Source organism: Streptomyces sp. JH34 (genome assembly GCF_029428875.1).
In the GTDB taxonomy this organism is placed as follows: Bacteria; Actinomycetota; Actinomycetes; order Streptomycetales; family Streptomycetaceae; genus Streptomyces.
This window is the reverse complement of sequence record NZ_JAJSOO010000001.1, coordinates 278,311-393,653: the sequence shown is the minus strand read 5'-3', so window position 1 is coordinate 393,653 and position 115,343 is coordinate 278,311. Positions and strand designations below refer to the sequence as shown.

Here is a 115,343-nt window from a genome sequence, read left to right as displayed (position 1 = left end):
GCACGGTGCCGTTCATGTAGAAGTCGGCGGGCACCACTTCCACGCCGTGCCGGGAGGCCCGGTCGACGCCACCCCACTCTCCCGCCACGTCGTCGGAGAACCACCCTGCGTAGGGGGTGGTGGGTTCGACGCGGTCGAAGACCTCGTCGAGGAGGGCGCCCGTGTCACCGGACGGAGGCAGCCAGAGCACCATGGCCCGGCTCGCGACGGCGTAGTCCCGGAAGTACGGGAAGGGCTCGACCCTGGTGGGCGCGGTGGTGGTGGCGGAGACGAGGAACTGGTTCCACACGTCGACCTCGACCGACAGCTGCCGGGTGCCGGCCTCCGGCGCGAAGCGGTAGACGAAGGAACCGCCGCCGTCGCAGAAGCGGTTGGCGTTGTCGCCGACGGACGAGCCGGAACCGTCGAAGAGGTACGGCACCTCGGCCGGGGTGCCGGGGGTGAAGGAGGCGATCACCCGGCCGCCGTCGGCCGTCACCTCGACCGAACCGACCGAAGCGCCCCAGCCGTCGTCCGGCAGCGAGTCCTGGAACCGCAGGTAGACGGCATCCCCTCCGGAGAGTTCGGCGCTCAGGTCGAAGGTGCGGACCTGCCGGTTCGAGGCGTCGCGGACGCGCCGGGTCTCCCGCGCGATCTCACGCCACCGCACCCCTTCCGCCCGCACGGTCCTGGTGGGCGGGAGCCCCGCCAGCAGGGCGTGGGTGCAGCGGGGGAACAGGTGGTCCAGCTGCCAGCGGTACGTGGCGAGCACGTCGTCCGCGTCGAACCGGCCCCGCAGATCGGCGACGGTCCTCAGCCGGTGCTCACGGGCCTGTCCGGCGGTGGCGACCACGGCGTTCTCCAGGCCGGCCAGCGTCGTCGCCACGTTCACCGAGTCCGGGACGGCGGGATCGTGCAGAATCGCGCCGCGTGTCTCGCCCCGGTAGCGGGCGACGAGATCCAGCGCGCTGCCGTGACGGGTCACCGAGGCGCCGGTACCGGGCAGCCACCGCAGATCGACCTCACCGGCGTCGAAGTTGAAGTAGAGGCGTGGAGCGCGCCGGTTGACCACTCCCTGAAGTGTCGTCAGCAGGAGTTGATCATCCCCGTGGAGTGAGCTGACGTCGGCGACGTCGAGGTGGGCGGGACGGCCGAACGACGGCAGGAGACGTGCCGCGGCGCCGATCTCGGACGCGTCGGCCTGGTTCGGCAGGGAGATTCCCAGCCCGCCGGCCGCGAGGGCCGCTCCGCCTGCCTGCAAGAGGGTTCTCCGGGACACCATCGGCGATCACTGCTCCTTGGGAGAGGCATCGTGACATCGTTGTCAAACCATCGGAGAACGTAACGGCAGGACGTCGCGTTGTCCATGGTGCGTACGCGAATCGCACGAGGACCTCTTCGGTGTCCCCGCGTGGCGACCGCCCCCGCGCTGACGGAGAATCGTGCACCGGCCCATGGCGCCGGCCGCCGTATCCACGGACCCGGAGTGAGATCCTGTGCGACTGCTGCTGACATCGGACACCCACCTGCCCAGGCGGGCGAGGAGACTGCCCCCGTCCCTCCTCGCGGAGCTGGGCGAGGCCGATGTCGTCCTCCACGCCGGTGACTGGGTGGACGTGGCGACCCTGGACCTGTTCGAGGCCCGGGCGCGGCGCCTCGTAGGTGTGTTCGGCAACAACGACGGTCCCGAACTGCGGTCCAGGCTCGCCGAGGTCGCCCGAGTGGAGTGCGCAGGACTGCGTTTCGGCGTCGTTCACGAGACGGGCGCCGCGCAGGGGCGCGAGAAGCGGTGTGCGGACCGCTTTCCCGATCTCGACGTCCTGGTGTTCGGCCACAGCCACATCCCGTGGGACACCACGGCTCCCGGCGGGCTGAGACTGCTCAATCCGGGCTCGCCCACCGACAGGCGGCGACAGCCGTACTGCACGTACATGACCGCCGAGGTGTCGGACGCCCGGCTCACCGACGTGCGGCTCCACCGTCTGCCGCCTCGTACGTGACGGAGCCACCCCGGGCCCCGGCCGTGCGGTCGCGCCCGTCGGAAGGTGCCCGCCGGCGGGTGCGGAACACCGCGCTCGGCGGGCACCCTCCTGCCGCAGGGCAGGTCACCAGTCGTGGACCGACCCGTCGTGCAGCCGGTTGACCGGGAGGTACGCCGCTTCGTAGGGGTGGGCGGCCGCCAGTTCCTCGTCGAGGTCCACCCCGATTCCCGGCGCCTCGCCCGGGTGCAGGTATCCGTCCTCGAACGTGTAGGCGTGGCGGAACACCTCCTCGGTGAGCGGGGTGTGTCCCGAGTACTCCTGGATACCGAAGTTGTGGACGGCCAGGTCGAGGTGGACAGCGGCCGCCATGCCGACCGGAGAGATGTCCTCCGGCCCGTGGATCGCGCTCTTGATCTGGTACTGCGCGGCGAAGTCGAAGAGCTTGCGCAGGGGGGTGACCCCTCCGAAGTGGGTCACGGCTGAACGGACGTAGTCGATCAACTGCTCGGTGATCAGGCCCTGGTAGTCGTGCACCGTGTTGAAGACCTCGCCGATGGCCAGTGGCGTGGTGGTGTGCCGGCGGACCGTGCGCAGGGCCTCCTGGTTCTCCGCGGGGGTGCAGTCCTCGAGCCAGAAGAGGTGGTACGGCTCCAGTTCCTTGCCGAGGCGGGCCGCCTGGACCGGGGTGAGCCGGTGGTGGGCGTCGTGCAGGAGCGGGAGTTCGGGGCCGAACTCGGAGCGCACCGCCTCCAGCACGTCCGGCATGTGACGGAGATAGGCGTCGGTGTCCCAGTCCTCCACGAGCGGCCGGGCCTGCTGGTGCAGCACGGGCGAGCCGTCGGCGTCCGTGCTCGACACGCCGTACACCGCCTTCAGCCCGGGGATGCCGGACTGCACGCGGACGGCGGGGTAGCCCTCGGCGAGACGGGCCCGTACCGAGTCGAGGAGCTCGGGGACGTCACGTCCGTCGGCGTGGCCGTAGGTGCCCACGCGGTCCCGGCTGGCGCCGCCGAGGAGCTGGTAGAGCGGGAGGCCGGCGGCCTTGGCCTTGATGTCCCACAGCGCCACGTCCACCGCGGCGATCGCGGCCATCGTGACCGGTCCCCGCCGCCAGTAGGCACCGCGGTACAGGGACTGCCAGGTGTCCTCTATCCGGTGCGGGTCGAGACCCAGGAGGAGTGGCACCACATGGTCCTCGAGATAGCTGACCACGGCCAGCTCCCGCCCGTTGAGGGTGGCGTCGCCGAGACCGGTGAGACCCTCGTCGGTCGTCAGCTTGAGGGTCACGAAGTTGCGGCCGGGGCTGGTGACGAGGACCTTCGCGTCGACAATTTTCATGGAGTTCTTTCTTCCGGATGCGGTGGTGAGGGCCGGTCAGCCCTTGGTGGCGCCGGAGGTCAGGCCGGCCACCAGGTACTTCTGTCCGAGGACGGCGGCCAGGACGACGGGGACGGTGATGAGCGTCGCGGCGGCCATCAGACCGCCCCAGTCGGTGCCGGCGTACGAGATGAAGTTGAAGACGGTCACCGGCACGGTCTGGGTACGGTCGTCGGCGAAGATCAGCGCGAACATGATGGACACCCGCCGGCCCATGCGCTCCTCGAACTCCTTCGTCCGGCGCCGGATCGCCTGCGACCACACGTGGTTGATCGCCATGATCCGCAGCGGGGTGTCCGCGGAGGGGCGACCACCCCCGGTCGTACACGCGCTGAGCGCCCCAGTCCCGGCGGCTCCCGCGACTCCTGCCGCCAGCCTGCCGAAGGAGCGCCGGCTGAGGAACTGGCTGCTCGTGGACATCGTCGTCCTCGTCTCTCTGCGCTGTCGTGCGTCGTGCTGCCCCCGGAGGCGGTGACGGCCTCCGGGGCAGCTCCGGCTTGATTGGTCCAACTGGTAGGACCAGTTGGACCAGACGGACGTTAGCAGCCCAGGGACGGGTCGAACAGCCCCTTCACGAGACCGATCCGGTGTGAGGCCCTCGGAGCCACCTCCCCCAGGACAGGGGGAGGGGACAGGGCTGCCCCGGGAGTCCGGGTTACTCGCCCGCCCCGCCGGCGCCGTACCGGTTACCGGTCTCGTCCAGCAGTGCTTCGATGTGGTTGCGCGCCATGATGTCGACCTGGACGTCGAGGTCCTTGCCGTAGGTGCGCAGGCCGAGCATCAGGTGCTCCCGCATCCGTTCACAGGCCAGGTCCGCGTCGCGCGCCTCGATCGCCTCGAAGATCTCGGGGTGGTGCGGAACGCCTGGTTCGCCGATCGAGGGATCGGAGTTGGAGCGCAGCATCATCTCGAACATCATCCCGCTGATCGAGGAGAGCATGATCCGCAGGACCGGGTTCCTGCTCGCCTCCGCGATGGCGTCGTGAAAGGCCATGTCGGCCCGTGCCTTGACCACGACGTCGCTCGCCGACTCCAGGGTGTCCCGCGCGGACCTCAACGCCTCGATGTCCGCGTCGGTCGCGTGCTCGGTCGCCAGGCGCACGGTTTCGACCTCGAGCGGAAGCCGGGCTTCGATCAGCTGCCGGACGGTGGGCCGGCCCGCCCGGTACAGGGCGTCGTAGCCCCTGGCCTGACCCGGGGCCTGCTCGCGCACGAAGGAACCGCGGCCCGGCGCGACCTCGATCAGATGCTGGGCCTCCAGTCGGCGCAGAACCTCGCGCACGACGTTCCTGCTGGCGCCGAACTGCGTCGCGAGCTCGCGTTCCGAGGGGAGCTTCGTCCCGACGGCAATGTCGCCGGAGCGGATGTCGTGCTCGAGTTCCCGCGCGATCCGTTCCGTCAGGAGCCCGCGCTGCGCGGGGGCAGCGGCCTGACCGGACCGCGCGGAGGAGGAAGAGGCGGACGGCTGCATCCCCGCAGCGTACAGGCTGGTGGAAGGCGGTACCCGGGCGATCGGAACGCCGCCGGATCACACGCGGGGAGGGGCGTCGGGCCGCGTTTCCGGAAGGCCGCACGGCCTCGCTCCGGGGACGCCGCCGACCGAGGTCTACTGCCGCCCGGAGGCGGACGTGCCCGCCCGGGTGGCGTCCGTGCCCCAGCTCGCGAGCAGCCGGAGGGCCTCGGCGGACGCGGAGCCCGGCTCCGCGTGATAGGCGACCACCGACTGCTCCGCGTCGTCGGGCAGGGCGAACGTCTCGAACGAGAGCGACAGTTCACCCACCAGCGGGTGGTGCAGACGCTTGACGCCGTGGCTCTTCTCCTTGACGTCGTGCCTGGCCCACAGACGCCGGAACTCCTCGCTCTTCACGGACAACTCGCCGATCAGGGCGGAGAGGCGGGGGTCGTCCGGATGGCAGCCCGCGTCCATCCGCAGATAACTGACGATGTCGGACGCCTTCTGGTCCCAGTCGACGAACAGGTCCCGGTACTCCGGGTCGAGGAACACCAGTCGCGCCCAGTTGCGCTCCTGCGCCGGCAGTTGCTCCCAGTCGCCGAAGACCGCGGCGGCCATGCGGTTCCACGCCAGGATCTCCGAACGCCGCCCGACGACGTACGCCGGAACGCCCTCCATGGTGTCGAGCAGCCGGCAGAGGGCCCCGCGCACCCGCTGCTGCCGTGCCGACGGCTTCTTCCTGTGCCGCTTAGGCTTCGCGAGATGGGTGAGATGGGCCTGTTCCGCGTCCGTGAGCCTCAGCGCGGACGCGATCGCGCCCAGCACCTCCCCGGAGACGTTCTGGCCGTTTCCCTGTTCGAGACGCGTGTAGTACGCCACGGACACCCCGGCCAGCTGGGCCAGCTCCTCGCGGCGCAGCCCCGGGACCCGGCGGTGCCGCCCGAAGTCCGGCAGACCCACGTCCTCCGGCTTCAGCCTGGCACGCCTGCTGCGCAGGAACTCGCTGAGCTCGGCACGCCGGTCCAGGGCGGGCCCCGCGCTCCCGCCGGGAACGGGATCACCGGCGGGACGCCGCTCGGTCACAGGCTGCTCGTCCATGTGTCCAGTATCCACGGTCGTACGCAGGCCATCCTGACCCCGCCGGTAGTAGGACCACTGGTCGTAGGCACAACCGTGGCCTGGGTGGACGCCCGGACATGGGGCAGGCTGGAGGACGTGCCCGGACCGAAGGCCTGCCGGGCGCAGGACCACTCCTTAGGAGAATTCCGCATGACCACTGTCGCCGCGTACGCCGCCCCCTCGGCGAAGGCTCCGCTGGAGCGCACCACCGTCGAGCGTCGGGCGGTCGGCGAGTTCGACGTCCTGATCGACATCAAGTTCGCCGGGATCTGCCACTCCGACATCCACCAGGCCCGGGACGGCTGGGGCGAGGGCATATTCCCGATGGTCCCCGGCCATGAGATCGCCGGCGTCGTCACCGAGACCGGCTCCGGCGTCACCAAGTTCGCCGTGGGCGATCGCGTGGGCGTCGGCTGCATGGTCGACTCCTGTCGTGAGTGCGACAACTGCAAGGCCGGTCTCGAGCAGTACTGCGCCAAGGGCAACACCGGCACCTACAACGCCCTGGACAAGAACGGCGACCCCACCTACGGCGGCTACTCCACGCACATCGTCGTGGACGAGAAGTACACCCTCCGCATCCCCGACGGCCTGGCCCTGGACGAGGCCGCGCCGCTGCTCTGCGCGGGCATCACCACGTACTCCCCGCTCAGGCACTGGAACGCCGGTCCCGGCAAGAAGGTCGCCGTCGTCGGCATGGGCGGCCTCGGGCACATGGGTGTCAAGATCGCGCACGCCCTCGGTGCGGAGGTGACCGTCCTCTCGCAGTCCCTGCGCAAGCAGGAGGACGGCCTGAAGCTCGGCGCCGACCACTACTACGCCACCAGCGACCCGGAGACCTTCGAGGCCCTGCGCGGCACGTTCGACATCATCCTGTCCACGGTGTCCGCGCCGCTGGACTTCGGTGCCTACCTGTCCCTCCTCAAGACGGACGGTGCGCTGGTGAACGTCGGCGCCCCGGAGGAGCCCATCTCCGTCAACCTCTTCTCCCTGATCGGCGGACGCAAGTCGCTCTCGGGCTCCGGCATCGGCGGTATCCAGGAGACCCAGGACATGCTGGACTTCTGTGCCGAGCACGGATTCGGTGCGGAGATCGAACTGATCGCCGCGTCGGAGATCAACGAGGCGTACGAGCGCGTACTGAACAGTGACGTCCGGTACCGGTTCGTGATCGACGCCGCGACCATCTGAGGTTCCCCGCCCGCCCGCCCGCCCGCCGGACGGGCGGGCGGGCGGACACGAAAATCCTGACAGGCCGACTCGGTGTGACCGAGTCGGCCTGTCGCTGTGTTCCGGCATTGCCCGCCTCGCCGGACACCGTGCGGGAGCGGACGCCCGGCCCTCCTCTGTCAAGCTCCCGGCTCCGGGGGAGGAACACCCGCCGTGCACGACCGTTGACACCCCGCATCACGCGTCACTACCGTCTCGGCAGGATTTCGGACGCATGTCGAAATCTCGAACGTGACGAAGAGGCAACTTCCCCACGAGGAGCCGTATCGACATGAGAACCAGGAGCGCCTGGCAGAGCGGCGGCGAACACGGCCGGGCCGGCGATCGCGGCCACCGGAGCAGGTCCGGGCCCTGAGTTCCGCCCGGCACACCGACGGCACCGCACGGAACACGTCACGCCTACGCGCTGTGCGCGCCGTAACGACGCACGCAGCACGGCCATCCCGAGGGGTCCTCAGCCATGCAGCACTCGTCCTCCCCCCACCAGCCGGCCGACCCGCCCCGGAGCGTCAGCCGCCGCCGGATTCTGGAGGGCGGTGCCGCCGGCTTCGGCGCGCTCGCCCTCTCCGCCCTTCCGGCCGTCGCGTCCGCCGGTGCGGTGGCACACGCCGACTCAGCCGCCGCCGGCTGGGGCCCTCCGGCCAACGGTCAGCCGGAGTGGAACAACAACATCGCGATCTTCGACATAGGTGCGGAGCCGCCCCACACCACACTCATGCCGTACGCGGACGTGGACGAGGCCCTGACCGGTGACCGGACTCGTTCCCCGTGGCGGCTCGACCTCGACGGGACGTGGAAGTTCGCCTACGCGGACCGTCCGGACGACCGGGACCCCGACTTCCACCGCACCGACCTCGACGACCGTTCCTGGGACACCGTCCCGGTGCCGTCGTGCTGGCAGCTGCACGGCTACGACTTCCCGATCTACTCCAACATCACATATCCCTGGGCCGGCGCCAACGGCCTGGGCGAGGAGGCGCAGCCGCCCCACGCGCCCACCCGCTACAACCCCGTCGGCCAGTACCGCCGCGCCTTCACCGTTCCGCGGGGCTGGGACGGGCGGCGGGTGTTCCTGCACTTCGAGGGGGTGAAGTCCGCGCACTACGTGTGGATCAACGGGGTGCCCGTGGGCTACCGCGAGGACTCCTACACCTCCGCCGAGTACGACATCACCCCGCACCTGCGGCGAGGCCGCAACCAGATCGCCGTGGAGGTCTTCCGCTTCTCCGACGGTGACTGGATGGAGGACCAGGACATGATCAGGCTGAGCGGAATCTTCCGCTCGGTCCATCTCTTCTCCACCCCCACCGTCCACCTGCGGGACTTCAAGCTCGACACCCCGCTCGGCGACGGCTGGACGACGGCTGAACTGTCCGTCACCGCCTCCGTGCGCGCGTACGGAGGCAGCGCGTCCGGGAAGGGGGAGTACACCGTCGAGACGCAGCTCTACGACGCCGGTGGACACCCCGTCTGGTCCCGGCCGCTGCGGCAGTCCGCCGACCTCGGCACCGTCCCGGCCGGTGACGACGTGACCGTGCGGGCCTCCAGGGCCGTCCCGAGACCCGCACTGTGGTCCGCCGAGCACCCGAACCTGTACACCGCCGTCCTGCGGTTGCGTGACCCGGCGGGCAAGGTGACCGAGACCCTCTCGCACCGGGTGGGCTTCCGCGAGTTCGCGATCGTCGACGGTCTGATGCGCGTCAACGGCAAGCCCGTCTCCTTGCGTGGCACGAACCGGCACGAGATGCACCCGGACCGGGGCATGTCGCTCACCCGGGCGGACATGGTCGAGGACATCGGAGTGATCAAGCGGCTGAACATGAACTCCGTCCGCACCTCCCACTACCCCAACAACCCGCTCTGGCTGGAGCTGGCGGACGAGTACGGCCTGTATCTGGTGGACGAGACCAACCTCGAGACCCACGGCATCCGCGACACCTACCCCGGAAACCACGCGGACTGGACCGAGGCGTGCGTGGCCCGCGCGAAGAACATGGTCCACCGCGACAAGAACCACGCCTCCGCCGTCATCTGGTCACTCGGCAACGAGGCGGGGACCGGCTCGGCCTTCGTCGCCATGCACGACTGGATCCGCTCCTACGACCCCACGCGCGTCATCCAGTACGAGGGCGACGACCGGCCCGGCATCAGCGACATCCGCTCGGAGATGTACACCAAGCCGGCCCAGGTCGAGCAGCGCGCCAAGGACACGGGCGACACCCGGCCCTTCGTCCTGATCGAGTACTCCCACGCCATGGGGAACTCCAGCGGCAACTTCAAGAAGTACTGGGACGTCATCCGCGGCTACGACGTCCTGCAGGGCGGCTGGATCTGGGACTTCGCCGACCAGGCACTCACCTGGCCCACGCCCACGCGCAAGCTGTTCACGGAGGCCGGGCCCGGTGCGGTGGCCGGGGAGCTCCTCGCGCCCAGCGGCACCTTCGACCGGACCGAAGGGGTGTCCGGGGGCACGGTCTTCGGACGTGACGCCGGCCTCGACATCACCGGCTCACTGACCCTGGAGGCGTGGATCACGCAGAAGGTGACCGGCCGCCACCAGCCCGTCATCGCCAAGGGCGACACCCAGTACGCGCTGAAGCAGACGGACGGCAGCCTGGAGTTCTTCGTCCACTCGGCCGGCCGGTGGACCACCGCGAGCTGGGCGCTGCCCAAGGACTGGACCGGCACCGAACACCACGTCGCCGGGGTCTTCGACGCGGCGGCGGCCACCCTGACCCTCTACGTCGACGGCGAGGCCAGAGCCACCAGGGCCGCCGCCCAGCGGCCCGACAGCAACACCGCTCCGGTCGCCCTCGCCACGGACGCGGACACCCCGACCCGTGAGTTCAGCGGCACCATCCGGCGGGCGCGTGTCTACGCCCGGGCCCTGACCGGGGCCGAACTCGCCTCCACCTCCCGCGGACCCGGTGACGAGGGAGTACGCCTGTGGTTCGACGCCGCCACCGTCGGCTTCAAGGAGATCCGGCCGTCGGAGCCGACGTTCCGTGCCTACGGCGGTGACTTCGGCGACAACCCCAACGACGGAAGTTTCAGCGCCGACGGCATCGTCATGGCGGACCGCGGGCACACCGGCAAGGCCGCGGAGATCAAACGCGTCCTCCAGGCGATCGACGTGGCGGCGGCGGGCGGGGGCGCCACGCGCCGCTTCACCGTCACCAACGAGTACCTGTTCACCAACCTCCGTGAACTCGACGGCAGCTGGACCGTCATGGCGGACGGCAAGGCGGTGCGGGGAGGGAAACTCACCCGCGCCCAGCTCGACGTCGCCCCCCTGTCCAGCAAGGACATCACGCTCCCCTTCACCCTGCCCGACCACCCTGCTCCGGGCACCGAGTACTTCCTCCAGCTGTCGTTCACCACCAGGACGGCCACGAAGTGGTCGGAGCCCGGATTCGAGGTCGCCCGCCATCAGCTCCCGCTCGGCGCCGGCGGCCCGGCCGTGGAGCCCCGGCCGCTGGACTCCGTACGAACGCTCAGCCACCGGGTCGGCGACGACTCCGTCACGGTGACCGGCCACGACTTCTCCGTGACGGTCGACAAGAGGAGCGGCGTCATCACCTCCTACGAGGCGGGCGGCGACCAGCTGATCACCTCGGGGCCGGCCCCGAACTTCTGGCGGGCCCCCACCGAGAACGACATCGGCAACGGACAGCCCGCCCGCAACGGCACCTGGCGCCACGCGGGCAGCGACCGGAAGGTGACGGGACTCGACGTCCGCGAACTGCGGGACAGGGCGGTCGAGATCACCGTCAGCGGCACCCTGCCCACCACGACGGTGTCGACGTACACCACCACGTACACGGTGTTCGGGAACGGTGAGATCAAGGTCGACCACACCCTGCACCCGGGGGCGGCCGGACTCCCGTACATCCCGGAGGTCGGTTCGCTGCTCATCCTGCCCGGCCGTCTGAACCACCTGCACTACTACGGCCGCGGCCCCGAGGAGAACCACTGGGACCGCGACAACGGCACCGATGTGGGCCTGTACTCAGCCACCGTCGCCGAGCAGTGGACGCCCTACGTCCGCCCGCAGGAGAACGGCAACAGGACGGATGTCCGCTGGGTCGCGCTGACGGACGCCAGGGGCAGGGGGCTGCTCGCCACGGGCGAACCGCTCCTCGAGGTCAACGCCTCGCACTTCACCCCGGAGGACCTGTCGGTGGGGGCCCGCCACGACTACCAGCTGACTCCGCGGAGCGAGGTCGTGCTGCGGCTGAACCACCGGCAGATGGGAGTGGGCGGTGACGACAGCTGGGGCGCGCACACCCACGACGAGTACAAGCTGTTCGCGGACAAGGACTACTCCTACACCTACCGGCTGCGTCCGCTGACCGACCTGGACGGGGCGACGTCGGCGTCGCGGAGGCCGACGGCGACGGAGTAGGTGTACCGGGGGCGGCCTCCCCGGGACGGTGGAGGCCGCCCTCGCGTCCTCGGACCCTCGGCAACCGCCGGATACGGGGCTGGAGGCCGCCGCAGGTCCCGCGACACGGCGGCGGGCCGGAGGAATCGACGCAAGCCATGCCCATGACAGGCGCCGCGCGGCACGGCGCGGGTGGCGCGGGAACCCGGCCCTGGCAGGTCACGCCGCCCCGAGCCCGTCTCAGGCGTCGTCGCCGGGGTGCGGCGGGAGGGTCGTGGCGGTGTCGAGGAAGAAGGAGTCGATGCTCTGGACCGTCCGCATGAAGTCGTCGAGGTTGACGGGCTTCGTGACGTAGGCGTTGGCGTGCTGGCGGTAGGCGTCCTCGACGTCGTCCGGTGCCGCCGAGGTGGTCAGCACGACGATGGGGATGCTGGACAGGGAGGCGTCGTTCTTGAGGACGTTCAGCAGCTCGCGGCCGTTCATGCGGGGCATGTTCAGATCGAGGACGATCAGGTCCGGCCGGTCGGTCCGCGGGTCGCGGAGGTATTCCAGCGCCGCGACACCGTCGTCCGCCCGGTGGATGCCCCGCGCCATCCCGTGCTCGGTCAGAGCCTCCTCGATCAGCATGGCGTCGGCCATGTCGTCCTCGACGAGCAGGACGGTGTACGTGCGGGGGGCGAGGCCGTTCATGAGCGAGCTCCGGGTCTGGTGGTGGGGAAGCGGTCGTGATGCGGGGCGGGCGGTGAAGACGAGGCCGGGCCAGCGCTTGCGGGCCCCCTGGCGGCTGACCCCCCAGGCCCTTCCGAGCTGCGGGTAACCCGCGCCGTCCAGGGCGGCGGCCCGGGCGGCCAGCGCCGCGCACTCCTCCACCGCACGGCTCAGGTGGGCGAGGGCGCGCAGGGACGCCAGGGCGTCGCTCCCGAGCACGTCCGGATCCGGCAGGCCGTCATTCGGCAGGGACATGCCGAGCACGAGCTTCCGGGCGGCCTCGGCCACCGCCTGTCGTGCGCGTTCGGCCAGTTCCTCCTGCTCGGAGCTCGTCCGGGTCTCTACTGCCATGGGAGCACCGTAGACGCCGAGGGACCCCGTCGACAACCAAGGTTGTCCTCGGGGGTAGTGTGACGCCGCCCCGGTGCCCCACCGGGCCGGAAAGGGTGGAGCCGACGTGGAGACCGATCCCGTTCAGCAGGTCCCGGAGACACGTCCGCCGCGCACCGCCGCGGACGGCTGGACCACCCGTGGCTGGCTGGGAGCCGGCTCCGGTGCGGTACTCGTGCTGCTCCTCGTTCTGACCGGATCGGGAGCCTGGGTCCTCGGCCATGCCACCGACGTCAACAAGCGGCTCACCGACCGGTGGTCCCCCGCCCTCATCGCCTCCGTCCGGATGGAGAGCGCGCTGATCAACCAGGAGACGGGCATCCGCGGATACGGCATGACGGGGAAGCGTGAGTTCCTCGAGCCGTACCGGAACGGTGTCGCTCAGGAGAGAGCCGCGGTAAGGGAGCTGGCGCGCCTGGTCGAGGGCGACGAGCGGGCGACCTCCGACCTGGCACGGGTGCGTCAGGACTCGGAGCGCTGGCAGACCGCCACCGCCCGCCCCGTCAGCGAGGCAGCCGAGCCCACCGGCTCCGCCCGGCAGCGCACCGAGACCGGGAAGGCCGCTTTCGACACCCTGCGCGCCTCGCTGACCGAGCAGCAGAACCACATCGAGGCCGAGCGGGACCGGGCGCGCGGCGATCTGCAGGCGGCCCGCACGCTGCGCAACACGGTGTTCACCGCCATCGCCTGCGTCGTCCTCGCCCTCATCGCCCTCGCCTTCGCCGGCCTGCGCAGGGGCGTACAGGTGCCACTGGACCGGCTGCGCACCGATGTCCGGGAGATCGCGGACGGCCATTTCGAGCACACCATCGCGTCCTCCGGTCCCGCCGACCTCCAGGCGCTGGCAAGGGACGTGGAGGGGATGCGGCGCCGGCTCGCCGGGGAGCTGGAGTTCAGCGACCGCGCCCGCGCTCAGCTCGACGAACAGGCCACGGAGCTGCGCCGTTCCAACGAGGAGCTGGAACAGTTCGCCTACGTGGCCTCCCACGACCTGCAGGAGCCGCTGCGCAAGGTCGCCAGTTTCTGCCAGCTGCTGGAACGCCGTTACGCGGACCAGCTCGACGACCGCGCCAAGCAGTACATCTCCTTCGCCGTCGACGGTGCCAACCGGATGCAGACCCTGATCGGCGATCTCCTGGCCTTCTCCCGTGTCGGCCGTCTGCACGCCGAGGACGCGGACGTCAGCCTCGAGGCCGTTCTGCGCCGGACCACCAGTTCCCTCGGGATGGTGATCGAGGAGAGCGGTGCGGTCATCACCCACGATCCCCTCCCCGCGGTCCACGGCGACCCGACCCAGCTCGGTGTGCTGCTGCAGAACCTGATCTCCAACGCCATCAAGTTCCGCACCCCGGGTGAGGTGCCCAGGATCCACCTCGGCGCGCATGAACCCGCGGACCTCGCGGACGGTGCCGAGGGCGCCGGTCCCCGCCAGGAGTTCTCCGTGAGCGACAACGGCATCGGGATCGGCCCGGAGTACGCCGAGCGGATCTTCGTGATCTTCCAGCGCCTCCACACCCGTGACACCTATCCGGGCAACGGAATCGGGCTCGCCCTCTGCAAGAAGATCGTGGAGTACCACGGCGGCACCATCAGCCTCGACACCTCCCACACTCCCGGTACCCGCTTCGTCTTCAGCCTTCCCCTCGCCCGACCGGACGTGCCCACCGCCGGGCCCGGGAACTGACCGCCCGGTCCCGACCCCTGATCACGCCACCCGCGGCGGGGGGCTGACGGCCGTCAGCCCTGCGGAGCGTCCGACGCCTCCCAGGCGGTGAGCAGACCGTCCAGCCACGCCGGGGGCAGTTCGGCGTGCTCCCACTCCGCCCTGAGCGCCGAGGGGGCGGCGGTCAGACGTTCGAGTACGGCGATGCTCGTGGGGGAGTGGAGGAGGGAGTAGCGGCCGTGCACCGCGATGCGGCCGCGCGGCCCGTAGTGCGCGTAGAGCCGGGCCAGCCGGTCCCGCCAGGAGTCGGTGAACTGCTCGAGCCGGCCGGCGTAGCCGACCCGGCCCACGACGTTCATCGTGCCGAGCACCGCGGTCAGGACCTCGTCGGACACCTCGGGGTCGAGTTCCGAGATGTCGCTGAACGCGAGGTAGAGCGGCAGCACGGCGACCTTCGCACGCTCCACGTCCACCCTCCCGACGGGGTTGCGGTCCCGTGCGACGGCTCCCGGCGACCCGGACAGCTGCGGGCCGAGAGCACGCGCGAGAGCCCGCTCGGCGACGCGCGCCAGTTCGTCGCTCACGGCCAGGGTGCCGTCGCGCCAGCCGTTGCCGTACGCCTCCCCGCTCCCGGCGGGGGCACCCCGCCGTTCTCCGATCTCGCTGTGCGCGTCCGCGATCGCGCCGGCCTCCACGAGGGCGACGAGTTCCTCGGCCTCGTCCCGGAACATGCCGGACCGGCCCAGGAGTTCGAGTACGGTCCTCTTCGCGTTCATCACACTGGTGGAGTCCAGCGGATGCCGGCCCGTTTCGGCGGTGTTGATCGTGGCCCCCTCGTCGACGTCGGTCCGGTGCTCCAGCGGGACGCCGGAGCTGCTGTCGCAGCCTCCCGCGCACCGGCTGGTGCCTTCCACCGGCGGTGGCTGCCGCCAGTCTCTCAAGTCTCCACGACGCGACCGGTCATCGCCGCACCCCGCCGCGACCTGATCCGGCCGAACCGCGCGCGGAGGCCGTCGGTCCGGGCTCCGGGAGGGCAAGCGGCTCCGGTCTATACCAAACCCTTGACACGCCCGGTCTTCATTCCTTAAATCACGTAGTGAACTAAGCCTGCCGCTCAGCCCGACCCACCCAGGTCTGACATGCCCCTGTCAGTCCATCACCCTCCCTGAAGGGAGAGGCATGAGATCCTCCCGCTTGCCTCGGCGCCTGGTCCTGTCCCTCGTCATGGCACTCGGCCTCGCGACCGTCTCCACCGGTCCGGCGCAGAGCGCGCCCACCCCCGTGACCTCGGCGGCCGAGACGTCCGCCGGCACGACGGCAGCGGCCGCCGTCACGTTCTCCGACGAGTTCGACGGTGCCGCCGGCTCCGCCGTCAACGGCGCGAAATGGCAGATCGAGACCGGCGACAACGTCAACAACCACGAGCGGCAGTACTACACCGCCGGCAACCGCAACGCCGTGCTCGACGGCCAGGGACACCTGGTCATCACCGCGCGCAAGGAGAACCCGGACAACTACCAGTGCTGGTACGGACGGTGCGAGTACACCTCCGCCCGGCTGAACACGTCCGGCAAGTTCAGCACCACGTACGGCCGTGTCGAGGCCAGGATGAAGATCCCGCGCGGACAGGGCATCTGGCCCGCCTTCTGGATGCTGGGCAGCGACATCGGCAGCGTCGGCTGGCCCAACAGCGGTGAGATCGACATCATGGAGAACGTCGGCTTCGAACCGGGCACCGTCCACGGCACGTTGCACGGCCCCGGCTACTCCGGCAGCGGCGGCATCGGCGCCGGGTACTCCCTGCCGGGCGGGCAGGCGTTCGCCGACGCGTTCCACACGTTCGCGGTCGACTGGAGCCCCAACGCCATCACGTGGTCCGTCGACGGCACGGTCTACCAGCGGCGCACCCCCGCCGACCTCGGCGGGAAGCAGTGGGTCTTCGACAAGCCCTTCTTCGTCATCCTGAACCTCGCGGTCGGCGGCTACTGGCCCGGCGACCCCGACGGAAGCACGGTCTTCCCGCAGCAGCTCCTCGTCGACTACGTCCGCGTCACCAGCGACAGCGGCCAGCCGGGCGGCGGAGGCCCCGTCACGGGTCTGGCGGGGAAGTGTGTGGATGTGGCCGGGGGCGCGGTGGCGAACGGTACCGCGGTGCAGTTGTACGACTGCAACGGTACGGCCGCGCAGCAGTGGACGGTGGGTGCTGACGGGACGATCCGGGCGTTGGGCAAGTGTCTGGACGTGGCGTCGGGTGGTACGGCGGACGGTACGAAGGTGCAGTTGTGGGACTGCAACGGTTCGGCTGCGCAGCAGTGGGCGACTCCCGCGGCGCGGGACATCGTGAATCCGCAGGCGGACAAGTGCCTGGACGTGTCGGGTGGCAGCAGCGCCAACGGCACGCGGCTGCAGATCTGGACGTGTACCGGCTCCGCCAACCAGAAGTGGACGGTGACCCGGTGACGGCGAGACCGGTGGCGCGGGGTGTGCTGAGCGCGCTGGCCGTGACCGCTGCCCTCCTCGCGGGTCTGTCCGCCACTCCCGCGAGCGCCGCCGCCACGGCCACCGGTCCCGTCACGGGTCTGGCGGGGAAGTGTGTGGATGTGGCCGGGGGCGCGGTGGCGAACGGTACCGCGGTGCAGTTGTACGACTGCAACGGTACGGCCGCGCAGCAGTGGACGGTGGGTGCTGACGGGACGATCCGGGCGTTGGGCAAGTGTCTGGACGTGGCGTCGGGTGGTACGGCGGACGGTACGAAGGTGCAGTTGTGGGACTGCAACGGTTCGGCGGCGCAGCAGTGGGCGACTCCCGCGGCGCGGGACATCGTGAATCCGCAGGCGGACAAGTGCCTGGACGTGTCGGGTGGCAGCAGCGCCAACGGCACGCGGCTGCAGATCTGGACGTGTACCGGCTCCGCCAACCAGAAGTGGACCGCGCCGAGCGCCGGCGGGGAGACTCCCGGACCGGGGGCGATGGCCGTCGCCCCGTACCTCTACAACGGCTGGGGCAGCCCGCCCAGCCCCACGACCGTGATGAACGCGACGGGCGTCAAGTGGTTCACGCTCGCCTTCGTCCTCAGCAACGGCTACTGCGACCCGCAGTGGGACGGAAGCCGGCCGCTGACCGGTGGCGTCGACCAGCAGACCGTCAACACGGTGCGAGCGGCCGGCGGAGACGTCATCCCGTCCTTCGGGGGCTGGAGCGGCAACAAGCTGGAGAGTTCCTGCTCCAGCGCGGGTGAACTGGCCGCCGCGTACCAGAAGGTGATCAACGCCTACGGACTCAAGGCCATCGACATCGACATCGAGGCGGCGGCGTACGACAGCCCGGCCGTCCAGCAGCGCACGGTCGACGCGTTGAAGACCGTCAGGGCGAACAACCCCGGGATCAAGGTGTACATCACCTTCGGCACCGGCCAGAACGGGCCCGACAGCAGTCTGATCGGCAGGGCGGCGGCTTCCGGGCTCACCGTGGACAGCTGGACCATCATGCCGTTCAACTTCGGCGGTGCAGGACAGAACATGGGCACCCTGACCGTCCGCGCCGCCGAAGGGCTGAAGACGGCCGTCAAGAACGCCTACGGGTACTCCGACGACCAGGCCTACCGGCACACCGGCATCTCCTCGATGAACGGCGTCACCGACAACGGCGAGACCGTGACCGTGGCCGACTTCCGCACGATCCTCGGCTACGCACAGCAGCGCCACCTCGCACGGCTGACCTTCTGGTCGGTCAACCGCGACCGGCCCTGCACCGGCGGCGGAGCCGACACCTGTTCGGGAGTCTCCCAGCAGCCGTGGGACTTCACCCGGGTCCTCGCCTCCTACGCGGGCTGACCCGAGACCCCACCTCCCGCGTCCTCGCCGTGCACTCCGCGGCGAGGACGCGGGTCGTCGCGGAGCGGGTCCCCCCGGGGCCGCGTCCACGGCCCGTCGGCCTCCGCCGCCGGCGTGCTCCGAACGGGTGGCGGCCGAGGTGCTCGCGGCCTGCGCGAGGCTCGGCCCGGGCAGGCCGGTCCGGCCGGACGCCTTCGACGACGCCCCGGGGCGATCACCCGCCGGAGGTCACTTGGCGCGTCTGGTGACGGCCGACTTCTTGGCCGTGCGCCTGGGGCTGGCCGTCTGCTTCGCCGGGATCGTGCGCGACGTCCCGGCCGCCTCGGCGGCCTGCTTCTCGCTGCGGGCGTCCGTCGTGGCCAGCGCCCCGGCACTGTTCTCCAGGTGGGCGCGGACGAACCACTGGAACTGCTCCAGGGAGCGGAGGTGCTCGATGAGCAGGTCCTCGGTGACCGGGTCCACGGAGGACGCCTTCGCCGCGGCCTTGCGGTGGTCCCCGATGATGCCCGTGTACACGAGGTCCAGCGCCCCGAGGTGGGCGATCGCGTCGGCCCTCCCCACGCTGTAGTCGTCCCAGGTCCGCTCGGCGACCAGCACGCCGGCGGTTCCGTGCGGCACACCGCCCAGGGCCGAGATGCGTTCGGCCGCGGCGTCCGCCATGTCCCTGACCGCCAGGGTCTGGGGGTCCAGCATCTCGTGGACGGCGATGAAGTGCGGGCCGGTCACGTTCCAGTGGATGTGCTTCAGCGTGAGGGCCAGGTCGTTGAGGGCGTGCAGGCGCATGCGCAGCACGTCGATCATCCGCCCGCCTTCCTTGGTGGTGAGGCCGGGGACGGTGTAGCGCGGGGTGGAGGTCTGAGGCGACATGATGCTCCTGCGGCAGAGGACGGTCTACGCCATACCCCTGCCCCCTCGCCCCATGAGGTCACGCGTGTCCGCGGCCGACACCACTTGACCGGCGGATTCGCTGCCACAGCCGGCGGCCCACGCCTGCGCGGTCTATCCCTCCGCGTGGCCTCTGCCGCGCCGGTCCGCCAGGCCGCCGGCTCCCAGCAGCCCGGTGGCCTCGAACGAGGTCTCCCGCTGGATTCTGGGGATCTCCCACTTCGAGAGCGCGGTGACCACCGGCGGCATGGCGGCACGCACCACCTGTGTGACACGGAGCCACGACGGCGCGTACACGGCGGCACTGCGCCGTTCCACCGCGCGCACCAGGCTGCCCGCCACGGTCGCCACCGGGTAGACCTTCCGGGCGGGCCTCGGCATGTGCGCCCGGAGTTCCCGCAGAACGGGGTGCTCGTCCGCGTCACGGATCATGTCGGTGTCGGTCCAGTTCAGATAGGCGATGCCCACCCCCACGTGTTCGTGGGCGAGCTCGGCGCGCAGTGAATGGGCGAACGACTCGACGCCGGCCTTGGAGGCGCAGTAGGCGCTCATCATGGGCGCCGACCCGATGGAGGCCAGCGAGGCGATCTGCAGGTAGTAGCCATGGGTCGTCCGCAGGTGGGGCAGGAACGCGCGTGCGCTGATCGCGCTGCCGACCAGGTTCACCTCGATGACACGCCGCCAGGTCACCGGGTCGGACTCGGCGAACGGGCCGCCCTCGGCCAGGCCCGCGTTCGCCACCACGACGGACGCGGGTCCCATCCGGTCCCGGACCTCGTCGGCCACCCTGCTCATTCCGGCGTCGTCGGTCACATCGACCTCCCAGCACCGGGCCCCTGAGAGCGTGTCCCTCACCTCGGCCAGGGTCGACTCCTCCCGGCCGAGGAGGGCCACCCTGGCGCCGCGCCGTGACAGTTCCCGCGCCATCGCCGCGCCCACACCTCTCGCGGCACCGGTCACCACGGCGACACGGCCTTCCAGGGGACGAGCTGAGCCGGACACATGGACCTCCTCGACGGGTGTGGCCGCAGCGGTCCGCGCAACACCGGGCCGACCGCCGCCCACGCTCCTGGCGCGGCCCGGACGGCCGCGACCAGGAGAAGCACATCTGCGACATGTCCCATCTTGGTGCACAGAGCCGTGAAGGGCGCGTCCGTGAGAAGGCCCGCCCGCGCGTAGACGCGGGAGGTGGCGGCGTACACCTTCACCTGGGCGGAGTGGTCCGCGCCGGCGGCTACGGCAACGGCAGCCCCGCGTAGTTCACGGCGAGTTCGGCCGCGGCGTGCGGTGAACCGGCGATGCGGTCGAGCTGGGCGATCTGGAGTCGCGTGTCGAAAGGGCTCTGGTCCGGATCGGCGTGCAGCGTCGTGGTCATGAAGTACGAGAAGTGCTCGGCGCGCCACACGCGGCGCAGGCACGTGTCGGAATAGGCGTCCAGCAGGTCGGTCGCGCCCGTCGTGTGCTGCCGGATCAGGGCCCGGCCGAGTACGACGACGTCGGCCACGGCCAGATTGAGCCCCTTCGCCCCGGTGGGAGGCACGATGTGCGCGGCGTCCCCGGCGAGGAGGACGCGGCCGTACCGCATGGGCTCGGTGACCGAACTGCGCATCGGCAGAACACTTCTGGAGGTGATCGGACCGCGTGCCAGCTTCCAGCCGTCCAGTGCGAACCGGGCGTCCAGCTCGTCCCAGATCCGTTCGTCCTGCCAGTCGGCCGGATCCGAGCCGTTGGGCACCTGGAGGTACATGCGGCTGACCTCGGGGGACCGCATGCTGTGCAGGGCGAAGCCGCGTGGGGAGTGGGCGTAGACCAACTCGTCGCAGGACGGCGCCACATCGGCCAGGATCCCGAGCCATGAGTAGGGGTACACGCGCTCGTAGGTGCGCCGGGCCGCCTCGGGTACCGCTGTCTTGGCCACCCCGTGGAAGCCGTCGCAGCCGACGACGTAGTCGCACGTCAGGGTCTTGTCCCGGCCGTCGTGCGTGTAGCGGATCGTCGGACGGGCGGTGTCCGCTCCCTCGACCGAGCAGACACGGGCACCGAAGTGGAGGGCCGCGCCGTCGGCCGACTGCAGGGCGATGAGGTCCTTGACGACCTCGGTCTGCGCGTACACCCAGACGCGCCGGCCCTCCGTCAGCGACGGGAAGTCGATCCGGTGGGATCGGCCCTCCCAGCGCAGTTCCACGCCGTCGTGCACCATTCCTTCGGCGTCCAGCCGTTGGGCGGCCCCCACCTCGCGCAGAGCGTCGACGGTGGACTGTTCGAGGACCCCCGCCCGCTGGCGCTGCTCGACGTAGGCGCGATCGCGGCTCTCCAGGACGACGCACTCCACACCTGCCCGGTGGAGCATGCGCGACAGCAGCAGTCCTGCCGGGCCACCCCCGATGATCCCCACGGTCGTGTGCACGGCTCGTGCTCCTTCGGTCGGGGAGTGTTCGCAACCCCTGGCGCCGCCCGGGCGGCGCCTCACTGGCTGTTCGCAAGGTGAAGGTTTCTTCACTGAGGCTCGGCGAGTCTGCCGTCCGTGCCGCAGCCCTGTCAATGCTTCCGCCGCCCGGGTCGGCTGTCCCTCCGGACTCTCCCCGAAGGCCCTTCCGTATGGCGAGACGCCGGAGTATCCGGAGCGGTGGCGTCCGTATATTCGTACGCATGTCTGTACCGGCCCCGACACTGTGCCTCGCGCTGTTCGCGCACTCGGCGTGGTGCGTCGACGACGGACTCTGTAGCGGCTGAACCTCGCGGCCGCACGTTCCGTGCTGCCGACAGCCCTGCCACCGTCCGCCGCCGCATCATCCCGGAGGCCTTTCGTGACCACCGCGCCACCTGCCGGGCCGGCCGCGCCCCCGCGCGCACTGCCCGCCCTCTTCGACCCTTCCCCCACCTCGGTGCCGCGCCCGGAGGCGCCGCCCCTGCCCCCGGTGCGCAGGACGCCGCTCGTCGTGTCCGGGCTGCTCGCCGTGGCCCTGACCGCGTACGTATGGTCCACGCACGGGCCCGGACCCGGCGTACTGCTCCTGCTGGGACTCGGCCTGGGCGTCGCCCTCTTCCACTCCCGGTTCGGCTTCACCTCCGCCTGGCGTCAGCTCATCGCCGTCGGCAACGGCACAGGACTGCGGGCGCACACACTGCTGCTCGGGACCACCGCCACGCTGTTCGCGCTGCTCATCGGCAGCGGCACCGGACTGTTCGGCTCCCAGCCCGCGCCCTCCGCGGGGCCGATCGGAGTCGGACTGGCCGTCGGGTCCCTGCTCTTCGCCGTCGGGATGCAGCTCGGCGGCGCCTGCGCCTCGGGCACGCTCTTCGCCGTCGGCTCGGGTCAGACCTCGGTGCTCCTGACCCTCGCCGGGTTCATCGCGGGCGCCACGCTCGCCGCCTGGCAGTTCGACCTGTGGAAGGACCTTCCCGCCTGGGAGCCGGTCGTCCTCTCCGAGCACATCGGCTGGTTCGGCTCGTGGGCGGTGACCATCGCCGCCCTGCTGCTGGTCGTCGTCGTCACGCGACGCGTCCAGGCCCGTCGCAACCCGCCTCCTCTCGGGGCCGTTCCCTCGGCGCGTACTGCCGCGGTCCGGGTCTTCCGGGGCTCCTGGCCGCTCGCCGCGGGCGCCCTGGTGCTGGCCCTCCTGGGCGCGGGTGTCCTGGCGGTGTCCGGTGGTGCCTGGGGCGTCACAAGTGCGTTCAGCCTGTGGGGTTCGGAGCTGGTGGGCGCGCTCGGCGGCCACCCCGAGAACTGGACCTGGTGGAGGCAGGCGGGCAACGCGGAGATGCTCGCCGGCCCCGTACTGGCTGACAAGACGAGTCTCACCGACATCGGCATCATGGTCGGGGCCGCCGTGGCCGCCGCCCTCGGCGGCACGTGGGCCCTGCACCGTGGAATCCCCTGGCGCACGGCCGTCGCGTCGGTGCTCGGGGGAGTGCTGATGGGCGTCGGCGCCCGGCTGGCCGGAGGCTGCAACATCGGTGCCTACCTGGCGGGCGTGGCATCGGGCAGTCTCAGCGGCTGGCTGTGGGGTGCGGTCGCCCTGGCCGGGACCTGGCTCGGGCTCAGGCTGCGGCCGCTGTTCGGCCTGGGAAACCCCAAGCCCGGCGACGGCGTCTGCTGAGCCGGTCCGGCCAGGGAGGGCCGGCGGCGTCACGGGCTCCCTGGCAGGGCTTTGTCAGGTGGTCCCGTAGAGCGGCCCGGGCTCCACGGGACCACGGAACCTCACCACGGCACAGGAGGTCGGCAACCCGCCGACGGCCCGGCCCGGCCGCGGCAGGCGACCGTCGTCCGGCATTCGCCGTCCGTCGGCCGAGGTCACCTTCGCCGTCCCGCTCACCGTGACGCGTGCGCCGTGGACGCAGTGGAGGCCGAAGCGTTGCACTGGCGGCTGCGGAGCGTGTCCGGCCCCCGGTGCTCGTGGACCTGGCGCTGTCGGGCCGCCGCTCCGTGCTGTCGGGCCTCGGGAAGCAGGCGGGCGAATTCGAGGGTGGGGAAGAGTTCCGCAGCCGTGCGCAGCACCCGCAGCGGCTGCGGCTGCATGCCGGTCACCGTCGCCCGACGCGGCGGGACGTCGGCCGGCGGCGGATCGACGAGCAGATGAAGGCCCGCGGTGTCGATGAAGGGCGTGTCCTTGAGGTCCCAGACCACTTCGGCCACGTCCCGCGGCAGTGCGGCGACCACGGCACGGAGCTTGGGCAGGGTGGTGTGGTCGATCTCGCCGTGCGGGATGATCGTGGCACTGGTGGCGTCGATCAGCGTAGTGACGTTCATGATGGGCGTGCCCCCCTTCCGGGGTGGTGAGCCCAAAGGCGAAGCCCCTTCTGAGGGGTGACGACGATGGCGGGAGCCGGGAGCCCGTGAAGGGGGCAACGCCCAGAACCCAAAGTCCGGCACCCGCGGCACCGGACGGTCTCGTGTCCATCCACCGTGGCACAACCCCGCCCCTCCTGGCCACCACCCATCCGTACATGCGGCAGGAACAGCCTTCTGACCGGCGATGATGTGTTCTCCCGTCACACCTGCCCCGTGGCCCCGCCCCGCTCAGCATGGCCAGGGGCCCTCCCCACGCCACTCCCGGGCGGGCCGGCCTGGTACCGGCCGTGTCCGGCATGACCCGCCGATCCGTCATCCGGCGGAACGGGAACGCCGCCGACGAGCGCCCGCAGTTTTCGTCCGCAGGGTGAGGACCTCCTGACCCGCGCCGCCGGCGTCCCGGGCGACGTGCTGTTCCTGCTCAACCGGGCAGCCGGCCCGGAAACGCTGGGTGCGGTGATCGGCCACGAGCGGATGCTGCTCGGCTCCCCGCGACTGGCGGCTGCGGGAGCCCGCTGAGCCGGTCAGGACGGCGAAGACCTCAGCAGGCGGACCACCGCCGGTCCCACGGTCACCGCACGGCACCCGCACGACGACGTCGGCCGAGGCGGTACTAGGCGCCTGCCTGCGGGACCGTGGCCGCCGGTGGAACCCACCGCTCGGTACGGGGTACCGAGCTGGAGACGCCGTAGTCCTTCCTGAGGTGTTCGGGGATGGCGTAGTGCATGACGCGCCCGCGGGTCAGCGAGGACAGCTCGAGAACGGTCGTGAGATGGCCGAGCCGGTCCAGGGCCCAGGCTCCCAGCGGTGAACGGTCCTCGACGGTCTCCAGTACGCCGATCAGACGCGGCACGGCCTTGACGACGGTGTCCCACGAGGTGCGGGGCACGCCGAGCCAGTCGCCGCAGGTGTCGCCGACGAGGTGCCGGATGAGGGCGGACACGACCGGGTCGAAGAAGGTGCCCGGCACGACCTCCTCGTACAGGTCGATGAGCTGGCGTGTCAGATGCGCGCCCTCCGGCGACGGACCCATGTGCCGGAGCATGTAGAGGTCGAGGAAGCCGCGGGCCTCTTCGAGGGTCCCGGGTACCGCGTCCTGGTCGACACCGAGCATGGCGCCGACCACGCGCCAGGCGTAGTAGTACGCCTGGGCGCCTTCCTCCGACATGTGGATCCCGAGGCGGTGCAGGCTGTCGAGGACGAGCATGGAGAAGAACATCTGACCGCCGATCATGTCCTCCTGGCAGATCGGCGTTCCGAGGGCCGCGGTGTCCCAGCGCTCCTCACGCTCCAGATGGTGGCGGATGGAGGCGTGGAGGAGGCGTACCTTCTGCGCGGCGGGGATGAAGCGGCCCCCGGACTCGAAGGCGTCCGGCTGCATCAGATGCACGGTGAACTGGCCCGTCTCCGCCATCCGTTTCGAGGGGTAGTCGAGCCCGTGGGTGGCCGACAGCAGTTTCGCCACGTGGGGGACGACGTAGCACGCCGGCATGGAGGCGAAGGACAGGGCGGTGGAGATGTGCACGTTGTTGTCGATGAAGAACAGGCGGGCCTTCTCCATCTCACCCCAGTCGACCCAGGCCGGTGGTGCGCCCGTCACCTCGAGGTACTCGCGGGCGACGTCGGGAAGGCCGTCCGGCAGGGGAGCGCCGGCGGTGGAGACGTAACGCATCAGGGTGTTGAACTTCCCCACCTCCCCGCGTTCGAAGAGGGTGGCGACGGTGGCGTCGGCGAGTTCGTCACCAGTCCGGCGCAGGGCGTTCAACGACGACTCGGTGTAGCGCACGGTGAGGCTCCTCGGGCTGTGTGGGTGGTGCACGACGTCTACGGGGCGCGGTGGTTCCGAGGACGGAGAGCGACAGCGGCCGGGCGACGAACGCCGGTGCCGCCCGCCGCGCGTGTGATCAGGCCCCACGGACCGCGACCGAGTGCGCCAGCGCGGTGAGAGCCGTGGTGGCGGGGGTCGGCAGAGCGAGCCCGTCCAGGGCGGCGAGGGCCTCCTCGACCCGCTCGGTGATCATCTTCTCGACCCGGTCGGGAGCGTCGAGCCGGCGCATCAGCTCACGAGCCGCGTGCAGACCGTCCGTGCCGGGATCACGCCGCCCCAGGAGGGCACGCAGCTGCCGCCGTTCGCTGTCGTCGGCGACACGCCAGGTCTCCGCGAGAAGGGCCGTGGGCCGGCGGCCCCGCAGGTCGTCGGTGTTCGCCTTGCCGGTGGCCTCGGGGCTCCCGAACAGGCCGAGCAGATCGTCCCGCAGCTGGAACGCCTCGCCCAGTGGCAGACCGTACGCGGAGTATCCGGAGCGCACCCGGTCACCGGCTCCCGCGAGGGCGCCGCCGATCAACAGGGGCTGCTCGACAGTGTACTTGGCGGTCTTGTACCGGATCACCTTCAACGATTCGACGGTGTCCGGAGGCGCCCCGGTGCGCAGGATCTCCAGACACTCCCCGGCTATCAGGTCCCGCGCCAGGGCCGACCACAGCGGGCGGGCCCGGGCGAGATAGGCCGCGGGCAGGCCACTGGTGGCGAACAACTGCCCCGCCAGCCCCATCAGCAGGTCGCCCACGAGCATCGCCAGCGACCTGCCGGCAGAGACGGAACGCGGGCGGCGGCGCACGGCACCACGCAGGGCGATGTGCGCGGTGGGGCGCCCGTGGCGCAGCGGACTGTCGTCGATGAGGTCGTCGTGGACGACCGCGGCGGCGTGCACCAACTCCATCGAGGCCGCCGCCCGGACGAGCGACTCGTCGTCCGGCTGCCCGGCGGCCCGCCAGCCCCAGTAGCAGAACGCCGCCCGCAGCCTCTTCCCGTGCGCCACGGAGGACTGCAACTGCTCGGCGACCGGACCCAGCGCCGGGTCCACGGCTGCGAACTGCTCCGCCTCCTGGGCGACGTACCGTCGCAGTACGTCGTCGACGCGCGCCTTGAACTCGGCCGGGTGCCACCGGTCATGCGTCATCGGCGGCCCGCCGGACGAGGGCTTCCCGAGCGAGAACCTCGAGGTGGGCCGGGGGAGCGGTGGACCAACGGCCCAGCACCAGACGGCCCCTGGCGATCAGATCGTGCTCGGCCTCCGCCGCCAGTTCCGCGGTGTCGGAGCGCCGGAGCAACCCACGTACCGTGCCCAGGACCGAGCCCGCCGTGGACACCGCCAGATCCGCCAGCCCGGCCACCAGCAGCACGGCCCGCCCGTCCGGCCCGGTGCGCCAACCCGCATCCCGCGTCATGCCGTCTCCCCTCACCCGCAGAAACCCGGCGACGCCGGTCGAAGCGCCGCACTCCTGAGGATCGGGTCGCGCACGGCACGGGAACGGCGGAAGTCACCAACGAGTGAGCGCTTCGCCCGGTCGTACGGTTCACACCCACCCTGGGTGCGCGACGCCCAAACCTCGCCGTCCCCGTGTCATCGAGCCGAACGGACGGGGGAGGGGGAGGTCCTGTCGGGCGCCGATCCCGCGGACCGTGACCCGGCGGCCGGCCCGAGAGGAGTGATGACACACCCATCATGACAGGTCAGAGGGCATTTTCGTAGGACGAACAGCACGTCCGACAAGCCTTGTTGGAGGCCTTGCCGTCGCTCCAGAATCACCGTCATGAATCACAGGGAGAGCGTCGATCACGATGCGGTACTGCGAGCACGGACTCTGCTGCTCGGATCCGGCACCATCAACGTCCACGAGGCCGTCGACGCCTATCGTCTGCTCGCCCGGGTGAACCCGGCGGTGTACCTGCCACGCCTGTCCCAGGCGCTCCTGGAGTACGGCACGGTCGTCCCGGGGGATGCGGAGACCCGGCTGACCGTCCTGACCGAGGCCGCCGCGGCGGCCCGGCGGATGAACGACGACGAACCGAAGCGGGCGGCACTGCTGCTGAAAGCACTGGAGGCGTGCGAGCGGGAACTGCTCCTCCTGGGGCGGACCGAGGAAGCCCGGGCGGTGCGTGAGGAGTCGGACCCGACCGGCCGGGCGGAAGGGCGAATCGGGTGACACGGCCCGGCTGACACGGTGTCCTTCGGGACGGCCGCTCCGGGTCACATCGCCGGGCTGCCGGCCGTCCCGACGGGGCGTGCCGGCCCCGGAACGACGGGCGAACGGGCCACGGCACGCGACAGGTGACCGTGGCCCCGGCCCCGGCAAGGCGGACCGGGGGCGGTCGTCGGCACACGGGACTCCCTTACGATCGTGCACGTGTGCGCAAACGTCATAGTCGCGGAAGACGACGCGAAACAGGCCGAGTTGGTCCGCCGGTACCTCGAACGCGAGGGGCACTCGGTCACGGTGGTGTCCGACGGCCTCTCCGCCCTGGAACAGGCGAGGCGGGGGACGCCCGACCTGCTCGTCCTCGATGTCATGATGCCGCGGGCCGACGGGCTCGACGTGGTCCGCATCCTGCGTGCCGAGCAGCGTGAGGTGGCGGTCCTCATGCTCACCGCCCGGGCCACGGAGGACGATCTGCTGCTGGGGCTCGACCTGGGCGCGGACGACTACATGACGAAGCCCTACAGCCCGCGGGAGCTCATGGCACGGGTCCGCACCCTCCTGCGGCGCACCCGCCGGGAGGGGGCACGAGAAGACGGCGGCCAGGTGCTGCGGGTGGGGACTCTCGCCGTCGACGCCGCGCGCCACGAGGTCTCGGTGGACGGCGTCGGGGTCGAGTGCACACCGGGGGAGTTCCGCCTCCTCTCCACGATGGCGGCCGAGCCCGAACGCGTCTTCACCCGCGAGCAACTGCTCGCCGAACTCCACGGCTTCGACCGGTACATCAGCAGTCGTACGGTCGACGTGCACATCATGAACCTCCGCAAGAAGATCGAACGCGCTCCCAGGCGTCCGGTCCGGCTGCTCACCGTCTTCGGCGTCGGCTACAAGCTCATGGACCCGCTGAAGGGCGCACCACGTGCCGCGGCGCGCTGAGAAGACCGCGCAGCGCCTGCGGCTGCCGCTGCGCAAGAGCCTCCTCGGCAGGCTCCTGGCGGTGTCGGCGCTGGTAGCCGCCTGTTCGGTGGCTGCGACCGCGTGGCTGGCCGTGCAGACCACGTCCGGTGCGATCGAGCAGGAGCAGGGCCGCAACCTCGCCGCCGACACCCGTGTCCTGGACACCCTGCTCGCCTACGCGGCACGGCACCCCACCTGGGACGGTGTGGGCGCCACGGTGGACGATCTGGCCGACGCGTCCGACCGGAGGATCACGCTGACGACGCAGAGCCGGCAGATACTCGCGGACTCCGCCGGCTCGTCCCCGCCCCCACCGGCGCTGCCTCCCCAGGCGTCGGCGGTCGTGGACCCGCTGTCCGTGGCCGACGTCTCCTCCGGTTCCGGCGCGGGATCCGGTTCGGTGACCGTCGCGGATCCCGGAACGGGCGGGGCGCAACGCTCCGGGACCGACCGGGTCGACCCGCGGGCCGTCGGACCGTTCGAACTGTCCGAGGCCGAGCGCACGTCGCTCCGGCGCACCGCCGACGAGGCGGTGCAGTGCCTCAGCCGGTCCGGTATAGCCTCCGACGTCGTCGAGGGTCCCAGCGGCCGGCCCCGCGTCCAGGTCGTGGGCAACGACCCCGACCGTCTGAGCGGCAGCCGGTGTTCGACGGACGCACTGGACCGCCCCACCGGGACCGAGGCCAAGGCGCTCGTCGCTCTCAACGAACTCGTCAACGCCTGCCTGGACAGGCAGGGACGCGAACCCGTTGAGCTCGATCTCGACCTGTCGTGGAGGACGGGCGACGAGCCCTTTCCCGCGTCCGCCGTACCCATGCCGACGCCCGTGCCGAGCGTCAGTGTCCCGAGGGAGGCGATGCCGACCGAGTTGGCCACGCCCGCACCCCTCGACGGCGAGAACGACCGCGACATCGCCTCCTGCGTCGGCATCGCCCGCCAGGAGCAGCTCAGTTCGTACGTCGCCTCACCCGCGCTGCTCTTCATCAGCGACCCGGGCGGCGGTGAGGTCCCCGGCTTCGACCTGTCCCCCGGGAACACGGCGAAGATCACCGGGGTCGCGGCGCTCGTCCTCGCTCTCACCGTGGGCGCCTCGGTGCTCGCGGGAGTCCGGCTCGTGCGGCCGCTCCACGACCTCACGGGAGCGGCCCAGCGTATGCGCGACGGCGAGGCGCCGTCGCACGTCGTGGTCGCCGCGGACAACGAGATCGGCCGGCTGGCCACCGCATTCAACGACATGTCCGCCCACCGCGCCCGGATGGAGGAGCAGCGCAAGGCCATGGTCAGCGACGTCGCGCACGAACTGCGCACCCCGCTGAGCAACATCCGGGGATGGCTGGAGGGCGCACAGGACGGCATCGCCGATGCGGACGCGACGTTCGTCTCCTCGCTGCTGGAGGAGGCCGTGCAGTTGCAGCACATCATCGACGACCTCCAGGACCTGTCGGCCGCCGACGCCGGGGCGCTGCGCCTGCATCCCGAACCGGTGCGGATCGAGGAACTGCTCGCCCATGTCGTGGCAGCCCATCAGGCGCAGGCCGACGCCGCCGGCGTCAGCCTCACCGTGACCGGTCCGGAGGGGCATGTACCCGTCCCCGGGCTCGAGGCCGACCCGGTCCGGCTGCGGCAGGCGATCGGCAATCTGGTGTCCAACGCCGTACGCCACACGCCGGCCGGAGGCCGGGTCACGCTGCGCGCCGGTGCCACGGGGGCCGGGGGAGCGGACGAAGAGGTGCTGCTGGAGGTCGCCGACACGGGCAGCGGAATCGCGCCGGAGGACCTGACGTACGTCTTCGACCGGTTCTGGCGTGCCGAGAAGTCACGCAGCCGGCGCACAGGGGGCAGCGGCCTGGGGCTGGCGATCGTCCGCAAACTCGTCGAGGCGCACGGCGGGACGGTGGACGTGGCCAGCACGGTGGGCCAGGGGTCGGTCTTCACCCTGCGGCTGCCGCGGTCCGGCCCTGATCCGATGAACACGGCGGTCTGACAGCTTCCTCACAACTTCACTCCAGTCTGTGGGCATGCCCGGCGCCCGACGCGCATCCGTGCGCGGGCACCACCAACGCCGAGCTGGAATCGGAGTTCTTCATGTCCCTTCGCCCGACCCTGAGGACCGTGGTCCTCGCCACCGCCGCCATCGGCGCGGTCCTGCTCCCGTCGACGGCTGCCGTCGCCGACGACTCGCCCACGGCGGCTCCCGCCGAGCGTGTGACGGAGCCCTCAGCCGCGGCCGAGCCCTCGCGGGTCAGCCCCAGGCCCGAACCCACCGAGCTCGCCGAGTCGCCCACCCCGGTACCGGCCGAGTCCGTGCCCGCCGGAGCCGTACCGCGCGGCGGTGTCGACGCCGGCGAGCGTCCGGCCGGCGAGGCAGGTGGCACCGCGCTGTACGGTTCCGCGGCCGGTGCGGTGCTGCTCGCGGGCGCAGGCGTCCTCGTGCTGCGCCGCCGGTCCTCGGCACAGCGCAACGGCTGATCCCACACCGTGGCGCCGCTCCCCGGACGGGGGCGGCGCCACCCGCCGTTCGTCCACCGACGCCCGACCCCGCACCGGAGCACTTCATGCGCGCATTCACACCGAACCCGTCATGGCGGACCATGGTCTCCGCCACCGCGGCCACCCTGCTGATCACCCTTGCCGGAGGCTGCGGCGCGCCCGAGGCGCCCGAGCCCCCCGCCAAGGAGAAGGTCCCGCAGACCTCCCGGGCCGCCGACGCGCCCAAGGCACCCGCGCCGACGCGGCTGACCGTCCCGTCGCTGGGCATAGACAGCGAGCTGCTGCGGCTGGGGCTGAACGAGGACGGCACGGTCGAGGTCCCGCCGGCAGAGAAGGGGATGACGGCGGGCTGGTACGCGGGCGGTGCCGTTCCCGGCGAACCGGGCGCGGCCGTGCTGATCGGCCACAACGACACACGGTTCGGCAAGGCCGTCTTCCACGACCTGCACACGATCGCCGAGGGCGCGGACATAGCCGTGGCCGGCGGGGGAGGGAAGGAGACCCACTTCACCGTCACCAGGACGGAGACCGTCCGCAAGGACGCGTTCCCCACCGACAAGGTCTACGGAGCGACGGACGACCGCGTGCTCCGGCTGATCACGTGCGACGGCGACTTCGACGCCGCCGGCCACCCCGTGGACAATCTCATCGTCTACGCGACGCTGCGCTGACGGAGACCTCTGCCCGGAGCCGTACGGGCGAGGCCGCCGCAAGGCCGTCCGCCCGCCGCCCCGGTCCGCCGGCCGGTCCCGTCAGGTCCGGCCGGCGTCACTCCTCGGACTCCTGACTCCCCGTGAGGCCGACCGGCACACGCCTTCGACCGCCCCCGACCCCGTCCGCCGCAACTCTTGACGAGTACACGCACGCGGGCCAAGAATGATCGCGCAGCAGACATGACAACGTTGTCCACGTCTCGAGAGGCGCTCATTCCATGAGATGGACCCAGTGGATCCGCGGTGCGGGGACGGCGGCTGCCGCAGCCGCCCTCCTCGGTGGCGCCGTCGCCGCACCCGCCGCGGCGGACGGAGGCGGCCACGCCGAACGCGGTCGGCTCACCGATCTCGTCAACCCCTTCATCGGAACCGAGAACGAGGGCAACACCTACCCCGGTGCCGCGGTGCCGTTCGGCATGGTGCAGTTCTCGCCCGACACCGGGCACAACACGGGATACGACTATTCGGAGACCCACATCAGGGGCTTCTCCACCGTCCACATCTCCGGCGTGGGCTGCGGCCTCGGCGGAGACCTGCCCGTGCTCCCCACGACCGGTGACATCACGTCGACGGACAACGCCGCGTACGCGGCCGAGTTCAGCCACGACGACGAGAAGGCCGGCCCCGGAACCTACCGGGTCGGCCTCAAGACGGGCATCGAGGCCGAGCTGAGCGCCACCGAACGCACCGGCGTGCAGCGTTACACCTTCCCCGCCACGGACAAGGCCAACGTCCTCATCAACGCGGGTCAGTCGCTCCACAGGACCGTGAACACCGAGGTCGAGATCCTCGACGACCGGACCGTTCGCACGGCCATCACCGGCAGCGGCTTCTGCCAGGACACGAAGCCGTACACGGTGTACACCCTCACCCGGTTCGACCGGCCGTTCACCGTCTCCGGCACCTGGAAGGGTGACACCGTCACCCAGGGGTCCACGGTCTCGTCCGCCGGCGGCGAGCGCAACGGCGCCTTCGTGCGATTCGACACCTCCGAGGACCGCACCGTCGAGGCGACCACCGCGATCTCGTACGTGGACGCCAAGGGAGCCGAGCTCAACCTCCGTGCCGAAGGCGGCCGTTCGTACGACCGTGTCGCGCGTGCCGCGCAGGCCGCCTGGGAGGACCGCCTCGACGACGTCCGGGCGAAGGGCGGCAGCGAGACCCTGCGCCGGACCTTCTACTCGTCCCTGTGCCGCTCGTTCCTCGCGCCGAACATCGGCAGCGACGTCGACGGCCGCTACACCGGCTGGGACCAGGAGATCCACAGGGCCAAGGGCTTCACCTACTACCAGAACTGGTCGCTCTGGGACACCTACCGAACCCAGGCCCAGCTCCTGTCGCTGCTCGCACCCCACGAGTCCCGTGACATGGCGATCTCGGTCATCAAGATCGACGAGGACAGCGGCTGGCTGCCCAAGTGGGGCTACGGCACCGTCGAGACCAACATCATGACCGGCGACCCGGTCACCCCCTTCCTCACCAACGCCTACCAGCAGGGACTGCTCAAGGGGTACGAGGAGAAGGCGTACCGCGCGCTGAAGAAGAACGCCGACGGTGTGCCGCCGGCCGACTCCGCCCCCGTGGGCCGTGAGGCCAACAAGGAGTACCTGGCCGACGGATTCGCCCCCTACGTCAAGGGCAGGGCCCATGTGAAGCCGGGCGACTCCGACTACGACCACGGTGCCTCGGCGACCCTGGAGTACGCCCTGTCGGACGCGATGCTCGGGCAGATGGCGAAGGAACTCGGCCACGGGCAGGACGCCGCGCGCTATGCGGAGCGGGCCCAGAACTACCGGAAGATCTTCGACAGTTCGACCGGCTTCTTCCGGGCGCGCGACGCGGACGGGAACTTCACCGGTCCTGTCGACCCGGCGCAGAGCGAGGGCTTCCACGAGGGCACGTCCTGGCAGTACCAGTGGCTCGTCCCCCAGGACCTGCCCGGCATGGTCTCCCTGATCGGGGGAACGGAGTCGGCGAACGAACGGCTCGACTCGTTCTTCGCCTACGAGCAGCTGCTGCGGGACCCGTCGAAGACCGCCCGCGAGGTGTGGGTGAACGGGCCGTACGACTACTACAACGCGGACAAGTACAACCCGCAGAACGAGCCCGATCTGATCGCCCCCTACACCTACCTCTCCACCGGGCAGCCCTGGAAGACGACGGACGTGGTGCACGCCGCGCTCACGCTCTTCACGGACACCCCGACCGGCATGACCGGCAACGACGACCTGGGGACGATGTCCGCCTGGAACGTCCTCTCCTCGATCGGCGTCTTCCCGGTGCAGCCGGGGACCGACACCTGGGGCCTGTCCACGCCGGTCTTCGAGCGGGTCGACCTGACCCTCGACCGGCGCTACTACCCCAAGGGCCGCCTGACCGTGAAGGCGCCGGGCACCTCCGACTCGGTGCGCTACATCCGGTCCGCGCGTACCGACGGCGCCGCCTACGGGAAGACCTACCTCACCACCGAGGACATCCGCGGAACGCGGGAACTGTCCTTCGAGGTCGGTACGACGCCCTCCGAGTGGGGGACGTCGGCGGACGCCGCACCGCCGGCCCTCAAGTGACCCGCTGAAGTACCCCCGTACGTGTGCGTGGCCCGCCCCTCGACGAGGGGCGGGCCACTGCTCTGTGCCGGGATGTTCAGCCGTTGAAGCGGTCCGGGTCGAAACCGGTGCGCTCGTCGCGGTTCAGGGCGTTGATCTCGCCGATGTCACCTTCGGTGAGTTCGAAGTCGAAGAGGGCGAAGTTCTCCTCGATGCGCCGCTGGGTCACCGACTTGGGGAACACGATGTCACCGCGCTGCAGGTGCCAGCGCAGGGTGACCTGCGCCGTCGACCTGCCGACCCGCTCGCCGATGCGGACCAGCGTCGGATCGTCGAGCACCTTGCCCTGCGCGATCGGGGACCAGGCCTCGGTGGCGATGCCGTGTTCGGCGCCGAAGGACCTGACGGCGTCCTGGGTGAGGTAGGGATGGACCTCGATCTGGTTGACGGCCGGCACGACGACACTGCCGTCCAGCAGACGGCGCAGGTGGTGCGGCTGGAAGTTCGAGACCCCGATGCTCTTGACCCGTCCCGAGCGGTAGATCTCCTCCAGGGCCTTCCAGGTCTCCACGAAGTCACCCTTGTCGGGAAGCGGCCAGTGGATGAGGAAGAGGTCCAGATGGTCCAGCTGGATCTTCTCCATCGTGCGGTCGAAAGCCTTGAGCGCGTCGTCGTACGCGTGTGCGTCGTTGTCCAGTTTGCTGGTGACGAAGACGTCGCTGCGGTCGAGACCGGAGTCCCGGACCGCCTCGCCGACCTCCTTCTCGTTGCCGTACATCTGGGCCGTGTCGATGTGCCGGTATCCGGCCTTCAGAGCCGCCAGAGTGGTCTCACGGGTTTCCTGCGGCGGGATCTGGAAGGTACCGAATCCGAGCTGGGGGATCTCCACGCCGTTGTTGAGCGTGATGGCGGGTACTGAGGGCACGGGAGACTCCTTGCCGTCGGTGTGAGGGTGCGTACCGGTCCGGGAGCGGGCTCGCGGACGCCCCGGGCGTCACCGGGACGCCGCGGGTGCGGGCTGGTCCGACCCGGCTTCCGGCATGACGGAATGCCTCATTCCGTCCTCACTGCGGCGTACCCGTCACCAAACAGGGCAAACATATGGATCTCGCTCGGTGGACGGCCTCCTGTGCGGGGTCCGTGCAGGGGCACGCTCCGCGCCGTGAGCCGGTACTGGCCGGGCTGACGCCGCTCCTCGCGCCTGTCCGGACCGGCCGGGCCGAAACGTGGGCGTGCCGGATGCCCGACTGCTCCGCACGGCGGCTCACGGCGTAGCGTCACACCGGACCGGCGGCCCGGGACCAGACGCGCTGCAGACTCCGGTAGTCGATCAGTGTGATGCCCTCCCGGATCACGGCCTCCCGGGCCTCCGGCGATGTCAGGAACGCGTGGTCCGTCCTGCGCACCGGCCGCCCGTCGTCGAGGGCCTCGGTCTCCCGGCCGTCCAGGGCGGGGTGGACGGCCCACTCGCTGAGCCCGGCCGGCAGTTCATGGAGCAGCCGTCCGTAATGCTCCGCCTTGCCCTCGGTCGGAAGCGAGAAACTGTCGAGGAAGTCATGGTCGACGACGGGCAGCCCGCGTCGCCGCATCGCGTGTCGTCCCTTCTCCAGCCAGACGCGTACGGCCAGGCCGTACTCCGCCGCCAGCCCCACGGTCAGGTCCAGGACGTCGTCGCGTCCACCGTCGGCCAGGCAGTGGAAGTCCAGGTGCGTGGGCGCGAGCCCGGCGTCGGCGACGGCGTCGATCTGCGCGCGGAACTCGGTCTCGACCTCGTCGGGCCGCGCCCGCCCGAGCAGAGCGGCGCGCCCGGCCGGGGTCGGTTCGAAGAGGTTGCCGCAGGGGTCCAGGAGGGAGGGCACCTTCTCCGCCGGGCTGAGGGGGCCCCAAGGGGAGCGAGGTGACTCGCACACCAATGTGAGGTGGATCCCGAAGGGAACGGCGGGGTGCCGCCTGAGCAGTCGCACGGCGTCGGGCGCGGCCGGACACACGGTCATGAGACTGCACGAGGTGGCTATCCCCTCCTCGACCGACTCGATCACCGCGGCGTTGACCGTGGGACGCATCCCGAAGTCGTCGCAGTTGACGATCAGCAGGCGGGCGTCCGGCGGGAACCCCAGGCTTTCGTTCGTCCCCGTCGGAGGAGTCGGTTCCGGGTGTTCGGCGGGGGCTCCATCCATGTCCGCAGTCTGGTCCACGCCTCGCCGGTCGCGCACCTGGATTCGGCCGGGAGCGAGGTCGTGGAAGGTCGCGCCGTCGAAGCGCTTCGATGAAGAGTGCGATGTGATGACGGGCTAGTCGTACGAGCGAGATCCCCTGTCCGCCTGTGCGGTTCACTGAGGCTCCCGGGATCAGGTCCGGTCGACTCTATTGACAGCCCCACGCTCGGCTGTCATCTTCGAAGCGCTTCAACGATCATGGCCGTGGGACACGGTCCTGGCCCGAGCCCCGAGGACAGATCATGGCGTTCTTCGACAATCCCGTGATACCCGGCTTCAGTCCGGATCCGAGCATCTGCCGCGTCGGCGAGGACTACTACGTGGCGACGTCCAGCTTCGAGTACGTGCCCGGCGTACCGCTGTGGCACAGCCGGGACCTCGTGCACTGGCGGCTGATCGGGCATGCGCTGGACCGCCCGTCACAGCTGGCGCTTCCTGACGACGCCCCGTCCTCCTGCGGGGTTTACGCCCCCACCCTGCGGCACCACGACGGCCGTTTCTGGATGATCACGACCGTGGTGGCCGGCGCCGGCAACATCCTGGTGACCGCCGAGGACCCCGCCGGTCCGTGGTCGGAACCCGTGCCCGTCGGAATTCCCGGCATCGACCCCGATCTGGCCTGGGACGACGACGGGAACTGCTGGTGCGTCTTCTCCCACGACGGGATCCGAGGGGTGCGGATCGAACCGGAGACGGGCGAACTGCTCGGCGAGCCGGTCGAGATGTGGTCGGGCAGCGGGCTCCAGTACCCCGAGGGCCCGCACCTCTACCGGATCGGTGACTGGTGGTATCTGCTGCTGTCGGAGGGCGGTACGGAACGGGGCCACGCGATGTCGGTGGCCAGGGCCCGCTCGCTGCCCGGGCCGTTCGAACCGCACCCGGACAACCCCGTGCTCTCCCACCGCAGTACGGGGCACCCGGTGCAGAACACCGGGCACGGCGATCTGGTGAAGGCGCACGACGACTCCTGGTGGATGGTGCTGCTGGGCACCCGGCCCCGCGGTGACACACCGAAGTTCCACGGCATGGGCCGGGAGACGTTCCTGGTGCCGGTCCGGTGGGAGGACGAGTGGCCGCTGCCGGGGCCGCTGGAACTCCGCGCCCCCGCACCGCTGCTGGCTCCGCACCCCTGGCCCGCCGAACCGCACCGCGACGACTTCGACTCGCCCGCCCTCGCACCCTGCTGGGTGTCGCTGAGGCGGCAGGACCCGAGCGCCGTACGCCTCGGCGAGCGTCCCGGCCACCTGACGCTCCACGCCCGTGCGGTCGGCATGGACAAGCCCGGAGCCCTGTTCGTGGGACGGCGTCAGCGCGACCCCGACTGCGGCGCGCTGACGCGGATCGACGTCGGTGAGGAAGGCCGGGGCGGGCTCGCCGTACGGCTGGACGAGGCGCACCACTACCAGGTCGAGGTGGAGGGCGGCACCGTGCGCGCGGTGGCCCGCATCGGCCCGTCCCGTACGACGGTCGCCGAACGGACCGTGCCCCCCGGGCCTCTGACGCTGCGGATCGACGTGACCACCACGGAGGTCCTGCCGCCCACCGTCACCGTACGTCCTGCCGGCCCCGAGGCCGACGCGCCCTCCGGCCTGCGCGTCGGTGGCCCGGACACCCTCCGGCTCGGTTACGAGACCGAGGACGGCCACTTCGAGGTCCTCGCCGAACTCGACGGCCGATACCTCACCACCGAGGTCGCCGGCGGCTTCACCGGCCGGGTCATCGGCATGTACGCGACCCGGGGAGCCGTCGCCTTCGACTGGTTCGAGCTGCGGCCGGCATGAGGGGCCCCACGGCCGCCGTCCGGGCGGCGGCCGTGGCGCGACCGCGGGGTTCAGCGGGCCAGGGTGGTCTCCAGCCACTGCAGGACCTCGGGTGTGACCGGGTCCGTGATGTCGGCGAACTCCTCGTGCTTCTTGAGGAACTTCGCGACGTACGGGCAGACCGGAACGATCCGCTTGCCCGCGTCCCGCACGTGGGTCAGGGCCTCCTGCACGAGGGCGGAGGCAAGACCCTGGCCCGCGAAGGCGTCATCGATCTCGGTGTGGAAGAAGACGCGCTGCCCGTCGCGGTCGCGGTAGGCGGTGAAGCCCGCCGTCACCTCGCCGGCCAGGATCTCGTACCGGTGCCGGGCGTCCACGTTCCGGACGAGGGGGGTGGCGGCCTGGGTCATCGTGTGCTGCCTTTCGGACGTGTCGGGTTGCCACGCGGTGCGATGGTGGCGTTCGGGAGGGCGGGGGCGGGGATGCGGCCGCCGGGGTAGCCGTCGACCTGGCCGAAGCGATCGGAGGACGCCTCCCAGTCCTGGCGTGCCTCGACGATGTCCTCGTGGCTGCGGCCGACGAAATTCCACCACATGACGATCCGTTCCTCGAACGGGGTTCCGCCCACGAGCACCGCCCGGGCAGGGGCGTCCGTCTCGTTGGTCAGGGTCATCGTGCGGTTCCCCGTGCCGGTGTAGCCCAGCTCCGACCGGCGCAGAGGCGTTCCGTCCAGACGGATGGTGCCCTCGTCGACGAGGAGACCGTGCTCGAAGGACGGATCGGTGTCGAGCGTCGTGGTCGCGTGCGGTTCGAGGACGATCTCGGCGCCGAGCAGCGGGGTGAAGGCCGGGACAGGTGAGGTGTCTCCGGCGAGAGACCCGAGGAACACCCGGACGACGGCTCCGTCCAGGTGCACCGGACCCGGTACGTGGTGCCGGAAGTCGCGGCCGGTGTCCCGGTGCTCCCCGGGGAGCGCCACCCACAGCTGGACGCCGTGCAGCACGGTGGTGCCGGGGGTCGAGACCTCCGTGTGGCTGATGCCGTGGCCACCGGTCATGAGGTTCAGCTCTCCGGGCCGTACGAAGGCGTGGCTGCCGAGGCTGTCGCGGTGCTCGATCTCGCCGCTGAACAGCCAGCTGACGGTCTGCAGGCCGATGTGCGGATGCGGGGCCACGTCCATCCCGCCCGTCTCCGCGATGTCGTCCGGGCCGTAGTGGTCGATGAAGCACCAGGCGCCGATGAGCGTCCTGGCCCGCTGCGGCAGCGTACGCCGCACCGTCATCGCCCTCGGGCCGCCCAGGGGGACGTCACGTGGCGTGAGGATCTCCACCGCGCTCCCGGGCGCCGGCTCCCGGCCGTCGGGACCCGTGTGCGGAGCTACCCGGTCCGCGTCCGCACCACTCATCGACGGCCCTCCGGTGCGACAAAGGTGCTTACATGTTCAACAATCATGCTTGATCATAAGCCGTCGCCCCCTCGGGCGGCCACGGCACGACGAGGGGCGGCACGTCCCGGTGAGGAGTCCAGGGTGAACGGTACGGAGGCGGATCGTGCGGACAAGCGGGTCTACGTGGACAAGCGGAGTCCGGAGGCCTTCCGCGCGCTGACCGCCACGGCCGAGACGGTGCGCACGGTCGCCCAGGAGGCGGGGCTGGACCGCACCCTGGTCGAACTGGTCAACCTGCGGGTGTCACAGATCAACGGCTGCGCCTACTGCCTGGACGTCCACACCCGGTCCGCCCTGCGCGAAGGCGAGACGACCCGGCGGCTGGGCGTGCTGGCGGCCTGGCGCGACACCGAGGTGTTCACAGCCCAGGAGCGTGCCGCACTCGCCCTCGCCGAGGCCACGACGCACCCCGCCGACGCCGCCCTCCAGGACGACGCCTACGCCACGGCACGCCGGTCCCTCTCCGAGGACCAGATCTCGGCCGTGATCTGGGTCGCCATCACCATCAACGCCTTCAACCGGGTCTCGATCATGAGCAAGCACCCCGTGCGCGGCGTTCCCCGGCAGTGACGTGACCCCGAGCTTCGGACCCGCCCGGACGTGCCGGGCCGACCCGGTTTCGCCCTTCCATCCGCTGGTCGGGTGAACTCCGCTCCGACCCCGCCGTGTGCCGGGCAGGCATAGACGCATCCGCGGTCCTCGCGGCCGGAAGCACCGGTGGACGCGGAAGCGGACCATCGGGCGAAAGGGGCTGTCCATGCTCGGTCCACGAGCGACGCGGGCAGGGACCGGCGCGAGTGCCGGCCCCTGCCCGGGCACGGGTGGCGGCCGTGCCCCTGACACGTTCGGCGGAATCGCGGCGGCCGTCGACGCCTTCCTCGCGGACCACCTGCGCACCAGGCTGGAGGAAGCGCGCCAGGTGGACGCCGTGTTCGCCGGGGAGGTGGCGTCCCGGGTCGCCACCTTCGTCCTGCACGGCGGCAAGCGGCTCCGGACGGCGTTCGTCCGGTGCGGGTGGCTGGCGGCGGGCGGGTCCGGCGACCCCGGTACTCCGCTGCGCGTCGGTGCCGCACTCGAACTGCTGCAGGCCTGCGCGCTGGTGCACGACGACGTCATGGACGGATCGCCGGTGCGCCGGGGCGCGCCGGCCGTGCACGCGCAGTTCGCGCGCCTGCACCGGGAGGGCCGTATGCACGGCTCCGCCACCTCCTACTCCGCCACAGCCGCGGTCCTGGCCGGAGACCTGGCACTGGTGTGGGCCGACGACCTGCTCACCGGGACGGCGCTCGGCTCCCCGTACGGCGGACAGCTGCACCAGGAGTGGCAGGCGATGCGCGGAGAGATGGTCGCGGGGCAGTACCTCGACATGCGGGCCCAGGCGGCCGGTTCCTCCGACGAGGCCCAGGCCCGGAAGATCGCGACGCTCAAGAGCGCGCTGTACACAGTGGAGCGGCCGCTCGCCCTCGGCGCGTCCCTGGCCGGGGCCGATGCCCTCGCCATGGACGCGCTGCGTTCCGCCGGACGGTGCGCGGGCCTCGCCTTCCAGCTCCACGACGACCTGCTGGGAGCGTTCGGGGACCCCGCCGTCACGGGGAAGCCCGCGGACGAGGACCTGAGGACACGCAAGCTCACCGGCCTCCTCGCGGCCGCTCTCCGACTCGCCGAGGAGTCGGGCGACACCGAGGCTCTGGCCGTACTCGGCCCCGAGGCGACGGACACCGGCCCCGAGGGGCCGGAAGCCGGTGAAGGGGTGGCCGGCCGGATGCGCGCGGCGTTGGAACGCACGGGCGCGCGCACAGTGGTGGAGGAGGAGATCGCCTGCCTCTCGGCGTCGAGTCTGCGCCACTTCGCGGACGCCGGGGCGGACGAGCGCGCCAGGGCGGAGTTCGCCGCACTCGTGGCACGGGCCGCCGGTACCGCCGCCTCCTTCCCCGGCGGGGAGGGCGCATGAGGACCGTCTCCGGCGCCACGGACCACGTGGTGGTGGTCGGGGCCGGCCTGTCCGGTCTCGCCGCCGCCCTGCACCTGCTCGGCGCGGGACGCCGGGTGACCGTCGTCGAACGCGACGCCGGGCCCGGAGGCCGCGCCGGACGGCACGAACTCGGCGGCTACCGGATCGACACCGGGCCGACGGTGCTGACCATGCCCCACCTGGCCGACGAGGCCTTCGCCGCCGTGGGCGACAGCCTCCACCGGCGCGTCGAGCTGATCCCCCTCCACCCCGCCTACCGGGCCCGGTTCGCCGACGGCGGCCGGATCGACGTGCACACGGACGGCGACGCCATGGAGGCCGAGGTACGGAGGTTCGCCGGGGACGCGGAGGCGGCGGGCTACCGTCGGCTGCGGAGCTGGCTGGAGCGGTTGTACAAGGCCCAGATGCGCCGCTTCATCGACACCAACTTCGACTCGCCCTTCCAGCTCCTTCATCCGGATCTCGCCAGGCTCGCGGCGCTCGGGGGCTTCGGCCGGCTCGATCCGCAGATCGGCAGATTCCTCTCCGACCCGCGGCTGCGCCGGGTCTTCTCCTTCCAGGCGCTGTACGCGGGAGTCGCCCCGGCCCGTGCCCTGGCCGCCTACGCCGTCATCGCCTACATGGACACGGTCGCGGGAGTCTGGTTCCCGAAGGGCGGCATGCACGCGCTGCCCAGGGCGATGGCGGACGCGGCCGCCGACGCCGGGGGCGAGTTCAGATGGTCCGCCGAGGTCGAGGCCCTGGAACGGTCGGCGGGACGGGTGCGGGCCGTCCGTCTGGCATCCGGCGAACGGATCGCCTGCGACGCGGTCGTCCTGACACCGGACCTGCCCGTCGTCCACCGCCTCCTGGGCCGGGCGCCACGCCGCCCCGTACGACTCCGCCACGCGCCCTCGGCCGTGATCCTGCACGCCGGAACGGACCGCACCTGGCCGGAACTGGCACACCACACCCTCTCCTTCGGCAACGCCTGGGAGCGCACCTTCGACGAACTCACCAGGACCGGACGGCTCATGAGCGACCCGTCGCTGCTCATCACCCGCCCGACGACGCACGACCCGTCGCTCGCGCCGCCCGGCAGACACCTGCACTACGTCCTGGCCCCGTGCCCCAACACCACGACCGGCCCCTCGGCGGGCACCTGGCGCGGCCTCGGACAGCGCTACCGTGACAGCCTGCTGGCCGAACTCGAGCGCCGGGGGCTCGACGGCTTCGAAGCGTCCATGGACCAGGAACTGCTGGTCACCCCGGCGGACTGGACGGCCCAGGGCCATGCGGCGGGCACCCCGTTCTCCGTGTCGCACACCTTTCCGCAGACCGGCCCCTTCCGGCCGCGCAACCTTGTACGCGGTCACGACAACGTCGTCCTCGCCGGGTGCGGAACCACTCCCGGGGTGGGTGTGCCGACCGTCCTCCTGAGCGGCAAACTCGCCGCCGCGCGCATCACCGGCCTTCCCCGCGCGACGGTCGCGCGCCGCCGTCCCGCCGTCCTCGAAGGGCAGAGCCGATGAACCGCCGTGAACTGGACGCCGCCGGGATCACCGGACCCGCGCTGCGCGACGCCTACGCCCGGTGCAGGCGGCTCAACGCCCGGCACGGCCGGACCTACTTCCTGGCCACCCGGCTGCTGCCGGTCGAACGACGCTGCGCCGTGCACGCGCTGTACGGTTTCGCCCGCTGGGCCGACGACATCGTGGACGACCTCGACCGCCGGCGGTCGCCCGATGAACGCGACCGTCTGCTGCGCCTGCTGGAGAGCGACCTCGTCCACGGACTGGCCACGGGCGGCGGCGACGAACCCGTGGTCAGAGCCGTGGCCGACACCGCCGGGCGCTACGCCATCGACCACAGCCTGTTCGCCGACTTCCTGACGTCCATGCGTAGCGACCTGACCGTCACCGACTATGCGACGTACGCCGACCTGCGCGCCTACATGCACGGTTCCGCAGCGGTGATCGGCCTCCAGATGCTGCCGGTGCTCGGGACTGTCGTGCCCCGTGAGGAGGCGGCTCCGCACGCGGCCGCCCTCGGCGTCGCCTTCCAGCTGACCAACTTCCTCCGGGACGTGGGCGAGGACCTGGACCGGGGGCGCGTCTACCTGCCCGCGGACCTGCTCGCCGCCCACGGGGTCGACCGGCCGCTCCTGGAGTGGAGCCGCCGCACCGGACGGCACGACCCGCGCATCAGGAACGCCTTCGTCGAGGCCGACGCGGTGATCCGGACCGTGTACGGGGAGGCGGAGCCGGGCATCGCCATGCTGGAGCCGCGCGTACGGCCCTGCATCCGCACCGCGTTCATCCTCTACCGGGGGATCCTGGACGCCATCGCCGCCGACGACCACCGGGTCGTGCACCGTCGTGCCGTGGTGCCCCGCCGCCGGCGGTCCGTCATCGCGGCGGCTGGAGTCGCGCGAATCCTGGGGGCGCGGATGCGGACGCGGCCGTCCGCCCCGGAGCCGGGCGCGGTCGCCGGGGCGGAGGGCTCCCTGCGATGAGCGGCCGTCGGACATCGACCACGTGGACGTCACCGCTGCGCCTGCGGCGCGCGCCCCGATGGGACCGGCAGGTTCCGACCTGGCGCGAGGCGAAGCCCGCCGTGATCGCCGAAGCGCTCGAGCGGTCCGGAGCCCGGCCGTCCGGCAACTGGTACGTGGTCGGTGCCTCCCGGGACTTCGGGGCACGGGACCGCCCGTACGGCCGCACGGTCGCCGGGGTGGAAGTCGTGTTGTGGCGGACGGAGGACGGTGCGCTGCGCGCGGGCCCGGGGGAGTGCCCCCATCTGGGTGCGCCGCTGCGCGACGGACGGGTGGTGTGCGGGACGCTGCTGTGCCGCTGGCACGGACTGGGCCTGGACGGCGGGCCGTTCGCCGGGTGGGAGCCGTATCCGCTGCACGACGACGGGGTTCTGGTCTGGGTGAGGCTGGACCGGGCCGGGGGCGAGACCCCGCTGGACCGCCCGGTCGTCCCGGCGAGACCCGTGCCGGGAACGGCCGTCGACGCGGTGTTCACCGCGGTGGGCAGATGCGAACCGGAGGACGTCGTCGCGAACCGGCTCGACCCCTGGCACGGCTCCTGGTTCCACCCGTACGCGTTCGTCGGGCTGAAGGTGGCCGGCACCCCGGAGGACGGCCAGGACGACGCGTTCGCCGTCGACGTCTCGTTCAAGGTCGCGGGCAGGCTGGTGGTGCCGGTCCGGGCGGAGTTCACAGCGCCCGGACCGCGCACCGTGGTCATGCACATCACGGACGGCGAGGGCGCCGGTTCGGTGGTGGAAACTCACGCCACACCGCTCACCGCACCCGGCGCGGCGGATCCGAGGACGGCTGTCGTCGAGGCCGTCGTCGCCGCCTCGGGCCGGCGGGGCTTCGCCCTGGCGCGCGCGGCCGCGCCGGCCCTGCGGCCGCTGATGCGCCGGACGGCGGGCCGGCTCTGGCGCGACGACCTGGCGTACGCCGAACGCCGCTGGTCGCTGCGGAGCACCGGGCGCTTCCCCGGCTGAGCGTCAGTGCCCCGCGAACCGGCCCGCGAGGGCACGCAGCACCCGGGAACGCCCGGCACGCGGCACGGTCCAGAGCACCTGTCCCCGGACTCCCCAGCCCGCGAGGAGGGCGTTGGCGGCCATGAACCCCGAGGTCGCCGCGCGCTCCATCAGGGCCACGGGCAGACCGGTGCGGACCAGGTCGCCCGCGAGGGTCACACGCGGATGGGGCGTACGCACGGCCGGCCGGCGGTGGTAGCCGCCCACGGAGAAGACGGGGCAGTCGGCACGCCATTCGTGGCAGGAGTCGACCACACGGGCTTCCGCCGTCTCCGGATAGACCTCGTGCAGCCGGTCGAGCATCCGGCGCTGCACCTTCTCGGGCTCCGCGCCCCCGTCGACGGCGTAGGCGTGCAGTTCGACGACGGAACCGCCCGTCCGGGCCGCCCAGCGTGCCGATTCGCCCTCCCAGCGGTCGAGGACGCTGATGTTGTCGAGCCCGTCGAACCCACTGGTGCCGAGGAACCCCGCGCGGGAGTCGTGCACCGGGCGGTCGAGCCACAGCCGGGACACGAGGAACGGCGGCGCCGTGCGCAGGGAGTCGACACCGGCCCGCCAGGACGCGTCCCCCAACTGCTCCGAGGCGCCCACCACCTGACGCAGACCACCCGTGTCCAGAGCCAGGACCACCGCCCGGTGACGGTCCGCCGCACCTTCGGTCTCCACGGTCAGGTCCCCTCCGGCGGCCGGGGCGACGCGGTGTACCGGGGTGCCGGTGCGCACATCCGCGCCGAGGTTCCGCAGATAGCCGCCGAGAGGCTCCCAGAGCGCCTGCGGGAAGGGCTCACGCGGCACGTCGAAGAGGAGCCCCTCGGACGACCCGAGGAAGTAGATGTGGAACATCAGCAGCAGTTCGGCGGCGGACAGGTCCCGGGGGTCGGCGAAGAAACTGCGCGAGAACACCTCGAAGGCGAGGTGGCGGGCGGCTTCAGGGAAGTCGATCCGCCGCAGGAAGTCCTCGGCGCCGACCCCGTCGAACCGCTCGTACACCTCGGGGACCCGCACGTCGAGGAGGGGCAGCGCCTCGCGGGGGTTCATCGCCGCGAGGTCGCGCCAGCCGAACGACGGGCTGAGGGCCACGAATCCGAGCGCGCTCCACGGAGGCGTCCTCGGCACCCGGGCGAAACCGTCCGCCATACCGTTCCGGTGCAGGAGCGGGTAGTCCGGAAGCGGGGTGAGCATCGCGAGAGCGGGGTCAGCACGACGCAACAGTCCGCGCAGGTTGTAGTACTGGCGGAAGAAGGCGTGGAAGCCACGGCTCATCGTCGCCCCCGACCCGTCGGCGAGGCGGACGGGCCATCCGGCCAGACGGCCGCCGAGGGACTCGCCCCGTTCGTACAGCGTCACGCGGACACCGCGTTCGGCGAGGGCCGTCGCCGCCGCGAGACCGGCGACACCACCACCGATCACCGCGGCCGAAGGGGCATCACCGGTGAAGCGCTCGCGCCCCGGCTCCGGCATGATCACCTCGGCCCTGCGGTCACGTCCGTGCCGGGTCGCGTCGGGGCGGAGCCCGCGGGCTCTCACGACGCCTCGGTCCCGACGCGCGCCGCACCGTTCCGGGCCAGGAACGTGTGGACGATGCCGGTCTGCCAGCCGGCGACGGGAACGGTCCGCACGAAGGGGAACCCGGCCCGGGCGACACGGTGCGCGAAGGCGGGCGCCGTGTCGAACGCGAGGACACTGCGCCACAGATGGTGGTACAGCTGCCGGTCGCCCGTCAGCGTACCGGCCGGGACGATGACACCCCGGCAGACCGTGTTCCACACCGCCCGGTGCACGGGAGAGCCGCTGAGGCTGTACTCATGGACGAGCAGGCGGCCGCGGGGGCTCAGCAGGGCGCGTACGGACCGGAGGACCCTGCCGGGGTCGGCGACGTTGCGGAAGAGGTAGGCGGCGAACACGGCGTCGTAGGAGCCGTCGTCGTCGGTCGTCCGGAGATCCTCGGCGGACCGGTGCAGGAAACGGACGTTCGGAGGCCAGCGCTTGGCGCGCGCCCGCTCCAGCATTCCCGCCGAGGCGTCGACCGCGGTGATCCGGGCGTACGGGGCCGCCCGCAGCAGGGCCCGCGTGGACGCGCCCGTTCCGCAGCCGAGGTCGAGCACGCGCAGTCCCCCTCCACCACGCGGCAGCCGCAGGCGGTGCGCCGAGCGCAGGAGATCGGAGCGGTAGCCAGGATTCAGCGAGGTGAGCCGGTCGTAGGTGAGCGACGCGTGATCGAAGGCGCGTGCCAGGTCGTGGTCCCGCAGCAGGGTCATCAGGGGCTCTCTTCGGGTCGGCCGGCGGCCCGGCGGGTGAGGAAGGGGAGTTCGGCCGCGGTGCGGAGCATCGGGCCCACGGGCGTACGCAGGCCGATCCCGAACTCCTCCCACGGTGTGCTCCCGCCGTCGAGGAAACGCAGCAGCCGCTCCATGGGCACACGGCGGAAGAGGTCGGTGAAGAAGCGCGGTCCGTCCACGCGTCCGGTGTCCAGCGCCCGCAGCAGCACCGCGTCCATGGCGAGGGCCCTGCGGCCGTGCGGCGGCGGGACACCAGGGCGCCCCCGGTGCACGGCGGTGGCGACGGCCCGCCCCTGGCGCTGCACGGCGGCGAACGTGTAGCCGGTCGCCGGACGGGTGGCGCCCCCGGCGGCCCCGACACGGAACACGGCCCGGCCGGACCGGCGGGGGAACCGCGCGTCGGTCATGGGGATCACGCCCTGTTCGGCCGACTCCACGGCGAACCGGCCGAGCCCCAGGACGTCCCCGGTGTACTGCCGAAGAGAGGCCTCGTACGCGGCCGTCGGGAGCGGGGCACGGGAGAACTCGGTGTACTCGACCAGCGCCCGGTCAGCCGCCAGCGGCAGGACGTAGCCGAACGCGAGGCCGTGGCGGGGCTGCGGAACCCGGAAGTCCATGAGGTCCGCCACTGCGGGATCGAAGCGGGGGACGGCGGTGCGCACGAACCAGCCGCGGAAGTGCTGCAGCAACAGGGTGCGGTGCGGCGGTGTGTCCCGCGCGGGCCGCGAGTCGAACACGTATCTGCCGCGCAGGGTCAGCGGTTCCCCGTCCGCCGTCGTGCAGCGCACCTCGGCGCCGTACGGTGCGTCGCGCACCTGGTGGGCGGTGGCACGTACGACGCGCGCCGCCGGGGCCGCGGCCAGACGGGAGTGGACCAGCCGTTCGAAGGGACCCGAGCGCACCATGCGGTAACGCAGCGGCGCGGGGTCCGACTCCACGACGACGCCGTCCGGCCCCCGGACCCGCAGTCTCCGCCAGGAGGCGACGACGGCCTCCTCGAACTCGCCGGTCCCCGCCTCCCAGTAGCACCAGGTGCGTTCCGCAGGCCGCAGCGGTCCGTCGGGCGCCTCGACGAGCGTCACCCCCGTACCGGTCCTCGTGAGCCAGTGGGCCAGACAGAGCCCGGCGGCACCGCCGCCCACGACGACGGCATCGTCCACCCGCCCCCGGGAGCGCCCGGTCACGTCCCGGTGGTCCGCGCGGCAGCCCGGTCGGCCAGCACCTCGCGTGCCGCTCTGCTGCCGGAGGCGAGCGCGCCCTGCACCGACCCGGTTGCCCGGTGGTCCCCGCAGACGTACCGGCCCCGCGCGAAGCGCGTCGTACGGCTCAGCGGCCACGGAGGCCGCATCGCCGGCAGGGCGCCCTGAACGGTGTAGGAGGCCACCGTCTCCCAGGTGCTCGTGTCCGTGTCGTAGAGCTCGGCCAGCCGCGCGCGGACCGTCCTCTCCCCGCCGGGCGGGCCCGCGCCGAGCACGGAGGTCGACACGAGTGCCGTGCCGGGGGGGAGCGTAGGAGGGGGCCACCTCGGTGAGGACGCAACTGTTCAGGACGGCGAGACCGCTGTCGACGACCAGGGTGGGTTCGGTCAGCGGCGAACGGTCGGCCGCGTGGTAGTACGTCGTCACCGTGCGGCTGTCCGGTACCGGCAGGCCGGGCAGGAGACGGGCCGCGGTGGCGGAGTCCGTCGCCACGACGACGGTGCCGGCCGGCCGTTCACCGCCGTCCGCCAGGAGCACCCCGGAGTCCGTGACCTCGGCGACGGCCGAGTCCAGCCGGAGCGCGCCCTCCGGCAGCCCGTCGGCCAGTTGGGCCGGCACGGCGCCGATGCCGTGGGCGGGCAGACAGAGCGTGCCGCGCGCCATGCTGCGCCAGACCAGGTGCAGGAAGCGCGCGGAGGTCTCCAGGCCCTCCTCCAGGAACACCCCGGAGAGGAACGGCCGCAGGAGGTCCTCGATCGCGAGCGGTGACAGCCCGGCGCGCACGAGCGCCTCCGAAGCGGTGCGATCGGTCATCCGGCCCACGCGTTTCGCCGGGAGCAGGACGTCGCGGGCGGTCAGCGCGGCGAGAGCGGCGAGGTCCCGGGCCGGGAGCACCCGCCCGGGCAGCAGCTCCCCGGCGTCCCCCGGACGCCGGGTGGGGTCGGTGAGGCGCACCCGGCCCGAGGACGTGCGGGCGACGAGACCCGGCGTGAACGGGCGCAGACGCAGGGCGCGCAGATCGAGACGTTTCTTCACCTGCGGGTAGGAGGTGTTGAACACCTGGAATCCCCGGTCCAGCAGGAAGCCGTCCCGGCGGTCCGTGCGCATCCGGCCCCCCACCCCGTCGGAGGCCTCCAGCAGTTCGACGCGCAGGCCCGCGCCGCTGAGGTCGAGCGCGCAGGCCAGCCCCGCCAGACCTGCGCCCACGACGACTGCGTCCGGCGGCGGTGGGTGCTGTGGGTTCGTCATCCGTGCCCCTCGGCTTGGTCCCCCCCCGTGCGGCTGACGGGCTGCCAAGCCGATCACGTCCGGAGCCCGGAAGCCAGCAGCCGCCACGGAGACCGCACCTTCGTGTGACCCGTCTGCCGGACGGACGTCCGCATCCGGCCCCGGTCGCGCCCGGACGGTCGGCCGGTCAGCCAGCCGGACGACGCAGAACCGAGTGCGTCGCCGAATGTACGGCGTCACGTGATTCGTCCGTCCGGCCGACCGTCTCGAAACCGTGGTGGCCGTTCGGCACGTCGGTCACCTCGCGGTCCGTGTCGACCCGCGGATCGGCCCGGACCCGTCCCACCGCGTCCGCCACCTCGTCGGCGGCCTGCCGCGGGGTGGGGCGGGGCCTGGCGGGGTAACGGCCGCCGTGGACGAAGAGCAGCGCGGAACGGGGGCCCCGAGCGGAAGACGGCAGGTACAGGTCGATGTCGTCGGTCCGCCGCGCCCGTCAACCGTCCGCCGTGCCGTACCTCCTACTGCGGCCGGCCCAGCGCCCATCCCGACACGTCGGACAGACGGCCGCGCCACAGAGGCAGTCGCAGGGATCCCGTACCGCCGAACACCATCGTGGCGTCCCTGAGATGAATCCACCGCGGCAGCTGCGAGGTTCCGGTCCCGCCTCCCAGCTCCCTGATCCCCTGGTCCACCGTCTCCGGGAACTCCGCGATCAGATTCGCGCCTTCGCCCTCGACCTGGCGGAGGCTTCGCGCCCAGTCCGCCTTCCACGCCTCATGGCCGATCACGTCTCCGTGGAGGACGCCTCCGGCGAGAGCGAGGGTGATCGGCAGGCTGGAGCGCTGTTCTCTGTCCAGCAGCTGGATCAGCAGCTGCAACTGAAGATCGGGCACCGGCTCCGTCACCACCGGGGTCGTTTCCAACCGTGTCTCGACGCTCTCACTCATGGCCCACTCCCTTCACCTGACATGCGGCAGGTGACAGCCCGTATGCCCCGGGCGGCAGCCGTCACACGTCCGCGAACCGGCTGGACGTATGTGAGGAGGCTGAGGGCCGTGGCCGCCCGGTCCGGAGGCTTCAGCCGGTACCTGGGCGGCTGACCGGCCGCACGCGGGGCACGGGTGCGCCACCACTCCTCGTGGTGGCGCACCCGCATGTGCTCGTCACAGGAAGCGGCGGATCGGCACGACCGCCGCCTCACGCATCCTCTGCACGGGAGAACGGCGCTTCCACCGGGCCCCGTCGATCAGCGTGCTCTTCTCCACGTCCTCGTCGAAGTGACCGTCCAGCGTGGCGGTGAACTCCGGGTCCAGCACCGCGAGCATCACTTCCTCGTCGTGCTCGAGCGAGCGGCGGTTGAAGTTCGTCGACCCGATCAGCGAGGCGACACCGTCCACCGTCAGCGCCTTGGTGTGGAGCATGGTCGGCTGGTACTGGTAGATCTTCACCCCGCAGGCGGTGAGATCCTCGTAGAAGTTCTGGCCGGCCAGCTGGCACACCCGCTTGTCCGTGTGCGGCCCGGGGAGCAGGATCTCCACGGTCACGCCCCGGCGCGCGGCGGCGCACAGCACCTCGATGAAGTACGCGTCGGGCGCGAAGTACGCCGTGGTGAGCCGCACCCGCTCCTCTGCGGACTCGAGAACGACGCGGAGCAGCGTCTGCATGTCCTGCCAGCCGAATCCGGCCGATCCTCGTACCACCTGGACGATCGCGTCGCCGTGCTGCGTGGCGTCCACGAACCTGTCGCGGTCGGTGAACAGCTCGTCGTGGCACTCCGCCCAGTTCTGCGCGAACGCGGCGGCCAGACCGTCCACCGCCGGGCCCTGCACCCGCACATGCGTGTCCCGCCACTCGGTCTCGTCGCGGGCGTCGCCGCACCATTCCTCGGCTATCCCGACCCCGCCGGTGAACGCCGTCATCTCATCGGTGATGAGGACCTTGCGATGGCAGCGGTGGTTCTGCTTGAGAGGGGAGAGGTACAGCGGCTTGCGGAACCAGGCCACCTCCACCCCCGCCTCCTCCATCATCGCCAGCTGGCCCTTCTCGATGAGCCGCGAACCGAACCCGTCGAGCAGCAGCCTCACCCGCACACCGGCGCGCGCACGCTCCGACAGCGCCTCCGCGAACTCGCGGGCGATGTCCCCGCGCCAGTACACGAACGTCATCATGTCCACGGTGTGCTCGGCACCACGGATGGAATCCAGCATCGAGGCGAAGATCTGGTCCCCGTTGCGGAGAGGGACGAGCTTGTTCCCCTCGGTCGCGGCGATACCGATCAGACGTTCCAGCCTCCGGCGCAGCCTCTGCACGCGTTCCGCGTACAGAGGGGCGTCGACGGGTCTGGAATGCGCGGTTCGCTGCTCTATGTGGCTGGACATCTCTCACCTTTTCGTACGGATGGCAACGGGGCAGGGCGACTGTACTCCTGGGGTGTCACGCCCTCCGGGACCGCCCGCGGTGCCGGGGCCACAGGCCGGTGACCCCGGTACCGCTCGCCTGGCCGAAAGCCGTGGGCCCGGTTACCCGCATCGGGGCGCGCACCTAGGATGCGTCCCATGCCTGACCCCCTGCCCCGCCCTGAGCCGTTCATCCAGCAGACCTCTCCCGCGGCGCTCGAGGACCTGCGCGTCCGACTCCGGGCGACGCGCTGGCCGGACGCGCCCGAGGAGGCCGGATGGTCCCTCGGGACCGACCTGGCCTACCTGCGAGAGCTCGTGGACTACTGGGCGGAGAGCTTCGACTGGCCTGCGCAGGAGGCGGCGCTCGCCAGCCTTCCCCGCTTCCGGGTCCCGGTGGGCGGCCTCGGGATCCATTTCGTGCACGCCCGGGCCGTCGCGCCTGTCGGACCCGCTCTACCGGTCATCCTCAGCCACGGGTGGCCCGATTCGTTCTGGCGCTATTCCAAAGTCGTCCCGCTCCTCACCGACCCCGGCGCGCACGGCGCCGATCCCGCGGACGCGTTCGACGTGATCGTGCCCGACATGCCGGGTTTCGGCTACTCGGACCGGCCTGTCGGCCCGCCCCTCGACTCCATCGCCGTCGCCGGCCTGTGGGCAGAGCTCATGACCGTCCTCGGCTACGAGACGTTCGGTGCGGCGGGCGGGGACGTCGGCAGCCACGTGAGCCGCTACCTAGGCCTCGACCACCCCGACCGGGTCGTCGCCGTCCACCGCACCGACGGCGGGCTGCCCGTCTTCCGCGGGGACCCCGCGGACCTCTCTCCGGAGGAGCGGTCCTGGATCGAGGGCACGGCCGCCTGGAGCGCGACCGAGGGCGCCTACGCCGCGATCCACCGCACGAAGCCACAGACCGCCGCCTTCGGGCTCAACGACTCACCGGCCGGGCTCGCGGCGTGGATCGTGGAGAAGCTCCAGGCCTGGAGCGACTGCGACGGTGACATCGAGCGGAGCTACACCAAGGACGAGATCCTGACGAACGTCACGCTCTACTGGCTGACGGAGACGATCGGGTCGTCCATGCGCATGTACCGGGCGAACAGCGCGATCCCGCCGGAACAGCTCGCCCGGCGGGTCGAGGTGCCGTCCGGCTTCTCACTGTTCTCGGGCGACGTCGTCCGCCCGCCGCGGGCGTGGCTGGAGCGCAGCACGAACATGGTGAGCCTGACGGAGCCCGAGCGCGGCGGGCACTTCGCCGCGTTCGAGGAGCCCGAGCTCTTCGCGGAGGAGCTCCGCGCCTTCTTCCGCCCCTACCGCGCGGCCGCCACGGGCTGAGACACGGCCGTGCCGCGGAGGCCGCGGTACGGCCGCGTGGCGCGACCGCACCGGCTGTGCGTGACCCACATCACAGAGGCTGCCGGGAACTGGCACGCGTTCCTCTCCGACTACTCGACCGCCTGATCACGGGTCCGCCCGTCCCGCGCGCGTAGAGGAGACCACTCATGTCCGTCGAGCCGGCTGTCCGCACCTCCGGTGATCCGGAGGAGGCCCGAGAACCCGGTCCGCCGGGAGCACGCTCCGCGTGGGCGTCCCTCCGGCCGCTCGTGCTGAGGCTGCACTTCTACGCCGGTGTGCTCGTCGCACCGTTCCTGCTGGTCGCCGCCACGACGGGCCTCCTGTACGCGGCTTCGTACCAGGTGGAGAGGACCGTGTACGCCGATGAGCTGCGGGTGCCTGTGGGCGGGAGCGACCTGCCGGTCTCGCGACAGGTGGCGGCGGCCCGCGAGGCGCATCCCGAGGGGGAGGTCGGCGCGGTCAGGCCGTCGCCGGAGGACGGCGCGACGACCCGGGTCCTCCTGTCAGGAGTGCCGGGGGTGGACGCCGACCACACGCTCGCCGTGTTCGTGAACCCGTACACGGGTCAGGTGACCGGAGCGCTCGAGCAGTACGGGTCGACCGGGGCACTGCCCCTGCGCACCTGGATCGACGAACTCCATCGCGATCTGCACCTGGGACAGCCGGGCCGCCTGTACAGCGAACTCGCCGCCAGCTGGCTGTGGGTGACAGCCGCCGGCGGCTTGGTGCTGTGGTTCGGACGCCGCCGGGCACGACGGAAGGTGCGCGGTACGACAGGTCGCAGGCGCACCCTCTCGCTGCACGGCACGGTCGGCGCGTGGGTGGCCGTCGGCCTCTTCTTCGTGTCGGCGACAGGCCTGACCTGGTCGACCTACGCGGGGCAGAACGTCACGGACCTGCGCGAGGCCGTCGGCCAGACGACCCCGGTCCTCGAGGCGGGTGTGACGTCCGGGGGCGACCACGCCGAGCACATGGGCTCGGGTGGCACCGCGGGGGCGCGGGGCGAGGACATCGGACTCGACGCCGCTCTGAGCACGGCTCGCGGCGAGGGCCTCTCGAATCCGGTGGAGATAGTCCCCCCTGCCGATGCCTCGTCCGGGTACGTCGTGCGGCAGATCCAGCGCAGCTGGCCCGAGAAGCAGGACGCCGTCGCCATCGACCCGGCGACCGGCGAGGTCACGGACGTGGTGCGGTTCGCCGACTACCCGGTGCTCGCCAAACTGACCCGCTGGGGCATCGACGCGCACACCGGCGTGCTGTTCGGAGCGGTCAACCAGCTCGTGCTCATCGCCCTCTGCTCCGGCCTGATCCTGTTGATCGTGCTGGGCTACCGGATGTGGTGGCAGCGCGGACGGGGCTCCGCCTTCGGCCGTCCGCTGCCGCGGGGCGCGTGGCAGAAGGTCCCGCCCCACGTGCTGGTGCCCCTGATGGCGGCCGTGGCCGCCCTGGGGTACTTCGTACCGTTGCTCGGCATCCCGCTGGCCGCGTTCCTCGCCCTGGACATCGTGCTCGGTGAGTACGCCTACCGGCGCGGCAGGCGTACCTACGCCGTCGACTGACAGGACACGCGGGCCCCGCGCCGGACGCGGGGCCCGTCGGTGCCGGACCGTCATGTGCGGGGAGGCGGCGGGTTGTCCACGGGTACGGGCGGCCCGCGGCTTCCCGGCGGAGGCGACGTACGACAGTATTGAGCTGTGCCTACCCACGCGGACAGGATCGAGCTGAGCGAGGACGAACTTCGCGCGATCACGGGCTATGCGGCCGACTGCGCGCGTACGGTGCTGCCGATCTTCGAGGACGGTCTGCCCGCTGACACCCGCCCACGCGACGCGGTCGACGCGGCGCGGACCTTCGCCGAGGGCGGGCCCCGCACGAACAGCTTGCGGCAGAGCGCGTGGGCGGCGTACAAGGCCGCGGGAGGAGCCGGATCACCCGGCGCGGCCGACGCGGCACGAGCGGCGAGCCATGCGGCCGCCGCCGCGTTCCTGCATCCCAGGGCGAGCGCCCATCAGGTGAAGCACGTCCTCGGCGCGGCGGCCCACGCGGTGCGAGCGGAGGAACTGGCGGACGCGGAGGGCCGGCCCGGCGCGGCGGAGACCCTCGACCGGGCCCGCCGTCGCGCGCCGGCAGCGGTCACCGCGGTGCTCGGCCGTCTGCCCGGCGCACCCTCCGGGGGCGGACGGGTGGGAGAGCTCATCCGTGAACTCGACGCGGCTCTCCGCGGCTGAGGGCTGGTCAGGTGCCGCGGGGATGCCGTGGAGAACTCCTTCGCGCGGGCGACACGGACGACGTCGAACGCCCTTACCCCGCCGATCCACGTATCGTGCGCACCCACCTGCGAAGGACCGGCCGTGGGCGGCAGGACGGGCCCGCCATGAAGCCGGGCCGGTGTCACCGAGCTGTGCGGGCCGCGTTGTTCGCGGCCGTCTGCGTGCTGCTCGCGGCGACGGGCCACGTCCTCATGTCGGGCACACCGGTGCCCGGGTGGGTGCTGTTCGCAGCGCTCGCGGGCACGACCGCGGCCGCCTGGTTCCTCGCCGGCCGTGAGAGGGGAGTGCTCGCCGTCACCACGGCGGCTGTAGCGGCACAGACCGCCCTCCACGCGGGATTCACGTACGCGCAGTCCCTGGCCCCGCCACCGCCGCTGCCCAATGAGTCGTTCGCCCGGCAGTGGGCCGGGAAACTGCTGTGCGGGGACGGCGCGACCTTACTCTCCGAGCGGGACGCGGTCGCGATCGTCACGGACGCCGGACTGGGAAGCCTCATCTCCCGGCCGCCTCCCGGGACCTTCGCCCCGGCGGCCGATCCGGTCGGACACAGTCATCACGCCATGCACGGCGTGCCCATCGACGCCGCCGGGACGGTGCAGGCCGTGCACGGAGGGCAGGGCGTGTTCGCCGCGGCTCCGACGGGGATGCTCGCGGCCCACCTGCTGGCCGCCCTCCTGTGCGGCCTGTGGCTCGCGTACGGGGAGCGGGCCTTCTTCCGGGTCCTGCGTGCCCTCGCGTGGTGCCTCCGGACGCCGCTCCATCTCCTTCTCCGTCTTGCCGCGCCCCCACGGCGTCCCCGCCGGAGCGTTCGACGCCGGCCTGCACAGCAGTCGTTCACGCAGCTCCTGCTCGTCCACAGCATCACCTCGCGGGGCCCGCCGAGGGGAACGGCTGCCGTCCGGGCCCTCCGTGCGGGGTCAGGTCCGACCCGCCCGGTGGCCCCGGCCTCGTCCGGTCCGACCCGACCCGGACGAAACGCCCTGGCGGCAGTGGGCTTCCCCGAGCGCGCGGAGCACTGAGCAGCGCCTCGGGCATCGGTGCTGCCTGACGGCAGGCCGTCCCCCTCACCGGTACGCCTCGCGCGTCGCCGGACCTCACGCGTCTGTAAGGACCTTGTGGCGATGACTCATGCCCAGCACCCACCCGCCCACGGAACGCCGGCTCCGACACGGCCCACCCGCGCCTCCGGTACGACGGCACAGCCGTCCAGCTCTGCCTCCGACGTGACGGCGACGCGGCTGGCGCTGGCGGCCCGGGACGGCGACCCCGTGCAGACGGACCGTTTCGTACGGGTACTGCACCGCGACGTCTGGCGCTATGTCGCCCACCTCAGCGCGGACACCCAGGCGGCCGACGACCTCACCCAGGACGTCTTCCTCCGGGCGCTCACCGGCCTGCCCGGGTTCGAGGGCCGTTCGTCCGCCCGCACATGGCTTCTTGCCATCGCCCGCCGGACCGTGGCGGACAGCTTCCGGCATGCCGCCGCCCGGCCCAGACTCGCGGACCGTGCGGACTGGCAGAGGGCGGCGGAGCAGGCCCAGCCGTGCAACACACCCGGCTTCGAGGAGGGGGTCGTCCTCGCCGAGCTGCTGTCGTCGATCCCGGCGGACCGACGTGAGGCGTTCGTCCTCACCCAACTCCTCGGCGTCCCCTACGCGGAGGCCGCCACGGTGATCGGCTGCCCCGTCGGCACGGTGCGCTCGCGCGTCGCCCGAGCGCGCATCGCGCTGATCGAACTGCTCACGGACGTCCGCCCCGAGCCGGGCGCCCTCACGCGGGGCGGCGTGCCGCAGCAGGTCCGGTCGCCGTCCGCCGCACGCGTCTCGCACGCTCCCAGAACGCTGCCCGACCTCGGACATGTGTGAGGTGCCGGGGTGCTGTGCGTGGTCACCGTCTCAGCGTCCGTCCGCGTGCACGCGGTCCCCGGCCGGAGCGTGGTGGGGCTCCGGCGTGTCCGCCGGGGAGGGCGAGAGTGAACGAGGAGGGGTGGCGGGCCGGCGCTCGGCCGCGCCGCACGGTGAGCACGGCGAGGCATCCGAGGATCAGGACGACACCGGCCCAGCCCACCGGGGGGAGGCGTTCGCCGACGACCAGGACCGCCAGGACGGCAGCGACCGCGGGTTCCAGGAGGGTCAGGGCGGTGGCGGTGCTCGCCGGGACGTGTGCGAGACCCCAGCCGAACAGGACGTAGCCGAGGAACATGGGGACCAGAGCCATGTAGGCACCGACGGCTGCGCCGGACCAGGAGTCCAGCAGTGGCGCCCCGGTCGTCAGCAGCACGGGCACGAGCAGCAGTCCGCCGATTCCGAACACGGTGCCCATGGCCGCGCCGGAGGTGATGCCACGGCTGATCAGGCGGTGGGCCGCCCATGAGTAGACGGCGTAGGTGAGACCGGCGACCAGGCCGAGAGCCACGCCGAGCACGGTGGAACCCGTGGAACGGGAGCCGGGCCCGGAGTGGGGCCCGCCGGTCGCTTCGGCCACGCACAGCAGCACGGTCCCGGTCAGCCCCAGGACGGCGCCCGTGATCCAGCGGCGGGTGAGGCGACGGCCGTCGAAGCCCCGCTCGACCAGCGCAGAGGCGAGCGGGGCGGAGCCGATCGAGACCACGGTGCCGGTGGCGACCCCGGCCAGGTGCATGCTGCTGTAGAAGGCCGGCGGATAGACGCCCACGGCCAGGGCCCCGATCAGCACGACACCGCGCCGGGTACGCAACCGGGGCGCCTCCCGTCGGATCGCGGGGGCTGCGACGACGGCTTGGAACAGTCCTCCCAGTCCCATGGCGACGGCTCCGATCGCCAGGGGGCCCACGTCCGGGGCGAACGTCGCGGCGGTGCCCGTGGTGCCCCACAGCACCGAGGCGAGCAGGACGCACATCGGGCCCATGCCGACGGGCGCGGGCACGCGTCCGGCGGCCGTCGTCACCGCCGCTCCAGCAGATCCGCGGCCATGGCCCGCGCGTGCTCGACACGATCGGCCGTGCCTTCGAGACCGGCGCGTGCCATCGCCCCCTCGAGCAGGAACGCCAGGTGCTCCGCGAGCGGGTGGACCTCCTCGGGCCGGCCGCTCATCAACTGTCCTACGTGTTCCGCGAGAAGCGTCTCGACCTGCTCCTTGTGGCGGCGCACCGCCGCCCGTCCCTCGTCGCCGGCCGGCAGCTCGGCGGCGGCGTTGAGCAGGCCGCAGCCGCGGAAGCCGCGCTCGTAGGCGAACCGCGCATGGTCGGCGTAGGCGTCGAAGACCGCCAGTACGCCGTCGCGGCCGTCCTGGGCACCCTCCATTCGGTGCCGGTACAGGTCCATCCACTCCTCGTGCCTCGCATCCAGGTAGGCGAGTACCAGATCCGCCTTGGAGGAGAAGTTGTTGTACAGGCTCATCTTCGCGACACCCGCTTCGGCGGTGATCGTGTCGACACCCGTGGCCGACACGCCGTCCGCGTAGAAGCGGCGAGCGGCCGCGTCGAGCAGCTTCCGGCGCGCGGCGCCCTGTCGCTTCCTGGGCTGTGGTGGTTCGGGGGCCGTCCCGGCCATCTCGCTCCCTCCCTTGATTAGGTAGGTCAGTCTACATATTCAGATGACCCTGCCTGACGTCGACGATGGCGGGCCGGTCGGCAGCACGCCCGGCCGACGATGTGATGCGGGTCACTCCCGACCGCTGTGGGTCGGTCGTAGGCGATCGTGAGCCGAATGGACTCCCGTTTCCTCGGTATCACCGAGCTGACCGAGGCCCCGGCCGTGGCGGTCGTCGTCGACGTCATGCGTGCCTTCACCGTGGCTGCCTGGGCTCTTGGCCAGGGTGCGGAAAAGATCGTCCTCGCCGGATCGCTGGACGAGGCCCTGGCCCTCAAGGCGTGCCATCCGGATCGGCTGGCGCTCAAGGACGGGCCGCCCGCACCGGGATTCGACCTGGTCAACTCGCCGGGCCTGCTGCGGTCCGCCGACCTCACCGGGCGGACCGTCGTGCAGAAGACCACGGCAGGGACGGTCGGCGCCCTGGCGGTGAAGGAGGCTTCGCTGGTGCTGTGCGCCGGTTTCGTGGTGGCGGAGGCCACGGCCCGGACGCTGCGGGCACGCGGGTGCGACGGCGCCACGTTCGTGGTCACCGGCGAGGACGGGAGGGCCGATGAGGATCTGGCCTGCGCCGAGTACATCGCCCGGAAGACCACCGACGACGGGACGGACGCGGGCGAGTTCCTCCGCCGTGCCGCCGCGTCGCGCGCGGCTGCCGAACTGGCGGAGGGCGTTCGTCAGGGAGTCCATCCCGATGATGTCGCGCTCTGCCTCGAACTCGACCGCTTTCCCTTCGCCGTGGTGGCGACCCTGGAGGACTCGCTCATGGTCCTGCGTCCGTGTGCCGCGCCGCCGAGTCCGGACGACAGCGAGATCTGACGGCTCCTCGGGAGGCGGCGCCGGACCTCAGAACTCGACCGTCGCCGCCTTGCGGATCGACGCGTTCATGTTGCGCTCCATCATCCGCAGAGCCGCCTGCGCCAGGTCCCGGTGGATATGGGCGACCGCGTCGTCCGGAACGGTCACCTCCAGGTGACGGATGTGCGCGTCGAGGGCCGAGTACAGGACGCACTGCTCGGTGACCTGACCGCAGAGGACAACGCGGCTCACGTCCAGCTGGGACAAGAGGTAGGTCAGGGGCGTCTCGTAGAAGATCGAGTGCCGGACCTTCACGACGAACAGCGAGTCGTCGTCTGGCAACAAGGGCTCCACCAGGTCCCTGTGAGGGCCCGCGAGCGTCGCCTCGATGATCTCGCCGTGGTGGGAGCGCCATTCGCCGAAGTTGTCGTTCACGTAGATCACCGGTACGCCGTCGTCCCTGGCCCGCTCGACGAGCCCGACGATTCGGGGGAGTGCCTCGCGTACGGAGGGGATGAGGATCTCGGCATCCGGGTGGCTGTACGTGTTGAGCATGTCGATGACGACGAGGGCGCTTCGGCTCATGGTCGTCCGTCCTCAGTGCCGGCGGAGGCAGAACGGATGCCCCGCCGGGTCGGCGTACACGCGGAACTTGCGCTCGCCGCCCCGGTCGTCGAGATCCAGGGGCGTGGCACCCAGCGCCAGCACCTCCCGCTGCGCCCGCTCGATGTCCGTCACCTCGAAGTCAAGGTGTTCCTGCTGGGAGTTGCGATCACCCCGTGGCCACTCCGGCGGCCGGTGGTCCGGTGCCTTCTGGAAGGCGATGCGCGCGCCGCCCGGGACGTAGAGGTCGTACCAGTCCGGGTAGTCGTTCCTCACCTCGCCGCCCAGGACACCCTGGTAGAACGCGGCGAGGGATCTGGGGTCGGGGCAGTCGAGAGCGACGAGGCTGTAGGTGGCGATGGGCATGTCCGGTCCTTTCGTCAAGTGCCGCGCTTGTGCGTGTTCCCGACGGGATCACGCCTCGGGGACCTCACCGTCTCGGCACACCCGCACCGTTCGCAGAGTGGGATCGGCCGCGTCAGGAACGTTCATGCCGGCGTCGACTCCCGTGCGCAGGTACCGCAGCAGGGGTTCGGTGAGCCGCTCGCCCGGCAGTACGGCGGGAATGCCGGGAGGGTAAGGGGTCATCATCTCCGCTGCGACGCGTCCTGCGGCGTGCTCGGCCGGAAGGTCCTCGGTGGCGGCGAAATAGGCCTCTCGCGGTGGGCATGCCTGGTCAGGGCGCAGCTCGTCCGCCCCAGGGACCTCGACTGCCGGCCCGGGGCCGAGAGCGTGTCCCTGCCGGGAGAGGTCGCGCAGGGCGTCCAACAGGCGGCCGGCCGTGTCTCTGTCGTCGGCATGGGTGAACTGGGCGCTGATGCGCCGGTGGTCGACGATGTGCATGTCGACGTGATGGTGTTCGCGGAGCCAGTCGGCCGCCCGGTATCCACTGGTTCCGAGGTCATTCACGTCGATGATCACAGGAAGGGGGTCGAACTCCGCGGCCTTTCCGGGCCCGCAGAAGTCCTCGTATCCGTTCACGTGCATCCCGTCGAGCTCTTCGATCAGCTGCCGTACCTCCGCGGCAAGGCCGAGTGCCCCGGACAGCAGGGCATGCCCCTCCATGACCATCTGTCGTCGCCAGCCGTCGATGCCGGCGTACAGCAGCACGGAGGGGCTGGTGGTTCCGAGCAGATCCGCACGCGAGGCCAGCGTGTCGTGGTCGACGAGATCGCCCCGCAGGTGGAAGACCGAGCCCTGTTCGAGGCCGCTGCCCATCTTGTGGATGCTGGTGACGCACACGTCGGCGCCGGAGTCCATGGCCCAGGAGGGCAGGTCCGGGTGGAACGGCAGGTGGGCGCCCCACGCCTCGTCGACGATGAGCGGCCGGCCACGCCGGTGGCACACCTCGGCGATGGCCCGCAGGTCGGCGGCGGAACCGTACGGGGTGGGGCTGGTGACGAGGGCCCCGCAGGCGTCCGGGTGCCGGCCGAAGGCCCGCTCGTACGCTTCGGCGGACGGTGGATGGGCCAGATGGCGTTCCGGATCCCACTGGGGTTCCACCCAGACGGGCTCCACTCCGCACAGGATCAGTCCGGCGACGACGGACTTGTGGGCGTCCCGGCCGATCAGCAGTCTCCGTCCGGGGGCGGCGACGCTGAGCATGGCAGCCTTCACCGACAAGGAACTGCCGCAGGTGGAGAAGAACGTGTGCTCGGCGTGCACCGCGTCGGCCATCAGTTCCTCGGCCCGCTGGAGCACGCCGGAGGTCTGGCGGCGGTCGTCCAGCCCGCCGATGGCGAGCAGGTCCCCGAAGAACACGGCGTCGCCCAGGACGGCGCGTACCGCCGGGTCCGCTCCGCGCGCCTGCTTGTGGCCGGGTGGGGTGAACGCCAGTTCTCCCTTCTCCTTGTAGGCGGCCAGTGCATCGAGAACGGGTGCTTCGTGGTGGTCTGCACGCATGTCAGGGCGCCTTCCCGCTGGTGGTCGGGGCAATCACGGTCAGGGAAGGGGCGTGCCGCCCGTCGCGTTCATGATCTCCCCGGTGATGAAGGACGCGTTCGACGACGCGAGGAAGACGTAGGCGGGTGCCATCTCGGCCGGCTGGGCGGGCCGGCCGAGCGGACTCTGCTTCCCGAACTCGGTGGTGTCGGGCATGGTCGCGGGGATGAGGGGCGTCCAGACCGGCCCTGGGGCGACCGCGTTGACCCGGATTCCGTCCGCTGCCAGCATCTGCGCCAGCCCCTGGGTGAAGGTGACGATGGCACCCTTGGTCATGGCGTAGTCCAGCAGGTGCGGACTGGGTTTGTAGGCCTGCACCGAGGTGGTGTTGATGATGGAGCCGCCGGCCGGGATGTGCGGGAGAGCGTTCTTGCACAGCCAGAACATGCCGTACAGGTTCGTACGCACCACGCGGTCGAACTGGGAGGTCGAGATGGCGGAGATGCCGTCCGGCTGCGACATCTGGTAGGCGGCGTTGTTCACCAGGACGTCGATCCTGCCGAACTCCGAGACCGCCTTCCCGACGAGAGTCCGGCACTCCTTCTCGTCCCTGATGTCACAGGCCACAGGCACCGCCGTCCGCCCGGCCTGTTCGACGAGCCGGGCGGTCTCCTCCGCCTCGCTCTCCTCGGCGGGCAGAAAGGTCAGCAGCACATCCGCCCCTTCGCGGGCGAAGGCCAGGGCGACGGCGCGGCCGATGCCGGAATCGCCGCCGGTGATGACGGCCTTGCGGTCGAGCAGGAGCCCGTGCCCCCGGTACGAGTCCTCACCGTGGTCCGGAGGCGGATCCATGGGGGCGGTCCGGCCGGGGTGCTCCTGCTGCTGCTGGGGGAATTCGGGCCGCGGGTGGCGCTGGGTCGGGTCCTGCGGCTGCTCGGCATCGGACATCGGTGTCTTCCTTTCCTCGTCGTCGCCTGAGGCGTGTCGTGCACGTGCCGCCGCGTTCCCCGGGGGCGGTCGGTCAATCATCCCGAGCGGATGAACTGCGGGCATGTTGAGCGGTGCGGCCCCGGATGAACCCCGAAGACGATAAATTCGAACAATGAGTTCTCCGACCGGGCCCGCCCCCGACACTTCGAACGGTGGCGGCCGGCTCCTCGCCGTCAGTGATCTCCATGTCGGCATCGCCGACAACCGTCCCGTCGCCGACAGCTTGCGCCCGTCCGGTGACGAGGACTGGCTCATCGTGGCGGGAGACGTGGCGGAGCAGGCCGAAGAGGTCGAGCGTGCGCTGGAACTGCTGGCGGGCCGATTCGCCCATGTGGTGTGGACCCCTGGAAACCACGAGCTCTGGACGGTGGAGAAGGACCCCGTGAGGCTGCGCGGCCAGAAGCGGTACGAACACCTCGTCCAGGTGTGCCGGGAGCTCGGCGTGACCACGCCCGAGGACCCCTACCCCCACTGGCAGGGCGAGGACGGTCCCGTTGCTGTCGCTCCCGTGTTCCTCCTGTACGACTACTCCTTCAGGGTTCCGGGCGTGACGTCGAAGGAGGAGTCCCTGGCGCGCGCGCACGAGGCGGGCGTCGTCTGCACCGACGAGTACCTCCTGCACCCCGACCCGTACGCGACCCGCGACGACTGGTGCCGGGCGCGGGTGGCACTCACCGAACAGCGGCTGGCCGCACACGACCCTGATGTCCCCCTCGTGATCGCCGGGCACTGGCCGCTGCTGCGCGAACCCACGTCGGTGATGTGGTACCCGGAGTTCGCCCAGTGGTGCGGTACGGAACTCACCGCCGACTGGCACCGTCGCTTCAACGTCGCCGCGGTCGTCTACGGGCATCTCCACATCCCCCGCACGACCTGGCACGACGGCGTGCGGTTCGAGGAGGTCTCGATCGGCTACCCCAGGGAGTGGCGCAAACGGGGCCATCCGCGCGGGCTGCTACGGCAGATCCTTCCTTACGGGGGGCAGGAGTCCCCGGCCATGAAGGGCGAGGGTTCGTGATCGAACGGCTTCTTCCCGCGTACGTCGCGTGCGCGGACACGCACGAGACCGATGCGCCGCCGGGCACCCTGTACCCGGAGGAGGCACGGCAGATCGCCACGAGCGTGGACCGTCGCAGACACGAGTTCGCGGCCGTACGCGCCTGCGCGAGACGGGCCATGGCCGACCTGGGACTGCCCCCGGCGCCGGTACTCTCGGGGCACCGGGGCCTGCCCCTGTGGCCCGAGGGGACCGTCGGCAGCATGACGCACTGCGACGGATATCGCGCGGCGGTGCTGGCGAGGTCCTCCGAGGTGCGCGCGGTCGGTATCGACGCCGAGCCGAACGCACCGCTCCCGCCCGACGTGTGGGAGGTGATATCCCTGCCTTCGGAACGGGCGAGGAGGCCTTTGGGCGTCGACAGCCGGACAGTTCACTGGGACCGCCTTCTGTTCAGCGCCAAGGAGAGTGTCTTCAAGACGTGGTTTCCGCTCACCCGGGTCGAACTCGACTTCTCCGAAGCGGACATCAGCTTCCGTACGGGTCCGGACAGTGCCACCGAAGGCACCTTCACCGCGGAGCTCTCGCAGGCCGCACCCGGGATGCCGAGGGCGTACGAGGGCAAGTGGCTGGTCGACGACGGCTTCGCGGTGACCGCGATCGTGCTTCCCGCGAGCCCCTCCGTCCGACGGCCGGTCGCGGCGTCGGCGTGACGCCGAGCACCGCGGTTCCGTGTCGGCCGTGCGTGGCTCGGCCCGTGCCACGGTGCAGGGCTCACGTTTCCGCGATCTGCTGAGGGGGCCCGTCGGCCGGCTCAGGGCCCTCTGCCGCGCCGTCACTGCATCGCGCAACCTCGATCGAGGATCTGCGGAACGGATGGGACAGCCATGTCGATTTCGCGCTGCGGAACCCCAACCTGTACCGGCTGATGAACTCACCGGCGATGCGGACTCCGCCGGCGTCCGCCGTCGAGGCGCACCGCATCCTGACACGCGACCTGGAGCGGGCTGCCGAGCAGGGCAAGCTGCGCATCGCCCCCGAGCCGGCCGCGCAGATGATCATGTCCGCCACCACTGGCGTGGCGCTCATGCTGGTGTCCCGGCCCGTGACGTTTCCCGACGCCGGCATGTCCGCGCGCGTCCGCGACGCGGTACACGCCGCCGTCTGCACATCGGACGTGACCACGGGCGCGCCCGTCGACGCGGAGGTGCCCTCCGCGGCCGCGAAGCTGGGTGCGCTGTTGCGCCGGTCGCACGGATCCGGGCTCAGCACGGCCGAATCGGCGCTGATGACCGAATGGCTGGACCGGGTGTCGAACGCGGAGCGCTGAGCCGTCCGTTCGGCACGCGGTCCGAGAGGACGAGGGGACGAGGGGGCGGGGAGTGGTGCCTCCGCTCCCCGCCCCGCTCGCCGCTGTGCGTGTCACCTCTGGTTCCGCTGCTCCTGCGCGAGAAGCTCGGGCCCGAGGTCCCCTGCCATCGCGTGCACCATCCGCAGGTGCGTGTCGGCTTCCGACTGCCGGCCCTGGCGCTCGAGGGTGCGCCCGAGCATCAGCCGGGCGTATTCCTCGACGGGGTTACGCCGCAGGACCTCACGCAGCTCCGTCTCTGCCTTGCCGAGCCGCGCCGAGTGGTAGTAGGCGCGCGCCAGCAGCAGCCTCGGCGCCACCTGCTCCGGCACCTCCTGCACCAGTCCGCCGAGGATCCGCGCGGCCGTCAGGTACTCCTTCGCCTCGAAGAACAGCTGCGCCCGGTCCCAGCGGTCGGCGGGCGTGCCGAACTCGTAGTAGGTGTCTTCCACTTCTCCTCCTCGGCCGTGGTGCTTCCAGCGGGGTCAACACCCCGAGGTAGTTAAACATTCCACTAAATATTCGGCGTGGGGACCGACGCTCCGCAGCCCAGCGGGAATAGGTTGTGCGCCATGAGCAATCTCGATCGCCAGGCCGCTCTCTCCGTCTGCGGGGGCCGTGGCTTCGTCGTCTCCGAGCCGGTGCGGGAACTCCTCGCCCCGCGCCGCGTCCAGCTCGGTGAGTCCACCGAGGTGCGCAGACTGCTTCCCAACCTCGGGCGCCGCATGGTCGGCGCCTGGGCGTTCGTGGACCACTACGGTCCCGACGACATCGCCGACGAGCCCGGGATGCAGGTGCCGCCGCACCCCCACATGGGCCTTCAGACGGTCAGCTGGCTCCACGAAGGAGAAGTCCTGCACCGGGACAGCCTGGGCAGCCTCCAGCAGATCCGGCCGCGCGAACTGGGGTTGATGACGTCCGGCAGGGCCATCAGCCACTCCGAGGAGAGCCCGAAACCGCACGCGAGGTCGCTGCACGGCGCCCAGCTCTGGGTGGCGCTGCCGGGCTCCGACCGTCATGTCGAGCCGCGCTTCGAGCACCACACCGACCTGCCCACCGTCACGGCACCAGGCATCACCGCCACCGTGATCCTCGGAGAGATCGACGGGGCCGCATCACCTGGCACGGCGTACACCCCGATCGTCGGAGCCGACCTGTCCCTGGCCGCCGGTACCGACGCCCGGCTGCCGCTGGACCCCGACTTCGAGTACGCCGTGCTGTCGATGTCCGGCGAGGCCGAGGTCGACGGTGTCCCGGTCCTGCCGGGATCGATGCTCTACCTCGGCTGCGGCCGCACCGAACTGCCGCTGCGCGCCGCCTCCGACGCCGGGCTGATGCTTCTCGGCGGCGAACCGTTCGAGGAGGAGATCGTCATGTGGTGGAACTTCGTCGGGCGCTCGCACGAGGAGATCGAGGAGGCCCGGCAGGCGTGGGAGGAGGGCTCCCGGTTCGGTGAGGTGCACGGCTACGACGGCGGCCGGCTGCCCGCTCCCGAACTGCCACCGGTGGCACTGAAACCGCGAGGAAGGGTGCGCTGACCCGGGGGTGGTGTTTCTCGACACCTACGGAAGTCATGAGGGGGCCACCCGAAATGCGGGCTGAGAACGCTGGACCACAGCAGCGGTGGCGCCTGAGACCGGCTCCCGGTCATCGCGCGCACTGTCTTGAGAGCGGCGCGACGGGACTGGTGCTCGACGGGCCCCACGAGGCGGAGCGCGGAACCCGGCCGGTGATGTGGAGCCACCACGGTGGCGCCAATCAGCACTGGCTACTGGTCACGCCCTTCGCCGCGCCGCCGAATTCCCGTTCGTGATCAGTCGTTCAGGATCGGCGCCACCGTCGTGATCCCGCTGCCGTCCGCTCTCCGGCCGCGGACCTGCGGCGTCTCGGCCCGCTGGGGCGGGCAGTTGCGCGCTCCGGTGTCGTCCCGGAGCGCGGCGGAGCCGGGGACGACGGCCCGCACGCGTCCCCGGCTCCGCACGGCCAAGTGGGGACCTTACGGGACCTTCACCCAGTCCAGGGTGCGTTCCACCGCCCTCTTCCAGCCCGCGTAGCCTTCCGCACGCTGCTCCTCGGACCACTGCGGCGACCACCGCTCGGACTCGTGCCACTGGGCGCGCAGTTCATCGGTGTTCTGCCAGAAACCCGTCGCCAGTCCCGCCGCATAGGCTGCGCCGAGGGCGGTGGTCTCCGCGACGACCGGGCGGCTGACCGGTACGCCGAGGATGTCCGCCTGGATCTGCATGCACAGATCGTTGGCGGTGACGCCGCCGTCCACCTTCAGCACGTCGAGGTGGACGCCGGAGTCCTGCTCCATGGCCTCGACGACGTCTCGGCTCTGGTAGCAGATCGCCTCCAGGGTCGCCCGCGCCAGGTGGGCGTTGTCGTTGTACCTGGCCAGGCCGACGATCGCTCCCCGGGCGTCGGAGCGCCAGTAGGGGGCGAACAGACCCGAGAACGCGGGCACGAAGTACATGCCGCCGTTGTCGTCGACCGAGCGGGCGAGCACCTCGCTCTCCGCCGCGGTCTTGATGATCTTCATCTGGTCCCGCAGCCACTGCACGGCGGATCCCGTCACGGCGATGGAGCCCTCCAACGCGTAGACCACCGGGCTGTCGCCGAACTGGTACGCCACCGTGGTGAGGAGGCCGTGCTGGGACCGGACCAGTTCGGTCCCGGTGTTGAGCACCAGGAAGTTACCGGTGCCATAGGTGTTCTTGGCCTCGCCGGGTGAGAAGCAGACCTGCCCGACGGTGGCCGCCTGCTGGTCGCCGAGTACCCCGCCGATGGGGATGGCAGCCCGCAGCGGCCGTGAGGTGCGCGTGGTTCCGTAGGCCTCGGGGTGGGACGAGGGGTTGATGGCCGGCAGCATCGCCCGGGGGATGCCGAAGAAGCCCAGCAGCTCGTCGTCCCAGTCGAGGGTCTCCAGGTCCATCAGCATGGTGCGGCTCGCGTTGGTCACGTCCGTGGCGTGGATACCGCCGTCGGGGCCGCCGGTCAGGTTCCACAGGACCCAGGCGTCCGTGTTGCCGAAGATGGCGTGACCGGCCTCGGCGGCCTCCCGCACGCCGTCGACGTTCTCCAGGATCCACTGGATCTTGCCCGCGGAGAAGTACGTCGCCGGCGGCAGTCCCGCCTTCCGCCGGATGACGTCTCCACGGCCCGACCGCTCGAGCTCCGCGGCGATGGCGTCCGTGCGGGTGTCCTGCCACACGATGGCGTTGTAGTACGGGCGCCCGTTGCGCGGGTCCCAGACGACTGTGGTCTCACGCTGGTTGGTGATCCCGATCGCCGCCAGGTCGCCCGGTGCGATGCCCCCGTAGCGCAGGGCGTTCTGCATCACGGAGTTGGTGCGCTCCCAGATCTCCACCGGGTCGTGTTCCACCCAGCCCGAGCGCGGGAGGATCTGGGCGTGCTCCAGCTGGTGTTTGGCGACCTCGTTGCCGCCGTGATCGAAGATCATGAATCGGGTGCTGGTGGTCCCCTGATCCACCGCGCCGATGAAGTCCGCCATGATGTACGCCTCTCCGGCTGTGGTCAGTCCTCGGGTGCCGGGACGCGTCCCGGTGGCTCGGGTTCCGCGGACGGCAGGAACCGGCCGACGAATGCCTTGTACAGTCCGGCGCCGAGCAGGCCGCCGATGAGCGGGCCGACGATCGGGACCCAGAAGTAGAAGTTCCCGTACTGATCTCGCCAGGCGCCGTTGTATCCGGTGATGAAGCTCGCCAGCCGGGGGCCGAAGTCCCGGGCCGGGTTGATCGCGTACCCCGCGTTGGTTCCCCACGCCATGCCGATCGCCACCACGACCAGGCCGATCACGAACGGGGCGAGGTTCGCGCCCGGCGGGGTGTTCAGCATGTCGGTGATGGCCATGATCAGCAGCAGCAGGATGGCGGTGCCGATGACCTGGTCACGGAACGCACCCCACTCATGGACCGGCAGAGCGGGATTGCCGTTCGAGGGGAGCGTGGAGAACACAATCTGTGTCTTGAAGGTGTGTTCGGGGTCGGCCTTCGCCAGCGCCTCGGTGTAGTTCCAGCGGACGAGGAGGGCGGCCACGAACGCGCCGGCCGTCTGGGCCAGTACGTAGGGCGCCACCTTGCCCCAGGAGAAGCCCCGGAACGTCGCGAGTGCGAGCGTCACCGCGGGATTGAGGTGGGCGCCACTCAGACGCGCCGCCACGTAGACACCGAGGGTGACACCGAGTCCCCACGCCCAGGCGATGCTGTCGTGGTTCCCGAGGCCGCCGGGCGGATCCGTCAGGGCCCCGCCCGCCACGACTTGGGCCACCACGCCGCAGCCGAAAAGAATCAGGATCATCGTGCCCGCGAACTCGGCGGACATTTCGCCGAGCAATCCGGATCGTGCACTCCGTTTTGCCATGGAAGCTCACCCTCCGCCGGACTGGCCGGCCGTCGACTGCCTGAGCGATATCGGTCAGGCTAGGACGGCTCACGGAAACCCGCATATCAGAACGAAACGGTTCAAGTGGAAACGGCGCGCCGCAGGCCGGTACTGCGGGTCGGTCACGGTGCCGGATCTCGGTGCGGGCGTCTTCGGCGGTGCTGGGGGCGCTTTGCTCTGTTGGTGGGAAGGGCCCCGGCCGGTCGGCACTCATGACGCGTCGGTCGCCGTCACGATGTGACCCTTCTTGCCCGCCGCGACGAGCCGTGATCCGGCGCTGTCAGCGCCGCGCCCCGTGTGGCCCGGCTCCCTTGGGGCATCAGGCCTCGTGGAGAGCGGTCAGGAGCGGGGCCGCGGGCCCATAGGGTGAACCGCATGTCAGTCACGATGAGCTCCACCAAGACCCGCGCGGCTCTCCGCGTTTCGGCACGCGTCTCAGGCGAGTTGCTCCTGGTCCTTGTCATGACCGCAGTGGCGGTGTGGTTGCTGGGGCGCATGTGGCCGGTCGTCTGGCCACTCATAGTCGGTCTGCTGCTCACGACCCTGACGTGGCCACTGGCCCGCTTCCTGCGTCGGCGCGGATGGCCGCCGGCGCTCGCCGCCTCCACGGTGACGGTGCTGTTCCTCCTGGTGGCCGGAGGGGCGGTGGCGTTGATCGCGGTGCCGGTGGCTTCCCAGTCCGGGGAACTGGCCGATGGTGTGGTCGAAGGCATCCAGAGGCTGCGCGAGTGGGCCTCCGGGCCGCCTCTCAACATCGGTGACGACGAGATCACCGGAGCATTCGATTCCGCTACTGCGCGCGTCCAGGACAGCATCGGCAGCATGGTCACCACGGTCGTCACCGGGGTGAGCACCGTGGTCAACGGTGTGGTCACCGCTGTCCTGGCGGTCTTCCTCATGTTCTTCATGCTGAAGGACGGACCCCGGTTCCTGCCGTGGCTCGGGCGTCAGCTGCCCGGCCGGCTCGCCACCGATGTTCCCGCCGTGGCGGAGCGTGGCTGGAGCACCCTGGGTGAATTCGTGCGTTCCCAGGCCTACGTCGGACTGCTCGACGCCGTCCTCATCGGTCTCGGACTCTGGATCGTGGGAGTGCCGCTGGTGCTGCCCCTGGCCGTGCTGACGTTCGTCTCCGCGTTCGTGCCCATCGTGGGTGCGCTGTTCGCGGGCTTCGTCGCCGTCCTCATCGCCCTGGTGTCGAACGGGCTGACCGACGCGCTGATCGTGCTGGCGGTCATCGTGGTGGTCCAGCAACTCGAGGGCAACGTGTTCCAGCCCATGATCCAGAGCCGAGGGCTCGGTCTGCATGCCGCTGTGGTCCTGCTGGCGGTGACGCTGGGCGGCAGTCTGGCGGGCATCGTCGGCAGCCTGCTCGCGGTGCCCGCCGCCGCGCTGATCGCCGTCGTCTGGAACTACGTGCGCGAGCAGCTCAGCGAACCGGGGGAGGAGCCGGAGCCCCAGACGTCACCCAGCCGTGTCGGTGCCCCTTCGTGAAGCGTGCCGGCACTCCCGGTCCGCTTCGTCGAGCGTGGGGGACGGCCGGCCCCGGCCGTCCCCCACCCACAGGTGAGTCCCCGCACGGGCGCTTGCCGTAGCGGGTACCGAACGGGTCCGCGTCGTGCCACGCCCTGCGCGACACGCAGCACCAGGAGGAGCGCCGGGGCGAGGACACCGGCCTGCTGGTGGGTGGGCAACAGGCCGGTGCGGGAGATGAACACGCCCATCAGCCCCATGGTGAAGGCCAGGGTGTGCTGCCGGCCGATGCGGTCTCCGAGGTGTCCGGCCGCCGTGCTGTAGAGGAAGAAGTCGTAACCAAGCCGCCGTGGTGCCGAGCAGGCTCGCGAGCACCACGGTCCTCAGCCGCCGGGGACCGTGGCATCCCGCCCGGGTTCCGGGCCGCCGGGACGTGACTCGGTGGGCACGGGGGCGCCCTTCACCGGCCGGCGAGCCGGGCGGTTCCCGCCTCGACGGGACGCGGACGGGCCGGATGCTGCCAGAGACCGCGCTTCTCCAGCAGCGGCAGGACGCCCTCGCCGAACCAGTACGCCTCCTCCAGATGGGGCGCCCCCGACAGGACGAACTCGTCGATGCCGATCCGGTGGTACTCCTCGATGAGGTCGGCGACCTCGGTGTGGCTGCCGACCATCGCCGTGCCCGCGCCCCCGCGGACCAGGCCGACGCCCGCCCACAGGTTGGGGTAGACCTCGAGGTTGCCGGTCTCCCCGCTGTTGTGCAGCTCGCGCATCCGCCGCTGCCCCTCGGACTCACTGGTCGCCAGGCCCCGTTGCACCGCCGCGACGCGTTCCGGGTCCATGGCCTCCAGGAGCCGCTCCGCTTCGGCCCAGGCCTGTGCCGCGGTGTCCCTGGTGACGGTGTGCAGGCGGATCCCGAACCGTACGTCGCGACCCTGCGCCGCGGCCAGCGAGCGCACCCAGTCGATCTTCTGCTTCACCTGCTGCGGCGGCTCCCCCCAGGTCAGGTAGACATCGGTGTGACGGGCCGCCACGTCGCCGGCCGCCGGGGAGGACCCGCCGAAGTAGATCTGCGGCGCGGGCTCCGGCAGCCGGTTCAGCCGGGCGGCCTCCACGCGCAGATGCTCACCGTGGTGGTCGACCGTCTCACCGGCCCACAGCCGCCGCACGATGCCCAGGAACTCCCCGGTCCGGGCGTACCGCTGGTCCTTGTCGAGGAAGTCGCCGTACGCGCGCTGTTCGGCGGACTCGCCTCCTGTGACGACGTTGAGCAGCAGACGTCCGTGGGACTGCCGCTGGTAGGTCGCCGCCATCTGTGCCGACAGCGTCGGGCTGATCTGGCCGGGGCGGAAGGCGACCAGGAACTTCAGCCGCTCGGTGACCTGGGTGAGCATGGCCGTGGTCAGCCAGGCGTCCTCGCACCACGCGCCCGTCGGGGTGAGCGCGCCGACGAAGCCGAGCTGCTCGGCTGTGCGGGCGATCTGTCCGAGGTACTCGACGGAGGCCGGACGGTCCCCGCCGGCGGCGCCGGGCGTCGAACCGTGGCCTCCGCCGACGATGTGCCGGCTGTCACCGGTGGTGGGCAGGAACCAATGAAAGGTGAGTGCGGACATACGAGAGCTCCGGAGGGGTGCGGAGGACGGTGTGTCTGCATGCCGGACGGGGCATGCCGCAGGGGCCCCGCGGCATACGGTCAGGTGCGTGCCGGGACATGCGGGGACACGTGGGAAGGGAAGGGAGTCACGGCGTCGTACGGTGCCGGGCGGGAGTGCCGATGCGCGGGGAGCCGGGGCAGGTGGCCCACGGCTCCAGGGGTCCGGCAGGCGTCAGCGGCGACAGGTCGCGCTGGACTGGCGACACAGGTCGACGTGCAGGCGCCCCACGAGGAAGTCGGCAGCGGCGGTCATGCCGAGCATTGTGGGGGAGGGGCACCGGTCGGCTCAAGCCCTGGAGGGCAGGAATGTCAGCAGGTGAGACCGGCAGCGCCCGGAGGGGACGCGTCCCGGCGCGCGCGTGCGGCCGGCCCGCGCACGTGACGCGCGTGCGTGGGCCGGTGCCGGGCGGGATTCCCGGGTGCGGTCCGGGAACCCCGTCGTGCGACGCCGGCCCGAGCGAGCGTCAGAGACGTCCGCCGGGTACCACCGTGAACGTGCCGGGACCTGCCGGCAGGGGCACCGTGTACTGGCGCAGATAGGTGTCCAGATACGGCGAGCGGGCCCCTTGGGTGGCGACGTCGTCGGCCGGGTCGTCCAGGGCGAGCCCGAGCCGTGCTCCCTCGACCCGGATCGTCTCGCCGGAAGGAGTGTCACGCCACGAGCCGGTCCGGACGGACCCGATCTCCACCGCCAGGACGTGCCCGGCAGCCAAGGTCCAGTCGGTCGCCTTCAGATCGACGGAGAGCTTGCCCGTCCTCAGCAGCGAGACCTGCTCGTCGAACATGACGGCCGTGCCGTCCGGGGCGACGTCGTACAGCTTGAGCATCACGTTGCCCTCTCCCTTCGCTGCCAGGGAGATCCGGGGTGTGCCGGTGACCCGCACGGCCTTCTCGAGCGCCTCGGACCACACGACGAAGCTCGACGTGACGGCTCCGGACCGCTGGAGCAGGGCCTGCTTCTCAGCCAGGCCCTCCGGTGCGGCCGGGTCGGTCGCGGGCGCGTTCTCCAGGTCCCATTCGCCGGTGGGCCGCACACGCTCCCGGGGCGCCGGCCCGTCCGGCCCGACCAGGCCGGTGACCGAGGAGAGGCCGCCGTCGTCCACGTACGAGCCGCCGCCGAGGGCAAGCGTGACGGAGCGCTCCACGACGGGCCAGGTCTTCTGCGCCCGCCACGCGCCGGTGGAGTCCTCGACGGAGTAGGCCGGGTAGCGCACAGCCGGCCTGATGCCCTTGAGATACTGGTCGTAGAAGGAGAGGGTCTCGTCGTACCAGCCCTCACGCCCCATGGAGAGGCGGCCGTCGGCGGTGCGGTCCCCGCCGCGGACGTGTTCCCACTGGCCGACCCAGCCGCGTTCGGGGCCCTTGTGGTTGTCGAGGTACTCCTGCATCTCCTCGGGCTTGGTGTTGTTCTCGATGAAGCCCTGGGTCACGAAGAGCGGGGTGTCCGTGCCCCTTGCCGCCTTCGCCAGGTCCCGGGAGGTCCAGAACGGGTCGTCCTGGTCGGCGATCCGGTAACCGGCCGAGTTCTGTGTCAGGCACTCGGGATGGGCCTCCTCGTAACGGGAGTTGGCCAGGTAGCGGGCGTCGTCGTCGGGCAGCTGGTCCAGCGTGGCGATGGAGTTGTAGGCATTGGCGGTGCCGGTGACGTTCGGGCGCGGCACGCCGTTGGAGTAGATGTACTGGTACATGTCCCAGACGGGCTCCTGGGCGACGACGGCCTTCAGCGCACGCTGGTCCAGGTTGTTGCCGATGAGGCCCGTCAGGGCGTCGTAGGACTTGCCGTACAGGCCCACCGCACCCGTGGACCAGGGCTGTTTCGCCGCCCAGTCGATCGCCGCCTTCACGTCCGCCTGTTCACCGGGGCCGCCCCAGTCCAGGCAACCGGTGGACCCGCCGAAGCCGCGCAGGTCGACCATCACGAAGGCGTAGCCCTGGTCGAACAGGTCGGTGCCCTCGATGAAGTCCTGGAACCGGGCGGAGGGACCGGTGTGGGTCCAGCCCTCGGCGCCGGACTGTCCGGAGTGCCCGAAGTACGGGCCGACGGACAGGATGACGGGGACCTCGGCCTTCCTCGGCAGACCCTCGGGCAGCAGCACGTCTGCGTGCAGTTCGGTGCCGGAGCGGTCCGAGGACGGGAAGTAGTGCTGCGTCCAGAGCGAGCCCTCGGGGACGCGGTCGTTCTCCTGATGGGTGACCGGGTCGGTCGTGGTGGCCACCTGGCGGCCCGGTGCCGCGGCGGACCCGGAGGCGGCCGCGGGGCCGGCGAGGAGCCCGGTCGACGCGAGGACGGTGACGAGTGCTGAGGCGGCCCATCTGGGCGTGCGACGTGCTCTCACATGCTTCTCCCGGCTGGGTGGGTACGGGGCTTCGCAGTGGTGCAGGCCGAGCAGCGGATCCGGCACGTCCTCAGGACGCGACGGCGGTCGCACACGTCCGCGGAGCTGGATCGCAGTCGCGAACACGAACCGGAGCCGACGGCGCAGGAGTCTAGGATCGGTTGGCTCGCGCTTCAACAGCCCGATGTGTCTTCTGAGTTACCGATGTGGCCGGTGGATGGTCCATGGCGCGCTCGCGGTTGGGCGGACCACCTGGTGGCCGGGCGGCGCGTGGCGGGACCGTTACGGTGCACGGATGCGTATGTACCTCTCCTCGTTCCGGACCGGCGACCATCCGGACGAGATGCTGGCCCTGCTGACCCGCACCGCCGCCACGCCCGATGTCGCAGTGATCGCCAACGCGGTCGACGTCCTGCCGGACGAAGAGCGCCGAGCCGCCGTCGAGCGGGAGTTCGAGGCGCTGGCGGGTCTGGGGCTGCGGCCGTCCGAGGTCGACCTGCGTACGTTCTTCGATCAGCCCTCCACGCAGGTCGCGACGGCACTCTCCAGGTTCCCCCTGATCTGGGTGCGCGGAGGCAATGTGTTCGTCCTGCGCCAGGCCCTGGCCCGCAGTGGTGCCGACCTGGCTCTGACCGAACTGTTGCGCCAGGACGCCTTCGTCTACGCCGGCTACAGCGCGGGCGTCTGCGTTCTGGCACCTGACCTGCACGGTCTCGAACAGTGCGACGATCCGAAGGAGGTGCGCACCGCCTACGGTGACGAGGCCCGCTGGGACGGACTGGGCCTCCTCGACCACGTCGTGGTGCCCCACATCGACTCCCCGGGCCATCCCGAATCGGAAATCCTCGGAGCGGTCGCCGACCGGTACCACGCCGAGGGCACGGCCCACCGGCCCCTGCGCGACGGCCAGGCCCTGGTGATCGACGGAGACCGCCCACCCCGGGTCCGCTGACGGGCGGTGTCCGACCGGGCCGGCCATGAAAGCCGCCCGCGGACGGCTTCGGTGATCCGGGCGCCGCGGTGATCACCGCGCCCCGGCCGCGCCGGAGTTCGAGCAGGCCCTCGTCACGCAGTCGCCGGAATCCGCGGAGCACGGTGCGCAATTGACGCCGTGAGCAGCGAAATCCGGGAGACCTCGGTGCGGCTCCAGGCGGCGTCCTCACCATCGACCAGTACCGGCGAGGGGGCCGTCCGGACGGGCGCGGGCGGAGCCGGACGGCCACCGGGCGAGGCGGACGCGAACCTTCCCGCCCGCCGGACCGGCGCCGGCGGTAGCCTGCCTGATCATGATGCGTGCCTGGACCCTGCCGATGTCGCTCGTGGCGTGCGGCGTACTCGTCGCGTCCCCGCGGGCCCGTGACGGGTCGCCCGCCGCCGCCGTGGGGCTGTGCCTGGTGTTCGTCGTTCTCGCCTGGCTGTATTCACCGCTCGCGTTCCCGCGGTCGATCGGCGCAGCGGAGGCGCAGCGCCGCAGCGCGGCCGACGGCAGGCCGGTCGTCTACTGGCGGGCGGGGTGCACCTACTGCATGCGCCTGCGGATCCGGCTGGGCCGGAACGCCGCCCGGTTGCACTGGGTCGACATCCGGCGCGACCCGGCCGGAGCGGCGGAGGTGAGGGCGGCCAACGGCGGTGACGAGACCGTGCCGACCGTCGTGGTCGGCGGCCGGGCTCACGTCAACCCCGACCCCGCGTGGGTGCGAGGACAGCTGCCGCCCTCCACCTGACGGGTAGTCCGGTGGCCGGACTGCCCCAGGGCCACCGGTCGCAACGGACCTCGGGGCGGGCCGTCGGCGGGGAACCGAAGGCCCGCCCCGAGGCGGGTCAGCGCCTCGTGCGGACCAGCAGGTAGATGAAGTACGGAGCGCCGATGACAGCCGTCATCAAGCCGGCGCCGAGCTGCGCCGGGGCGATCACCGTACGTCCCGCGAGGTCCGCGAGGCAGACCAGGAGCGCTCCGAGGAGGAGGGCGACCGGGACCACCCGTACGTGCCGCCGGCCGACGAGTGCCCGTGCCGCGTGCGGTGCGACCAGTCCGACGAAGGCGATCGTCCCCGCCGCCGCGACGGCGGTGGCGGCGAGCAGCACGGCCACGACGAGGAAGCCGAGCCGTGCCCGGGGGAGACCCATGCCCAGGAGCCTGGGGGTGTCCTCGTCGAGTGCGACGAGGTCCAGTTCCCGGCGCCGTGTCACGGCGAGGAGGATGCCGAGCACGAGCACGACGGCCACCGGGACCACATCGGGCATGTTCCTCCCGTACGTCGAACCGGACAGCCACGTGAGGGCCTTCGTCGTGTCGAACGGGTCGCTCAGCACGATGACCAGACTGATCAGCGCCGCCGCGGCGGCGGAGACCCCGACACCCAGCAGAACCACCCGGTTCTGCTGGAAACCGCCTCGCGCGGCCAGCCCGAACACGAACGCCGCCGTGACCGCCGCACCGCCGAAAGCGGCCCCCGCGATCTCCCACGAGCCGGGGGACTGCACGGTGGTCACCAGGAGGACGGCGCCGAGTCCGGCGCCCCCGGAGACACCCAGCACGCCGGGTTCCGCGAGCGGGTTGCGGGTCACGGCCTGCACCAGCGTGCCGGACAGCGCCAGCGCGCCACCCGCGAGGAGCGCGGCCGACACCCTGGGCACCCGGGTGTCGAGGACGAACGTGACGACGCGGCCCGCCCTGCCCTGCGCCCAGTTCATGACATCGCCGAGCAGCAGCTTCGCGTCGCCTAGGAGCACGGCCGCGACGAGTACGCCCACCAGGGCGACGGCCAGAGCCACCACCGTCACCAGGAACGCCGTCCGGCTCGGGATCCGCAGCCGGTCGGGAGCCTCGGCCGAGGCGGTGTCGCGGAGACGGAGTGCCATGACGACGAGGAACACCGCGCCGACCACCGTGGTGACGACGCCGGTCGGCACCTCCACGGCCGTGTCGGCGGGCACGACGGCCCGCAGCAGGACGTCCGAACCGAGCACGAGCGCTGCACCGACGAGTCCGGCCACCGGCAGGCTCACCCGGGAGCGGACTAGTCCCCGGAACCGGCGGGTGAGGGGCCGGACGAGCGCGGGCGCGCAGAGACCGACGAACCCGATCGGGCCGGCCAGCGTGACGGCCGCGGCGGAGAGCAGGGTCGCGACGACGACCGTGGTGACCCGGGTCCCGCGCACGGGGACCCCCAGCCCCCGGGCGGCGTCGTCGCCCAGCGCCAGGGCGTCGATCCGGCGGGCGAGGAGCATCAGCCCGGCCAGGCCGACGACGACGACCGGCGCCATCTGGACGACGGCGTCGAAGCCGTTCTGGCCGACGCTGCCCTGATTCCAGCTGTACAGGCCCTCGGTCTCCTGGGGGAAGAGGAGGAGCAACGCCTCGGTCACCGCGCTGAGTCCGAGGGCGAGCGCGGTGCCCGCCAGGACGAGCCGTACGGTGCCCTTGCCCAGTCCGGACAGTCCGAGCACGACCGCCGCGGCGGCGAGGCCGCCGACGAACGCCGCACCGGACGAGGCGAGGAGCGGGAGGGAGACACCGGTGACGGCGATGATCCCGAGCGCCAGATAGGACCCGGCGTTCACGGCGAGCGTGTCCGGAGAGGCGAGTACGTTCCGGCTGACCGCCTGGAGGGCGGCGCCTGCCGTGCCGAGTGCCACTCCGACGAGGACGGCGGCCACCATCCTCGGGAGCCGGGACGCGATGACGACGGAGGAGTCCCCGGCCGCCGCGTTCCCGGTGAGCGCGTCCCAGACCTCGGAGGCGCCGACGTCCGCGGTGCCCTGCGTGATGTCGACGGCGGCGAGGACCATGACCAGCAGCACGAGCGTGGCCGTCACGGCGACCGCACCCGTCGTGGCCGCGACGGACCGGTCACGGCCGACCGCGGTCTTCTCGATGACGGCCACGGCGCGCTACTTCGTCAGCGCGTCGACGAGGGAGTCGATGTACGCCTCCATGGAGCGGGGACCGCCGAACATCCAGACGCCGTCGGGCAGTCGGTGCACGTCGCCGGCCTTCACGAAGGGCAGCGACTTCCACACGGCGTTCTTGGCGAGAGGGCCGGCGAAGGCGTCACCGTCGGCGTCGTTCGCCACGTACGTGAACTGGACGTCGCCGAGGCCCGTGAGGCCCTCGACGTCGGTGGTGGCGAGGCCGTAGCTCTCGTCGCCCTTCACGGTCCAGGCGTTCTTCAGGCCGAGCTTCTCGTTGACCGCGCCGAGGAGCGAACCGCTGGTGTAGGCGCGGACGGACACCTGGTTCGACGCGACGTAGCCGTCGGCGGAGGCGATCTCGGCGCCGCCGAGGCCGGCGTCCGCGAGTGCCTTCTTGCCCTCGGCCAGGCTCGTGTCGAAGTCCTTCTTGAGAGCGGCCGACTCGGACTCCTTGCCGGTGGCCTTCGCGATGAGGTCGAGGCCCTCCGTCATCGTGCCGATCTGGTCGGCGGCGTCGGCGGACGTGATCTCGATGACGGGCGCGACCTTGCGGAGCTGCTTCACGACAGCGGGCGAGAGGTCACTGGTGGCGACCACGAGGTCGGGGGCGAGCGCCGCGACGGTGTCGATGCTCGGCTCGCCACGGGTGCCGATGTCCTTCGGGGTGCCGGTGAGCGGGGCCGCGGTGTTCCACGCGGTGTAGCCCTTCACGTCCGCGACGCCGACGGGGGCGACTCCGAGCGCGACCAGGTCCTCGACGACGTTCCACTCGGTGGCGACGACCTTGGTGGCCGGGCCGTCGAGGGTCACCTTCGTGCCCTTGGCGTCGGTGAGCGTGATCTTGCCGGCAGGTTTGGCGGAAGCCGCGGCGTCGTCGGAGGACGGTTCCGTGGTCCCGCACGCGGCCAGGGAGAGGGCGGCGACGGCGACGGTGGCCGTGGCGAGGATGTGGCGTCTCATGAGGAGGTGCTGAGCCTTTCGGATCGGGAGTGGTGGCGGCCGATCGCGCGGGTGCGCAGGCTGCCGGTGGCGGGATCGGTGTCCACGTCGATGCGGATGCCGTAGACGTCCGACAGAAGGCCGGGTGTGAACACGTCCTCGGGCACGCCGTCGGCGACGACGCGTCCCGCGTGCAGCAGCGCGACGCGGTCGGCGACTGCGGCTGCCTGGTCGAGGTCATGGAGCACGACGCCCACGGCGATCCGGTGGTCGTCGGCGAGATCGCGGATCAGGTCGAGGAGTTCGACCTGGTACCGGAGGTCGAGATAGGTGGTCGGTTCGTCCAGGAGCAGGACGCCCGTCTCCTGTGCGAGACAGCTCGCGAGCCACACGCGCTGGAGCTGTCCTCCCGACAGCTGGTCGACACCCCGGCCGGCGAGGTCCTCGACGCCGGTGAGACGCAGTGCCCGGTCGACCGCGGCGGTGCCACGGGGATCAGGACGGCCCCAGCGCCCGCGGTGGGGGTAGCGGCCGAAATCGACCACGTCCCGGACCGTCAGTCCGCCCGGCGTCGACCGGGACTGTGTCAGGAGCGCGACCCGGCGCGCGAACTCGCGGGCGCCGAGCGTGAAGCCGTCCTCGGCCCTGTCCGTCCCGGCGTCGACCGTCAGCGTGCCGGTCCGCGCGCTCTGCAGACGGGCGAGCGTGCGCAACAGGGTCGACTTCCCACTGCCGTTGGGGCCCACGAGGGCCGTCACCTCGGCGGGCCGCAGGGTGATGGCCGCCCCGTGGACGACATCGACGCGGCCGTACGCCACGGTCACCCCGTCGGCGGACAGCCCGTGGCCGCGCGTGGGCGGCCCGTCGGTGGACACAGGGGTGCCCACAGCCGTGGAAGTGCTCTCACCAGCTCTCATGGGCGTTAGGTTAGCCTGCCCTTAGATGCTGCTGAACCACGGCCCTCGGTTCGGGAGGACGGAGTGCCTCCCGCACGGCACGCGCCGACGCGGATCGCCTACCATGCCGAGCCATGGCGATGTTCGTGCACGTGACGTCCGCGGCGAACGCTCCCCGCATCCGCAGGTCCGGGATACGTGCGGCGGGCGACGCGCGGGGAGGTGTGCGGGGCGTGCACTGTTTCCCGGTGCTGCCCTCGCACACCCTCACCCACCAGTGGGTGAGGGAACTTGCCCGTTTCGGCAGTCGCGGGGGGCTGGTCGCCGTCCACCTGCGGCTCGACGACGACCAGCGGGTGTCGGTCGGGCACTACAGGGACCGGGTGCGTGAGATCCCGCCCGCCGTCCCCGCCGCCGAGGCGGTGCGCAGGATCGCGGCACTGGAGGACCCCCGCGGGTGGGAGGTGTTCGTGCCGCGCGCGATCGGACGGCGTGAGGTCCACCGGATCCGCGCCGCGCCACAGGTCGCCGGCTGGCGCTATCTGCCGGACGCGCACGGCACTCGTCCCTGCACCTGTTTCGGCTGCCGGGTGCGGGGCGGCTACGGGTCACGGCGGCTGCTCGAGCGCCTTCCGCACCCTCTGGACGGCCCGCCGCCACCGGCCGGGGTGCTGCTCGCCCGGATCGCGCAGGCCGGCGATCCCGGGGACCCGGCCGTGCTGCGGGAGGTGCTGCACTGGTTCTCGATGCGCCGTCGCGGTCCGCTCGGCCGGCTGGCCCCGCTGGCGGCGCATCCCGACCCCGGTGTGCGCGAAGAGCTGGTGTGGACGGTGGGCCGCTGGTCCACCCCCGGGGTGGACCAGCTGCTCGACGGCCTCGCCGAGGACCCGTCGCCGGATGTCCGTGAGGCGGTGGAGGCGATCCGCGAGCCATGAGGCACGCGCCCCCGGGGATGGGTCAGGGACGGCTGGTCAGATAGCCGCCCATGGACGTGAAGTACTCCGTCGCGGGCACTTCACGGCCGTCCTCGGTGCGTACGCGGGTGATGGCCAGACCGTGGTTGCGGCCGGTCCGGGCGTCGGATCCGGCGACGATCACCACGCCCTCGCCCTCGCGGTAGAAGACGCGGCCGGGCGTTCCCCCGTACCGGCCCTCGGAGACCACCGCGGCGAGCACCTCGATGCGCCTGCCCCTGTGGAAGGTGAAGGCGCTGGGGTACGGCTCGGACTGGGCGCGGACCAGGCGTTCGAGGTCTTCGGCGGGCCAGTTCCAGTCGATGCGGATGTCCTCGGCCGCGCGCTTGTGGAAGAAGCTCGCCTGTGAGCGGTCCTGCTTGGTGAACTCCGTCCGTCCCGCGGCGATGAGGTCCAGTGCGCCGATGGTGACCGGGCCGATGAGGTCGACGGTCTTGTGGAAGAGGTCGGTCGCGGTGTCCGTGGGGCCGACCGCGACCGCCTCCTGCCGGACGATGTCACCCGCGTCCAGTTCGTCGTTCATCATGTGCGCGGTGACGCCGACTTCGGGCTCGCCGTTGATCAGCGCCCAGATCAGCGGGGAGAAGCCGGCGTACTTCGGCAGCAGGGAGTCGTGGATGTTCAGCGTGCCGTGGCGTGGGAGACCGAAGACGCGCGGGGGGATCCACGTCCGCCAGTTGTTGGCCACGATGATGTCCGGGTCGGCCTCCTGGAGGCGTGCGAACAGCTCGTCGTCGTCGGGCCGGTTGCGGATCAGCACCGGGACGCCCCGTGCCTCGGCGAGGTCTGCGACGGAGTCGCTCCAGATCTTCTCGTACGCGTGCTCGCTCCTGGGGTGCGTCACCACCAGGACCACGTCGTGCTCGGAGTCCAGCAGGGCTTGCAGGGTGCGGTGCCCCCAGGTCTGGTACCCGAACATGACGACCCGCATGTGTTCCTCCTTGGTGCAGGGAATGACGAGTGCTCAGTAAAGCGAGGCTTGCCTAAGTATGCAACAGCGCGATGCGGCAGCCCTGTTGGTGGTCGTGTCGACCGAGTCGTGTGTGCCGTGCCCTATCGACAGTCGTGCGAGATGAGCTTAGGCTCACCTAAATTACGGCGGGCCGCCCTGTTCGGTGTGCCCGGACTTCGTATTCCCTCGCGACTTCAGGCGGCTTCCCCCCGCACGATCGGAGTGACATGTCTCAGGTTCAGCCTGGCGACTCACCGCAGGTCCTCGACCTCATCGGCATCGGCTTCGGTCCGTCCAACGTGGCCATGGCGATCGCGCTCAGCGAGCACGACGCGGACGCTGGAAGCCAACAGCCGGTCACAGCACACTTCTTCGAGCAGCAGCCACGTTTCGGATGGCACCGCGGGATGCTGATCGACGACGCGACGATGCAGGTGTCCTTCCTCAAGGACCTCGTGACGCTCCGGAACCCGGCCAGCGAGTTCAGCTTCCTCTGCTACCTGCAGAGCAGGGGGCGTCTGGTCGACTTCATCAACCACAAGAACCTCTTCCCCCTCCGGGTCGAGTTCCACGACTACTTCGAGTGGGCGGCGGCCAAGGTCGGGGAGATGGTCTCCTACGGCCACGAGGTCGTCGGGGTCACACCGGTCGTGGACGACGGCGGAGCCGTGCGGTACCTGGACGTGACGGTCCGTTCGGACGAAGGGCTCACGGTCCACCGGGCCCGCAACGTCGTCATCGGGACGGGGCTGCGGCCCCTCATGCCCGAAGGGGTGGAGCGCGGTGACCGCGTCTGGCACAACTCCGAACTGCTGGCGAAGGTCGAGGGGCTGGAGGGTGCCTCGCCCTCCCGCTTCGTCGTCGTGGGCGCCGGACAGAGTGCCGCCGAGAACGTCGCCTACCTGCACCGCCGGTTCCCCGAGGCCGAGGTCTGCGCGGTCTTCTCCCGATACGGCTACAGCCCCGCCGACGACAGCGGCTTCGCCAACCGGATCTTCGACCCGGGCGCGGTCGACGAGTACTTCGCCGCACCCGGGAACGTCAAGCGCAGGCTGATGGACTACCACGGGAACACCAACTACTCCGTGGTGGACATCGACCTGATCGACGACCTCTACCGTCAGATGTACCAGGAGAAGGTCCTCGGCACCGAGCGGCTCCGCTTCCTCAACGTGTCCCGTCTCGCCGCCGTCGAGGAGAAGCCGGACACCGTCCACGCCACGGTGACGTCCCTCGTCACGGGAGAGGAGACCGTCCTGGACGCCGACATCGTGGTGTTCGCCACCGGCTACAGCCCCGTCGACCCGCTCGGCCTCCTCGGTGAGGCCGCCGGCCACTGCCTGCGCGACGAGGAGGGCCGGGTGCGCGTCGAGCGCGACTACCGCATCGCGACCGGGTCCGATCTGAGCTGTGGCATCTATCTGCAGGGCGGCACCGAGCACACGCACGGCATCACCTCGGCGCTGCTGTCCAACACGGCGATCCGGGTCGGCGAGATCCTGGACTCGCTGCTCGCCCGGGGCGTCAAGGCCACGTCCGACGAGGCCCGGCTGGTGGCGGACGCCTCCTAGCCCGGCTCGCACCGCACCCGGCTCGCACCGCACCCGGTTCCGCCGGGCGCGGGACGCGCCGCCCGGTCCGGTGAACAGGGAAGGGCCCGATCCCACGGGCCCTTCCCCACGGGGCCAGGGTGCCCAACTCCCCCTGAAAAGCCGGAAGATCAAGGGATATCGTACGTCGACATGAGCACGACTGCAGTGGAGCGCCCCGCCTCCAGGGGCGCGACGGAAGCCCGTCGAAGACGGGTGGTGGGCCTGGGCGCGCTGGTGGCGGTCCTCATGGTCGGCGCGGTCGCCTCCCTGGCCGTCGGCGCCCGCGCCTTGAGTCCCGCCGAGGTGTGGCAAGGGCTCTTCGCCGCGCCGGACCCCGACCGGCGTCTCACCGAGATCCGGCTGATCGTGCAGACGGTGCGGGTGCCCCGGACCGTGCTGGCGATCGTCGCAGGCGTCGCCCTGGGCATCGGCGGGGCGTTGATCCAGGGCTACACACGGAACCCGATCGCGGACACCGGCCTGCTGGGCGTGAACTCGGGTGCCTCGTTCGCCGTGGTGACGGGGATCGCCGTGTTCGGCTTCACCTCTCCCTTCCAGTACGTCTGGTTCGCGTTCCTGGGGGCGGCGGCCGCCGGCGTCGTCGTGTTCGGGCTGTCGAGCATCGGGCGGGGCGCGGGCAACCCGCTCACCCTCGCACTGGCCGGTCAGGGGGTCACGGTGTTCCTCGCGGCGATGACGACGGCGATCGCTCTGTCGGACCTTAAGTCGCTGAACGCGCTGCGGTTCTGGAACGCGGGCTCGGTGGCCGGCGTCGGCTTCGACGTCATCGGGCCGGTGAGCGTGTTCATCGCGGCCGGGGTCGTGCTGGCCCTCATCACGCTGCCCTCGCTCAACCTGCTCGACCTGGGGGACGACGTGGCGCGCGGGCTGGGTGTGAACATCGCGCTGAGCCGGACCGTCGGCATCGTCGCCATCACACTGCTGGCGGGCGCGGCGACCGCCGCGTGCGGCCCCATCGCCTTCCTCGGGCTGATGGTCGCCCATGTGGCCCGCCACTTGACCGGGCCGGACTACCGCTGGCTGGTGCCGTACGCGGGCCTCCTCGGAGCCGTCGTCCTGCTGGTCTGCGACATCGTGGGGCGCCTCGTGGTGCGGCCGGGCGAGCTGGACCCGGGTGTCGTCGTCGCCCTGCTCGGCGCCCCGTTCTTCGCGGCGCTCGTCCGGCGAGGAAAGTTCAGGAGCGCATGAACGGCACGGATGTGAAGCGGCCCGTGGCGCCCGGCGTACGGCTGGGTACGGTGTCCTTCGTCTGGCGGCCCTGGCTCGTGTCCGTCACGCTGCTGCTGGCGGCGGCCACCTTCCTGGTGTTCTGCCTGTCCGTCGGCGTCGGTGACTTCCCCATCGGCCTTCCGCGGGTGATCGCCACCGTCTTCGGCCGCGGTGAACAGGTCGACGAGTTCGTCATCATGGACCTGCGGATGCCGCGCGCCCTGGCCGGACTCCTCGTGGGCCTCGCCCTGGGGGTCTCCGGGGCCATCACGCAGTCCATCGCCCGCAATCCGCTGGCCAGTCCGGACATCCTGGGAATCACCGGTGGGGCGGGTGTCGTCGCGGTGTTCCTGGTGACGGCCTCGGGCGGGACGGCCGCAGCGGTCGTCAGCACCGTGGGTCTGTCGGCGGCGGCACTCGCCGGCGGCCTCGGGGCGGGCCTGCTGGTGTACTTCCTGGCGTGGCGGCGGGGAATCGACGGGTTCCGGCTCATCCTCATCGGCATCTCGGTGACCGCCGTGACCGAGGCGCTCACGACGTGGCTGCTCGCCACCGCCGACATCAGGGACGTGGCACGGGCCCAGGCATGGCTGGTCGGTTCCCTGGACAACCGTTCCTGGGACGAGGTCCGGGTGGTGTTCTGGTGCTCGCTCGTCCTCCTGGCGGTCGTGACGGCCGCCGCGTTCCAGTTCAGGCCCCTGCATCTCGGTGACGAGGTCGCCGCCGGGCTGGGCGTCCGGTTCTCGAGGGTGCGGGCGGTCCTGCTGCTGTGCGCGGTCCTGCTGGCCGCCGCGGCGGTCGGTGCCGCGGGCCCGGTCCCCTTCGTGGCCCTGGTGGCCCCACAGGTGGCGTTGCGTCTGGCGAGGCGCCCCACACCGCCCTTGGTGGCCTCCGGGCTGGTGGGCGCCCTGCTGCTGATCGGCGCGGACCTGACCGCGCGCTCGGCGCTGCCGCTCACCCTTCCGGTCGGTGTGGTCACCGCCGCGATCGGGGGGCCCTTCCTCGTGTATCTGCTGGTGCGGTCGAACCTCAGACAGTGACGGCGCCCGGCTGACGAAGACGACTGTACGAACCGGACGACGGAGGACCTGTGAGCGCTCAGCACAGCACGAAGACGGATTCCGCGGCCCGTGACGTCCCTCGGCTGGCCGCCAGGGACGTGACGGTCGGATACGGCGGCCGGACCGTCATCGACGGTCTCGACGTGACGGTGCCGGCCGGGCTGATCACCACGATCATCGGCCCCAACGGCTGTGGCAAGTCGACCCTGTTGCGTACCCTCACACGGCTGCTCAGGCCCACCTCGGGAGCGGTCGTCCTGGACGGGGAGGACATCGCCGGTCTGAGGACCAGGGACGTGGCCAAGAAGCTCGGCCTCCTGCCCCAGGGTCCCGTCGCGCCGGAAGGCCTGACGGTGGCCGACCTGGTCGCGCGAGGGCGCCACCCGCACCAGAGCTGGCTGCGGCAGTGGTCGTCCGACGACGCCTCCGTCGTGGAGCGCGCGCTGGCCATGACCGGGGTGTCCGAGCTGGCCGACCGGCCCGTGGACTCGCTGTCGGGCGGACAGCGCCAGCGCGTCTGGATATCGATGACACTGGCTCAGGGCACCGACCTCCTGCTGCTGGACGAACCGACCACCTACCTGGACCTGGCGCACGCGATCGACGTGCTCGACCTGGTGGACGACCTGCACGAGTCCGGCCGCACCGTGGTCATGGTGCTGCACGACCTCAACCTCGCCACCCGGTACAGCGACAACCTCGTCGTCATGCGGGCGGGTTCGATCCTGGCGCAGGGACACCCGCGCGACGTGGTCACGGCCGAGTTGCTGCACGAGGCCTTCGGGCTGAAGGCCAAGGTGATCGACGACCCGGTGGGGGACCGTCCGCTCATCGTGCCCATCGGGCGGACCCATGTGCAGCTCAACTGAGTTACGGGTAAGGGAAACAGGGCCAGTTAGGCTAGGCTAACCTCACTCGGTATGGGTAAGGTTTGGCTGCCCTCGGACGGGGTGTAGCGGACAGCGCGAAAGCAGGGGATTCACGGATGCTCTTCCACAGATCGGCGTTTCCGGAGCAGGGGCGGCGGCTGGCGGCAACCCTCGCCGCGGTGACGCTCGGCGTCGGCCTCCTCGCGGGATGCGGTTCCGGCACGGAGGACGGGACGAGCGACAAGGCCCCCGCGGCCGCGTCCGGAGCGTTTCCGGTGACCGTGGAGCACGCCTTCGGATCCACGGAGGTCACCAAGGCTCCCGAACGGGTCGTCTCCGTCGGCTACACCGACGACCAGGCCGTCCTCGCGCTCGGCATCAAGCCGGTCGGCATGGTCGACCAGTACCCGAACCCGGCCGGCACGTCCCCCGACATCAACACCCAGTGGCCCTGGGTGAAGGACAAGTGGGGGGACACCCGTCCCGAGGTCGTGATGAGCAACGGCGACTCCGGCCCCAACTACGAGAAGATCGCCGCCCTCAGGCCCGACCTGATCATCGCGGTCTACTCCGAGATCGACCAGGCCGCCTACGACAAGCTCTCCAGGATCGCCCCGACCGTGGGCCGCACCAAGGCCGAGAAGGAACTCTTCAGCGCACCCTGGCAGGACAACGCGGTCCACATCGCCAAGGCGCTCGGCAAGGAGGACGAGGGCACCGCGCTGGTGAAGGGCATCCAGGGCAAGCTGGACGCCGCAGCCGAGGCGCACCCGGAGTTCGCCGGGCAGACAGCCGTCGCGCTGTCCTGGTACGAGGACTCGGTCGCCCCGTTCACCACGACCGACGTACGCGGACGGCTGGTGACGGGCATCGGCTTCAAGGGGGCGACGAAGATCGACGAGATCGCCGGCGACTCGTTCTACACCAAGCTCTCCCCCGAGCGCATGGACCTGATCGACGTCGACCGCGTCTTCGTCATCAACGACAAGGCCGACCAGGACGCACTGAAGAAGTTCGAGCTGTTCACCAACCTGTCCGCCGTCAAGGCCGGAAAGGTGTCGTACATGCTCGACAGCGAGGGTCCGGCGGTCGGCGCTGCGATGTCCCAGGGAACCCTCCTGTCCCTGCCGTACGCGATCGACGAGCTCGTCAAGTCGGTCGAGCAGTGAGGTCCGTCGCCCGCGCCCGCCGTCGGCCCGGCCCGGTTCCCGAGTGAGCGGCACGGACACCCGCGTCGCCCCCGCCGCCACACTGCGCACGGCGGCCGGGGGCGAGTCCACCCGGTGGGTCGCCGCGCGCTGCCGTGAGGTGCCGTGGCTGACGGCGGCCACCGTGTTCACCACGGTGGCGGGGGCGGCGCTCCAGGTGCTTCCGGTACTCCTGCTGGGCCGGGTGGTCGACGGCGTGCTCGAGGGCGACGGGCGCTCGGTCCTGGTCACGACCGCGATCCTGATGGGAGCCGCCGCGCTGCTCGGCGCGGCGGCCACCGCGGTGTCGACGTACCTGATCGGACGGCTCGGCGCGGATCTCCTCGCCCAGCTGCGGGAAGCCGCCGTCCGGGCGGTGCTCGGGATGCCCAGCGCACGGATCGAGCAGGTGGGCCGAGGAGACGTGCTGTCCCGGGTCGGCGACGACGTCGCCGTGCTCTCCCGGGGCATCCGCACGGCCGTCCCCACGGTGTTCTCGGCGGGTGTGCTCGTCGCCATCGCCACGGTCGGCATGTTCGGACTCGACTGGAGACTGGGACTGGCGGGCGCCGGAGCGCTGCCCGCCTACGCATTCGCCCTGTGCTGGTACCTGCCCCGGTCGGCTCCCCTGTACCAGCAGCAGAGAGTGGCCCAGGCCGACCGCGCCCAGGCGCTGATCAGCGGCCTGAACGGCATCGACACCGTCCGGGCATACCGCCTGGAGGGCGCGTTCCGCGAGCAGGTCACCGACAGGTCGTGGCGGGTGCGCGAGCTCGGCATCCAGGTCTTCCGCGTCTTCGGCCGCTTCGTCGGCAGGGAGAACCGCGCCGAGTTCATCGGGCTGGTCCTGATCCTCGTGGTGGGGTACGTCCTGCTGGAGACCGGCGCCGCGACCCTGGGCGACGTATCGGCGGCGCCGCTCATGTTCCACCGGCTGTTCACCCCCCTCGGCGCCATCATGTTCACCTTCGACGAGGCACAGAAGTCGGGCGCGAGCCTCACCCGGCTGGTCGGCGTGCTGGGGGAGTCCTCGCAGGACCGGCTGGTGGGCGACGCCCCCGTGGCGACCGGGAGGCCCGTGCCGCACCCGGTGACGGTGGAAGGACTCACCTTCGCCTACCCCGGCGCCGAGGAACCGGTCCTTCGGGACGTCAGCCTGTCGATCCCGGCCGGCGGATCGCTCGCCCTGGTCGGAGCGACAGGCGCGGGCAAGTCGACGCTGGCCGCGCTGATCGCGGGCATCGGGACCCCGCAGGCAGGATCGGTGCGCATCGGACCGCACGACCTCGCCGGGCTCGACGAGGCGGGCGCGCGGGCGCTGGTGAGCATCCTGACGCAGGAGACACACGTGTTCTCCGGCCCGCTCGCCGACGACCTGCGGCTGTCCGCGCCCCGGGCGACGGACACCGAGCTGATGGACGCCCTGCGCACCGTCGGAGCCGGCCCCTGGGCCGACGAACTCCCCGACGGGCTGGACACCACCGTCGGTGAGGGCGGCGCACGCCTGGACGTCACGAAGGTCGCCCAGATCGCCCTGGCCCGGCTGGCGCTGAACCAGGCGGGCGTGGTGGTCCTCGACGAATCGACCGCGGAGGCCGGCAGCGAGGGCGCCGCCGAGCTGGAGAGGTCGGTCCAGGCCGCGTGCTCCGGCCGGACCACGCTGTTCGTGGCGCACCGGCTCACCCAGGCGATGGCGGCGGACCGCATCGCCGTGCTGGACGCGGGACGCGTGGTGGAACAGGGAACCCACGAGGAACTGGTCGCCCTGGGCGGACGGTACGCACGCCTGTGGCGCGCCTGGCGCGAGGGCAGTTAGGCACACCCCCGAGTTGGGACTCCTCCCACTCTCATACGCTGGAAGGACGACGAGTCTCCGATGACGGATCCCACTGCTCGCACCGTGCTGCTTTCCGCCGCGAGTCTGGACGACGTACGCAGGCGGACCGGGGACCACTCCGACCGTACGATCACCGAGGCGTGCGCCATCGGGCTGGCCTACTGGGCGACGGGCATCTGCCCCGAGGGCATCGACCTCACCCCCGCCACCCTGTTCACCGACGTGCTCCGGTGGGTCGGCGACGGCGGCACCGCGCCCGCCGGCTGGGAGGTCGGAGCGGACGGCCGGAGCATCCGGGCCTCCGAGGACGTGCTGCCGCCCGACGCGCAACTCGCGCTGGACGACCTGGCCGACTTCCCGGACCGGCCGGTCGGCTCCATCGCTCCCGTCGGTGCGGCAGCGCGGATCAAGGCCCTGAGCGAGTGGAACGACACCGGGGCCGACCGGCACCGTCCGACCGTCGTCGAGTTGTTCCAGGAGCAGGCCCGGACCAGGCCGGACGCCGTCGCGATCGTCGACGAGCACCGGTCACTGACGTACCGGGAGACGGCGGAGCTCTCGGCGCAGCTGGCGCACCACCTGATCGAACGCGGGCTCACCGCCGAGCAGGTCGTCGGGATATCGCTCGCCCGGTCCGCCGACATGGTGGTCGGGCTGCTCGCGGTGCTGCGGGCCGGCTGCGCGTTCGTGCCGCTCGACCCGGCGTGGCCCGCGGAGCGCAGGGCCGTCGTCGTCGAGGACGCCCGTATCGTGCTGCAGCTCAACGACTCGGGCGAGCACCGGGACGGCGAACCGGCGGCCGTCGCCGTCGACCTCGGCGACTGGCGGTACCACTCCCACCCGACCGGGCCCACGGGCGTCACCGTCCCCGGATCCGCCCTCGCGTACGTGATCTTCACGTCCGGTTCGACAGGGCGCCCCAAGGGCGCCATGATCCGGCACGAGGCCATCAGCGAGCGCCTGCTGTGGCAGTCGCAGGAGATCCTCGGCTTCGGCCACGACGACGCGTCACTGTTCAAGGCACCGCTGTCCTTCGACATCTCCGTCAACGAGATCTTCCTGCCGCTCGTCCGCGGCGGCCGGCTCGTCGTCCTGCGCCCCGGCGGCGAACGCGACCCCCAGCACCTGCTGAGTGTGCTGTCCGAACAGCGCGTCACCTTCACGTACCTCGTGTCGTCCATGCTGGACGTCCTGCTGGAGATGACCGGCGACTCCGGGCGGCTGGACAGCCTGCGGCACGTCTGGTGCGGCGGCGAGGTGCTGACACCCGAGCTGTACGAACGCTTCCGCACCCGCCTCGACATCCCCATGTACCACGGCTACGGCCCCGCCGAGACGACGATCGGCGTCTCGCACGTCATCTACCGGGGTGAGGCGGAACGCCTGTCGACGTCGATCGGCAAGGCCAACCCCAACACCCAGCTGTACGTCCTCGACGACGAACTGCGCCCGGTCCCCGTCGGGGTGGGCGGCGAGCTCTACGTGGGCGGGTTCCTCCTGGGGCGCGGCTACGTCAACGCCCCAGGTCTGACGGCCTCCCGGTTCGTCGCGAACCCCTTCGCGGCGGACGGGTCCCGGCTGTACCGGACCGGTGACCTCGCGCGGTTCGCCCCGGACGGGTCGCTGGACTTCCTCGGCCGGGCCGACAACCAGATCAAGATCCGCGGGATGCGGCTGGAGACGGAGGACGTCGAGGCGGGGCTCGGCGAGCACCCCTCCGTGCGGCACACCTGCGTCGTCGCGAAGAAGAACACGGCGGGCGGCACCTACCTGGTGGGCTACGTCATCCCCGCCACCGGCAGCGAGGATCTGCGGGGGGACGAGGTCGCGGCGTGGGCGGCCGAGCACATGGTGGAGTACATGGTGCCCGCCCACATCGTCGTGCTGAAGGAGTTCCCGCTCACCGCGAACGGCAAGACCGACCGGGCGGCGCTCCCCGAGCCCCGCGTCGGGGCCGGCCCCCTCGTCCCGCCCTCCACCGAGAACGAGCGAGCGGTGTGCGAGGCGGTCGCGACCGTCCTGCGACTCGACGAGGTCGGGGCCGACCAGGACTTCTTCCGGCTCGGAGGGGACAGCATCCTGGCGATCTCGCTGCTGAGCGCACTGCGCGCCGCGGGTCTCCATGTCACGGCACGCCAGATCTTCACCCACAGCGTCGTGGGGGCGCTCGCCGCCGTCGTGTCCCGGGAGGACGCCTCCACGGGGGCACAGGACGACGACGTGGCGACCGGCCCCGTCGTCGGATCGCCCGTCGTGCAGTGGCTCGGCGAGACCACGGACGCCATCGACGGCTTCGTGCAGTCGGTCGTGCTGAACACCCCGGCGGACCTGACCCCCGACGCCCTCGACGCGATCCTCGGCGCGGTCACCGCGAGGCACGACATGCTGCGCGCCCGGCTGGTCCGCGGCGAGCGCTGGAGCTTCGACATCCCGGAGGCAGGCCCGACCGCCCCGGTATGGCAGGAGAGCGGTCTGCCGCTCGACGCCTGCGTGGCGCTCGCCACGGGCGGGCTCGACCCCGAGCACGGAGCGATGCTGCGCGCCGTCTGGCGCCGTGAGGCCCGTGAACTCGTCGTGGTCGTGCACCACGTGGTCGTCGACGGGGTGTCCTGGCGGATCCTCATGGAGGATCTGGCCACCGCCTGGCAGCAGTTCGCGGCAGGCACGCCCATCGGGCTCCCGCCGGTGGGCACCTCCTTCCGGCGCTGGACCCAGGTGCTGGAGGGCGTCGACTTCGAGGCGGACCGTGCCGCTCTCGAGCGCCCCCTGCCCGGGGCCGACCACCCCGTGGGCCGGCGCGCGCTGTCCGAGGCCGACACCGTCGCACGGGAACGCACCCGGACGGTCACCGTGGGCCCGGAGGCCACCGCGGCGCTGCTGGGGGAGACACCCGCGAAGTTCCACGCGGGCGTCAACGACGTGCTGCTGACCGGACTCGCCGTCGCCCTCGCCCGGTGGCGCCGCGACCTCGGACAGGACCAGACCTTCGCCCACATCGAGCTCGAGGGACACGGCCGCGAAGCACGGTTCGTGGCGGACGGCGCCGGCTTCGAGCCCGAACTGTCCCGGACCTTCGGATGGTTCACCACTCTGTTCCCGGTGGTCGTGGACCCGGGAGCGACGGCCGACCCCACCGGCCCCGCGTATCTGGCCGCCGCGCTCAAGGCGGTCAAGGACGACCTCGCCCGGGTGCCGGGCAACGGGCTCCCCTACGGCGCCCTGCGGTACCTGACCGGCACCGGTCTCGACACCCCGGCCCCCCAGGTGCTGTTCAACTACCTGGGCCGCTTCGACTCGGGCACGGGTGGGGACTGGCAGTTCGCCGGCGCCGCCGGGCAGCTTGGTGAGAAGCGCGACCCGTCGATGCGCCTGCCGCGGGCCCTCGAGTTCAACGTGATCGCCGAACCCGCCTCGAACGGCGCGTACGAGCTCGTCACCACCGTCTCCTGGCCCGACGGAATGTTCACCGACGAGGACACCGCGGCCATCTGCGGCTACCTGCACGACGCCCTCACCGGGCTGGCCGCCCTCGACCAGGGAGGGCACTCACCCGGCGACTTCCCGCTGGTACGGCTCACCCAGGGCGACGTGGACGCCCTGGACGGCCCGGAACTGCTGGACATCCTCCCCCTGACCCCGCTGCAGGAGGGCCTCTACTTCCACTCGGTCTTCGACGGCGACCCGTCGGGCAGCTACGTCGAGCAGCAACTGCTCACGCTGGAGGGCGAGGTGGACGCCGACAGGCTCGCGGCGGCGGCGACCCGGCTGCTCACCCTCTACCCGAACCTGGCGGCACGCTTCGTCGCCCTCGCCGACGGCCGGGTGGTCTCCGTACTGGAGAGCGGGGTGGAGGCGCCCTTCACCACGCTGGACCGCCCCGGAATCACCGAAGCCGGGATCCACGAGTACGCCGAGCGGGACCGCCGCGCCGGGTTCGACCTGGCCACCGGCCCGCTCACGCGGTACACGCTCGTCCGAGGCGGTCCCGGCGGCGACGTGCTGGTGCAGACCGTGCACCACATCGTCGCCGACGGCTGGTCGGTCCCGCCGATGCTCCGTGCCCTGCTGGCCGAGTACCACGCACCGGGCAGCCTGTATCCGCTCGGCGGCTTCCCCGACCACGTACGCCGGCTCGCCGGGCTCGACGACGAGGAGAGCGACCGGGTCTGGCGCGAACAGCTCGCCGGCCTGCCGGGCCCCTCCCTGGTCGCCGACGGCCACACCCCCTCCGACCGGTTCGCCGACACCGCGGTGGTCCCGGAGTACGACATCGACGCGGCGGTCCGCTCGGCCGGCGTGCCTCTGAGCGTGGCGGTGCACAGCGCCTGGGCCGTGACACTGGGAGGCATCCTGCAGGGCAGGGACGTGGTGTTCGGTTCCACCGTGTCCGGCCGCGACGCGGAACTCCCCGGCATCGAGGACATGGTGGGGCTGTTCATCAACACCGTCCCGCTGCGGGCGCGTTGGACCGGCACCACCCGGGCCCGCGACCTCTTGGCCTCGGTGCGGGAGCACCAGAGCGCGGTGCTGGCGCACCAGCACGTCTCCCTGGCGGGGATCGCCCGCCAGGCGGGCGTGGGCGCCCTGTTCGACACCCTGGTCGTCTTCGACATGGCGACCGACGTGGAGGCACTGCGGCGACCCGGCGACGAGGTCGTCGTCACCGGCATCGTGAACGAAGGCGCCCCCCACTACCCGCTGACCCTGGTCGTGGAACGCACCCCCGACGGCCGGGCGCGCTTCAACCTGATCCACGACGGGGACCTGCTGCGTGAAAAGGGCGCCCGCGCGATCCTCGACACGTTCACCCGGACCCTGACCGGCCTGCTCACCCGCCCGGAGGCCCTCGTCGACGACCTGGCGCCCGACGCCGGCCGGAGCCCCGCGCCCTTCGCTCCGACGACGCTGGGCGGGCTGTTCGACGCCGCGGCCGGACGCGACCCCGCGGCCACCGCCGTCACCCACTGCGCCCTGGACGGCGGAACCCGGTCCCTGACCTACGGCCGACTGGCGTCCGCGAAGGACGAGCTGGCCTCGGCCCTGCGCGCGGCCGGAGTCGGCCCGGGCAGCCGCGTCGCCGTCGCCGTCCCACGCTCCCTGGACCAGGTCGTCGCCCTGGTGGCGATCGTCAGCGCGGGCGGAGCGTACGTACCCCTGGACCTGGCTTACCCGGACGAGCGACTCGGGTACATCCTCACCGACGCCGCTCCGCAGGTGGTCCTCGTGGACCGTGACCAGCGGGACCGCTTCACGGCGCTGCTGGACCGGGGGACAGGGCCCTCGGCCCGGGTGCTCGTGCTGGGGGAGGAGCTTCCCCCGGGGGCCGAACCGCAGGGCGGCCAGCCGGCGGCCGGCCGGCACGACCCCGCGTACGTCATCTACACGTCCGGATCGACCGGCCGGCCGAAGGGCGTCGTCGTCCCGCACTCGAGCGTGGTGTCACTGCTCACGAACACGCGGCCCGACATGGGCTTCGGCCCGCACGACGTGTGGGTCCAGTTCCACTCCTACTCCTTCGACTTCGCGGTCTGGGAGCTGTGGGGCGCACTCGCGCACGGCGGTGAACTGCTGATCCCCGACTACGGACTGACCCGCTCCCCGGTCGACTTCCACCGGCTCGTCCGCGAGCGCGGAGTGACCGTGCTCAACCAGACGCCCTCGGCCTTCTACCGGTTCGTCGAGGCCGACCGGCACGCCGGCGGGCCCGCGACCGCGCTGCGCCGGATCATCTTCGGGGGCGAGACGCTGGACGTCGCACGGCTCCGCGGCTGGGTGGAGCGGCACGGCACCGCCTCGCCCGAGCTGGTCAACATGTACGGCATCACGGAGACCACCGTCCACGTCACCCACCGGGTGCTCACCGACGAGGACTTCGCGCGGGACGTCAGTCCCGTCGGCGGCCCTCTCCCCGGCCTCGCCACCCACGTGCTGGACGACCGGCTCCGGCCCGTGCCCCCGGGCCGGGTGGGCGCCGTCTACGTCGCCGGCGACCAGGTCTCCCTCGGCTACCTCGGCCGTCCCGGGCTCACCTCCGGCCGGTTCGTCGCGAACCCCTTCGCGGGCGACGGCTCCCGCATGTACCACACCGGTGACCTCGCCCGGCGCACCCTGGACGGGGATCTGGAGTTCGTCGGCCGCGCCGACGACCAGGTACAGCTCAAGGGGTTCCGCATCGAGCTCGGCGAGGTGGAGTCCGCGATCAGGGAGCTCGACGGCGTCGACGACGTGGCCGTCACGGTGGCCGGGAGCGGCGACCACCTGGTCGCGCACGTCGTGGGCGGGGTGCCCGACGACCTCCCGGACCGCCTGTCCGCGAAACTGCCCGCCCACATGGTGCCGGGCAGGGTGATCGAGGCCGACGTCCTGCCGCTGACGGTCAACGGGAAGCTGGACCGCGGGGCGCTGACCGAGCGCGCCGCGCAGGAGGCCGCACCGGTGGAGCCGGGCGACTCCGCGCTCCCCCTGCTCGTCGACATCTTCGCCGGGGCGCTGCCCGGGTCCCCGGCCGTCGACGGTGACACCGACTTCTTCACGGCCGGCGGCGACAGCATCGTCGCCATCACCGTGATCAACCGGGCCAGGGCACTCGGCCTGTCGATCGCCCCGCGCGACGTGTTCCTGTTCAGGACACCGCGCGCGCTCGCCGGGCACCTCGCCTCGCGCGCACCGCGGCCCGCCGAGGCCGCACCCGCCCCCGCTCCCCGCGAGGACGGGCCGCTCACACCCACGCCGATCATCCTGCGCCAGCGCGAACTGGGCGGCTCCCTGGCCGGATTCGCCCAGGCCAGAACCGTGCGGGTGCCCGAGAGCACCGGGTTCGCGGAGATCGGCCGCGCGGCGGAGAAGGTCGTCGCCGCGCACCCGGCGCTCCGGCTTCGGCTCCACGTGCACCACGGCGTATGGGCGCTGCGTACCGAGCCCGCCCGCGAGGTCACCGTCGTGCGGACGGACAGCACCGACGCGACGGCCGTCGCGAACGACGCGGCCGCCCGCCTCGACCCGGAGTCCGGCGAGGTCATTGCGTTCTCGTGGCTGGAGCCGAGCCGGACCCTGGTGGTCACCGTCCACCACCTCGCCGTCGACTCCGTGTCCTGGCTGATCCTGCTCGACGACCTGGACACCCTTCTGCGCGGGGGCACCCTCCCCCCGCCGACCACGTCCTACGCCGAGTACGCCGAAGCCCTGAGCACCCGCGCCACCCAGGCCACCGACGACCTGGACCACTGGGTCACCACCCTCCGGGCTCCCCGGCTGCTGCCCGCGATCGGCGGGACTCGCGAGACCACGGTCGTGCTGACGCCCGAGGTGAGCGACCGGCTGACGCGTACCGCGCCCGCCGCCCTCGGTATCGGCCCGACGGAACTGCTGTGCGGCGCGCTCAGGACGGCCCTGACCCACGTCCAGCCCTCGCCCACCGACCTCGCCGTCGAGCTGGAACGGCACGGCCGGGTCCCGGCGCTCGATCACCACGACTACTCCCGCACGGTCGGCTGGTTCACCTCCATCGCGCCCCTGCGGCTCACCGCGCACACCGACCCCCTGGCGGCGGCACGCGAGGTGGCACAGCGCCAGCCTGACGAGCGCGGGCACGTCACCTACGGCCAACTCCGCCACCTCAACCCGCAGACGGCCCCCCTGCTGACGGCCCGACCGCAGGTGCTCTTCAACTACCTCGGCCGGGGCAGCGAGTCCCGGGCGCTGCGTCTCACCGAGCCGGACCAGGACAGCCCGTACGCCGTCGAGGTCAACGCGTGGACCGACGACACCGGGAGCCTGCGCGCGGTCTTCTCCCTCGCCGACGGCGTCCCCGACGCGATCACCGGGCACTGGCGCGACGCCCTGCACCGTCTCGCGGAGGTCTCCGTCACGGCCGAGCGCACGGCACCCGTCACCCCGCTCCAGCGGGGCCTGTTCTTCCAGGCACAGATGGCCGGCACCGCCGGACACTACGTCGCGCAGAGCTACTTCACCTTCGACCGCCCACTGGACACCGACGCGCTGGCCGAGGCGATGGCGTACGTCATCGCGCGGCACCCCGTCGTCGGTGCCGGCTTCGGCACCGACGACGACGGGAACCCCGTCCAGCTCCTCACCACGGGCCGACGCGTCGACGTCCGTACGGTCGAGGCGCTGACGGAGGCGGACGTCGACGCCCTGCGCGCCCGGGACCGTGACACCGGATTCGACCCGGGCGAGCCGCCGCTGGTCCGGATGACCGTCGTACGGCTGCCCGGCGGCCGGGACGGTCTGCTGCTGAGCTACCACCTGCTGCTGTGGGACGGCTGGTCCCGGGAGATCCTGCTCCGCGACCTCTTCGACGCCTACCGTGCGGTCCTTGCGGGTGAGACACCGGACGCGGCACCGGCGACACCCGGCTTCGAGGACTACGCCCGCGTCCTCGACGCCAGGGACTCCGCGGTGTCGGAGCGCTTCTGGGCGGGGCACCTCGCCGGACTCACCGGCCCGACCCTCCTCGCGGGACCGGAGCCGTCCCTGACGGAAGAGCTGCCGCGTGCGCTCGTGCACACCCTGTCCGTCGAAGGGTCCGACCTCCTGCGGGCGGCGGCCAGGACCCACGGGGTCACCCTGAACACGGTCCTGACCGGTGCGTTCGGGCTCCTGCTGGGCGCGCACACGGGCCGGAGCGACGCCGTGTTCGGCGTGACCGTCTCCGGACGCGAGGGCGAAGGCCTGTCCGACATCGTCGGCGTGCTGCTCAACACCGTCCCGATGTGGACGCGGGCACGACCCGGCGACACCGTCGGGGAGTACCTCTCGTCCGTCCAGGCGGCCAGGGTCGAGGCCATGGAGCACGAGCACCTGGGGCTCGGCGAGATCCAGCGGGCCAGTGGGCACGGAAGCCTGTTCGACAACCTGTTCGTGCTCCAGAACTTCCTGGACATGGACGCGTTCGCCGAGATGAACGCCCGGCACGGGATCACCTCGGTGAAGGCCGACGACTCGACGCACTACCCGTTCACCTGGGTCGTCACGCCCGGCGAGCGCCTCACCGTCAAGCTGGAGCACCGCGACGACGACACCGGCAACGCCCGCCGGCTCCTCGACGACTACCTGCGCGTGCTCGACGACCTGGCCCGCGCCACCGGACCGGTCGGCGCGCTGCGCGGCCTCGGTCCGGAGCCCGAGCCCTCGGCGCACACGGACATCGGCACGGACACCGTGGTCGACCGGTTCGACCGGGCGGCCGACCGGGATCCGCAGCGGGTCGCCCTCGTCGCGCACGGTTCCGCCATGACGTTCGCCCAGCTCCGAGACCGCAGCCGCGCGGTGGCCGGCGTACTCACCCGGCGGGGCATCGGACCCGAGACGACCGTGGGCCTGGCGATCCCGCGTTCCCTCGACTCGATCGTCGCGCTGTTCGCCGTGCTGCGGGCCGGCGCCGCCTACGTGCCGCTGGAGCTCGACCACCCGGACGAGCGCATCGCCGCGATCGTCGACGCAGCCCGCCCGGACGTGATCCTCACGGTCAGCTCGGTGTCACCCCGACTGACCGGCGACCTCGTCGAACTCGACCGGCCCCTGCCGGAGGCCGCACCGTACACGACGTTCGCACCGGACTCCCCGGACCGCCTGCGGCACCCCGCGTACACGATCTACACCTCGGGATCGACCGGGAAGCCCAAGGGCGTCGTCACCGAGTACGCGGGTCTCACCAACATGCTGATCAACCATCAGCGCCGCATCTTCGAGCCGGTGCTCGCGCAGCACGGCCACCGCGTCTTCCGCATCGCGCACACCGTGTCGTTCGCGTTCGACATGTCGTGGGAGGAGCTGCTGTGGCTCGCCGACGGCCACGAGGTGCACATCTGCGACGAGGAACTGCGCCGCGACGCCCCCAGACTGGTCGCGTACTGCGCCGAGCACGCGATCGACGTCGTCAACGTGACGCCCACCTACGCACAGCAACTCGTCTCCGAAGGCCTCCTCGACGACCCCGCGCGGCGGCCGGCCCTGGTGCTGCTCGGCGGCGAGGCCGTCACCCCCACGCTGTGGCAACGGCTCGCGGAGACGGAGGGAACGGCCGGCTACAACCTCTACGGGCCGACCGAGTACACCATCAACACCCTCGGCGTCGGCACCTTCGAGTGCCAGGACCCGGTGGTGGGCGTCGCGATCGACAACACCGACGTGTACGTACTCGACCCATGGCTGCGGCCCCTTCCCGACGGCGTCCCCGGCGAGCTGTACGTGTCGGGCATCGGCATCGCCCGCGGCTACCTCGGACAGCCCGCCCAGACCGCCGACCGGTTCGTCGCGTGCCCGTTCGGCGAGCCCGGCGGGCGCATGTACCGCACCGGGGACCTGGTGTCCCGACGGCCCGACGGGAACCTGGTGTACCTCGGCCGCACCGACCAGCAGGTCAAGATCCGGGGCCACCGGGTCGAACTGGGCGAGGTGGAGGCCGCGTTCGCCACCCACCCGGCGGTCCGGTTCGTCGCCGCGGTCGCCCAGCCCGACCCGCAGGTCGACGGCTCCCACCGGCTCGCCGCCTACCTCGTGCTGAGCGGCTCCGACTTGGCGACGGTCGCCGCCGAGGTCGGCGGCGGGCTGCCGGACTTCCTGCGCCCGACGCACTACGCCCAGGTCGACGGCATCCCCCTCACCGTGAACGGGAAGGCCGACACCAAGGCCCTGCCCGAGGCCAGGCCGCTCGGCGTGCTGACCACGGTGGGCGAACGCGGCCCGGAGACCGGAACGGAGACGGCGGTCTGCGAGTTCTTCGCCGAGGCACTCGACCTGGACGACGACGAGGTGAGCGCGGTCAGCGACTTCGCGGCCCTCGGCGGGCACTCCATGCTGGCGGTGCGGCTCATCGGGCTGCTCCGCCGGGAGTACGGTCCTGTGGTCACCATCCGTGATCTGCTCACCCTTCGAACCCCGGAAGCGATTGCCCGCCACCTTGATGACAACTCCTGACGTGCAGCGCCGCCGCCCCGGCGCAGGCATCCTCCGCACCGCCCTGCGCCGCAACTCCGGCGCGGTCGCCCGGGGGACCGTCCTCATGGGCCTCTACCAGGCGGGGGAGACCGCCTTCCCCATCGCGCTCGGACTGATCGTCGAGCACACCATGCGGGACCGGAGCCTCGGCTCGCTCGGCCTGTCGATCGCGGCCCTGGCCGTCATCATCACGACCGTGTCGCTGTCGTGGCGCTTCGGCATGCGTGTGCTGCAGAAGGCCAACACGACCGAGGCGCACCGCTGGCGTGTCGAGGTGGCGGCCTGCGGCCTCCAGCCGGTGGCCAGGGACGTCGACGTCAAGTCCGGCGAGGTCCTGACCATCGCCACCGAGGACGCCGACCAGACCGCCGACATCGTCGAGGTGGTCCCGCTGCTGATCAGCTCGCTGGTCGCGGTGGTGGTGGCGTCCGTCGCCCTGGGCACGGCCGACCTGCGGCTCGGACTGCTGGTGATCGTGGGAACCGTCGGGATCCTGTCGGTCCTGAGCGTGATGTCCCGGCGCATCGGCTCCAGCACGCGTGAACAGCAGGCCCGCGTGGCACGGGCGGGCGCCAAGGTCGCCGACCTGATCACCGGGCTGCGCCCGCTCCACGGCTTCGGCGGCAACCACGCGGCGTTCCTCTCCTACCGGAAGGTCAGCACCGAGGCGAAGCACCAGGCGATCACCGTGGCCCGGGTGAACGGCGTCTACGCGGGCACCGCGCTGGCCCTCAACGCGGTGCTCGCCGCCGCCGTGACCCTGACGGCGGGGTGGCTGGCGTACGGAGGCCGGATCACCATCGGAGAACTCGTCATGGCCGTGGGCCTGGCGCAGTTCATCATGGAACCGCTCAAGATGTTCTCCGAGATGCCCAAGTACGTCATGATGGCGCGCGCCTCGGCCGACCGGATGGCCCTCGTGCTCGCCGCGCCCCCACCGACCTCCCCGGGCCGGGAACGCCCGGCCCCCGGCGGAGACCTCGAGATCGACGGTGTCCGCCACGGGACGCTGCGAGGACTCCGGTTCACGGTCCACGCAGGGGAGTTCGTGGCCGTCGCCGCCTACCAGCCGCGCGCGGGCGCGGACCTCGCCGCGGTCCTCGGCGTGAACGTCCCGCCGCAGGCCTACGAGGGGGCGGTGCGGCTCGGCGGACGGGAGATCGCGGACCTCTCCGTCGAGGCCCTCCGCGAGCACCTCCTGGTGAACCCGTACGACGGGGAGATCTTCGAGGGCAGCCTCCGTACGAACATCGATCCGTCGGGGACCAGCCCGATGGTCCCCGAGGCCGTGGAGGCGTCCCTCCTGACCGATGTCGTCGCCCTCCACCGCGAGGGACTCGACCACGGTGTCCGCGATCGTGGCGCGAACCTGTCCGGGGGGCAGCGCCAACGGCTGTCGCTGGCCCGCGCCCTCGCCGCCGACTCCGACGTCCTGGTCCTGCACGACCCGACCACAGCGGTCGACGCGGTCACCGAACAGCTCATCGCGCGCAACATCGCGAAGCTGCGCAAGGGCCGCACCACCCTCGTGATCACCAGCAGTCCCGCCCTGCTGGACGCCGCCGACCGTGTGCTCGTGCTCGACGACGGCGCCGTCACGGCCGAGGACACACACCGCCGCCTCCTCGCCACCGACGAGGAGTACTGCAGAGCCGTCGCCCGGTGACCCTGCCGGCCTGACCGAAGAACACCCCACCGCCGCCCGGCTCGTGCGGCCCGGCGGCGGGGGTGACCGTCAGGCCGGCAGGGCGTGAGCCACCGCCGGATCAGCCCGGTCCGGCGGTGCCCCCGGGCAGGAACCGGCCGCGGACCGCACGGGGTGACCCGCCGAGTTCGCGGTGGCACGCCTTGTTGAAGGCCTGGAGGTCACTGATGCCCACCGAGCAGGCGATCGCCTGGATCGACATCGTCGACTCGCGCAGCAGGTGCCCGGCGTGCTCCAGACGGCGGGACCGGATGTAGGCCGCCACGGTCGACCCGGTCTCGGCGCGGAAGAGACGCGTCAGGTGGCTGTGGGAGATTCCGCTGAGCCGGGCGATGTCCGGCACCGTCAGCGGAGCGGCGAGATTGGCCTCGATGTGCGCCATGGCCGAAGCCACCGCCCCGTGCGCACCACCCGGACGCTCCCGCCCCGCGAGCCGCGCGACCCGCCACAGCGCCGTCCACATCTCCGCCGTGGCCTGGGCCGGCGCTCCCGGCATGGCGGCCAGTGCGCGCTGCAACAGCCCCGAGATGAGCGGGGCTTCCGTACCGGCGTCCTGCATGACAGGCACGCTCCGGCGCTCCCCGGCGTCCGCCACACGCAGATGCGCGTACAGGTGCTCCGACCGGCCGCGGTAGTCGAAGGTGGCCTCGGCGCCGGGCGGGACGAGACTGACCCGCCCCGGACCAATGGCATGCCTGCTGCCGCCCACGGTGAGACGCCCGCTGTAGCCGTAGAGGTGCATCTGCCACAGACCGGGCAACCGGAAGACGTCCCGCGGACCGCTGACACCGTGCACGCCGACTCCGACGTTCACCACGACCGGTGGCTCGGCCAGCGGGAGCGAGACCTGATCCATGGCGAAAATCTACCAGCGGTCAACGAAAAGAACCCATGTCCTGAGCGGCGGGGACTCATACGGTTGCCCCATGACGACCAGAGAACACTTGCTGACCTCGGTCCAGGTCGCCCGCTTCGTCGCGAGCGGGTCCCTGCGCCTGGACGCGGTGGTACCGGCCGAAATGAACGAGCAGGCGGTCGAGGTCCTGGACGCGGGGATACCTCCGGTGGCCTACGGGACGCCGCTCGCCGAGGCCTTCGCCCCGGGATCCTTCGCCCAGCGCCTGACGTCACTGCCGGCCGTGGCGGGGGCGATCCGGAGCCTCGTCGGCCCCGGACCGACCGTCGACCACCACGCCGTGCACGTACGGGAACCCCACCAGGGCTTCGCCCAGCCGCTGCACGGCGACGCCATCATCGACGTGCGGCCGGACGCGTTCGACATCCAGCTCATGTACTACCCGCACGAGGTCACGGCCGACATGGGCGGCACCCTGAGCGTGCCCGGCAGTCATCTGCGCCGCACCAACGAGACGGACACCGGCCGCTACCAGAACCTCCGAGGCCAGACGCGACTCGTGTGTCCGGCGGGGACGGTCGTCCTCCTCCATCACGGCATCTGGCACGGAGGGCGCAGGAACGACAGCGACACCCCCCGGTACATGTTCAAGATCCGGTTCAACCCGACGGTCCCGCAGGTCCGGCTGTGGGACACCGACGACCTGGACGACCCGCGGGTGGGAGACGAACTCAGGGCGGGCTTCGACTGGTACGAGCCGGCGGCGGGCCGCCTGGAGATCCACAACCGGGTGCTGCTCTGGCGGGCGCTCACCGGCGACGGCACCTTCGACATCGACCACTGGGTCACCCGTGTGAACAACCGGCCGGCCCTGGGGAGCCCCGCATGAGGCAACAGGTCCTGATCCTCTTCCTGGCCAACTCGGCACTCGACGCCGATGTCATCGGCTGGTCCTCCTACGACGGCACCGGCCGCACCCGCCCGACCACGGGCGACGGCGACGAGCCCCCCTACGGGACCGGACTCGACGCCCTGCTGGACGGCTGGCGCCTGATCCAGGCCTCCCAGCTGATCCCGCCGCACCCAGGACACGAGTACGACACCTCGTTCCTCAAGCACGAGTTCATCTTCGAGAAGCTGCGCCAGGACGGAGGCACCGAAGGGGCCTGACGCCAGGGGCGGTGCCGGCGCGCCGGGCTCCGGTGGCGACCCTCTCCTCTCCACCGACACGGAGTGCGGGGAGGCTCGGCGGCCGCCGTTCGCGCGACGACGGGACGTGCCGCCGACCTCTAGCCGAGCGCCCAGGCGACATCCCTGACCAGGGCGTGCCGCCAGCCCGCCCGGTCATGAGCCGACGGCGACCGTGAGACACGCACGGTCGCACCGGCCTGCTCGGTCAGGCGCTCCGCGAGCTCGCAGTGGGGAAGCATGCGGGTCTCGTGTTCCCCCACGTCGAACGCGACCCGCAGCCCGGACAGGTCGGGGCGCTCGCGCAGGCGCTCGGCGATGCTGCCGCCGACCGGACCGTCGAGAAGGTCCGCCCGGTCCAGGGCGCCGGGTGCCCACCAGAACGACGGTGACTGACAGGCGACGCGGGACACCAGGTCCGGGTACTCCAGGGCCGCGTACATCGCGCTCAGACCTCCCAGGCTCTGCCCGGCGACCACCAGCCGGTCCACGTCCGCGGATGCGCCGGACTCCGCCACCAGCGGCAGCAGTTCGTCCCGGACCGCCTCCCACAGCACGGAACTGCACCCGAACTCCGCCGCCCTGTCCCTGGACGGGAGGAAGACGAGGCTGACGGGCGGCATGTCGCCGTTCGCCACGGCCGATTCGAACGCGGTCATGGCCGGATGGAGATAGAGCCAGTCGTCCCCGTCCAGCAACAGCACCGCGGGGCCGCCGCCGCCCACCGGATGGACCCGCACGGTACGCCGTCCTCCCAGCCGCCCGCCGGCCCAGCGGATCCGGGTGTCCGGGACCGGAAGGACGTCGTCGGCACCGACGACGGGCCAGTGCGGCTGACGCGGAGCGTCCGGGGTCGCGAGGACCGACCGGTCACCGCCCGCGCCCGCAGGGTTGAACGGGTCGGCGTACTCCCCGTCGTCCGCGAGGAACCGGTAGGTCACCCGCAGCCGCGCCGGCATGTGCACCTCGGCGTACCAGCAGTCGGTGTCCTCCCACCGGCGCAGGGACACGGGCCCCGACCAGCTCTCGAAGCCCACGCTCGCCGGAGAGCCCCGCCACAGGAACAGGGTCACCCAGCCGCCGTCCTCGGCGGGCAGCGACGCGGGTGCTCCCGCGGCCGCCCAGAATTCCGGGCTGCCGGGCACGCCCGGCAGCCCGAACCCGGCGAACGCGTCGTCCCTGCGGGCCTGTTCCGTCACGCGGCGCATGAACGTCTCCTTGTGAGAACGGGGGCGACGCGCGGAGGGCGCATCGGTCAGGTGACCCTAACTTGATCGCCGTACCCTCTTCCACAGCACGCGCATTCCCCTGCCACCGAAGCCCGTTGACGTCCTGTCGGCGACACCGGCCCTTTGTCGGTGCCCGCGCATAGGGTCTGCGCATGACCGACTGGATACATCACTCCTTCCCCGGCCACGAGGTGAACCTCGTCTTCGCCCGCGGCATGTCCGGCGACGCGCTCGCCGCTGGACTGCGCGCCCTGTCGCGGGAACCTCTGGCATGCGGCGAGGGCGGCGAGTGGGCGTGGGCCGTCCACGACATGCTGAACCCCGAGGCCGACGACTACGACCTCGTGAACTACCCCACGCTCCGCACGGACGGCGGAGAGATCGTCGTCCTCGTGACCGAGCCGTGCAGCGCGAAGGCGCACGGCCCGGACTTCTCGTACTACCGGGACGGACGCCCTATCCTTCACTTCAGCTTCGAGGACGTGGGGCAACGAGTGGGCGACAACCCGGACTTCCTGTCGGCCGAGCTCCTCGCGGCGAACCTGATCGGCCCCGGTGCGGAGTGCGAGGCGCCGGAGGATGAGGGGCACGACTGCTTCGACCACCACGACGAGGACGAGAACCGGCTGGTGAAGGCCATCGCGGACTTCTTCGTGCTGCCCTCGCCCCCGCTCTCCGCGGAGGTGGTGGCGAGGTGAACCTGCTCGCGCCCGACACCTACGTCACCTTCTGCAGGGGAATGGACCTGCCCACCCTGTCCGCCGTCTTCGCCGAAGCGGGGCGCCCCGCCACCACCGTCGGTGAGGCGTCCGGCTGGGCCTGGGCGACCCACGACGCCGGACCGGCCTCCGACGCGGTCGACGTCCAGGAACTGGCCTGCTGGATCACCGGTTTCCGCTACGCCGACCGCGGGGCGGGCCCCGGCCGGGTGGAAACCGTCTTCCTGGCGTCCACACCTGCCTGCGCCTGCGAGCACGGACAGAACTACATGGTCCCGCACTGCGCCGCCCATCCGTTCCAGTTCGTCCACAGCCGCGGAGGATTCGAGCAGAACTACTTCAACATCGGCGCTCGCCGGGAATCACGGCGCAGTGGCGACCTGCTGGTGCGCGAGCTGCTCGAGGCCGGGATCGTGGGCCGGGACACCCCGGCCTACGACGCCGATCCCGGGTTCAACGCCGACGGGGCACACACCCTGCGGATCATCGCCAGGCACTTCCGGCTCCCCTCACCGCCGCTGCTGGTGCCGGGTGACGCCTCGGCGTGACGCCTGGGCCACCTGCGCACGGCCTCGTCCGGGACGCGGGGACGGCGGAGTGCGACTCGTTGCTCCGCCGCCCCCCGGCCCGGAATCATGGGCGCGGGGCACCGCACAAGGAACACGGCCCCAGCGAAACGACCGAGAGGACCCCGTGGCCGACCCCAGGAGCTACATCATCGAGTCATTGGACACCGGGCTGCGCCTGATGCGCCTCTTCCTCACCCACGACACGCTGTCCGTCACCGAGGCCGCCAGGGAACTGGACGTGGCCCGCTCCACCGCGCACCGCGTGCTCAGCACCCTGGAGTCACGCGGCTTCGCCACCAGGGACACCTCGGGCCGTGGCTACTCCGCGGGACCCGAACTCGTCACGCTGGGCCGTCCGGCCGGTTACGGTCCCGGGACCAGGGCCCGCCTCCAGGTGGTGCTGGACGCGGCGGCCACCGCTACCGGGGAGACCGTCGGCACCGCCGCTCTGATCGGCGACCAGGTGATCATCACGGACGGCCGGGAGTCCCCGCACCCCGTGCGCGCCGTCCTGGAGACCGGCCGCGCGCACCCCGCGCACGCCACCTCGGCGGGCAAGGTGCTGCTCGCGCAGCTGACCACCGAACAGGTCTGCGCCCTCTACCCGGACGAGCGGCTGCCCGGTGTCACCAGCCGTACGCCGGTGTCCCGTTCGGCCCTGCTCTCCGAACTCGCCGGCATCCGCACCCTCGGCCGCGCCGACAGTGCCGGTGAGTCCGTGTGGGGAATGAACACCGTCGCGGTGCCGCTGGCCGGTAACAGCTGGCGTGACCGGCTCGCCCTGATGGCGTCCATGCCGGCCGACCGGGGTGGGGAGCCCGAACTCGAACGGCACGCCGTCGCACTGCGGACCGCCGCGGGACTGCTGCCGGCGTCCTTCTGATCCGCGCCGTCCGGCGCGGTCGCCCCGCCGACGGGCCGCGGGCGAAACATCGGTGACGTCGCGTCACCTTGCGCAAGAATCTGAAAGAGCTTGCAGAAGTCCTTGACGGCCGCCCGGACGGAGCGGCAGGCTCCCAGACGTTCCCCCCACGGCAGCCTGGCGCGTGGCTGTCTTCGAGGGCACAGCCGTGCCCTGTCGTCGAAGGAGCCGCACATGCACCACCGCTTCCGCCTCATCGGCGGAACGCTGGCCGGAGTCGTCACCGTCGCCGGTCTCACGACCCTCGCCCCCTGGCAGTCGCAGGCGACACCGCCCGAGTGCACAGGAATCGGCGACGTGGACGAGTTCCGTCACGGAGGCCACCTCAGGACCTTCACGACCTCCCTGCCCGGCGGTACCTACTGCAACGTCGCCGCGGCCTCACCCGACGCCTGCGACGGCAACACCGTCACGGTCCGCGACGACGGCACCGTCCAGGCGGCGGTGCCGGCCCGCGGGGCGCTGGCGCTGCACATCGGAGCACGGGAGGCCTGACCGGCCGCGGACCGCACCACGGACCCACGACGCGCGGGACGGCACACGTCCCGCGCGCCGTGGGCGGACCGGGCCACCGGGCGCAGACCTCCGACACGACGATCCGAACCGAGAGGCACCAACACCTTCATGCACCAGCAGACCGACGTCCTCGTCCTGGGCGGTGCCGGCGTCGACACCGTCGTCCACGTCCCCGAACTCCCGCTCCCGTTCGCCGACAGCTACATGATCCGGCCCGGCATCGAGACCCGCGCCGGGCAGAGCGGGGACTTCGTCGCCCTCGGACTGCACGCCCTCGGCCTGCGCACCCACCACCTCGACATGATCGGCGACGACCACGAGGGTGACCTGGTCCGCGCCCTGCACCGCGACCGGGGCATCCCCTTCACCGAGGTTCCCCAGGCGGCCGGCACGAAGCGTGCCGTCAACCTCGTCGCTCCCGACGGGCGACGGCTGTCCCTGTACGACGCCTCCCGCGCGCACGACTCGGACCGGTTCCAGGAGTCGACGGTCCGCCGGCTCCTCGCCGGCACCCGTCATGCCCACGTCGTCATCACGCAGCCGTGCGGCTTCACCGTTCCGGTGCTCCGCGAGGCCGGGGTGACCATCTCCACCGATCTGCACGACTGGGACGGCGTCGACGCCTACCACGAGACGTTCGCGCTCCAGGCGGACATCGTGTTCCTGTCCACCACCGCACTGACCGACCCCGAGCGCACCATGCGTGACATCACCGGACGAGGACGGGCCCGGATCGTCGTCGCGACCGCGGGTGCCGACGGTTCGTACCTGCTGTACGACGACGGGCTGACGCACACGCCGGCCGTCACCCCGCCCGCCCCGGTGGTGGATTCCAACGGCGCCGGCGACGCCTTCGCCTCCGGGTTCCTCCTCGGCGTGCTGAGCGGCGAACACCCCCGGCGCTGCGCTCTCTACGGGACGGTCGCCGGTGCCCACGCGTGCACCGTGCCCTCGACGCGCACCGACGCCATCGGACGTGAGGAACTGCTCGCCCGGGTGGCCGAGGCCGAGAAGGACCGTGCGGCGGAGGGCATTCGGACACCGTGAGCCCTGAGCGGGCAGTGGTCGGCCCGGCGCGGTGACGTGTTCGGTCCGGAGGGCCCGACGCGGCGCCTCCCCGACCGGGTCGGTGGCGGACCGACGTCGACGGCCGCCGAGGTGCGGTGATCCGCGGCCCCGGATGACGGGGCTCCGCGGCGGTGTCGGAGGATGGGGGCGGATCATCGTTCCGGATCCCTGACACCTGGAGATACGCGTGGCCGGCCGTGCCCTGTCCCTGTTCTTTCGTCGTCGGCGCGCGGTCGCCGGCATGGCGACGGCCCTAGCCTCCGTCCTCGGGGCGGGCGTGCTCGCCGGCTGTGCGGGCGCCGACGGGGAGTCCGCCGCCGACGAGCCCACGCGGCGGACGGAGACCGGCGACGTGCGCCTGCCGACGGCCGGGATGACGTTCGACTACCAGATCGGCGGTGGCTACACGCCGCCCGACGGGGTGCGCGCGGTGTCCCGCGACCGCGAGGACGATCCGGCCCCCGGCCTGTACAACGTCTGCTACGTGAACGCCTTCCAGACCCAGCCCGACGCCCTGGAATGGTGGCAGGACACCCACCCGGACCTCCTGCTGAGGGACGGGAACGGGAAGGAGATCATCGACGAGGGTTGGGACGAGGTACTCCTGGACACCTCCACGCCCGCCAAGCGCACCAAGCTCGTGGAGATCGTCGGGAAGTGGATCGACGGCTGTGCCGAGAACGGCTTCCAAGCGGTCGAGCCGGACAACCTCGACTCCTTCGAGCGGTCGAAGGGCAAGCTGACGCGGGATCACAATGCCGCCTTCGCGAAGGAACTGGCCACGCGGGCGCATGGCGACGGTCTGGCGATCGGGCAGAAGAACACCACCGACCTGCTCGACCGGCACCAGGAGATCGGCTTCGACTTCGCGGTCACCGAGGAGTGCGCCCAGTTCGACGAATGCGACGCCTACGCCGACGCGTACGACGACCGTGTCTTCGCCATCGAGTACGAGGGCGAGGGCGATGTGGGCTTCGACGAGAGCTGCTCCAGCTGGGGCGGCAGGATCTCCCTCGTCCTGCGGGACCTCGACGTGCTCCCCGCCGGCGAGAAGGGGCACGTCTTCCGGACCTGCTGAGCACCGCGCCCGCCCTGGGCCAACCGCTCCCGGGCCGGGGTTCACGCGCCGTCAGCCCGCCGGACGGGAGCCCGGGGTGTGGCCGAAGGCGCGGCGGAACGCCTCGATGAAGGCGCTGGCGGAGGACCAGCCGCACCGGTGCGCGACCGTGGTCACCGGTGTCCGCCCGGCCAGGAGTACCTGGGCGTGGTGGAGGCGCAGCTGGGTGCGCCACTGAGGGAAGGTCATGCCCAGGTCGCTGCGGAACAGCCGGGACAGGGTACGGGCGCTCGCCCCGACCTCACGGCCGAGTTCGGCGAGCGTACGGCTGTCGCCCGGATCAGCCCTCAGGATGTCGCACAGGGCGCGCAGCAGGGGGCAGGTGCCGTCGTCAGTCCCGCACCTGCCGACCGCCCATTACCTCCCGCTCCTGCCCCGCCGCGCGACGCCAGGCCGATTCGCGCAGCAACCGGAGTCCGTTGAGGCCCACGATGACGGTGGAGCCCTCGTGCCCCAGGACACCGAGCGGGAGCGGCAGATGACCGACGAGGTCCCAGACGACGAGTGCCGAGATGAACACGCCGGCGACGACCAGGTTCTGCACGACCAGCCGACGGGTGGCCCGGGAGAGTGCCACCACCGTGGGGACGGTGGCCAGTTCGTCGCGGATGACGACCGCGTCAGCCGCCTCCAGGGCGAGATCGGAGCCGGCGCGGCCCATCGCGATCCCGACGTGCGCGGCGGCCAGCGCGGGCGCGTCGTTGACGCCGTCGCCCACGACCAGCACCCTGCGCCCGGCCTGTTCCAGTTCCCGGACGGCCGCCGCCTTGTCCTGGGGGAGCAGTCCCGCCCGGACGTCGGTGATGCCCGCCTCGGCGGCCAGCCGGGCGGCGGCGCGTGCGTTGTCGCCGGTCAGCAGCATCGGCGAGCCGTCGGTCAGACGGGCCAGTGCGGTGACGGTCGCCGCGGCGTCGTGCCGGATGCGGTCGGCGATCCCGAGCACCCCCACCGGTTCGCCGTCGCGCAGGACGAGAACCGCGGTGCTCCCGGCTTCCTCCAGTCCGGTGGCCGACGCGGCGGCGTCCGCGGCCGCGGGTGCTCCGGTGTGCCGCAGGAGGCGGGCGGGGGAGCCCACCGAGATCACCTGGCCGTCGACGGTGGCGGTCACGCCGGTACCCGGCGCCGAGTCGAACTCCGAGGCCGGTGACAGGCGCAGCCCCCGCTCCTGGGCGGCGTTCACGACGGCGCGCGCCAGGGGGTGCTCGCTGGGGTGCTCCGCCGCGGCGGCCAGGGCCAGCAGCGTCTCGCCGGTCAGCCCGGCGCCGGGCAGGGGGTGGACGCCGGTCACACGCGGAGTGCCCTCGGTGAGGGTGCCGGTCTTGTCCAGCGCCACCACGTCGGACTGCCCGAGACGCTCCATGACGACCGCGGACTTGACGAGGACACCGTGGCGTCCCGCGTTGGCCATGGCGGAGAGCAGGGGCGGCATGGTCGCCAGCACCACGGCGCAGGGGGAGGCCACGATCATGAACGTCATGGCACGCAGCAGACTCCCGGTCACGTCGTCGCCGAAGGCGAGCGGGACGAGGAAGACGGCCAGGGTGGCCACGACCATGCCGAGCGAGTAGCGCTGCTCGACCTTCTCGATGAACAACTGGGTGGGGGCCTTCGTGCGGGCGGCCTCCTCGGTCATCGCCACGATCCGGGCGATGACCGACTCCGACGCGTCCCGCTCGACGGCGACCCTCAGGGTGCCCGTGCCGTTCAGCGTCCCGGCGAACACCTCGTCGCCGGGCTCCTTCGCGACGGGCAGCGGTTCTCCGGTGATGGTGGCCTGATCGACCTCGCTCGCACCGTCGAGGACCCGCCCGTCGGCGCCGACGCGCTCGCCCGGCCGGATCCGGATGACATCGCCGACCGTGAGATCCCCGGTGGCGACGCTCTCCTCGCCTCCGTCCGCGGTGACGCGGGAGGCGGTGGCCGGGGCCAGGTCGAGGAGGCCGCGGACCGCGTCCTGGGTGCGGGCCGTCGCCAGCGCCTCCAGCGCGCCGGACGTCGCGAAGATCACGATGAGTAGTGCCCCGTCCATGACCTGGCCGATCGAGGCCGCGCCGAGCGCGGCCACGATCATCAGCAGGTCCACGTCCAGGACCTTCTCCCGGAGCTCCCGCAGTCCCGAGAGGGCCGGTTCCCAGCCTCCGGCGGCGTAGACGAGGGCGTACAGCGGGCCCCACGTCCAGCCCGGGGCCCCGGTCAGGTGCAGCGGCAGCGCGAGCAGGAACAGCGCCAGGGCCGCACCCGCCCATCGGGCCTCGGCGAGGGCCAGGACCCGCGTGCGACGCCGGGGCGCCTCACCCGAGCCGGCGGAGGCGAGGCGCGTCGGGGGCGGGATGACGACAGCTGGCATGGATGAACGACCCCTCACAGGCAGCGGGAACGACGACGACGCCCACCGTACAGGAATATATGAATAGGTCTTCATGTGTCATCCGTAAGATGGGCGCCATGGGCCACGGACGTGACGAGCAGACCAGCGCGACCACCCGCGAGCGCCTCGACGCCGTGGGGGCTGCGGGTGTCGCGGAGACCCTCCAGGCGCTGGCCACCCCCTCCCGGCTGCGCATTCTGGCGCGCCTGCAGGAGGGCCCCTGCGCGGTCGGTGACCTCGCCGAGGCGGTGGAGATGGAGCCCTCCGCCTGCTCCCATCAGCTGCGGCTGCTGAGGAATCTGGGACTGGTCGCCGGTGAACGCCGAGGGCGTTCCATCGTCTACGCCCTGTACGACCACCACGTCGCGGAACTCCTCGACCAGGCCCTGTACCACGTCGAGCACCTGCGCCTGGGCCTCCGTGACGCTCCCGCCGAGATCGCCGCGGCGGCCTCGGAGCGCTGAACCGACGGCGACGGCGACGGACGC

General features: G+C 71.6%; 91 protein-coding genes and 5 pseudogenes (1 of these 96 running past the window's edge). 51 read left to right on the top strand and 45 right to left on the bottom strand.

All coding sequences use genetic code 11. The features are described 5' to 3' along the window. Positions 1–1,261 carry the 5' portion of a GxGYxYP domain-containing protein gene (locus LWJ43_RS01955; protein WP_277330513.1) on the bottom strand. Its footprint begins 758 nt before the window's first position, so only the first 1,261 of its 2,019 coding nucleotides appear in the window; it begins with the start codon at positions 1,259–1,261; its stop codon lies beyond the left edge, outside the window. Positions 1,262–1,475: 214 nt separating this feature from the next. Between LWJ43_RS01955 and LWJ43_RS01950 the strand changes: the two genes are divergently transcribed. Further along, positions 1,476–1,979 carry a metallophosphoesterase family protein gene (locus LWJ43_RS01950; protein WP_277330512.1) on the top strand — a complete coding sequence of 168 codons (504 nt, stop codon included), beginning with the start codon at positions 1,476–1,478 and terminating at the stop codon, positions 1,977–1,979. 105 nt (positions 1,980–2,084) lie between these two features. Here LWJ43_RS01950 and manD read toward each other — a convergent pair whose 3' ends face one another. The 4 genes and pseudogenes from manD to LWJ43_RS01930 all read right to left on the bottom strand — a co-directional run bounded on the left by manD (position 2,085) and on the right by LWJ43_RS01930 (position 5,889). Continuing rightward, complete coding sequence (gene manD, locus LWJ43_RS01945) at positions 2,085–3,299, bottom strand: D-mannonate dehydratase ManD (protein WP_277330511.1); 1,215 nt, start codon at positions 3,297–3,299, stop codon at positions 2,085–2,087. Between the two features lie 36 nt (positions 3,300–3,335). After that, positions 3,336–3,539, bottom strand: a pseudogene (locus LWJ43_RS01940) (carbohydrate ABC transporter permease); the annotation flags it as partial. 454 nt (positions 3,540–3,993) lie between these two features. Continuing rightward, on the bottom strand, positions 3,994–4,809 hold the full coding sequence (locus LWJ43_RS01935; RefSeq protein WP_277330510.1) for a FadR/GntR family transcriptional regulator: 816 nt from the start codon (positions 4,807–4,809) through the stop codon (positions 3,994–3,996). Positions 4,810–4,944: 135 nt separating this feature from the next. After that, on the bottom strand, positions 4,945–5,889 hold the full coding sequence (locus LWJ43_RS01930) for an MmyB family transcriptional regulator (RefSeq protein ID WP_277330509.1): 945 nt from the start codon (positions 5,887–5,889) through the stop codon (positions 4,945–4,947). A 171-nt stretch (positions 5,890–6,060) separates the two neighbouring features. On the opposite strand from LWJ43_RS01930, the gene LWJ43_RS01925 reads away from it, so the two are divergent. Further along, positions 6,061–7,101 (top strand): NAD(P)-dependent alcohol dehydrogenase, encoded by a 1,041-nt coding sequence (locus LWJ43_RS01925; protein ID WP_277330508.1) that lies wholly within the window; start codon positions 6,061–6,063, stop codon positions 7,099–7,101. Between the two features lie 499 nt (positions 7,102–7,600). Then, positions 7,601–11,545 carry a glycoside hydrolase family 2 TIM barrel-domain containing protein gene (locus LWJ43_RS01920; RefSeq protein ID WP_277330507.1) on the top strand — a complete coding sequence of 1,315 codons (3,945 nt, stop codon included), beginning with the start codon at positions 7,601–7,603 and terminating at the stop codon, positions 11,543–11,545. A 219-nt stretch (positions 11,546–11,764) separates the two neighbouring features. Here LWJ43_RS01920 and LWJ43_RS01915 read toward each other — a convergent pair whose 3' ends face one another. Continuing rightward, positions 11,765–12,583, bottom strand: coding sequence for a response regulator (locus tag LWJ43_RS01915; RefSeq protein WP_277330506.1), 819 nt, complete (start codon positions 12,581–12,583; stop codon positions 11,765–11,767). Positions 12,584–12,689: 106 nt separating this feature from the next. On the opposite strand from LWJ43_RS01915, the gene LWJ43_RS01910 reads away from it, so the two are divergent. After that, positions 12,690–14,306 (top strand): sensor histidine kinase, encoded by a 1,617-nt coding sequence (locus tag LWJ43_RS01910; RefSeq protein WP_277330505.1) that lies wholly within the window; start codon positions 12,690–12,692, stop codon positions 14,304–14,306. A 53-nt stretch (positions 14,307–14,359) separates the two neighbouring features. On the opposite strand, the gene LWJ43_RS01905 is transcribed toward LWJ43_RS01910, so the two are convergent. Further along, positions 14,360–15,061, bottom strand: a complete 702-nt coding sequence (locus LWJ43_RS01905) for a hypothetical protein (RefSeq protein ID WP_277335782.1) — start codon at positions 15,059–15,061, stop codon at positions 14,360–14,362. A gap of 403 nt (positions 15,062–15,464) precedes the next feature. Here LWJ43_RS01905 and LWJ43_RS01900 point away from each other — a divergent pair, with 403 nt between their 5' ends. After that, on the top strand, positions 15,465–16,745 hold the full coding sequence (locus LWJ43_RS01900; RefSeq protein ID WP_277330504.1) for a lectin: 1,281 nt from the start codon (positions 15,465–15,467) through the stop codon (positions 16,743–16,745). Next, a complete protein-coding gene (locus LWJ43_RS01895) occupies positions 16,727–18,118 on the top strand; it encodes a lectin (RefSeq protein WP_462100859.1) in 1,392 nt (463 codons plus the stop codon). Before LWJ43_RS01900 ends, LWJ43_RS01895 begins: the two co-directional genes overlap by 19 nt. A gap of 228 nt (positions 18,119–18,346) precedes the next feature. Here the strand turns inward: LWJ43_RS01895 and LWJ43_RS01890 are convergent, their stop codons facing one another. The 3 genes from LWJ43_RS01890 to LWJ43_RS01880 all read right to left on the bottom strand — a co-directional run bounded on the left by LWJ43_RS01890 (position 18,347) and on the right by LWJ43_RS01880 (position 21,410). Further along, positions 18,347–18,985 carry a Dps family protein gene (locus tag LWJ43_RS01890; RefSeq protein WP_277330502.1) on the bottom strand — a complete coding sequence of 213 codons (639 nt, stop codon included), beginning with the start codon at positions 18,983–18,985 and terminating at the stop codon, positions 18,347–18,349. Positions 18,986–19,117: 132 nt separating this feature from the next. Beyond that, a complete protein-coding gene (locus LWJ43_RS01885) occupies positions 19,118–20,005 on the bottom strand; it encodes an SDR family oxidoreductase (protein ID WP_277330501.1) in 888 nt (295 codons plus the stop codon). Positions 20,006–20,237: 232 nt separating this feature from the next. Next, positions 20,238–21,410, bottom strand: a complete 1,173-nt coding sequence (locus tag LWJ43_RS01880; RefSeq protein WP_277330500.1) for a 4-hydroxybenzoate 3-monooxygenase — start codon at positions 21,408–21,410, stop codon at positions 20,238–20,240. Between the two features lie 400 nt (positions 21,411–21,810). Here LWJ43_RS01880 and LWJ43_RS01875 point away from each other — a divergent pair, with 400 nt between their 5' ends. Then, positions 21,811–23,103, top strand: a complete 1,293-nt coding sequence (locus LWJ43_RS01875; protein WP_277330499.1) for a YeeE/YedE family protein — start codon at positions 21,811–21,813, stop codon at positions 23,101–23,103. 212 nt (positions 23,104–23,315) lie between these two features. Here the strand turns inward: LWJ43_RS01875 and LWJ43_RS01870 are convergent, their stop codons facing one another. From LWJ43_RS01870 to LWJ43_RS01855, 4 genes are all read right to left on the bottom strand, one after another. After that, complete coding sequence (locus tag LWJ43_RS01870; RefSeq protein WP_346771960.1) at positions 23,316–23,753, bottom strand: STAS domain-containing protein; 438 nt, start codon at positions 23,751–23,753, stop codon at positions 23,316–23,318. 655 nt (positions 23,754–24,408) lie between these two features. Then, positions 24,409–25,581 carry an oxygenase MpaB family protein gene (locus LWJ43_RS01865; RefSeq protein ID WP_277330498.1) on the bottom strand — a complete coding sequence of 391 codons (1,173 nt, stop codon included), beginning with the start codon at positions 25,579–25,581 and terminating at the stop codon, positions 24,409–24,411. Positions 25,582–25,699: 118 nt separating this feature from the next. After that, positions 25,700–26,755 carry a polyprenyl synthetase family protein gene (locus LWJ43_RS01860; protein ID WP_277330497.1) on the bottom strand — a complete coding sequence of 352 codons (1,056 nt, stop codon included), beginning with the start codon at positions 26,753–26,755 and terminating at the stop codon, positions 25,700–25,702. Beyond that, the gene (locus LWJ43_RS01855; RefSeq protein ID WP_277330496.1) at positions 26,745–27,023 is read right to left on the bottom strand and encodes a polyprenyl synthetase; all 279 of its coding nucleotides are present in this window, start codon (positions 27,021–27,023) and stop codon (positions 26,745–26,747) included. The genes LWJ43_RS01860 and LWJ43_RS01855 overlap by 11 nt, the downstream gene beginning before the upstream one ends. A gap of 366 nt (positions 27,024–27,389) precedes the next feature. Here LWJ43_RS01855 and LWJ43_RS01850 point away from each other — a divergent pair, with 366 nt between their 5' ends. The 6 genes from LWJ43_RS01850 (at position 27,390) to LWJ43_RS01825 (ending at position 34,500) form a co-directional block, all read left to right on the top strand. Then, positions 27,390–27,782, top strand: coding sequence for a hypothetical protein (locus tag LWJ43_RS01850; protein ID WP_277330495.1), 393 nt, complete (start codon positions 27,390–27,392; stop codon positions 27,780–27,782). Between the two features lie 201 nt (positions 27,783–27,983). Continuing rightward, positions 27,984–28,709, top strand: a complete 726-nt coding sequence (locus LWJ43_RS01845; protein WP_277330494.1) for a response regulator transcription factor — start codon at positions 27,984–27,986, stop codon at positions 28,707–28,709. Next, positions 28,693–30,714, top strand: a complete 2,022-nt coding sequence (locus tag LWJ43_RS01840; RefSeq protein WP_277330493.1) for a sensor histidine kinase — start codon at positions 28,693–28,695, stop codon at positions 30,712–30,714. The genes LWJ43_RS01845 and LWJ43_RS01840 overlap by 17 nt, the downstream gene beginning before the upstream one ends. 101 nt (positions 30,715–30,815) lie before the next feature. After that, positions 30,816–31,199: a hypothetical protein gene (locus LWJ43_RS01835; protein WP_277330492.1), complete on the top strand. Its 384-nt coding sequence runs from the start codon at positions 30,816–30,818 to the stop codon at positions 31,197–31,199. Positions 31,200–31,285: 86 nt separating this feature from the next. Then, entirely contained in the window at positions 31,286–31,891 is a 606-nt protein-coding gene (locus tag LWJ43_RS01830; protein WP_277330491.1) for a class F sortase, read from the top strand. Between the two features lie 260 nt (positions 31,892–32,151). Next, positions 32,152–34,500, top strand: coding sequence for a GH92 family glycosyl hydrolase (locus LWJ43_RS01825; RefSeq protein WP_277330490.1), 2,349 nt, complete (start codon positions 32,152–32,154; stop codon positions 34,498–34,500). 76 nt (positions 34,501–34,576) lie between these two features. On the opposite strand, the gene LWJ43_RS01820 is transcribed toward LWJ43_RS01825, so the two are convergent. Together LWJ43_RS01820 and LWJ43_RS01815 are read right to left on the bottom strand one after the other, a co-directional pair. Next, the gene (locus tag LWJ43_RS01820) at positions 34,577–35,404 is read right to left on the bottom strand and encodes an aldo/keto reductase (RefSeq protein WP_277330489.1); all 828 of its coding nucleotides are present in this window, start codon (positions 35,402–35,404) and stop codon (positions 34,577–34,579) included. A 352-nt stretch (positions 35,405–35,756) separates the two neighbouring features. Further along, positions 35,757–36,656 (bottom strand): carbohydrate deacetylase, encoded by a 900-nt coding sequence (locus LWJ43_RS01815; RefSeq protein ID WP_277330488.1) that lies wholly within the window; start codon positions 36,654–36,656, stop codon positions 35,757–35,759. 281 nt (positions 36,657–36,937) lie between these two features. Between LWJ43_RS01815 and LWJ43_RS01810 the strand changes: the two genes are divergently transcribed. Continuing rightward, positions 36,938–38,476 (top strand): glycoside hydrolase family 43 protein, encoded by a 1,539-nt coding sequence (locus tag LWJ43_RS01810; protein ID WP_277330487.1) that lies wholly within the window; start codon positions 36,938–36,940, stop codon positions 38,474–38,476. Between the two features lie 50 nt (positions 38,477–38,526). Here LWJ43_RS01810 and LWJ43_RS01805 read toward each other — a convergent pair whose 3' ends face one another. Continuing rightward, positions 38,527–38,865 carry a GNAT family N-acetyltransferase gene (locus LWJ43_RS01805; protein WP_277330486.1) on the bottom strand — a complete coding sequence of 113 codons (339 nt, stop codon included), beginning with the start codon at positions 38,863–38,865 and terminating at the stop codon, positions 38,527–38,529. Further along, complete coding sequence (locus LWJ43_RS01800; protein ID WP_277330485.1) at positions 38,862–39,860, bottom strand: pirin family protein; 999 nt, start codon at positions 39,858–39,860, stop codon at positions 38,862–38,864. Before LWJ43_RS01800 ends, LWJ43_RS01805 begins: the two co-directional genes overlap by 4 nt. A gap of 123 nt (positions 39,861–39,983) precedes the next feature. On the opposite strand from LWJ43_RS01800, the gene LWJ43_RS01795 reads away from it, so the two are divergent. From LWJ43_RS01795 to LWJ43_RS01775, 5 genes are all read left to right on the top strand, one after another. Next, on the top strand, positions 39,984–40,472 hold the full coding sequence (locus tag LWJ43_RS01795) for a carboxymuconolactone decarboxylase family protein (protein ID WP_277330484.1): 489 nt from the start codon (positions 39,984–39,986) through the stop codon (positions 40,470–40,472). A 187-nt stretch (positions 40,473–40,659) separates the two neighbouring features. Continuing rightward, entirely contained in the window at positions 40,660–41,853 is a 1,194-nt protein-coding gene (locus LWJ43_RS01790; protein WP_277330483.1) for a polyprenyl synthetase family protein, read from the top strand. After that, the gene (crtI, locus tag LWJ43_RS01785; protein ID WP_277330482.1) at positions 41,850–43,385 is read left to right on the top strand and encodes a phytoene desaturase family protein; all 1,536 of its coding nucleotides are present in this window, start codon (positions 41,850–41,852) and stop codon (positions 43,383–43,385) included. The genes LWJ43_RS01790 and crtI overlap by 4 nt, the downstream gene beginning before the upstream one ends. Next, on the top strand, positions 43,382–44,368 hold the full coding sequence (locus LWJ43_RS01780) for a phytoene/squalene synthase family protein (RefSeq protein ID WP_277330481.1): 987 nt from the start codon (positions 43,382–43,384) through the stop codon (positions 44,366–44,368). The genes crtI and LWJ43_RS01780 overlap by 4 nt, the downstream gene beginning before the upstream one ends. Next, positions 44,365–45,372: a DUF5914 domain-containing protein gene (locus LWJ43_RS01775; protein WP_277330480.1), complete on the top strand. Its 1,008-nt coding sequence runs from the start codon at positions 44,365–44,367 to the stop codon at positions 45,370–45,372. The genes LWJ43_RS01780 and LWJ43_RS01775 overlap by 4 nt, the downstream gene beginning before the upstream one ends. A gap of 3 nt (positions 45,373–45,375) precedes the next feature. On the opposite strand, the gene LWJ43_RS01770 is transcribed toward LWJ43_RS01775, so the two are convergent. The 6 genes and pseudogenes from LWJ43_RS01770 to LWJ43_RS01740 all read right to left on the bottom strand — a co-directional run bounded on the left by LWJ43_RS01770 (position 45,376) and on the right by LWJ43_RS01740 (position 52,494). Beyond that, positions 45,376–46,872 carry an FAD-dependent oxidoreductase gene (locus LWJ43_RS01770; RefSeq protein ID WP_277335781.1) on the bottom strand — a complete coding sequence of 499 codons (1,497 nt, stop codon included), beginning with the start codon at positions 46,870–46,872 and terminating at the stop codon, positions 45,376–45,378. Between the two features lie 62 nt (positions 46,873–46,934). After that, the gene (locus tag LWJ43_RS01765; RefSeq protein WP_277330479.1) at positions 46,935–47,669 is read right to left on the bottom strand and encodes a class I SAM-dependent methyltransferase; all 735 of its coding nucleotides are present in this window, start codon (positions 47,667–47,669) and stop codon (positions 46,935–46,937) included. After that, positions 47,669–48,874, bottom strand: a complete 1,206-nt coding sequence (locus LWJ43_RS01760) for a lycopene cyclase family protein (protein WP_277330478.1) — start codon at positions 48,872–48,874, stop codon at positions 47,669–47,671. The genes LWJ43_RS01765 and LWJ43_RS01760 overlap by 1 nt, the downstream gene beginning before the upstream one ends. Next, a pseudogene (locus LWJ43_RS01755) lies at positions 48,871–50,137 on the bottom strand (NAD(P)/FAD-dependent oxidoreductase). The gene LWJ43_RS01760 and the pseudogene LWJ43_RS01755 overlap by 4 nt, the downstream one beginning before the upstream one ends. A gap of 497 nt (positions 50,138–50,634) precedes the next feature. Beyond that, positions 50,635–51,063, bottom strand: coding sequence for a hypothetical protein (locus LWJ43_RS01745; protein ID WP_277330477.1), 429 nt, complete (start codon positions 51,061–51,063; stop codon positions 50,635–50,637). A gap of 216 nt (positions 51,064–51,279) precedes the next feature. After that, complete coding sequence (locus tag LWJ43_RS01740; RefSeq protein ID WP_277330476.1) at positions 51,280–52,494, bottom strand: phospholipase D-like domain-containing protein; 1,215 nt, start codon at positions 52,492–52,494, stop codon at positions 51,280–51,282. 177 nt (positions 52,495–52,671) lie between these two features. Here LWJ43_RS01740 and LWJ43_RS01735 point away from each other — a divergent pair, with 177 nt between their 5' ends. From LWJ43_RS01735 to LWJ43_RS01715, 5 genes are all read left to right on the top strand, one after another. Continuing rightward, positions 52,672–53,847 carry an epoxide hydrolase family protein gene (locus LWJ43_RS01735; RefSeq protein WP_277330475.1) on the top strand — a complete coding sequence of 392 codons (1,176 nt, stop codon included), beginning with the start codon at positions 52,672–52,674 and terminating at the stop codon, positions 53,845–53,847. Positions 53,848–54,014: 167 nt separating this feature from the next. Continuing rightward, positions 54,015–55,427 carry a PepSY-associated TM helix domain-containing protein gene (locus LWJ43_RS01730; RefSeq protein WP_277330474.1) on the top strand — a complete coding sequence of 471 codons (1,413 nt, stop codon included), beginning with the start codon at positions 54,015–54,017 and terminating at the stop codon, positions 55,425–55,427. Between the two features lie 135 nt (positions 55,428–55,562). Further along, positions 55,563–56,096: a putative immunity protein gene (locus LWJ43_RS01725; protein WP_277330473.1), complete on the top strand. Its 534-nt coding sequence runs from the start codon at positions 55,563–55,565 to the stop codon at positions 56,094–56,096. 146 nt (positions 56,097–56,242) lie between these two features. Then, positions 56,243–57,157 carry a hypothetical protein gene (locus LWJ43_RS01720; protein WP_277330472.1) on the top strand — a complete coding sequence of 305 codons (915 nt, stop codon included), beginning with the start codon at positions 56,243–56,245 and terminating at the stop codon, positions 57,155–57,157. A 102-nt stretch (positions 57,158–57,259) separates the two neighbouring features. After that, positions 57,260–58,003 (top strand): sigma-70 family RNA polymerase sigma factor, encoded by a 744-nt coding sequence (locus tag LWJ43_RS01715; RefSeq protein WP_277330471.1) that lies wholly within the window; start codon positions 57,260–57,262, stop codon positions 58,001–58,003. A 22-nt stretch (positions 58,004–58,025) separates the two neighbouring features. On the opposite strand, the gene LWJ43_RS01710 is transcribed toward LWJ43_RS01715, so the two are convergent. Continuing rightward, positions 58,026–59,063: a DMT family transporter gene (locus LWJ43_RS01710; RefSeq protein WP_277330470.1), complete on the bottom strand. Its 1,038-nt coding sequence runs from the start codon at positions 59,061–59,063 to the stop codon at positions 58,026–58,028. Beyond that, complete coding sequence (locus LWJ43_RS01705; RefSeq protein ID WP_277330469.1) at positions 59,060–59,668, bottom strand: TetR/AcrR family transcriptional regulator; 609 nt, start codon at positions 59,666–59,668, stop codon at positions 59,060–59,062. Before LWJ43_RS01705 ends, LWJ43_RS01710 begins: the two co-directional genes overlap by 4 nt. Positions 59,669–59,824: 156 nt before the next feature. Here LWJ43_RS01705 and LWJ43_RS01700 point away from each other — a divergent pair, with 156 nt between their 5' ends. Beyond that, positions 59,825–60,526 carry a 2-phosphosulfolactate phosphatase gene (locus tag LWJ43_RS01700; protein WP_277330468.1) on the top strand — a complete coding sequence of 234 codons (702 nt, stop codon included), beginning with the start codon at positions 59,825–59,827 and terminating at the stop codon, positions 60,524–60,526. Positions 60,527–60,553: 27 nt separating this feature from the next. On the opposite strand, the gene LWJ43_RS01695 is transcribed toward LWJ43_RS01700, so the two are convergent. Genes LWJ43_RS01695 through LWJ43_RS01680 form a run of 4 tightly spaced genes read right to left on the bottom strand, consistent with a single transcriptional unit; the run spans position 60,554 to position 63,937 of the window. Continuing rightward, a complete protein-coding gene (locus LWJ43_RS01695) occupies positions 60,554–61,090 on the bottom strand; it encodes a cysteine hydrolase family protein (protein ID WP_277330467.1) in 537 nt (178 codons plus the stop codon). 12 nt (positions 61,091–61,102) lie between these two features. Beyond that, the gene (locus tag LWJ43_RS01690) at positions 61,103–61,474 is read right to left on the bottom strand and encodes a VOC family protein (protein ID WP_277330466.1); all 372 of its coding nucleotides are present in this window, start codon (positions 61,472–61,474) and stop codon (positions 61,103–61,105) included. 48 nt (positions 61,475–61,522) lie between these two features. Next, positions 61,523–63,010 (bottom strand): aminotransferase class I/II-fold pyridoxal phosphate-dependent enzyme, encoded by a 1,488-nt coding sequence (locus LWJ43_RS01685; protein ID WP_277330465.1) that lies wholly within the window; start codon positions 63,008–63,010, stop codon positions 61,523–61,525. Between the two features lie 39 nt (positions 63,011–63,049). Beyond that, a complete protein-coding gene (locus LWJ43_RS01680) occupies positions 63,050–63,937 on the bottom strand; it encodes an SDR family oxidoreductase (protein ID WP_277330464.1) in 888 nt (295 codons plus the stop codon). A gap of 154 nt (positions 63,938–64,091) precedes the next feature. Here LWJ43_RS01680 and LWJ43_RS01675 point away from each other — a divergent pair, with 154 nt between their 5' ends. From LWJ43_RS01675 to LWJ43_RS01665, 3 genes and pseudogenes are all read left to right on the top strand, one after another. Beyond that, positions 64,092–64,997 (top strand): metallophosphoesterase family protein, encoded by a 906-nt coding sequence (locus LWJ43_RS01675; protein ID WP_277330463.1) that lies wholly within the window; start codon positions 64,092–64,094, stop codon positions 64,995–64,997. Next, the gene (locus LWJ43_RS01670; RefSeq protein ID WP_277330462.1) at positions 64,994–65,689 is read left to right on the top strand and encodes a 4'-phosphopantetheinyl transferase family protein; all 696 of its coding nucleotides are present in this window, start codon (positions 64,994–64,996) and stop codon (positions 65,687–65,689) included. The genes LWJ43_RS01675 and LWJ43_RS01670 overlap by 4 nt, the downstream gene beginning before the upstream one ends. 143 nt (positions 65,690–65,832) lie before the next feature. Beyond that, positions 65,833–66,306: pseudogene (locus LWJ43_RS01665) on the top strand (TetR/AcrR family transcriptional regulator); the annotation flags it as partial. A 92-nt stretch (positions 66,307–66,398) separates the two neighbouring features. On the opposite strand, the gene LWJ43_RS01660 reads toward LWJ43_RS01665, so the two are convergent. Next, a complete protein-coding gene (locus LWJ43_RS01660) occupies positions 66,399–66,776 on the bottom strand; it encodes a tetratricopeptide repeat protein (RefSeq protein ID WP_277330461.1) in 378 nt (125 codons plus the stop codon). A gap of 120 nt (positions 66,777–66,896) precedes the next feature. Between LWJ43_RS01660 and LWJ43_RS01655 the strand changes: the two genes are divergently transcribed. Both LWJ43_RS01655 and LWJ43_RS33005 read left to right on the top strand, forming a co-directional pair. Further along, the gene (locus LWJ43_RS01655) at positions 66,897–67,862 is read left to right on the top strand and encodes a pirin family protein (protein ID WP_277330460.1); all 966 of its coding nucleotides are present in this window, start codon (positions 66,897–66,899) and stop codon (positions 67,860–67,862) included. 35 nt (positions 67,863–67,897) lie between these two features. Then, positions 67,898–68,137 carry an RICIN domain-containing protein gene (locus LWJ43_RS33005; protein WP_462100858.1) on the top strand — a complete coding sequence of 80 codons (240 nt, stop codon included), beginning with the start codon at positions 67,898–67,900 and terminating at the stop codon, positions 68,135–68,137. Here the strand turns inward: LWJ43_RS33005 and LWJ43_RS01650 are convergent, their stop codons facing one another. From LWJ43_RS01650 to LWJ43_RS01640, 3 genes are read right to left on the bottom strand one after another with little or no spacing between them, the layout of a single operon-like run. Further along, on the bottom strand, positions 68,138–68,311 hold the full coding sequence (locus LWJ43_RS01650; RefSeq protein WP_277330459.1) for a hypothetical protein: 174 nt from the start codon (positions 68,309–68,311) through the stop codon (positions 68,138–68,140). It abuts the gene before it with no gap. A 9-nt stretch (positions 68,312–68,320) separates the two neighbouring features. Further along, complete coding sequence (gene glpK, locus LWJ43_RS01645) at positions 68,321–69,838, bottom strand: glycerol kinase GlpK (protein ID WP_277330458.1); 1,518 nt, start codon at positions 69,836–69,838, stop codon at positions 68,321–68,323. Positions 69,839–69,861: 23 nt separating this feature from the next. Then, positions 69,862–70,707, bottom strand: coding sequence for an MIP/aquaporin family protein (locus tag LWJ43_RS01640; protein ID WP_277330457.1), 846 nt, complete (start codon positions 70,705–70,707; stop codon positions 69,862–69,864). Between the two features lie 396 nt (positions 70,708–71,103). Between LWJ43_RS01640 and LWJ43_RS01635 the strand changes: the two genes are divergently transcribed. Then, entirely contained in the window at positions 71,104–72,219 is a 1,116-nt protein-coding gene (locus LWJ43_RS01635; RefSeq protein ID WP_277330456.1) for an AI-2E family transporter, read from the top strand. A 439-nt stretch (positions 72,220–72,658) separates the two neighbouring features. Here the strand turns inward: LWJ43_RS01635 and LWJ43_RS01630 are convergent, their stop codons facing one another. The 3 genes from LWJ43_RS01630 to LWJ43_RS01625 form a co-directional block, all read right to left on the bottom strand. Beyond that, a complete protein-coding gene (locus LWJ43_RS01630; protein WP_277330455.1) occupies positions 72,659–73,810 on the bottom strand; it encodes an LLM class flavin-dependent oxidoreductase in 1,152 nt (383 codons plus the stop codon). Between the two features lie 213 nt (positions 73,811–74,023). Next, positions 74,024–74,104, bottom strand: coding sequence for a putative leader peptide (locus LWJ43_RS33000; RefSeq protein WP_462100934.1), 81 nt, complete (start codon positions 74,102–74,104; stop codon positions 74,024–74,026). A gap of 211 nt (positions 74,105–74,315) precedes the next feature. After that, entirely contained in the window at positions 74,316–76,187 is a 1,872-nt protein-coding gene (locus LWJ43_RS01625; protein ID WP_277330454.1) for a CocE/NonD family hydrolase, read from the bottom strand. Between the two features lie 295 nt (positions 76,188–76,482). Between LWJ43_RS01625 and LWJ43_RS01620 the strand changes: the two genes are divergently transcribed. Continuing rightward, positions 76,483–77,139 (top strand): Type 1 glutamine amidotransferase-like domain-containing protein, encoded by a 657-nt coding sequence (locus LWJ43_RS01620; protein ID WP_277330453.1) that lies wholly within the window; start codon positions 76,483–76,485, stop codon positions 77,137–77,139. A gap of 334 nt (positions 77,140–77,473) precedes the next feature. Beyond that, positions 77,474–77,911, top strand: a complete 438-nt coding sequence (locus LWJ43_RS01615; RefSeq protein WP_277330452.1) for a glutaredoxin family protein — start codon at positions 77,474–77,476, stop codon at positions 77,909–77,911. Between the two features lie 97 nt (positions 77,912–78,008). Here LWJ43_RS01615 and LWJ43_RS01610 read toward each other — a convergent pair whose 3' ends face one another. Genes LWJ43_RS01610 through LWJ43_RS01600 form a run of 3 tightly spaced genes read right to left on the bottom strand, consistent with a single transcriptional unit; the run spans position 78,009 to position 81,958 of the window. Further along, positions 78,009–80,075, bottom strand: coding sequence for an iron ABC transporter permease (locus tag LWJ43_RS01610; protein ID WP_277330451.1), 2,067 nt, complete (start codon positions 80,073–80,075; stop codon positions 78,009–78,011). A gap of 6 nt (positions 80,076–80,081) precedes the next feature. Beyond that, the gene (locus LWJ43_RS01605) at positions 80,082–81,062 is read right to left on the bottom strand and encodes an ABC transporter substrate-binding protein (protein WP_277330450.1); all 981 of its coding nucleotides are present in this window, start codon (positions 81,060–81,062) and stop codon (positions 80,082–80,084) included. Next, positions 81,059–81,958, bottom strand: a complete 900-nt coding sequence (locus LWJ43_RS01600; RefSeq protein WP_277330449.1) for an ABC transporter ATP-binding protein — start codon at positions 81,956–81,958, stop codon at positions 81,059–81,061. The genes LWJ43_RS01605 and LWJ43_RS01600 overlap by 4 nt, the downstream gene beginning before the upstream one ends. A 113-nt stretch (positions 81,959–82,071) precedes the next feature. Between LWJ43_RS01600 and LWJ43_RS01595 the strand changes: the two genes are divergently transcribed. Further along, positions 82,072–82,872, top strand: a complete 801-nt coding sequence (locus tag LWJ43_RS01595; RefSeq protein ID WP_277330448.1) for a HEAT repeat domain-containing protein — start codon at positions 82,072–82,074, stop codon at positions 82,870–82,872. A gap of 22 nt (positions 82,873–82,894) precedes the next feature. Here the strand turns inward: LWJ43_RS01595 and LWJ43_RS01590 are convergent, their stop codons facing one another. Beyond that, a complete protein-coding gene (locus LWJ43_RS01590) occupies positions 82,895–83,842 on the bottom strand; it encodes a methionyl-tRNA formyltransferase (protein WP_277330447.1) in 948 nt (315 codons plus the stop codon). Between the two features lie 248 nt (positions 83,843–84,090). Between LWJ43_RS01590 and LWJ43_RS01585 the strand changes: the two genes are divergently transcribed. The 8 genes from LWJ43_RS01585 (at position 84,091) to LWJ43_RS01550 (ending at position 104,264) form a co-directional block, all read left to right on the top strand. Continuing rightward, on the top strand, positions 84,091–85,434 hold the full coding sequence (locus LWJ43_RS01585; RefSeq protein ID WP_277330446.1) for a lysine N(6)-hydroxylase/L-ornithine N(5)-oxygenase family protein: 1,344 nt from the start codon (positions 84,091–84,093) through the stop codon (positions 85,432–85,434). A 171-nt stretch (positions 85,435–85,605) separates the two neighbouring features. After that, entirely contained in the window at positions 85,606–86,664 is a 1,059-nt protein-coding gene (locus LWJ43_RS01580) for a FecCD family ABC transporter permease (RefSeq protein WP_277330445.1), read from the top strand. Continuing rightward, on the top strand, positions 86,661–87,725 hold the full coding sequence (locus tag LWJ43_RS01575) for a FecCD family ABC transporter permease (protein WP_277330444.1): 1,065 nt from the start codon (positions 86,661–86,663) through the stop codon (positions 87,723–87,725). The genes LWJ43_RS01580 and LWJ43_RS01575 overlap by 4 nt, the downstream gene beginning before the upstream one ends. Positions 87,726–87,775: 50 nt before the next feature. Beyond that, positions 87,776–88,615 carry an ABC transporter ATP-binding protein gene (locus tag LWJ43_RS01570; RefSeq protein ID WP_277330443.1) on the top strand — a complete coding sequence of 280 codons (840 nt, stop codon included), beginning with the start codon at positions 87,776–87,778 and terminating at the stop codon, positions 88,613–88,615. A 116-nt stretch (positions 88,616–88,731) separates the two neighbouring features. Continuing rightward, positions 88,732–89,784 (top strand): iron-siderophore ABC transporter substrate-binding protein, encoded by a 1,053-nt coding sequence (locus LWJ43_RS01565; protein ID WP_277330442.1) that lies wholly within the window; start codon positions 88,732–88,734, stop codon positions 89,782–89,784. Between the two features lie 43 nt (positions 89,785–89,827). Then, complete coding sequence (locus tag LWJ43_RS01560) at positions 89,828–91,618, top strand: ABC transporter ATP-binding protein (RefSeq protein ID WP_277330441.1); 1,791 nt, start codon at positions 89,828–89,830, stop codon at positions 91,616–91,618. Between the two features lie 60 nt (positions 91,619–91,678). Further along, the gene (locus LWJ43_RS01555) at positions 91,679–102,577 is read left to right on the top strand and encodes a non-ribosomal peptide synthetase (protein ID WP_277330440.1); all 10,899 of its coding nucleotides are present in this window, start codon (positions 91,679–91,681) and stop codon (positions 102,575–102,577) included. Further along, positions 102,564–104,264, top strand: a complete 1,701-nt coding sequence (locus tag LWJ43_RS01550) for an ABC transporter ATP-binding protein (protein ID WP_277330439.1) — start codon at positions 102,564–102,566, stop codon at positions 104,262–104,264. Before LWJ43_RS01555 ends, LWJ43_RS01550 begins: the two co-directional genes overlap by 14 nt. 100 nt (positions 104,265–104,364) lie before the next feature. Here the strand turns inward: LWJ43_RS01550 and LWJ43_RS01545 are convergent, their stop codons facing one another. Continuing rightward, a complete protein-coding gene (locus LWJ43_RS01545) occupies positions 104,365–105,159 on the bottom strand; it encodes an AraC family transcriptional regulator (protein WP_277330438.1) in 795 nt (264 codons plus the stop codon). Positions 105,160–105,229: 70 nt separating this feature from the next. Here LWJ43_RS01545 and LWJ43_RS01540 point away from each other — a divergent pair, with 70 nt between their 5' ends. Further along, the gene (locus LWJ43_RS01540; protein WP_277330437.1) at positions 105,230–106,048 is read left to right on the top strand and encodes a phytanoyl-CoA dioxygenase family protein; all 819 of its coding nucleotides are present in this window, start codon (positions 105,230–105,232) and stop codon (positions 106,046–106,048) included. Further along, a complete protein-coding gene (locus tag LWJ43_RS01535) occupies positions 106,045–106,329 on the top strand; it encodes a hypothetical protein (protein WP_277330436.1) in 285 nt (94 codons plus the stop codon). Before LWJ43_RS01540 ends, LWJ43_RS01535 begins: the two co-directional genes overlap by 4 nt. 119 nt (positions 106,330–106,448) lie before the next feature. On the opposite strand, the gene LWJ43_RS01530 is transcribed toward LWJ43_RS01535, so the two are convergent. Next, positions 106,449–107,555, bottom strand: coding sequence for an alpha/beta hydrolase-fold protein (locus tag LWJ43_RS01530; RefSeq protein ID WP_277330435.1), 1,107 nt, complete (start codon positions 107,553–107,555; stop codon positions 106,449–106,451). 173 nt (positions 107,556–107,728) lie between these two features. Between LWJ43_RS01530 and LWJ43_RS01525 the strand changes: the two genes are divergently transcribed. From LWJ43_RS01525 to LWJ43_RS01500, 6 genes and pseudogenes are all read left to right on the top strand, one after another. Continuing rightward, a complete protein-coding gene (locus tag LWJ43_RS01525; RefSeq protein WP_277330434.1) occupies positions 107,729–108,274 on the top strand; it encodes a hypothetical protein in 546 nt (181 codons plus the stop codon). Continuing rightward, positions 108,271–108,843, top strand: coding sequence for a hypothetical protein (locus LWJ43_RS01520; RefSeq protein WP_277330433.1), 573 nt, complete (start codon positions 108,271–108,273; stop codon positions 108,841–108,843). Before LWJ43_RS01525 ends, LWJ43_RS01520 begins: the two co-directional genes overlap by 4 nt. Before the next feature lie 145 nt (positions 108,844–108,988). Continuing rightward, a complete protein-coding gene (locus LWJ43_RS01515; RefSeq protein WP_277330432.1) occupies positions 108,989–109,747 on the top strand; it encodes an IclR family transcriptional regulator in 759 nt (252 codons plus the stop codon). 366 nt (positions 109,748–110,113) lie between these two features. After that, positions 110,114–110,281 (top strand): annotated as a pseudogene (locus LWJ43_RS32995) (alpha amylase C-terminal domain-containing protein); the annotation flags it as partial. Between the two features lie 129 nt (positions 110,282–110,410). After that, positions 110,411–111,349, top strand: a complete 939-nt coding sequence (locus tag LWJ43_RS01505) for an adenosine kinase (protein ID WP_277330431.1) — start codon at positions 110,411–110,413, stop codon at positions 111,347–111,349. 208 nt (positions 111,350–111,557) lie between these two features. Beyond that, positions 111,558–112,448 carry an endo alpha-1,4 polygalactosaminidase gene (locus LWJ43_RS01500; RefSeq protein WP_277330430.1) on the top strand — a complete coding sequence of 297 codons (891 nt, stop codon included), beginning with the start codon at positions 111,558–111,560 and terminating at the stop codon, positions 112,446–112,448. A gap of 51 nt (positions 112,449–112,499) precedes the next feature. On the opposite strand, the pseudogene LWJ43_RS01495 reads toward LWJ43_RS01500, so the two are convergent. Both LWJ43_RS01495 and LWJ43_RS01490 read right to left on the bottom strand, forming a co-directional pair. Then, positions 112,500–112,811, bottom strand: a pseudogene (locus tag LWJ43_RS01495) (helix-turn-helix transcriptional regulator); the annotation flags it as partial. A 7-nt stretch (positions 112,812–112,818) separates the two neighbouring features. Continuing rightward, positions 112,819–114,834, bottom strand: coding sequence for a heavy metal translocating P-type ATPase (locus LWJ43_RS01490; RefSeq protein ID WP_277330429.1), 2,016 nt, complete (start codon positions 114,832–114,834; stop codon positions 112,819–112,821). 98 nt (positions 114,835–114,932) lie between these two features. On the opposite strand from LWJ43_RS01490, the gene LWJ43_RS01485 reads away from it, so the two are divergent. Then, positions 114,933–115,319: an ArsR/SmtB family transcription factor gene (locus LWJ43_RS01485; protein ID WP_277330428.1), complete on the top strand. Its 387-nt coding sequence runs from the start codon at positions 114,933–114,935 to the stop codon at positions 115,317–115,319. Positions 115,320–115,343: the final 24 nt, after the last annotated feature.

Excerpts from the sequence above, each read along its gene's own strand:
- LWJ43_RS01585 (WP_277330446.1), top strand. The coding sequence starts at position 84,091 with ATGTCTCAGGTTCAGCCTGGCGACTCACCGCAGGTCCTCGACCTCATC.
- LWJ43_RS01545 (WP_277330438.1), bottom strand. The coding sequence starts at position 105,159 with ATGGATCAGGTCTCGCTCCCGCTGGCCGAGCCACCGGTCGTGGTGAAC.
- LWJ43_RS01565 (WP_277330442.1), top strand. The coding sequence starts at position 88,732 with ATGCTCTTCCACAGATCGGCGTTTCCGGAGCAGGGGCGGCGGCTGGCG.
- LWJ43_RS01730 (WP_277330474.1), top strand. The coding sequence starts at position 54,015 with ATGTCCGTCGAGCCGGCTGTCCGCACCTCCGGTGATCCGGAGGAGGCC.
- LWJ43_RS01890 (WP_277330502.1), bottom strand. The coding sequence starts at position 18,985 with ATGTCGCCTCAGACCTCCACCCCGCGCTACACCGTCCCCGGCCTCACC.
- LWJ43_RS01675 (WP_277330463.1), top strand. The coding sequence starts at position 64,092 with ATGAGTTCTCCGACCGGGCCCGCCCCCGACACTTCGAACGGTGGCGGC.
- LWJ43_RS01825 (WP_277330490.1), top strand. The coding sequence starts at position 32,152 with ATGAGATGGACCCAGTGGATCCGCGGTGCGGGGACGGCGGCTGCCGCA.
- LWJ43_RS01830 (WP_277330491.1), top strand. The coding sequence starts at position 31,286 with ATGCGCGCATTCACACCGAACCCGTCATGGCGGACCATGGTCTCCGCC.
- LWJ43_RS01655 (WP_277330460.1), top strand. The coding sequence starts at position 66,897 with ATGAGCAATCTCGATCGCCAGGCCGCTCTCTCCGTCTGCGGGGGCCGT.
- LWJ43_RS01790 (WP_277330483.1), top strand. The coding sequence starts at position 40,660 with ATGCTCGGTCCACGAGCGACGCGGGCAGGGACCGGCGCGAGTGCCGGC.
- LWJ43_RS01815 (WP_277330488.1), bottom strand. The coding sequence starts at position 36,656 with ATGGATGGAGCCCCCGCCGAACACCCGGAACCGACTCCTCCGACGGGG.
- crtI (WP_277330482.1), top strand. The coding sequence starts at position 41,850 with ATGAGGACCGTCTCCGGCGCCACGGACCACGTGGTGGTGGTCGGGGCC.
- LWJ43_RS01700 (WP_277330468.1), top strand. The coding sequence starts at position 59,825 with ATGGACTCCCGTTTCCTCGGTATCACCGAGCTGACCGAGGCCCCGGCC.
- LWJ43_RS01780 (WP_277330481.1), top strand. The coding sequence starts at position 43,382 with ATGAACCGCCGTGAACTGGACGCCGCCGGGATCACCGGACCCGCGCTG.
- LWJ43_RS01770 (WP_277335781.1), bottom strand. The coding sequence starts at position 46,872 with ATGCCGGAGCCGGGGCGCGAGCGCTTCACCGGTGATGCCCCTTCGGCC.
- LWJ43_RS01715 (WP_277330471.1), top strand. The coding sequence starts at position 57,260 with ATGACTCATGCCCAGCACCCACCCGCCCACGGAACGCCGGCTCCGACA.
- LWJ43_RS01720 (WP_277330472.1), top strand. The coding sequence starts at position 56,243 with ATGAAGCCGGGCCGGTGTCACCGAGCTGTGCGGGCCGCGTTGTTCGCG.
- LWJ43_RS01900 (WP_277330504.1), top strand. The coding sequence starts at position 15,465 with ATGAGATCCTCCCGCTTGCCTCGGCGCCTGGTCCTGTCCCTCGTCATG.
- LWJ43_RS01915 (WP_277330506.1), bottom strand. The coding sequence starts at position 12,583 with ATGGCAGTAGAGACCCGGACGAGCTCCGAGCAGGAGGAACTGGCCGAA.
- LWJ43_RS01550 (WP_277330439.1), top strand. The coding sequence starts at position 102,564 with ATGACAACTCCTGACGTGCAGCGCCGCCGCCCCGGCGCAGGCATCCTC.
- LWJ43_RS01935 (WP_277330510.1), bottom strand. The coding sequence starts at position 4,809 with ATGCAGCCGTCCGCCTCTTCCTCCTCCGCGCGGTCCGGTCAGGCCGCT.
- LWJ43_RS01620 (WP_277330453.1), top strand. The coding sequence starts at position 76,483 with ATGCGTATGTACCTCTCCTCGTTCCGGACCGGCGACCATCCGGACGAG.
- LWJ43_RS01905 (WP_277335782.1), bottom strand. The coding sequence starts at position 15,061 with ATGAACGCGAAGAGGACCGTACTCGAACTCCTGGGCCGGTCCGGCATG.
- LWJ43_RS33005 (WP_462100858.1), top strand. The coding sequence starts at position 67,898 with ATGAGGGGGCCACCCGAAATGCGGGCTGAGAACGCTGGACCACAGCAG.
- LWJ43_RS01530 (WP_277330435.1), bottom strand. The coding sequence starts at position 107,555 with ATGCGCCGCGTGACGGAACAGGCCCGCAGGGACGACGCGTTCGCCGGG.
- LWJ43_RS01490 (WP_277330429.1), bottom strand. The coding sequence starts at position 114,834 with ATGCCAGCTGTCGTCATCCCGCCCCCGACGCGCCTCGCCTCCGCCGGC.
- LWJ43_RS01765 (WP_277330479.1), bottom strand. The coding sequence starts at position 47,669 with ATGACCCTGCTGCGGGACCACGACCTGGCACGCGCCTTCGATCACGCG.
- LWJ43_RS01920 (WP_277330507.1), top strand. The coding sequence starts at position 7,601 with ATGCAGCACTCGTCCTCCCCCCACCAGCCGGCCGACCCGCCCCGGAGC.
- LWJ43_RS01615 (WP_277330452.1), top strand. The coding sequence starts at position 77,474 with ATGATGCGTGCCTGGACCCTGCCGATGTCGCTCGTGGCGTGCGGCGTA.
- LWJ43_RS01810 (WP_277330487.1), top strand. The coding sequence starts at position 36,938 with ATGGCGTTCTTCGACAATCCCGTGATACCCGGCTTCAGTCCGGATCCG.
- LWJ43_RS01630 (WP_277330455.1), bottom strand. The coding sequence starts at position 73,810 with ATGTCCGCACTCACCTTTCATTGGTTCCTGCCCACCACCGGTGACAGC.
- LWJ43_RS01635 (WP_277330456.1), top strand. The coding sequence starts at position 71,104 with ATGTCAGTCACGATGAGCTCCACCAAGACCCGCGCGGCTCTCCGCGTT.
- LWJ43_RS01695 (WP_277330467.1), bottom strand. The coding sequence starts at position 61,090 with ATGAGCCGAAGCGCCCTCGTCGTCATCGACATGCTCAACACGTACAGC.
- LWJ43_RS01805 (WP_277330486.1), bottom strand. The coding sequence starts at position 38,865 with ATGACCCAGGCCGCCACCCCCCTCGTCCGGAACGTGGACGCCCGGCAC.
- LWJ43_RS01590 (WP_277330447.1), bottom strand. The coding sequence starts at position 83,842 with ATGCGGGTCGTCATGTTCGGGTACCAGACCTGGGGGCACCGCACCCTG.
- LWJ43_RS01595 (WP_277330448.1), top strand. The coding sequence starts at position 82,072 with ATGGCGATGTTCGTGCACGTGACGTCCGCGGCGAACGCTCCCCGCATC.
- LWJ43_RS01850 (WP_277330495.1), top strand. The coding sequence starts at position 27,390 with ATGAATCACAGGGAGAGCGTCGATCACGATGCGGTACTGCGAGCACGG.
- LWJ43_RS01535 (WP_277330436.1), top strand. The coding sequence starts at position 106,045 with ATGAGGCAACAGGTCCTGATCCTCTTCCTGGCCAACTCGGCACTCGAC.
- LWJ43_RS01685 (WP_277330465.1), bottom strand. The coding sequence starts at position 63,010 with ATGCGTGCAGACCACCACGAAGCACCCGTTCTCGATGCACTGGCCGCC.
- LWJ43_RS01690 (WP_277330466.1), bottom strand. The coding sequence starts at position 61,474 with ATGCCCATCGCCACCTACAGCCTCGTCGCTCTCGACTGCCCCGACCCC.
- glpK (WP_277330458.1), bottom strand. The coding sequence starts at position 69,838 with ATGGCGGACTTCATCGGCGCGGTGGATCAGGGGACCACCAGCACCCGA.
- LWJ43_RS01575 (WP_277330444.1), top strand. The coding sequence starts at position 86,661 with ATGAACGGCACGGATGTGAAGCGGCCCGTGGCGCCCGGCGTACGGCTG.
- LWJ43_RS01485 (WP_277330428.1), top strand. The coding sequence starts at position 114,933 with ATGGGCCACGGACGTGACGAGCAGACCAGCGCGACCACCCGCGAGCGC.
- LWJ43_RS01740 (WP_277330476.1), bottom strand. The coding sequence starts at position 52,494 with ATGTCCAGCCACATAGAGCAGCGAACCGCGCATTCCAGACCCGTCGAC.
- LWJ43_RS01925 (WP_277330508.1), top strand. The coding sequence starts at position 6,061 with ATGACCACTGTCGCCGCGTACGCCGCCCCCTCGGCGAAGGCTCCGCTG.
- LWJ43_RS01775 (WP_277330480.1), top strand. The coding sequence starts at position 44,365 with ATGAGCGGCCGTCGGACATCGACCACGTGGACGTCACCGCTGCGCCTG.
- LWJ43_RS01680 (WP_277330464.1), bottom strand. The coding sequence starts at position 63,937 with ATGTCCGATGCCGAGCAGCCGCAGGACCCGACCCAGCGCCACCCGCGG.
- manD (WP_277330511.1), bottom strand. The coding sequence starts at position 3,299 with ATGAAAATTGTCGACGCGAAGGTCCTCGTCACCAGCCCCGGCCGCAAC.
- LWJ43_RS01800 (WP_277330485.1), bottom strand. The coding sequence starts at position 39,860 with ATGAGTGGTGCGGACGCGGACCGGGTAGCTCCGCACACGGGTCCCGAC.
- LWJ43_RS01580 (WP_277330445.1), top strand. The coding sequence starts at position 85,606 with ATGAGCACGACTGCAGTGGAGCGCCCCGCCTCCAGGGGCGCGACGGAA.
- LWJ43_RS01930 (WP_277330509.1), bottom strand. The coding sequence starts at position 5,889 with ATGGACGAGCAGCCTGTGACCGAGCGGCGTCCCGCCGGTGATCCCGTT.
- LWJ43_RS01605 (WP_277330450.1), bottom strand. The coding sequence starts at position 81,062 with ATGAGACGCCACATCCTCGCCACGGCCACCGTCGCCGTCGCCGCCCTC.
- LWJ43_RS01525 (WP_277330434.1), top strand. The coding sequence starts at position 107,729 with ATGACCGACTGGATACATCACTCCTTCCCCGGCCACGAGGTGAACCTC.
- LWJ43_RS01600 (WP_277330449.1), bottom strand. The coding sequence starts at position 81,958 with ATGAGAGCTGGTGAGAGCACTTCCACGGCTGTGGGCACCCCTGTGTCC.
- LWJ43_RS01745 (WP_277330477.1), bottom strand. The coding sequence starts at position 51,063 with ATGAGTGAGAGCGTCGAGACACGGTTGGAAACGACCCCGGTGGTGACG.
- LWJ43_RS33000 (WP_462100934.1), bottom strand. The coding sequence starts at position 74,104 with ATGACCGCCGCTGCCGACTTCCTCGTGGGGCGCCTGCACGTCGACCTG.
- LWJ43_RS01735 (WP_277330475.1), top strand. The coding sequence starts at position 52,672 with ATGCCTGACCCCCTGCCCCGCCCTGAGCCGTTCATCCAGCAGACCTCT.
- LWJ43_RS01540 (WP_277330437.1), top strand. The coding sequence starts at position 105,230 with ATGACGACCAGAGAACACTTGCTGACCTCGGTCCAGGTCGCCCGCTTC.
- LWJ43_RS01640 (WP_277330457.1), bottom strand. The coding sequence starts at position 70,707 with ATGGCAAAACGGAGTGCACGATCCGGATTGCTCGGCGAAATGTCCGCC.
- LWJ43_RS01860 (WP_277330497.1), bottom strand. The coding sequence starts at position 26,755 with ATGACGCATGACCGGTGGCACCCGGCCGAGTTCAAGGCGCGCGTCGAC.
- LWJ43_RS01705 (WP_277330469.1), bottom strand. The coding sequence starts at position 59,668 with ATGGCCGGGACGGCCCCCGAACCACCACAGCCCAGGAAGCGACAGGGC.
- LWJ43_RS01555 (WP_277330440.1), top strand. The coding sequence starts at position 91,679 with ATGACGGATCCCACTGCTCGCACCGTGCTGCTTTCCGCCGCGAGTCTG.
- LWJ43_RS01505 (WP_277330431.1), top strand. The coding sequence starts at position 110,411 with ATGCACCAGCAGACCGACGTCCTCGTCCTGGGCGGTGCCGGCGTCGAC.
- LWJ43_RS01855 (WP_277330496.1), bottom strand. The coding sequence starts at position 27,023 with ATGACGCGGGATGCGGGTTGGCGCACCGGGCCGGACGGGCGGGCCGTG.
- LWJ43_RS01835 (WP_277330492.1), top strand. The coding sequence starts at position 30,816 with ATGTCCCTTCGCCCGACCCTGAGGACCGTGGTCCTCGCCACCGCCGCC.
- LWJ43_RS01870 (WP_346771960.1), bottom strand. The coding sequence starts at position 23,753 with ATGAACGTCACTACGCTGATCGACGCCACCAGTGCCACGATCATCCCG.